This is a genomic window from Paenibacillus agaridevorans (assembly GCF_018604145.1).
GTDB lineage: Bacteria > Bacillota > Bacilli > Paenibacillales > Paenibacillaceae > Pristimantibacillus > Pristimantibacillus agaridevorans.
On the sequence record NZ_CP075889.1, the window covers coordinates 8,542,058 to 8,657,400 of the forward strand.

70 protein-coding genes (2 of these 70 running past the window's edge) are annotated in these 115,343 nt (G+C 49.1%); 58 read left to right on the forward strand and 12 right to left on the reverse strand.

Going from position 1 to position 115,343, the window contains the following annotated elements:
- The 4 genes from KJW29_RS34140 to KJW29_RS34155 all read left to right on the forward strand — a co-directional run.
- A protein-coding gene (locus KJW29_RS34140) for a polyprenyl synthetase family protein (RefSeq protein WP_214627969.1) crosses the window boundary here: on the forward strand, positions 1-959 show its 3' portion. Its footprint begins 22 nt before the window's first position; 959 of the gene's 981 nt are visible here — the last part of the coding sequence; its start codon lies beyond the left edge, outside the window; the stop codon is at positions 957-959.
- A gap of 138 nt (positions 960-1,097) precedes the next feature.
- Entirely contained in the window at positions 1,098-1,268 is a 171-nt protein-coding gene (locus KJW29_RS34145; protein WP_179215859.1) for a competence pheromone ComX, read from the forward strand.
- Positions 1,269-1,308: 40 nt separating this feature from the next.
- Positions 1,309-3,705, forward strand: coding sequence for an ATP-binding protein (locus KJW29_RS34150; protein ID WP_214627970.1), 2,397 nt, complete (start codon positions 1,309-1,311; stop codon positions 3,703-3,705).
- Positions 3,683-4,339 (forward strand): response regulator transcription factor, encoded by a 657-nt coding sequence (locus tag KJW29_RS34155; RefSeq protein WP_087571145.1) that lies wholly within the window; start codon positions 3,683-3,685, stop codon positions 4,337-4,339. The genes KJW29_RS34150 and KJW29_RS34155 overlap by 23 nt, the downstream gene beginning before the upstream one ends.
- 89 nt (positions 4,340-4,428) lie before the next feature.
- Here KJW29_RS34155 and KJW29_RS34160 read toward each other — a convergent pair whose 3' ends face one another.
- Positions 4,429-6,366 carry an ABC-F family ATP-binding cassette domain-containing protein gene (locus KJW29_RS34160; protein ID WP_214627971.1) on the reverse strand — a complete coding sequence of 646 codons (1,938 nt, stop codon included), beginning with the start codon at positions 6,364-6,366 and terminating at the stop codon, positions 4,429-4,431.
- 154 nt (positions 6,367-6,520) lie between these two features.
- Here KJW29_RS34160 and KJW29_RS34165 point away from each other — a divergent pair, with 154 nt between their 5' ends.
- From KJW29_RS34165 to tatC, 6 genes are all read left to right on the forward strand, one after another.
- Positions 6,521-7,147, forward strand: coding sequence for a 5-formyltetrahydrofolate cyclo-ligase (locus KJW29_RS34165; RefSeq protein ID WP_214627972.1), 627 nt, complete (start codon positions 6,521-6,523; stop codon positions 7,145-7,147).
- A gap of 18 nt (positions 7,148-7,165) precedes the next feature.
- A complete protein-coding gene (gene moaC / locus KJW29_RS34170) occupies positions 7,166-7,636 on the forward strand; it encodes a cyclic pyranopterin monophosphate synthase MoaC (RefSeq protein WP_214627973.1) in 471 nt (156 codons plus the stop codon).
- 70 nt (positions 7,637-7,706) lie between these two features.
- A complete protein-coding gene (locus tag KJW29_RS34175) occupies positions 7,707-8,201 on the forward strand; it encodes a MogA/MoaB family molybdenum cofactor biosynthesis protein (RefSeq protein WP_087571141.1) in 495 nt (164 codons plus the stop codon).
- A gap of 11 nt (positions 8,202-8,212) precedes the next feature.
- Complete coding sequence (locus KJW29_RS34180; RefSeq protein ID WP_246608937.1) at positions 8,213-9,262, forward strand: molybdopterin-binding protein; 1,050 nt, start codon at positions 8,213-8,215, stop codon at positions 9,260-9,262.
- A gap of 95 nt (positions 9,263-9,357) precedes the next feature.
- The gene (tatA, locus tag KJW29_RS34185; protein WP_108992821.1) at positions 9,358-9,585 is read left to right on the forward strand and encodes a twin-arginine translocase TatA/TatE family subunit; all 228 of its coding nucleotides are present in this window, start codon (positions 9,358-9,360) and stop codon (positions 9,583-9,585) included.
- A 72-nt stretch (positions 9,586-9,657) separates the two neighbouring features.
- Positions 9,658-10,473 (forward strand): twin-arginine translocase subunit TatC, encoded by an 816-nt coding sequence (gene tatC, locus KJW29_RS34190; RefSeq protein ID WP_214627975.1) that lies wholly within the window; start codon positions 9,658-9,660, stop codon positions 10,471-10,473.
- A 98-nt stretch (positions 10,474-10,571) separates the two neighbouring features.
- Here tatC and KJW29_RS34195 read toward each other — a convergent pair whose 3' ends face one another.
- Positions 10,572-10,838, reverse strand: coding sequence for a thioredoxin domain-containing protein (locus tag KJW29_RS34195; protein ID WP_214627976.1), 267 nt, complete (start codon positions 10,836-10,838; stop codon positions 10,572-10,574).
- 8 nt (positions 10,839-10,846) lie between these two features.
- Positions 10,847-11,257, reverse strand: a complete 411-nt coding sequence (locus KJW29_RS34200) for a MerR family transcriptional regulator (RefSeq protein WP_214627977.1) — start codon at positions 11,255-11,257, stop codon at positions 10,847-10,849.
- 205 nt (positions 11,258-11,462) lie between these two features.
- Between KJW29_RS34200 and KJW29_RS34205 the strand changes: the two genes are divergently transcribed.
- Together KJW29_RS34205 and KJW29_RS34210 are read left to right on the forward strand one after the other, a co-directional pair.
- Positions 11,463-12,629, forward strand: coding sequence for a YhgE/Pip domain-containing protein (locus tag KJW29_RS34205; RefSeq protein ID WP_214627978.1), 1,167 nt, complete (start codon positions 11,463-11,465; stop codon positions 12,627-12,629).
- 27 nt (positions 12,630-12,656) lie between these two features.
- Positions 12,657-13,250 (forward strand): TetR/AcrR family transcriptional regulator, encoded by a 594-nt coding sequence (locus KJW29_RS34210; RefSeq protein WP_214627979.1) that lies wholly within the window; start codon positions 12,657-12,659, stop codon positions 13,248-13,250.
- An 89-nt stretch (positions 13,251-13,339) separates the two neighbouring features.
- Here KJW29_RS34210 and KJW29_RS34215 read toward each other — a convergent pair whose 3' ends face one another.
- A complete protein-coding gene (locus KJW29_RS34215) occupies positions 13,340-14,092 on the reverse strand; it encodes an IclR family transcriptional regulator (RefSeq protein ID WP_108992732.1) in 753 nt (250 codons plus the stop codon).
- 241 nt (positions 14,093-14,333) lie between these two features.
- Here KJW29_RS34215 and KJW29_RS34220 point away from each other — a divergent pair, with 241 nt between their 5' ends.
- From KJW29_RS34220 to KJW29_RS34255, 8 genes are all read left to right on the forward strand, one after another.
- Positions 14,334-15,257, forward strand: coding sequence for a dihydrodipicolinate synthase family protein (locus KJW29_RS34220; RefSeq protein WP_214627980.1), 924 nt, complete (start codon positions 14,334-14,336; stop codon positions 15,255-15,257).
- Between the two features lie 29 nt (positions 15,258-15,286).
- Positions 15,287-16,954: a type 2 periplasmic-binding domain-containing protein gene (locus tag KJW29_RS34225; RefSeq protein WP_214627981.1), complete on the forward strand. Its 1,668-nt coding sequence runs from the start codon at positions 15,287-15,289 to the stop codon at positions 16,952-16,954.
- Positions 16,955-16,973: 19 nt separating this feature from the next.
- Positions 16,974-17,921: an ABC transporter permease gene (locus KJW29_RS34230; protein WP_214627982.1), complete on the forward strand. Its 948-nt coding sequence runs from the start codon at positions 16,974-16,976 to the stop codon at positions 17,919-17,921.
- A 15-nt stretch (positions 17,922-17,936) separates the two neighbouring features.
- Positions 17,937-18,839, forward strand: coding sequence for a carbohydrate ABC transporter permease (locus tag KJW29_RS34235; protein WP_108992728.1), 903 nt, complete (start codon positions 17,937-17,939; stop codon positions 18,837-18,839).
- Between the two features lie 47 nt (positions 18,840-18,886).
- A complete protein-coding gene (locus KJW29_RS34240) occupies positions 18,887-20,293 on the forward strand; it encodes a sialidase family protein (RefSeq protein WP_214627983.1) in 1,407 nt (468 codons plus the stop codon).
- 58 nt (positions 20,294-20,351) lie between these two features.
- On the forward strand, positions 20,352-24,581 hold the full coding sequence (locus KJW29_RS34245) for a LamG-like jellyroll fold domain-containing protein (protein WP_214627984.1): 4,230 nt from the start codon (positions 20,352-20,354) through the stop codon (positions 24,579-24,581).
- A 52-nt stretch (positions 24,582-24,633) separates the two neighbouring features.
- Positions 24,634-25,590 (forward strand): alpha/beta fold hydrolase, encoded by a 957-nt coding sequence (locus KJW29_RS34250; RefSeq protein WP_214627985.1) that lies wholly within the window; start codon positions 24,634-24,636, stop codon positions 25,588-25,590.
- Between the two features lie 505 nt (positions 25,591-26,095).
- Positions 26,096-31,765, forward strand: coding sequence for a cohesin domain-containing protein (locus KJW29_RS34255; protein WP_214627986.1), 5,670 nt, complete (start codon positions 26,096-26,098; stop codon positions 31,763-31,765).
- Between the two features lie 719 nt (positions 31,766-32,484).
- Here the strand turns inward: KJW29_RS34255 and KJW29_RS34260 are convergent.
- Together KJW29_RS34260 and KJW29_RS34265 are read right to left on the reverse strand one after the other, a co-directional pair.
- Positions 32,485-34,113, reverse strand: coding sequence for a response regulator transcription factor (locus tag KJW29_RS34260; RefSeq protein WP_214627987.1), 1,629 nt, complete (start codon positions 34,111-34,113; stop codon positions 32,485-32,487).
- Positions 34,114-34,141: 28 nt separating this feature from the next.
- Positions 34,142-35,920, reverse strand: coding sequence for a sensor histidine kinase (locus KJW29_RS34265; protein WP_246608498.1), 1,779 nt, complete (start codon positions 35,918-35,920; stop codon positions 34,142-34,144).
- 261 nt (positions 35,921-36,181) lie between these two features.
- Between KJW29_RS34265 and KJW29_RS34270 the strand changes: the two genes are divergently transcribed.
- The 18 genes from KJW29_RS34270 to KJW29_RS34355 all read left to right on the forward strand — a co-directional run bounded on the left by KJW29_RS34270 (position 36,182) and on the right by KJW29_RS34355 (position 61,255).
- Positions 36,182-37,525, forward strand: coding sequence for an ABC transporter substrate-binding protein (locus KJW29_RS34270; protein WP_214627989.1), 1,344 nt, complete (start codon positions 36,182-36,184; stop codon positions 37,523-37,525).
- Between the two features lie 99 nt (positions 37,526-37,624).
- Entirely contained in the window at positions 37,625-38,563 is a 939-nt protein-coding gene (locus tag KJW29_RS34275) for a carbohydrate ABC transporter permease (protein WP_087571127.1), read from the forward strand.
- Between the two features lie 15 nt (positions 38,564-38,578).
- Positions 38,579-39,418, forward strand: coding sequence for a carbohydrate ABC transporter permease (locus tag KJW29_RS34280; protein ID WP_087571126.1), 840 nt, complete (start codon positions 38,579-38,581; stop codon positions 39,416-39,418).
- A gap of 127 nt (positions 39,419-39,545) precedes the next feature.
- Entirely contained in the window at positions 39,546-43,667 is a 4,122-nt protein-coding gene (locus KJW29_RS34285; protein ID WP_214627990.1) for a 3-keto-alpha-glucoside-1,2-lyase-like domain-containing protein, read from the forward strand.
- A 24-nt stretch (positions 43,668-43,691) separates the two neighbouring features.
- Positions 43,692-45,413, forward strand: coding sequence for an S-layer homology domain-containing protein (locus KJW29_RS34290; protein ID WP_214627991.1), 1,722 nt, complete (start codon positions 43,692-43,694; stop codon positions 45,411-45,413).
- A gap of 42 nt (positions 45,414-45,455) precedes the next feature.
- A complete protein-coding gene (locus KJW29_RS34295) occupies positions 45,456-46,583 on the forward strand; it encodes a glycoside hydrolase family 88 protein (RefSeq protein ID WP_214627992.1) in 1,128 nt (375 codons plus the stop codon).
- 244 nt (positions 46,584-46,827) lie between these two features.
- Positions 46,828-48,015, forward strand: coding sequence for a DUF2264 domain-containing protein (locus KJW29_RS34300; RefSeq protein WP_246608499.1), 1,188 nt, complete (start codon positions 46,828-46,830; stop codon positions 48,013-48,015).
- Between the two features lie 435 nt (positions 48,016-48,450).
- Positions 48,451-48,732, forward strand: coding sequence for a co-chaperone GroES (gene groES, locus KJW29_RS34305; RefSeq protein ID WP_087571121.1), 282 nt, complete (start codon positions 48,451-48,453; stop codon positions 48,730-48,732).
- 75 nt (positions 48,733-48,807) lie between these two features.
- The gene (gene groL / locus KJW29_RS34310; protein ID WP_214627993.1) at positions 48,808-50,445 is read left to right on the forward strand and encodes a chaperonin GroEL; all 1,638 of its coding nucleotides are present in this window, start codon (positions 48,808-48,810) and stop codon (positions 50,443-50,445) included.
- A 428-nt stretch (positions 50,446-50,873) separates the two neighbouring features.
- Positions 50,874-52,424: a response regulator gene (locus KJW29_RS34315; protein ID WP_214627994.1), complete on the forward strand. Its 1,551-nt coding sequence runs from the start codon at positions 50,874-50,876 to the stop codon at positions 52,422-52,424.
- A gap of 53 nt (positions 52,425-52,477) precedes the next feature.
- Positions 52,478-54,100, forward strand: a complete 1,623-nt coding sequence (locus KJW29_RS34320; protein WP_214627995.1) for a cache domain-containing sensor histidine kinase — start codon at positions 52,478-52,480, stop codon at positions 54,098-54,100.
- A 139-nt stretch (positions 54,101-54,239) separates the two neighbouring features.
- Positions 54,240-55,067, forward strand: coding sequence for a sugar phosphate isomerase/epimerase family protein (locus KJW29_RS34325; RefSeq protein WP_214627996.1), 828 nt, complete (start codon positions 54,240-54,242; stop codon positions 55,065-55,067).
- 15 nt (positions 55,068-55,082) lie between these two features.
- Positions 55,083-56,120 (forward strand): zinc-dependent alcohol dehydrogenase family protein, encoded by a 1,038-nt coding sequence (locus KJW29_RS34330; protein ID WP_214627997.1) that lies wholly within the window; start codon positions 55,083-55,085, stop codon positions 56,118-56,120.
- Positions 56,121-56,144: 24 nt separating this feature from the next.
- Entirely contained in the window at positions 56,145-57,557 is a 1,413-nt protein-coding gene (locus KJW29_RS34335) for an ABC transporter substrate-binding protein (RefSeq protein WP_214627998.1), read from the forward strand.
- 66 nt (positions 57,558-57,623) lie between these two features.
- Positions 57,624-58,508, forward strand: a complete 885-nt coding sequence (locus tag KJW29_RS34340; RefSeq protein WP_214627999.1) for a carbohydrate ABC transporter permease — start codon at positions 57,624-57,626, stop codon at positions 58,506-58,508.
- The gene (locus tag KJW29_RS34345) at positions 58,505-59,335 is read left to right on the forward strand and encodes a carbohydrate ABC transporter permease (RefSeq protein WP_214628000.1); all 831 of its coding nucleotides are present in this window, start codon (positions 58,505-58,507) and stop codon (positions 59,333-59,335) included. The genes KJW29_RS34340 and KJW29_RS34345 overlap by 4 nt, the downstream gene beginning before the upstream one ends.
- A 15-nt stretch (positions 59,336-59,350) precedes the next feature.
- Entirely contained in the window at positions 59,351-60,187 is an 837-nt protein-coding gene (locus tag KJW29_RS34350; protein WP_214628001.1) for a sugar phosphate isomerase/epimerase family protein, read from the forward strand.
- Positions 60,188-60,217: 30 nt separating this feature from the next.
- Positions 60,218-61,255 carry a Gfo/Idh/MocA family protein gene (locus tag KJW29_RS34355; RefSeq protein WP_214628002.1) on the forward strand — a complete coding sequence of 346 codons (1,038 nt, stop codon included), beginning with the start codon at positions 60,218-60,220 and terminating at the stop codon, positions 61,253-61,255.
- A 294-nt stretch (positions 61,256-61,549) separates the two neighbouring features.
- Here the strand turns inward: KJW29_RS34355 and KJW29_RS34360 are convergent, their stop codons facing one another.
- From KJW29_RS34360 to KJW29_RS34370, 3 genes are all read right to left on the reverse strand, one after another.
- On the reverse strand, positions 61,550-61,954 hold the full coding sequence (locus tag KJW29_RS34360; RefSeq protein ID WP_214628003.1) for a type II toxin-antitoxin system VapC family toxin: 405 nt from the start codon (positions 61,952-61,954) through the stop codon (positions 61,550-61,552).
- Positions 61,951-62,184 (reverse strand): hypothetical protein, encoded by a 234-nt coding sequence (locus KJW29_RS34365; RefSeq protein WP_235886292.1) that lies wholly within the window; start codon positions 62,182-62,184, stop codon positions 61,951-61,953. Before KJW29_RS34365 ends, KJW29_RS34360 begins: the two co-directional genes overlap by 4 nt.
- Positions 62,185-62,466: 282 nt before the next feature.
- Complete coding sequence (locus KJW29_RS34370) at positions 62,467-62,970, reverse strand: hypothetical protein (RefSeq protein ID WP_214628004.1); 504 nt, start codon at positions 62,968-62,970, stop codon at positions 62,467-62,469.
- Positions 62,971-63,434: 464 nt separating this feature from the next.
- Between KJW29_RS34370 and KJW29_RS34375 the strand changes: the two genes are divergently transcribed.
- The 9 genes from KJW29_RS34375 to KJW29_RS34415 all read left to right on the forward strand — a co-directional run bounded on the left by KJW29_RS34375 (position 63,435) and on the right by KJW29_RS34415 (position 82,702).
- Positions 63,435-71,723 carry an InlB B-repeat-containing protein gene (locus tag KJW29_RS34375; RefSeq protein ID WP_214628005.1) on the forward strand — a complete coding sequence of 2,763 codons (8,289 nt, stop codon included), beginning with the start codon at positions 63,435-63,437 and terminating at the stop codon, positions 71,721-71,723.
- A gap of 332 nt (positions 71,724-72,055) precedes the next feature.
- Positions 72,056-74,488, forward strand: coding sequence for a hypothetical protein (locus KJW29_RS34380; protein ID WP_214628006.1), 2,433 nt, complete (start codon positions 72,056-72,058; stop codon positions 74,486-74,488).
- A 95-nt stretch (positions 74,489-74,583) separates the two neighbouring features.
- Positions 74,584-76,929 carry a helix-turn-helix domain-containing protein gene (locus KJW29_RS34385; RefSeq protein ID WP_214628007.1) on the forward strand — a complete coding sequence of 782 codons (2,346 nt, stop codon included), beginning with the start codon at positions 74,584-74,586 and terminating at the stop codon, positions 76,927-76,929.
- A complete protein-coding gene (locus KJW29_RS34390; RefSeq protein WP_214628008.1) occupies positions 76,930-77,841 on the forward strand; it encodes an ABC transporter permease in 912 nt (303 codons plus the stop codon).
- 15 nt (positions 77,842-77,856) lie between these two features.
- Positions 77,857-78,735, forward strand: a complete 879-nt coding sequence (locus KJW29_RS34395) for a carbohydrate ABC transporter permease (protein WP_214628009.1) — start codon at positions 77,857-77,859, stop codon at positions 78,733-78,735.
- Between the two features lie 80 nt (positions 78,736-78,815).
- Positions 78,816-80,408 carry an extracellular solute-binding protein gene (locus tag KJW29_RS34400; RefSeq protein WP_214628010.1) on the forward strand — a complete coding sequence of 531 codons (1,593 nt, stop codon included), beginning with the start codon at positions 78,816-78,818 and terminating at the stop codon, positions 80,406-80,408.
- 14 nt (positions 80,409-80,422) lie between these two features.
- Positions 80,423-80,875, forward strand: a complete 453-nt coding sequence (locus KJW29_RS34405; protein ID WP_214628011.1) for a NanQ anomerase/TabA/YiaL family protein — start codon at positions 80,423-80,425, stop codon at positions 80,873-80,875.
- A complete protein-coding gene (locus KJW29_RS34410) occupies positions 80,872-81,696 on the forward strand; it encodes an HpcH/HpaI aldolase family protein (protein WP_214628012.1) in 825 nt (274 codons plus the stop codon). Before KJW29_RS34405 ends, KJW29_RS34410 begins: the two co-directional genes overlap by 4 nt.
- Before the next feature lie 34 nt (positions 81,697-81,730).
- Positions 81,731-82,702 (forward strand): 2-hydroxyacid dehydrogenase, encoded by a 972-nt coding sequence (locus KJW29_RS34415; RefSeq protein WP_214628013.1) that lies wholly within the window; start codon positions 81,731-81,733, stop codon positions 82,700-82,702.
- A gap of 83 nt (positions 82,703-82,785) precedes the next feature.
- Here KJW29_RS34415 and KJW29_RS34420 read toward each other — a convergent pair whose 3' ends face one another.
- The gene (locus tag KJW29_RS34420; RefSeq protein WP_214628014.1) at positions 82,786-83,685 is read right to left on the reverse strand and encodes a nucleoside hydrolase; all 900 of its coding nucleotides are present in this window, start codon (positions 83,683-83,685) and stop codon (positions 82,786-82,788) included.
- 276 nt (positions 83,686-83,961) lie between these two features.
- On the opposite strand from KJW29_RS34420, the gene KJW29_RS34425 reads away from it, so the two are divergent.
- From KJW29_RS34425 to KJW29_RS34465, 9 genes are all read left to right on the forward strand, one after another.
- Positions 83,962-85,728, forward strand: coding sequence for a PrpR N-terminal domain-containing protein (locus KJW29_RS34425; protein WP_214628015.1), 1,767 nt, complete (start codon positions 83,962-83,964; stop codon positions 85,726-85,728).
- Between the two features lie 11 nt (positions 85,729-85,739).
- Positions 85,740-87,029 carry a four-carbon acid sugar kinase family protein gene (locus KJW29_RS34430; protein ID WP_214628016.1) on the forward strand — a complete coding sequence of 430 codons (1,290 nt, stop codon included), beginning with the start codon at positions 85,740-85,742 and terminating at the stop codon, positions 87,027-87,029.
- 2 nt (positions 87,030-87,031) lie between these two features.
- Positions 87,032-88,039, forward strand: coding sequence for a 4-hydroxythreonine-4-phosphate dehydrogenase PdxA (pdxA, locus tag KJW29_RS34435; protein WP_214628017.1), 1,008 nt, complete (start codon positions 87,032-87,034; stop codon positions 88,037-88,039).
- A gap of 12 nt (positions 88,040-88,051) precedes the next feature.
- Positions 88,052-89,122 carry a sialidase family protein gene (locus KJW29_RS34440; RefSeq protein ID WP_214628018.1) on the forward strand — a complete coding sequence of 357 codons (1,071 nt, stop codon included), beginning with the start codon at positions 88,052-88,054 and terminating at the stop codon, positions 89,120-89,122.
- A gap of 92 nt (positions 89,123-89,214) precedes the next feature.
- Entirely contained in the window at positions 89,215-91,455 is a 2,241-nt protein-coding gene (locus KJW29_RS34445; protein WP_214628019.1) for a helix-turn-helix domain-containing protein, read from the forward strand.
- A 149-nt stretch (positions 91,456-91,604) separates the two neighbouring features.
- Complete coding sequence (locus KJW29_RS34450) at positions 91,605-92,516, forward strand: ABC transporter permease (RefSeq protein WP_087571103.1); 912 nt, start codon at positions 91,605-91,607, stop codon at positions 92,514-92,516.
- A 12-nt stretch (positions 92,517-92,528) separates the two neighbouring features.
- On the forward strand, positions 92,529-93,419 hold the full coding sequence (locus KJW29_RS34455) for a carbohydrate ABC transporter permease (protein ID WP_214628020.1): 891 nt from the start codon (positions 92,529-92,531) through the stop codon (positions 93,417-93,419).
- A gap of 28 nt (positions 93,420-93,447) precedes the next feature.
- Positions 93,448-95,148 carry a type 2 periplasmic-binding domain-containing protein gene (locus KJW29_RS34460; protein WP_214628021.1) on the forward strand — a complete coding sequence of 567 codons (1,701 nt, stop codon included), beginning with the start codon at positions 93,448-93,450 and terminating at the stop codon, positions 95,146-95,148.
- A 422-nt stretch (positions 95,149-95,570) separates the two neighbouring features.
- Positions 95,571-109,826 carry an Ig-like domain-containing protein gene (locus KJW29_RS34465; protein WP_214628022.1) on the forward strand — a complete coding sequence of 4,752 codons (14,256 nt, stop codon included), beginning with the start codon at positions 95,571-95,573 and terminating at the stop codon, positions 109,824-109,826.
- A gap of 115 nt (positions 109,827-109,941) precedes the next feature.
- On the opposite strand, the gene KJW29_RS34470 is transcribed toward KJW29_RS34465, so the two are convergent.
- Positions 109,942-111,456, reverse strand: a complete 1,515-nt coding sequence (locus KJW29_RS34470; protein WP_214628023.1) for a response regulator transcription factor — start codon at positions 111,454-111,456, stop codon at positions 109,942-109,944.
- Positions 111,398-113,266, reverse strand: a complete 1,869-nt coding sequence (locus KJW29_RS34475) for a cache domain-containing sensor histidine kinase (RefSeq protein ID WP_214628024.1) — start codon at positions 113,264-113,266, stop codon at positions 111,398-111,400. The genes KJW29_RS34470 and KJW29_RS34475 overlap by 59 nt, the downstream gene beginning before the upstream one ends.
- Positions 113,267-113,498: 232 nt before the next feature.
- On the opposite strand from KJW29_RS34475, the gene KJW29_RS34480 reads away from it, so the two are divergent.
- Both KJW29_RS34480 and KJW29_RS34485 read left to right on the forward strand, forming a co-directional pair.
- Positions 113,499-114,809, forward strand: a complete 1,311-nt coding sequence (locus KJW29_RS34480; protein WP_214628025.1) for an ABC transporter substrate-binding protein — start codon at positions 113,499-113,501, stop codon at positions 114,807-114,809.
- Between the two features lie 82 nt (positions 114,810-114,891).
- Positions 114,892-115,343: the 5' portion of a carbohydrate ABC transporter permease gene (locus KJW29_RS34485; protein ID WP_214628026.1), read on the forward strand. 418 nt of this gene lie beyond the right edge of the window; only the first 452 of its 870 coding nucleotides appear in the window; the start codon lies at positions 114,892-114,894; its stop codon lies off the right edge, out of view.

Here is a 115,343-nt window from a genome sequence, read left to right on the forward strand (position 1 = left end):
GGAATAATCTAAACGTTAGAATCGGCGAGGCAATGAAGTCGCTCATTCGGGAAAGGTTCCAATCCCTGCGGCTTCAGAAGCACGCGCTTGATTTCGTGGAAGACAAGCTCGGCGAGGTCATGATCTTCGGATCTTTGACGTTCGTTCACTACCATATGTACGGCGGTATCGAGGGCGACCCTCTTATGACGGCGGCGGGCATGGAATTATTGATTCTGGCAACGGATATTCTCGACGATTTGGAGGATGGAGACGCGCCTGCCAAGCCATGGATGAACATTCCTATGCCGGAGTCGCTTCATGCCGCAACCTCCATCCTGACGCTGGCGCACCAGGCGATGCTGCAAGGGATAAAGGATATCAGACTTCGCGGCGAATTCGCAGAACGGCTCAACAATCAACTGCTGCTTTCCGCGAACGGACAGATGATGGATATTGCCAGTGAAGCGAAGGACGAGGATGGTTACGTGGAGATGATACGGTTGAAGTCCGCGTCTTTGTTCGTTCTGGCCTGCAATGCAGGCGCGATGTGCGCGGGACGCGAGTGGAGTCCGGACATAGAAGCGTATGCGGAAGCGCTAGGGCTGTCCGCCCAGATGAAGAACGACGTAAGGGATCTTGTGCGCTGGGACGACAAAAGCGATTTCCTGGGACGAAAGATCAGTTTGCCGCTGCTGTATTTGATGGAAAGCAGCACGGAGCAGGACTCCTGGATTATAGACTACTTCCAAGGGAGATCCGGCGCGGAAGCTGTTCGGGACAGGCAAGACCAGTTCCGCGAAGCGCTGGAACGGACAGGCGCCTTGCTGTATGGAACGGTGATGGGACGTATGCACTATAATCGTTTCCTCGATTTGCTGGACGCCATGCCTGCCGAAGATAGGTGGAAGGAAGGGCTTGTTCGCATGCTGGGCGATGATAGTCGGATCAATGACAAGGCCCTTCGATCTAACGCCTAGTCCATAGGGAGCGAAATCACGCAAAAGCTATTTCGGTAAATACCAATCAAGTTTGCGTTTGCCTGCTATCCTATGTCTGATATAGTAGAAATGTACTATATTCGATGTTCATTAATAGGAGAAGCGGAGGAATGTAAAATGTTGAAGGACATGATTCGTCAATTGGCAAGCAGCGCAGAAAGTATGAAGTTGGTTATGGGTGGACAAGTTCAATTGGCAGGAGTTTCAACGGAAGAACAGAGAGCTCTCCTAGGCGAATTGAAGGATAAGGACAACGGTGCCCGTTATTTCGGTTACGGCTGGAACTAGTTTCCAAGTCAGATGAAGAGATTGAAAGGAAGAGGTTTGCATGAAATCCACGGCAATGAAAAGGCTGAGCGCATTCCTCTTCTTGATTTTTTTTGTTACAATAACAATTTATTTGACTGCCGTCATTATTCGCGTACCTTCCATCGGAGCGTACGTCCTTCCTCAGGATAATGCCGGTTTTTTTGTTGTTTCACTGGCACCTGGGGGCCAGGCCAAGATGAACGGATTACAGATTGGTGACCGGGTGCTTGAGATCAATGGCAAGCAGGCGGACGAATTCCCCAATCTATTGAAATACGATTCGCTGGAGGACGCGGACAACGTCCTTATCGAACGTCGAGGCAGCTCCATAATCTCCATTACGTTCGCCAAAGCCTGGTCGGGCGAGCATACGACGCTCGAATTATTGCTGCAGCTATACATACCGGGAATATCGCTATTCGTGTTCTGCGCGTTCTCCGCATTCCTTTATGTAAAACGAAATCATGATCCGGCGGCTATTATGCTTATTCTGTTTTTCTCGTCGATCGGGATAAGCTACTACAGTTCCTCGGCGTCCATCTTGAGGGATCCCATCGGTTTATCGATTATTTATGTCGTATTGCCTACCATTCCGTTATTGTATATGAGCTTCATGAACATTTATCTGCGAAGATTCGACGCGAGTTTGATCGACAAGCGATGGCTTGTCGTACTCTTCGGAATCGTCGGCGCGGTCAGCGCGAGCAGCCTGATCTATATTTGGACGGATCTGCTTAGCAACGAGACGTTTAATTATATCAAGAATGCCTATAGCGCTATTGTGCTCATCGGCAATCTCGTTTGCGTCTACAAGCTTGTGCTCAAATATATGAAACACCGTTTTACGAAGCTTCATTCGCTGTTTACGATAACGTTGACTGCCCACCTCGTGGCTTTTACGCCATTCGCGGCTTTGAACTTGTTGCCGCAGCTGTTTGGCAACGATCAGGTTCTGCCTCCGGCATTCACGGCTTTGTTTTTGTTTGTGTTGCCGATCGTCTATTTCTATCTGTCGACTTCCAATCAGCTGTTCGACATAGATTTTATATTAACGCGATTCAAGTATTACACGGCGTTGTCACTCCTGCCGGCCTTACTGCTGGCGGCAGTGGTCACGCTCGCGGCCCAGGCGCCGGATGGCAGCGCCTGGTCGAAATTTAGCGGATCGTTTGTCATTGTATATGTAGGCATGACATTGTTCTTGTACGCTAAGGAACAGATCGATCAGCGATTCCGGCCTAGGCTGTTCAAGGCGATGTACAGCTATCAGGACAGTCTGGATCGCTTCTCCCGCAATGTGGCTAAGGTCATGAAGCAAGGCGATCTGGAGTCGGTTCTCAAGAACGAGATCAACCAGTTGCTGCCCGTAGGACGCATAACGTTCCTTATCGTCGATCAATCGGAGCATGCGGTGTTTCCTATGAGCGATGAACACGAAGAGATGGTAACCGCCGACTTCCTGCTGGGTACCGTCAACGCGTTCAAGCTTGGGGACTTGATTGATCTTCCGTTCGGTCTAGGTCTCGTCATCGGCAAGCAACGTTCCAGATACCATGTATTGTGGATTGGCATGAAGACGAATCATACGAAATTTAATTCCGACGAAATTCGCTGGCTTAAAACAATGGCCAACTATTCCAGCATTGTGTTCGAGAATCTGTATTTGATAGAAGGACTGATCGAGGATCTGCAGTCCGAGGTCCGCAAAGAACACGCGCCCTCCCCATGGGTGCTCAGGATGTTGTTCCTCCTGTCGGAGAACGAGCGGCGAAAGCTGGCAGCGGATCTTCATGATTCCGCGTTGCAGGACCAATTGCTCTGGTATCGCAGACTGGAGAGCATCATGATGGACCATCCCCTCTCGGAAAAGCTCGGCAATGAGCTGGAAGCGATTAAAGAAGGGCTTCTGGACGTCATCCATCAGATCAGGGAAACCTGCAATGAACTCAGACCGCCGTTGCTTAAGGAGATGGGGGTTGTCGAGGCGGTGGAGTCGATTATCGAGCATACGCAGATGAGGGTGAACTTCGAAGTGAAATTCCGTTCCAAGCCTATTCAGCACGAGCTGAATGAAGAGCAGATAACGGCGATCTACCGAATCGTTCAGGAACTGCTGCGCAATGCCGACAAACATGCAGACGCCAAGGTTATTACACTGGAGCTGGAATTGCGCAAGGATATGTTGTATTTCCGCTATCAGGATGACGGCATCGGTATGGATGTCGAAGGGATGGCGGAATCTTTCGAACATATGGGTTTATCGGGCATTAAGGAACGTGTCGCGAGTCTGGATGGCGAAATTTCGTTCGTATCGGAGCGCGGCCGGGGACTTGAGGTGACGATCCTGATGCCGGTTATGATAGAAGGGGCAAGAACCGAAAGGGGTATTACAGGTGATTCATATCTTATTAGTTGACGATCATCCCTCCGTGGGAGAAGGCACGAAGACGATGATTGAACAAGATGGCGAGATGAAGGTGACTGTTGCACATTCCGCTTTGGAAGCTTTAAACAAAGTGCAGACAGGCAAGGAACCGTTCGATCTGATTCTTTGCGATCTCAATATGCCAGGCATAAGCGGGCTGGAATTGACGAAGCGCTTGCTTCAGCTGGATCCGGATCGCAAGATCGTCATCTATTCCGGCTACGAGATTGGCTCGCACTTTAATCTGCTTATCGAATCTGGCGTTTCCGGCTTCATATCGAAGACGGCTTCGCGGGAGCAGCTGCACAACTCCATTCGCTGCGCGTTACGGGGAGAGGCGGTTATCCCCATTACGCTGTTAAAGCAGCTAAGACGAAACGAAGTATTGGTGGCCCGATCGGAGTTATCCATCGAAGACGTATCGATCAACGAGAAAGAGATGACTATTCTGTCTGAGGTTGCTGCGGGCGTGAGCAACAAGGAGCTTGCAGCCAGTTTGCATGTCAGCCAACGCAACGTGGAATATCAATTGACGCGTATTTTCGAGAAGTTAAATGTAAGATCACGATCGGAGGCTATTCGCGAAGCGAAACGTCTCGGACTTATTAGTATGGAAACCTATTAATGTCATAGAAGAGGGCTGCCGGCGCGATGAGAGTATCATCGTGCCGGCAGCCCTCCCTCTATAATTAAGTTTGATCCGCCAGAAGAGGTCTACATCAGTTCTTCCCATTGCTCATAGGCTGCGGATAACATTTGTTTGTGTTCTTCGATGGAGGCCTGAATCTCTTGAATGCGGATGTAATCATTAAAGATCGCGGGATCCGTCAATTGCTCCTCCAATTCGGAGACGGCGCCTTCCAGCTCGGCGATCTGGGCTTCGAGCTGCTCCAGCTTACGCTGCTTGTTGCGTTCGTCGCGTTTGGCCTGTTTCTCCGCTTCGTAGGAGCTGGCCGTCGGAGCTTCTGCAGCGGCGCCGGTCTTGCGCTGAGCGGAGGCTTGCATGGCAAGGGCTTCGCGCTTGGCGTCTTCCATCTCGCTTTTTTTCTCCAGCATATCATCGTAATTGCCCAGGAAATGTCGGATGCCGTCGGGATGAAGCTCGATGATTCGCTCCGCCATCTTATTTAAGAAGTAGCGGTCATGGGAGATAAACAACAGCGTGCCTTCATAATCGATGAGTGCGGCTTCCAGCACTTCCTTGCTGAACAGGTCCAGATGGTTCGTCGGTTCGTCGAGAATGAGAAGGTTGGCTTGCGCCAGCATCAGCTTGGCCAGCAAGACGCGAGCTTTCTCGCCTCCGCTTAAGGAGGAAATCCGCTTGAGCACGTCTTCGCCGCTGAAGAGGAAGTTGCCAAGGACGGTGCGAATTCGTGCTTCCTCCATATGGGAATATTCGCTCCAGACTTCCTCAAGCACCGTATTCTGTCCATTTAATCGGGTATGCTCCTGATCGTAGTACCCAATCTTTACGTGGGTGCCGAATCGTATGGTGCCGGAAGCGGGCTCAAGCTGCCCCATCAGCGCCTTCAACAGCGTGGATTTGCCGATACCGTTCGGTCCGATCAGCGCCACGGTTTCGCCGCGCGTCAGATCGAATCCGATATGGCGGAATAACGGCTGCTCTTTGCCGGGGAAGGTAATGGACAGATCGTCGACGCTGAGCACGTCCTTGCCCGACATGCGCTCGACCTCGAAGGTGAAATGCGCTTTCTTGAGATCGCCGAGCGGCTTGTCCAGTCGTTCCATCTTCTCCAGCGCCTTGCGTCGGCTCTGGGCTCGCTTTGTCGTCGAGGCGCGCACAATATTGCGCTGGATGAACTGTTCCATCTTCTCGATCTCGCCTTGCTGCTTCTCGTAATGTTTAAGATCCGTCTCGTATTCGGCAGCCTTGATCTCCAGATATCGGGAGTAGTTGCCTGTATAACGTGTGGCGACATGGCGTTCGATCTCGACAATCGTGTTCGCCATCGCGTCGAGGAAATACCTGTCATGGGATACGACGACAATAGCGCCTGCGTAACCGCGCAGGTAGGATTCCAGCCAGGTCAACGTCTCGATATCCAGATGGTTGGTAGGCTCGTCAAGCATGAGCAGATCGGGAGCCTGAAGCAGGATGCGAGCCAGCGCAAGACGCGTCTTCTGTCCGCCGCTTAAGGTGGAAATGACCGTCTCCATATCGAAGCTGCCAAAGCCCATGCCGTGCAGGACGCTGTTGATGCGCGTATTGATCTCGAAGCCGCCCTGCTCGCGGAACCAGTCGGACAGGAGAGCATATCGCTCCAGCGTCTCCTCATAGCGCTTGGGATTGTCGTGGAGTTCCGGATCCGCGATCCGCAGCTCCAACTCGCGGAGCTCTTCCTCCGCTTCAAGCAGATGGGAGAACACGGCGCGCATCTCCGCGATAATGGTGCGATCGGATTGAAGGCCGCTGTTCTGGGCGAGATAACCGAGCTTCGTTTCTTTGGCTTTATGTATATCGCCGGAGTCGGCGGACATTTCGCCGGCGATTATTTTGAGCAGGGTGGATTTGCCTGCGCCGTTAACCCCGACGAGGCCAATCCGGTCGCGTTCCTGAACCTGCATGGAAATATGGGATAATACGGCGGTGACGCCATAATGTTTGGACACATTGGACACTTGCAACAGCATGTCTGACCCTCCACTCCATAGTTGCAGCATAACGCTGCGTGCATCAATTTCTAGTTTACCACAAAGTGCTGCATCCATTGGCGAAAGTTGTATAACAATGGTACACTACATGGAAAGGCAAGTTCAGTCATGGGACGGGAAAGAGGATTGAACGATGGACGCGCCATACGTTGGACAGGAGAAAGCGAAGGCACGGGCTGTCTATGCATCGGACAGGAATGCGTTAGACCCCGAGGAGCGCCTGAGATGGTCAATTGCGGCATGCCGTCATATCGCGGATCTGGTGGAGCGCGAACGGCTTCGCGTTATTATGGCGTATGTGTCGTTCCGCAGCGAGCTCGACTTAAGTACGCTGATGCAATGGTGCTGGCAGAAGGATGTCCGGGTTATCGTGCCGAAATCCATCGTAGAAGGACGAAGCATGACCTTGCACAGACTGGACAGCTTAGCGCAGCTTCGTGCCGGGGCCTATGGCATTCTGGAGCCCGATCCAAACCTTGCCCCTCCGCTCGAAGACGATGTTGTGCCGGAGCTTGTGCTGGTGCCGGGGCTCGCCTTCGACCGGAACGGGGGAAGAATGGGATACGGCGGAGGTTATTACGATCGCTTCTGGCAAAGGATGTCTGACAGCAACGAACGGTTGGGGAAGCAAACGCTCTGGCTCGGAGCCTCATTCGAAGCGCAAATAAGGGATGAGGTCCCGGGTGAGGAGCATGATTTGCGCCTCGATGGCGTTGTCACAGAAGCGGCTATTTATTGGAGAGCGGGATCACATATGTAAAGAAAGGAGAGGCGCGGGATGGAGCTTACCCACTTTAACGAACAAGGAAGGGCAAGAATGGTCGATATCTCGGAGAAGGACGTCACAACCCGGGTCGCGACGGCGCGAACAGGCGTCAAGATGCATCGCGAAACGCTGGAACGGATCAAGGCTGGAACAATCGGCAAAGGAGACGTGCTGGCGGTCGCGCAGGTCGCGGGCATTATGGCGGCCAAGAAGACGTCGGACTGGATACCGATGTGTCATCCGCTGCCTCTTACCGGCATTAATATCGTGTTCGCCGACAACGGCGAGGACGAGTTATACATAGAAGGAACTGTGAAAACAACAGGCAAGACGGGCGTGGAGATGGAGGCGTTAACTGCCGTATCGGCTGCGGCGCTTACGGTCTACGACATGTGCAAGGCATTGCAAAAGGATATGATCATCGGGCCAACGCAGCTTGTGGCAAAGAGCGGCGGGAAGAGCGGAGATTACAGCATAAGTTAGAGTTCAACATCTATATAACGGAAGCGTAGAGAGAGCAGTCGCGGGACATTCGGGATGGGAGGAATGGGATATGCAGTGGAAGGTTGCGTTATTGACGGCTAGCGACAAGGGATCGCGCGGGGAGCGGGAGGATACGAGCGCTCAGGTTATTCGCGAGTTGGTGGAGGAGGAGCTTGGCGGCGTCATCGTCGATTATCGGATCGTACCGGACGAGCAGGATGAAATTATGGCGGCATTAATCGAGATGACGGAGTATTTCCAGGCGGATCTTGTTCTGACGACCGGAGGGACGGGCCTCGCTCCCCGTGATATTACGCCTGAGGCGACGCTTAAGGTGATCGATCGGGAGGTTCCGGGGCTCGCGGAAGCAATGCGAATAGGCGCGTTGCAGAAGACGAGAAGGGCGATGCTGTCCCGCGGCGTTTGCGGCATTCGCGGCAACTCCTTGATCATCAACTTGCCTGGAAGTCCCAAAGGCGTTCATGAGAGCTTGATGGCCGTTATGGACCAGCTGCCTCATGCGCTCGGCATTCTGTCGGGACAGCTTGGAGAGCATAGCGGATGACGGAACGAAGCATGGAGCAGACGGAGCTGGAGCAAAAAACGATTCGGCAAGGAACGTCGCTGCTGAGAGAAGTGTCCGTATATGATGCCGTGGGATTGCGATTGGCGCATGATCTGACGCAGATTATTCCCGGTCAATTCAAGGGAAGACTGTTCAAAAAAGGACATCTCATCTCCGAAGCCGACATTCCAAGTCTGCTCGATATCGGAAAAGAGCATATCTACATTCTCGAGCTTGGCGATGGCGAGCTGCACGAAGACGATGCCGCGCTAGCAATGGCTCTTGCGCTTGCCGACGAGCAGCTCGTGCTTACAGAACCCCACGAGGGCAAGGTAAGCTTGAAGTCTGAAATACTCGGACTGGCCGAGATAGACAAGGATATCGTGGACGCCGTAAACGCGCTGGGAGAGATCGCGCTTGCAACGGTCAAGCGGCATGCCGTGGTCCGTCCAGGCAATCCTGTCGCGGCTACTAGGGCGATTCCACTGGTCGTGCCCAAGGAGAAAGTGGCGGAAGTGGAGGAACTGGCCAGACAGTACCGCCTCAAGCATGACGGAGCGGCGCCGCTGCGCGTTAGGCCGCTCCGCAAGGCGAGAGCGGGGCTGCTGACGACGGGAAGCGAAGTGTACGAGGGACGAATAAAGGATAAATTCGGTCCCGCTGTTGCCGCCAAACTGGCGGAGTTAGGCTCCGAAGTGGCGGAGCAGCGTTTTGCCCCCGACAATAGTCAAGTAATTGTCAAGGAAATACACTTTATGCTGGCGCAAGGGTATGATATGATACTCGTGACAGGCGGCATGTCCGTTGATCCCGATGACCGGACGCCTGGCGCCATTCGTCAAGCGGGCGCAGATATCGTCAGCTACGGAACGCCTATGCTTCCGGGCTCTATGCTGCTCATGGGTTACATACAAGGAATTCCTATTCTCGGACTTCCAGGCTGCGTCATGCATGACCCTTACACCTCATTTGACGTGCTTCTCCCGCGAATTCTCGCAGGGGACACGATTACGAAGGCTGATATAGTGCCGCTGGGATATGGCGGCTTGCTGTCGCGTTAACATCGCAGGCCATTCTGCGGCAGAGGTTTGGCGGGCAGCTTAAGAAGCTGGTTTCTCGCACGGATGGGCAATACTCAAATGAAGGAGGTTTAATTATGAGCGGAATTGGTGCAGGAGGCATTATTTTATTGGTCCTGATCGCCTTGCTGTTATTCGGACCTAACAAGCTTCCCGAGCTCGGCCGCGCGTTCGGCAGGACGCTTCGCGAATTCAAGTCGGGAGCGCGCGAGATTATGGATGACAGCGATGCGAAGGACAAAAGCAGAGTGGAAGTAAGTACGGCACCCGATACGGAGAAAACGAACAAGCGGCTTCCGGAATAACCGGACCCGCTTTTTTCTTGAAATCGAAGAATGGTTTGCGGGAGCATGTCGAAAGGAGAGTCGAATTCACCGATGAAAGCCGGCGACAAGGTGAGGGAGAATAGCGACAAAGGTTTGCTTCGGGAAGATGGCCTGATGCCGTTGTTGGAGCATCTGGGCGAGTTCCGTAAACGCCTGATCTATATTTTAATCGTATTAACGCTGGGACTCGTGCTCGGTTTAGTTGCGGCACAGCCTTTGTATAATTATTTGATGAGTCTGGAACCGGCCAATACGATGACCTTACATACGTTTTCTCTATGGGATGGCATCGGCATGTACATGAAGATTGCTCTTGTCATAGCGTTAGTGATCACGCTTCCGTTTACCGCATATCAGCTATGGGCATTTGTAAAGCCGGCGCTGAGACCGATTGAGCAGAGATCCACGTTAAAATACGTGCCATTTGCGCTGATTATGTTTTTGGCTGGCCTCGCGTTCGCTTACTTTGTTGTGTTTCCGCTTGCGTTTAACTTCACGCGTACGGTTGCGGCACACTTGAATCTGGAGGAAACGTACGGGATCATTCAGTACTTTACGTTCATGTTCAGCATCCTGATCCCGATCTCGCTGCTGTTCGAGCTGCCGCTTGTCATTATGTTCCTGACGGCGATCAGGATCGTCAATCCTCTGCGATTGCGCAAGATGCGCAGACTTGCCTATTTTATTATGGCGATAATCGGCGTTACGATCACTCCGCCGGATTTCATATCCGACATCCTGGTCATTATTCCGCTCGTTCTGCTGTACGAGTTCAGCGTTTTTCTGTCAGGCATCGTGTTCCGCAAGCAGCGAGTGGCGGATGCCAAGTGGGAGGAAGAAGAGGATTCGGCTGCTGCTCAAACTTAATCGTACAAATAAGAAACCTGACGTGTGGATGCGTCAGGTTTTTGTTGCGCTTGGCGCAGTCAATTGAAACGAAGTATCTGGGTTCGACTCTGACGGGGCTATTTTTGAAAAATATGATGAACCATGTTTGCGAATTTCCCCCTTGCCAGTTTCTCAGGGGGGACTATTTTACCATCAAGAACAATGGCAGGCATCGATGTAATGCCGTATTCGCTAACCTTTGACTGCAAATCCACATCCGGATCCGTACAATTGGCGTCATATATGAGAATAGAACACTTCGGGCAAGCATATTCCTTCACAAGTTTGACGACATCGTCTCCAAACAAGTTGCTGTCTGTAAAAATTTCAATATTTTTACCCATGATCCGCTTCATCCCTTCATGATTTGTTTGAGAACGGGGCATTCCTGCTTTGGCAGCGGAATCAGATATGTCGGCAAGTCAGTGACTTGCTTTAATAACGATTTGAAATTTTCCAATTGAGCGATTTTTTCATCAATCTCTTTTAGCTTTGCAATGGCGAATTCGTACATATCCTCTGATGGATAGTAACTCTCTTGTTGGACAAAAGCTGATAGGTGTTTGATTTCGTTAAGGGTAAACCCCAAGTACTGCGCTTTCTTGATAAAATTCACTTCTTCAACAGCCGCTTCCGAAAATATTCGGTATCCCGCTTCATTTCTGGTGGGTTTCGATAGCAGTTCCCGTCTCTCGTAATATTTGATGGTCTCTACATTTACGTTAGAAGCTTTGGCCAACTGGCTTATGGTGAGACCATTCATAGCATCCACCTCCTCATAAATAATAATAAACCCGGTACTATGGTACCGGGTCAACAAAAAGTTTGAACAACTTGCCATTATAGACAGGACGTGAACTATACCGCAAATAACCATATTATCAGGCTTGACAAAACAATCGCTCCGGAGCATAATTTAAACAGTTGTTTTAAACGATTGTTTAAATCGAGATTGGAGTGGTAGAATAATGAAAACGGCGCTGCAAGCGTTCCTGAAGAGGCCGACGACCTGGGTCGGTATTATTACGGCATTTATGTTCCAGATTATATTCTCGGTCATATGGATGACGGGATACGACGGAGTAACGGATCGTGTCGACGGACTGACGATCGCGATTGTCAGCGAGGATGCCAGCGGGATGGGAGAGGCCATTGCGGGAAATCTGGCGGATCGATTGCCCTTCACTGTCGTGCGGCCTGAGTCGGTGGAAGCGGCGAAGAAGCAACTGCATGATCGCGAGCTGCAGATGGTCGTGCACATCCCTGCAGACTTCGCGGGACAGGCGGCTTCGCCTGACGGGCAAGCCAAGATCGGTTTCCTTATCAACGAATCCAATCCCGCGCTGATTAAGAGCATGATGAGCGGCGCCGCGGAGACGATTACCGCCGAGGTGAACCAACAAGCCGTCGCGATGGGCATCAAAGGTACGTTGACGGGCATGAACATGCCGGAGGAGCAAGCGGCAGCGGTATCCGGCGGATTGTCGGAGCGCGTCGTGTCGGATGTACAATCCGTCAATCCCGTACAAGGCATGAACAATCAAATGGTGCCGATGATGATGGTGCTTGCCTCGTACGTAGGCGCGATGATCATGGGGATGAATCTGGAGCAATCGTCGATGGCGATCGCATCGGCGACGGGCCGCTGGAGCCGATTCGGAGCGCGCAGCCTGATTAACGTGATTTCCGCTGCTGCCGTATCGTTGGTCGGAGCTTCGCTCCTCGCGGCGCTCGGAGGCCAGATCCAGGAAGGTTTCCTTCATCTGTGGGGCTTCCAGTTTATTTTCTTGCTCACGTTTATGTTCGTCTCCCAGATGTTTTTGTACGTGTTCGGCATGGCGGGCATGTTATTCAATATTATGCTGCTGTCGGTTCAGCTCGTATCCTCCGGAGCCATGGTGCCGCGAGAGCTGTTGTCCGACTTCTATACGGGACTTAGCAAGCTGTTGCCGGCAACGTACGCGGTGGACGGCAATATGAATATTTTGTTCGGCGGTCCGGGCGTAGGCGGCGACTTGGCTGCGCTGCTCGTGATTACGGCTTTTGCAATTGTGGGCAGCGCGGCAGCGGTGGTGTTCAAGACGAAGACAGCACGCCAGCCTCAGGCGGTTATCGCCGGTCGTCAGCAGTCATAACATTTAGGCAGGGAGCGATCGGGAGACATGTCAACGATAGACGAATTGGATGTGAAACGGCGAATTGTGACGGCAGCCAAAAGACTGTTCGCGAAGCATGGCTTCGAAGGCACGTCCATTCGACAAATCTGCGAAGAAGCGGGAGCTAACGTTGCTCTTGTCTCCTATCACTTCGGCGGCAAAGAAAGTTTGTTCGGCGCGTTGTTCGAGACGGAATTCCCGAATAACCGGGTCGCCTCGGTGAATCCGGATATGGATCCCGTGGCCGGCGTCAAGCTGGTGATCCGGGAGGTCACGGCCTTCAGGCAGTCGGATCCGCTCTTGATAACGATCATCCAGCAGGAAATAATAATGAACACGCCGCGTATCCAGAAGATCAGGGAGCACGTCATGCCGATGTGGGGACTGCTGCGCAAGTGGATCAAGGAAGGGCGCGAGCGCGGCCTGTTCGAATTCCACTCGGTGGATACGGTGTTTATGTCTGTTGTAGGTACGCTCCTCTTCCACCGCAATCAAGAGTATTGGTCGGTCATGCTGGAGGAAGGGCAGCCCGATCTGGAGACGATGACGCAGGAGTTGACCGAGTTTATTCTGCGGGGCCTGCATTACAAAGCTGAATAAGCAGTGAATTTGCCCGGGTGCTTATGCGACCCGGGTTTTGAATTTATAGCTGGAGAAAACTGTGAGAAGAAAGAGGATGCTTGCTTCACTCACGTACGCAAACTGATCTTCTGGCTGGCGGTGTGCAGCTTTTCTGCATATTCCTCTATGCGGTCTTCGACTCTGAGCGACGGACCTGATATGCTCATGGCGCCCAGCAAAGAACCGTCCCTCCTGAATACAGGAACCCCGACGCACTTAATGCCGAATTCATGCTCCATATTATCGATACTGTATCCTCTTTTGCGAGTATGCTCCAATTCGTTCAGCAAGGCATTGCGATCCGTTATTGTGTTAGGCGTATGGGCGCGCATGCTTTGCTCGCTTATCGCTTTTATTGCCTGATCGGGCGGTAAAAAAGCCAGAATTGCTTTGCCAAGGGAAGTGCAGTACATTTCGGCCGTCTCGCCTGCCATAGAACGCGCATTAAAGGATGTAGCCGGATATACGCCTTCCAAATACATAATGCGAGCTCCTTTGGGCACCGCAAAATAAATGACTTCATTGACCTCTACCGACAAGGCGCTCATAGGCGGTTGGATTGCGTTATGCAACCCCAGATTGGAGTTTATAATATACGACAGCTCCAAAATCTTGGTGCCGAGACGATATTTGCCGTTCTCCGTATTTCTTTCGATATAGCCAAACTGCTCATAAGTAGAAATAATGTTGTGCACATTGCTTTTGTACAAATCAAGCCGCTCGCTAATTTCTGAAATCCCCAATTCCGGTGTTGCAACTGAAAAGCAGGACAATATGTCCAATGCTTTTTTCAATGTTTTCACTTTTGCTTCCTCTGCCATCGCCAAACCCCTCTCTCCTGAATTCCTAATCTGCATTGTTGTTCCCTATTATAGAACAGTATACTATTTTTACGCAACATCATTCTACATAAATCTGGAATTCTGGATGATTTTCGCCTGGAAATATAATATATAAGTTGAATCCACTATTTACACAACAAAATTACTGTGCTAATATGACGTCATAAAGATAAATATAGAATAACGTTCTATATATTAGAACAAATGAGGAGTGGATAACATGCAGAGCATCAAGAGTGGCGTATGGCCAACCATGATTACTCCTTTTACGGCAAACAATACAATCGACTATACCGCCGTAGAAAAGATGATCGATTTCTATCAGAAACGAGGTGTTGCAGGCATATTTGCAGTGTGTCAATCCAGTGAGATGTTTCACTTGACTCTTGCGGAGAAAAAAAGCTTGGCAAAGTTTATTGTCGAGAATGCGCCGGACGGGATGCAGGTTATTGTATCCGGACATACGGCAGATAGTGTGGACGATCAGGTTCGTGAAGCGGAAGAAATCATGTGTACCGGTGCAGAAGCCTACGTCATTCTGCCAAACCGCTTTGCTGCGGAGGATGAAAGCGACGATATCTTAATCGAGAATATGACAGCGTTTACAGAAAGGTTGCCCAATGTCCCGCTAGGTATTTACGAATGCCCGTATCCTTACAAAAGATTGCTGTCCCCAAAAGTACTGCGTTCTTGTGTGCAACTCAATCGATTTTTGTTCATTAAAGACACTTGCTGCAGCATACAGCAAATTGCCGAGAAGTTGCAAATCATTAAGGACTCGGGCATTAAATTGTTTAACGCCAACAGCGCAACATTGCTGGAAAGCTTACAGCTTGGCGCAGACGGATACAGCGGGGTTATGGCTAACTTTCATCCGGAACTATACGCCTGGCTTTGCAATCATTTTCAATCCAGGCCGGAACAGGCTGAGCAGCTGCAGCAATTTCTCGGTACCAATTCGATGGCGGAGTACCAGTACTATCCGGTTAATGCCAAATACAGCTTGACACTGCAAGGTCTTCCGATGGAAATCGGCAGCCGGGTTCGGGACACCAATCTATTTACCGAATCGCAGCGCAAAGAAATCGCTCAGCTAACGGGACTTTCGTTAGTAGCCAGGGAAGCAATGGCGATAGAGGTTTAACACTATTCATTTTAAAGGGAGGCAAAAGTATGAAAAAAATACGTATTTATTCGATGTTCAAATTTGGCCTGATCACGATTTTGGTATTAAGCATGCTGGCAGCATGCAGCAAAGCAGAAACACCGGGCACTAACACTCCTGCTCAGAACCCGGGCACAAGCAGCACCGCGCCGGAACAAACGGATGGCACTGCCGATGGCGGCATGACCAATTTGGAAGGTTATCCGATTACGAAAGAACCGATTACCATGAAAGCCGTTGTCTCTTATAGCGCATTGCGCCCGGAAATGGACACAACGGAAGTTTGGAAGTATATTGCCGAGAAGACGAATATTAATGTTGAAGTTGAAGTATTAAAAGATTCTGAAAAAGTAGATTTAATGTTTGCCAGCAATGATTATCCCGATATTCTGTTCGCTGTCGGCATCAATGCAAATCAAATGACTTCCGCCGTTGAAGGCGATCAATTCGTTGAGATGAAACCGTTGATTGAACAATATGCTCCAACGTGGAACCGCTTTATGGAGGAGAACAAGCTTGTTTATAACGGTTCGTTGGCTTCCAATGGAAAGTTGTATGGCTTGCCTTTCATTGACTTCGCTCCATTTGTTCGCAACTTGCGCGACCAATGGATTATGATGGATTCCTGGTTAAACGAACTGCAAATACCAATACCTAAAACGACTGAAGAATTCAAAAACGCTCTAATTGCTATCAAAGAAAATGCCGGAAAAGGATCTATCCCAAGCGATGTTATTCCGTACTATTTCATGTTCGATCGCTATGTTGGCGGGCAATTCGATATTTATGGAAGCTTTGGCGTTTATATTACACACGGAGATTATCTGTATGTAGATAACGGTGTCGTTAAAGACCAGTCTACCAATCCGGCGATTAAAGAACCGCTCAAATATTTGCGCGAACTTTACAGTGCAGGGGTGATTCCGCCTGAAGTGTTTACAGACGATTTCAATACTTATGCAGCTAAAATCAGCTCCCTTCCGCCGGTTGTAGGCTCCTATCATTCTTACGAAAACAGACAGCCGGAGCTCGGAACGTCCATGGGCCCGCTCGACAGCGGGAACGGTCAGAAGCCGTTGATCAGAAGCCAAGCCTATGTAGCTGGACCGGCCAACGCCGCTATTATTACTAAAAACAATAAATACCCTGTTGCAACCGCTCGGTTGCTGGAAGCAATCGCTTCAGATATCGAACTGGGTATGACGATAAGCAGGGGCATTCAAGGAGTAACCTGGGATTTTGACAGTGAGGGAAAAGCCTATCAATTATTTTGGGAGGAATCCCCTGACAAAATGACGGAGCATAGCGGTCAGTTAGGTTTGCACAATTCCATTGTCGCCTTGAGAGACCAGGACTTCTACGAAAACAAATGGAAAGAGCTGACCTATGATGTGAAGAACAACAGAGCTTGGGCATACGAGAATGTCTATAAAGATGTAGTCATGCCCAATGACATGGTATTAGTAGAAGGTGCGCTTGATGCAGATGATGTCAGCATGATGAAGCAATACCAGGCTGATCTAACGAACTATCGTAAAGCGATGTTTGCCGATTTTATTACAGGCAAACAAGATATCGATGCACAATGGGATGCGTATGTGAAACAAATGAACAACTTAGGCTTGGAAAAGTTTGTGGGGTTAAAACAAAAAGGATACGATGTAATCGCGAAATAATGGAAGGGGCTATGAGCGGATGAAGTCATCGAGACTAAACAAAGGGAGTGGAAACCTTAAACCCTTAAGCTTTAGAATCTGGGAAAGCCGACAACTGTATATCTTTCTTCTTCCAGCCATTGTGCTAGTTATTATTTTTAACTATTTGCCAATGTATGGCGTCACGATTGCTTTCAAAGATTTTAAGCCGCATTTGGGCATTATAGACAGTCCATGGGTAGGTCTCAAATATTTCGACCGCTTCTTCTCAATGCCTATGTTTACCGTCATTCTGAAAAACACATTAATACTAAGCTTCTATATGCTGCTTGCCGGCTTCCCGCTGCCTATTCTGCTGGCGCTAATGCTTAATAGCGCAAGCAATCAGAAGCTGAAGAAGCTGGTTCAGACCATTACTTATGCACCCCATTTTATCTCTATCGTTGTTATTATCGGGATGGTCAATATTTTCTTTTCTCCTTCGATGGGAATCGTCAAAAACCTGTTGAATTCCATAGGCTTGCTGGAAGGAAATCTTGGCGTATTGATAGACGCTGCCGCTTTTCCGCATTTGTATGTGTGGAGCGGCGTCTGGCAAGGTCTTGGCTGGAGCAGCATCATTTACCTCAGCGCTTTGTCCGCGGTAGACCAGTCCATGCACGAAGCGGCCATTATAGACGGAGCCAGTAAATTTCAACGTGTTTTAAAAATCGATCTGCCGTCTATATTGCCCACAATTGTTATTTTGTTAATTTTAGAATCCGGATCAATCATGAATGTAGGTTTTGAGAAAGTATTCCTTATGCAGAACTCGTTCAATGTAAGTACAAGCGAAGTTATTAATACCTACGTGTACAAGATAGGGATCAGAGAAGGACAGTACAGTCTGTCTGCCGCTATAGGCTTGTTCAATTCCGGCATTAATTTCATTATGATTCTTTTGGTCAACCAGATCAGTAAACGCTTGGGCCAGGAATCGCTATGGTAGAGGAGGGAAAGCGCGATGTCAAAACCCATTTCACAAACCAGGCAGGACAAAATATACGATATTTTTAATTACACCATTTTAATTCTACTGCTTCTAATCGTAGCTTATCCACTCTACTTTGTGGTTATCGCTTCATTTAGCGATCCGAAGCTGGTTGCTACCGGGAAAGTGCTGTTTTGGCCGAAAAGCTTTGATTTCAAAGGTTATTTGGAAGTGTTAAACTACACTCCAATCTGGGTTGGGTACCGTAATACGTTGTTTTATACCCTCTTTTTTACGTTTCTCTCGGTTGCGACAAGTCTGCTTGCAGGATATTCATTGTCCCGCAAAGCTTTCCCGGGCAAAGTGATTATTACAGCGTTTTTGTTGTTTACCATGTTTTTTAATGGAGGACTTATTCCAACTTACTTGCTTGTAAAAGAAATCGGTCTATACGGCAATCCGCTCATTATCATTTTGCTGGGAGCAGTCAATATTACAAACATCATTATTAGCAGAACCTTTATGAGATCTACTCTACCTGATGAACTGTTTGAAGCGGCGAGTATCGATGGTTGCAGTCATTTCTCCTTTTTCTTTCGAATTGTTTTGCCCGTCTCCAAAGCTCTCATTGCCGTGCTTGTGCTCTTTGCAGCGGTAAGCCAGTGGAATTCATGGTTCAATGCCATGATCTACTTGCGAGATCCCGGCTATATGCCGTTGCAAATGGCCTTGCGCGATTTGATTGTCAATCAGTCAGCCATGAGTATGGCATCCGAGAACGCCGATATGGGCGGCGATGCAGTGGCGCAAATTTATTTAGTGGAAGCGATGCGGTATGCGGTCATTATCGTGTCCACCTTGCCGATTATGTGCGTCTACCCGTTTGTTCAGAAATACTTTGTGAAAGGCGTTATGATTGGATCGGTTAAAGGATAATGCAATCACGAGATCGTAAACACTATTACATTTCAGGAGTGAGCAACATGTTAGGATACGCCGGTTGGAGTTATAGGCCATACAGCCCTTACGATCAATATCACAAACGCAGCTTGCCTTATATATGCCGTTTGGCACCGGACGTTGCTTCGATCGAGTTTGAGTGGATGGATGCGGGAGACAATGGCGCGCATCTGCTCTATTACCGCAAATACCGGACCAATGATCCGTATGCGGTCATTGCGCTGGATTCATCGGTTGGCATGATTACGGGCCTGGAACCGGAATGCGACTATGAGATGTACGTAGTGCGGGCAAGCGGGACGGGCTTGAGCGATATCCGTCTGGCGCGGACGGGTCCGCCGGTCGGCACGGTCGTCAACTATCTGCATCCCGAGGACGAAACCTACGCCTTCTCCGGCAGGAGCTTGTGCAGCCCTTCGATTGTTAAGCTGCCATCGGGCGCCCTGCTGGCATCGATGGATGTTTATTCGAGCAAAGCGCCGCAAAACCTGACGCTGCTCTTTCGCTCGGATGATGACGGCGCGCATTGGCGTTATGTGTGCGAACTGCTTCCCTGCTTCTGGGGCAAGCTGTTCTGCCATCGCGGCGTCCTGTATATGCTGGCCAACTCCACGGAATACGGCGATTTGCTGATTGGCCGTTCCACGGACGAGGGGCAGACTTGGGGGGCGCCGGTTACGATTATGAAAGGCGCGGGAAGCTGGAGCGGCCGCGGGCCGCATAAGGCGCCAATGCCGGTTATCGAATATGAGAATAGACTGTATACCGCTGTCGATTATGGTTCCTGGTCGACTGGCGGACATAGCAGCGGGCTGATCTCCATTGATGCCGACGCTGATCTGCTTGTTGCCGAGAACTGGTCCTGTACAGGCTTTTTGCCTTATGACCATTCTTGGCCCGGAGCGATGCCGGAAGGACAATCCAAAGGAGCTTTGGAAGGGAACGCAGTCGTCGGTCCGGATGGGGAAATTTACAACGTGCTGCGTTATCAAATGGACGGATACGGAAAAGCGCTTGTTTTAAAAGGAAATAAAAATCAACCCGAAGAGCCGTTGCAATTCCATAGCTTTGCCAACTTTAACGGCGGCAGCAATTCGAAATTCGACCTTCTTTATGACGAAGGTTCTCAGGCCTATTGGGCAATTGTCAGCGAAATTGTCAATGCTGAGACGCCGCGACAGCGTAATGTGTTATCGCTTGCCTTATCGCATGATATGCAAAATTTCCAAATCGTAAAAAGACTACATGATTTCCGTCATGAAGATCCGGCAGATGTCGGTTTGCAGTATGTCAGCTTCTTGATCGATGGCGACGATATTATCTTTTTGTGCCGCACCGCCATCAATCAAGCAAAAAACATGCATGACTCCAACTATACCACTTTCCACCGCATCAAGCAGTTCAGACAATACCTGGAATGTAAAGTTTGAGACGAAGCGGCAGTATGACTTGCATTCGATAAAACGTTGTTGGAGGGATGTGAAGCATATGTATAAATCCACCTATTTTTTAACCGGATTTATTGTCATGGCGCTGATGATCATCAGTCAACCCGTGTCGGCCGAAACGGATTTGAGATACGCCAATCCGTCTATCGCGGACAATCTCGAAGATATGTATGGCAATATGTTCGTCGATTGGGATGATGATGGAGAGCTCGATATGATATCTATGCATTTCTATCATAATACGTACTCTTTATACAAAAATACCGGCACGGATCCCAATGGCTACCCTTATTATGAAATACAAAACGACGATCTGACATTTCTGAAAAATCTGGTCGATATTGATGCTGTGACCAGACCGGACGGCCTGTTTGACATTATCGCCAGAATGAACGACGAGCTTCGCATTTACCGCAATTCGGGAACGGCGGGAAATCCGGTCTTTGCAAATTATGATGTGATAGGTACGTTAAGCGTACCGATAGGAGAAGCTCTCAGTTATTTCACATACAGCGATCTGGATGGGGACGGCACGAAGGATGCTGTTGCGGTGGCTGTCTTCGGCAGCAGTCCGCTACCTGGAGAAGGGGAGCTTCTGATTCCCCCTTATCATGAAAATATGGGACTTGGCCTGGGCTATGACAATCAGGGAAATTGGCTTGGCAAGGAGTTGTCCACGCATCTGTATGTATTCTTGAATAGCGGAACGGATACGAATCCTGTTTTTGATAGCGGAAATATCCTTTTGCTAACCGACAATTCGGAAATTACGCATCGTACGACTACGGCTATCGCTGTCAGCGACGTGGACGGCGATGGCAAACCGGACCTGGTTGTTGCGCATGACAATGATCGTTTGCACTTCTATCAACAGGCTGGTCTGTCATCCGGCATCCCTTATTTTCAAGCCGGAACCAACTTGATAGAGGCTAACCATTATAATGGCCATATTGAACATGCGCATCGCGCCATTCATCTTCGTTGGACTGATATCGATAACGATGGCAAGCTTGAATTGTTGCTATCTTCCACGGGAAGCGGCAGATTAGTCATATGCGAGTTGAACGGCGGCAATAAAATCGAAAGCGAATATTCCGTGTTAACCCGGAATGCCAGGCTGTCTACGGACTCGCTGCCTGTCCCTGATTTCGGCGATTTGAACGGGGATGGCAAGCTGGATTTGATAAGCGGGGATTCAAGCGGATACATCAATTATTTCGAAAACATTGGCACGGCGGAGAATCCGGGTTTTGCGGCCAAGGTTTTGCTGGAAGCGGGCGGGCAGAGGATACAGCATATCGCTGGACCCAGCGGATCGGTACAAGGTTATAAGGAGTGGCGTTGGGGCTATACACAGCCGATGCTGTTCGACTGGGACCTGGATGGCGATCTGGATATCGTCACCTCGGACATAAGCGGCTATCATACGCTCTATCTCAATATTGGCACGCCAACGAACTATTCATTCGCTGCAGGCGTGCGACTGTTATACAATGGCAGCGAGTTGCGAACGCATACCCGTTCTAAGCCAGCAGCCATTCAAGTTGATGGAGTCAATTATTATTTTGCGCTGGATGAGTATGGATACCTGGCAAGATACGAACAGGACTCCGCTTCAGGCACGAATAGGCTCAAAAATAAAACGTGGTTGCGTTACGACGACAGTCCTCATATGCCGATTCGTATGGATGGCGATGCAGGCAATGAGGGGAGGGTCAAACTGGAACCCGTCGACTGGAATCAGGATGGAGTTTTCGATCTGTTGGCAACCGGAACGGGCAAGTTTCCTTTAAGCTGGTACCAGGATGGCTATAACAAAAATGCGCATATCACACTTTTCGTCAATACCGGCACCAATGCGAATCCCCAGTTTTCCAGCACGTTGTATGTTGTCACGCATGATGATGAGCTGGTTCATCCTACCGGCAATCATACCGCCGCATCCACAATGGGGGACATAAACAACGATGGCGTGCTGGACCTGCTAATGGCCGAAGAGACCGGTTCTTTTGTGTTATATGCGCAAAGCGAGCTTGACGTGAGGCCGTTATTTCCCGGAATGGAACAAATTTTGTTTGATAATGAGCTTACCTTGCGTTGGGAGCTGATTCGGGGAAATAACCCTTCGCTTTTTGACCAAATTTCGGGCGGAATCCATCCGTCGATGTATGAGGTTACGTCAAATCTGCAATTACCGACAAGTGGCGTTCGGGGCGCAGCCATAAGCTGGGGTTCCTCCGATCAAACGTTGATTACTTCCGGCGGCGTGGTTAGTGCATCGCGAAGCGGATTTGTAATCTTGACTGCCACAATCAGTTATGGCGGCGGCACGGTTCAAGTCAAATTTCCGTGTTATGTTAATAATAGAGGCGACAAATGGAGATCGGTATGGAAAATGGATGACAGCGGAAATACGGTAGCCGATATAAGCGGGTTCGCGCATGGAATCAATTACGGAGCCGAAAGCGGTTTAGTCGGTGCTGTCAATACTGCATATGAATTTAAAGAAAGCGAACATGATTATATTGATTTAGGTTCGACCATTCAGCCCGGACTTACAAATGATCTGACTATCGCTGCCTGGATCAATCCGGAAACGTTTCGCGGCAGCTTTGAGGCGATGAGTCGGAATGGCATTATGGGCGACTCGGACGGCATTCTCACGTTTGCTTTACAGAATGAAGGCAGACTTGCTTTTTCGTGGGAGTACGCCAGACAACACGCCGGAAAAACGCCTCTTGCCTACTGGCCGCTGGATGAGACGACCGGTACCACGGCCGGCGACATGATTGGGAATAATCATTGCGCTAATCATGGTGCAACGATTGATCAAGATGGATGGAGCAATCGTGCTTATGACTTCGAGGAAAGTGCGAAAAATTATTTGAATTGCGGCTCAGGCCTATCGATAAACGGCAGCACCGCAACGATCGCCGCCTGGATTAAACCGGAATCTTTTCGAACAGGCACGGGCGCAAACAGCCGGAATGTTATTTTTACGGATAGCAACAATAGTATCATATTCACGCTTCAAGATTCGGGCAAGCTTACATTGTTGCTCTACAACGGAATCAACTATAAGACGTTTCAAAGCACGTTAGCCGTGCCGCTTAATGAATGGTCGCATGTAGCGGCCTCCATGGACGGTACCCGGGCAACTCTCTATGTAAATGGCGTGTCGGTTGCAAGCGCAGCTTGGGCGCGGGATTTTGCCGGGCTTGGCGATATCAGCATTGGCGGTGCCAAGGCGAACCGTAATTTCGATGGTTTAATCGATGATATACGTTTGTACGGTCGCGGAATAAACGGCGTAGAAGTCAATAATCTTGTTTTGTATGGAATTGAAGGCGACAGTATATCGAGTATTGAGGTTGATGCGGCAGATGCCGTGTCTTTAGGAGAATGGACGCATGTGGCGGTTACCAAACAGGACGGCACGACAAAACTGTTTATCAATGGTGTGGTCAAAAAAGTCAGGACGGATGATTTCGAGTCTGCCTTCCGCCGATTGGGCAACTTGAATATTGGCAGGGTGAATGGCAACAAGGCACGCGGTTTTGACGGTCTTATCGATGAGACGGCCATATACAACTATGCGTTAAGCGACAATGAGATTGCTTTGATGGCCAATAAAGGGCTTATGGCGCATTGGACTTTGGATGAAGCATCCGGTTCGATCGTTGCCGATGCCATGCAGAGCTACCCGGGGACCAACAACGGAGCCGCCCTTCAAGTCCCGGGCAAGGTAGGGACGGCCTATGACTTTGAGGAAAGTGAAGGCGATTACGTCAACTTCGGAGACGGTCTGCAATTGTCAGCCGGCAATACGGCGACTGTTGCTGCATGGATCAAGCCGGAATCCTTCCGTTCCGGTTCGGGGTCATCCAGCCGCAACGGCATATTAGGCGATTCAACTGCAGATTTCAGCTTTATGCTGCAGGATCAAGGACGTCTGGTGTTTCAATGGGACAGTGGCTCGGCTGCCTATCAGACATTGCAAGCGGATGCCGGGCACTCTCTGTCGACAGGGGAGTGGGCGCATGTAGCGGTTACCCGTGACGGAGCCAGCATGCGGCTGTATATCAATGGGGAATTGGTCAAGCAAACCAGTAACGGCTGGGCGGCGAATTTCGTCGCCTTTGGCGACATGATCCTTGGAAGACAGCTCAATTTGGCCGCACGGGGTTTTGACGGTCTAATCGATGATGTCAGGGTGTACAATCGTCCGCTAAGCGACAATGAGATTGCCTTATTGGCTGCAGGAACCTAATAAGATTTGCGGATTTTGATTTGGGCTGATAGGCAGAAGGGAATGTTGATACATGCCGCTTGTGGACATGCCGCTTGAGAAGTTGAAGGAGTACCAGGGGAAAAACCCGCGCCCTGAAGATTTTGACGAGTATTGGGAGCGAGCCCTCGCAGAGATGAAAGCGGTTGATGCGCAAATGGAGTTGGTGCCGAGTTCGTTCCAGACGCCGCAGGCCGACTGCTTTGATCTTTATTTTACAGGAGTGCGCGGGGCCAGAATACATGCCAAATACATTCGTCCGAAAAAGGTGCAAGAGCCTCATCCGGCGATTGTGCAGTTCCACGGTTATTCGAGTCATGCGGGTGATTGGCTCGGCAAGCTTGCGTACGCTTCGCTCGGCTTTTCCGTCTTATCGATGGATTGCCGCGGGCAAGGCGGCTCCTCCGAGGATACGGGCGGCGTAAAGGGAACTACGCATCGCGGACATATCGTTCGCGGTCTCGACGACGAGCCGGACAATTTGTTGTTCCGCCATATCTTCCTCGATGCGGCGCAATTGGCGGGCATTGCCATGGAACTGCCCGAGGTTGATCCGGAGCAGGTATACGCAATCGGCGGTTCGCAAGGAGGCGCGCTTACGATTGCATGCGCGGCGCTGGAGCCGCGCGTGAAAAAACTTGCGCCGGTGTACCCGTTCCTCTGCGATTACAAGCGGGTATGGGAGATGGATTTGGCGCAGGGCTCCTACGAGGAACTGCGAACCTTCTTCCGGCATTTCGACCCGCTGCACGAGCGCGAAGATGAAATTTTCGAGAAGCTGGGTTACATTGATCTGCAACATCTGGCGAACCGGATACGCGGCGAGGTGTTGATGTTTGTCGGGCTTATGGACAGGACCTGCCCGCCGTCTACCCAGTTCGCGGCCTACAACAAGATAACGACGCCGAAGCAGGTGGTCGTCTATCCCGATTTCGGCCATGAGAACTTGCCGGGCGCGTCAGATCGCACGATTCAATTTTTGCTGCAATAGGCTTGGCAGCGTACTGACGATGCGCGGGAATTGACCGAGTTCATTTTGCGGGGCCTGCATTATCAAGCTGAATAAGCAGTGAATTTGCCCGGGCGCGTATGCGACCCGGGTTTTGAATTTATGGTGGTAATTTATTACGAATTAGATGTATTTGTTTATTGTTTTCATGAAAATAGTGGGCGGCGTCGCGGACACACCCTATAAAATCTTGCAGTTTATACTTTGAAAAGTACATGTCCCCCGGGCAGTTTAGTGTGATAAATTAGGTTGCGATAAGGAACCTTAGGTCACCGGGCCGATTAATCACGGTATTGGCGGGGAGAGAGAGGGGATGTCGAAACAATCGGCGGAGTCAGGCAATTCTATCTTTTGATAGCGATTTCAAAGAATTGTAACCGTTTCCGCTGCGAGTTCGCTTTAGGGGATGGGGTGCTTCTGTCGACCTGTCCATTCAAGCAAGTGCTTCATTCAAGCAATAACTTCATTCAATGAGGAGGTTTCAGGAGTGAGAAAAAGGTATTCTATGGGGATCAAAGTATGCTCGATTGTCATGTCGGTCATGCTGATCATGGGATTGTTGCCGGCTATCGCGTTGCCGCGGGCTTCCGCCGCTACGGCGGAGGCCGTGTATGCGGCGGCCTACATGGGGGCTACGACGACCGCGGGCACGACTTTGCCCGGCAGCGTGGATATCGATGGGCAAGACGTGGACGTGGTGTGGCAGATCGGCGATGACACATTTGCCGTGCCTTACGAAACCGTGACGGTAACCGGAACGGCGGATGGCGGCGTATCCGTCGCGGCGCAAGTCGAGGTCGTTCCGCCGGCAACCCATCCATTGGTTTATTTCGTGGACAGCGGCAGAGCCGGCGATTCCAATAACAACGATCCGTCTCCTTCGCCGCTGCATGCAGCGGTTCAGCAGTTGACGGGCAGCGATCTGATCAATCAAGCGCCGGATCAGAAATATGCGAGCGGGTCAACAGAATGGGGCTTCGATGATTCCGCGCATAAGGTCAAATATTCCAAAGACGGAGGCCATACGAATCCGGCTACCGATCCTTCCAAGTGGATGGTCGGATTGCGGGCCGCCAATGATCATATCATTTACAAATTGAAAGCCCTTTCTCCAGGGACGTATACGCTCAGCAGCGGCTTCCACGACTGGTACGGCAACCGCTCCCGCGACATGAGACCGCGAATCGAATATACGGATACTGGCGGCGCGGTAAAAACGATTCAGCTGGATTCGCTTAACACCAATGCATCCAAGCTTCATTCCAGCGAATTCACGATTGAAGGCGACATCGACGTCATGGTTCCGATGACGCTGACTTATGCTTACGTAGCGAACGAAAAGCCGATTCTTAGCTGGTTCGCCATTGCCAAAGGCGAGGTCAAATCCATAATCGAGGATGCCAGACAGACTGCGGCGTCCATGGTGAAGGTTCTGCTGGACGGCAACGACATCCCCGCGAACAACGTCAACGGTCTTACGTTTAAGGGCTTCGGCGTACTCAGCGCCAACAGCACAAGCGCACTGCTGATGGACTATAAATCGGAGCAGCCCGAAGCTTACGCGGAAATGCTTCGCATTCTGTTCGGCGGCGACAACCCCATTATGACGCACGTCAAAATCGAAATGGGCAACGATCGCAACAACTCGACGGGTCCCGATCCGGCAACGATGCGTACGGCCGATGAGGAAGCCAACGTCACCAGACATCCCGGCTTCCAGCTTGCCGCGGACGCCAAGATCATCAATCCCGATCTTAAAGTGAGCATCCTGCGCTGGAGCGCGCCCGCATGGGCGAACAACAGCAATGACAATATCTATACCTGGTACAAAAAAACGATCCTTGCAGCCTATCGTGAATACGGTTACATGGTCGATTATGTCAATCCCCATATTAACGAGCATGCGGCGGACCTGGCATGGAGCAAACAATACGCTGCACGTGTCAAGGCGGACAACACGGGCTTCGAAAGTCCCGAAGAGCAAGCGCTGTACAACCGGATTCAAGCGGTTATTTCCGACGAAGTCGGAACCGGTACTTTCGGCGGCAGCATGGTAAGCGATGTTTCTTTGCGGGAAGCGGTGCCGATCGCGGCGTTCCACTACAACACCGACGACGACAGCGGCGGCAATTTCAAGCGGCTTGCGGACGAGCTTGATATTGAAGTGTGGAACAGCGAAGCGCAAGCCACTTTCAGCAACACGTCCTTCCGTCCCAACAACAACACGAAGGATCCATCGACGGCAGGCACCGGAATTGGCGGCACCGGCAGCGCGCTGGAAATGGGCAATACCATTATCAAAGGGTTTGTGAACTCCCGCAGAACACACTTTATTTATCAGCCGGCTATCGGCTCTTTCTACGAAGGAGGCCAATATTCCTTCAAGGAATTGCTGAGCGCCCGCGACCCTTGGTCCGGCTGGGTGCACTACGATGCAGGGCTGGACGTTCTTCGCCATTTCAGCTCGTTCGCGAAGATCGGTTGGGAGAACGAAGACAATACCGCAGGCATCTGGAGAACGGTTCCCAAAGCCAGCTCCGCCGGAGCGACAGGCACCAACCCCGTCAGCGGAAGGAATGGCTTGCCGAATTACATGACGCTCGCCGCTCCGGATAAAACCGACTTCTCGACCGTCATCGTGAATGATAGCGAATATACAAGAACCTACAAGCTTCAGACAGTTAATATGAGTTATGCAGGATCGCCTTCGCTTGGCGTATGGGAGACTCGCGAGGCGGATGAAGGCCTAGCCTTCAACAGCAATTATTTGAAATATCTCGGTCAGGCAGCAGCTGACGGCGGCGGCGTGTATACGGTGCAGGTCAAGCCGTTCTCGATCGTTACCGTGACGACGCTGGCTGCGGCCGACATCGAAGCCGATCCGCTTCCCGTAGAGGGCGAGCGTACCGTGTTGGATACCGACGCTACCGGAGCTGTCCGGAATACGACGGACAACGTCCTTTATGCGGATGATTTCGACTATAGCGGCCAAACCGTGCCGGTCATCGGAGCAGACGGGGAAATTGCGGGTTCGCAGGATTATATCGAATCCCGCGGAGGCTCCAAAAGCGTCATCCCGCGTTACACGCATGATCGCAACGGGGCGTTCGAAGCTTATCTGGACGAACAAACCCAAAACTATGTGCTGAGACAACAGCTGGACAGAGAAATCATGGGACTTGGCGGCACATGGAACGGCGGCGATCCCGTGACGGCCATCGGCGATTACCGGTGGACCAACTATAGAGCCAGCGTGGACGTATCATTCGAAACGAACAATACCTTCGGCGGTAACAACTATGCCGCGATCGGCGCTCGTTATCAGGGCGGAGGCAGTTCCCACAATATCGGCGGCACGCCTTACGTACTGAAGTTCTGGTTAGACGGAGGTTGGCAGCTGCTGGTGAACAACAGCGGCGTAGCGAACGGCAACGTGGCCAGCGGAGCCGGCGGCATAAAGATCGACGGATTCGATACCGCTCATGACGCTTGGCATAATATTGCCATCCAGGTGGCGGGCGACAAGATTACCGCCTATGTGGACGATGTATTGCTTGCCAGCTATACGGACCCGAATCCCAAGCTGTCCGGCCGGGTAGATCTCGCGAGCGGGTATTATCATGTCCGCTTCGACAATTTGCTGGTGGAGAAGGTAGACGGTTACGTCCCTTATTACACCGAGGCGCTCGACGACTTCGAGATGCACGACCTATCCGCGCCCCAGGCTGCCAAGCTGGTGTACAACGACCAGTGGGCTCACCGCAACGGACAGGGCATGTTCCATTATCAGCGTACGTTGACAACTAACGAGAGCGCGGGCGCGACGCTTGCATATACCTTCGTCGGCACGGGGCTTGATCTTCTCGGTCCCAACAACGGCACAGCCGTGCTGGAGGTAACGGTAGACGGTCGGGTGACTGTAATGTCGGGCAATACGATCGCATCCAAGGAGCTGTATCAAACCTATGCGCTGCGTGGACTTGAACATGGCGAGCATACGGTTCAAATAAAAGTGTTGAGCGGTACTTTGGTTGTGGATGCCGTCGCGGTCGTATCCGGCAATGCAGCGGGAACGCCGGATATGAGCAAGCTTCAGGCGGCGGTAACCGCAGCGCAGGGCATTACGCTGCAAGACGAATATTTGGTCAGCAACTGGCAGTTCTTCGAAGCTGCAAGAGACGCAGCCCGGGATGCCGCGCAGAACCCTGTCGCTTACAGACTGGATCAAGAGGGCAGCGATCAGTTGACGGCTCGTCTGATCTTTGCGCAGAATCAGCTGGTTACGGGCGACATACGCTCGCTCGCAACTCCTCACTATTCGGCGTCTTATGTCGGAGGTGTGCCGGATCTCCCGGCGCAGGTGGAAGCGATGCATGAAGACGGATCCAAATCGATGGTCAATGTGGACTGGCAGCTGGACGGCATCAGCTTCAATACGGACTATCAAACGGTAATGGTCACCGGTACGTACGGAAGTCTGCAAACGACGGCCTATGTAGAAGTTGTGCCGGAGGACATTCTGTATTTCGTAGATGCGAACGCAACGGCAACCGGCTTGACAAGCGGGCATAATGCCAGCACGACGCTTGGTTACGATTCGCCGGCTTACAGTTCGGTAGCGGCTCTGGCCAGCGCATCCGGCAAGCCGTTGCTCAACAATGCGCCGGACCGGGTCTACGACGCAGCCCAAGGCTGGGGTCACCGCGCCTTGAATGCGACTGGAGGTTCGCAAGCCGTCTCCTACAAGGGTATTGTAGCGGGAACGTACAGTAAGCAAACGACGACCGGCATCTATACCGGCAATTCGAACGGTTCGGCCGTTGTGTATACCTTCGGCAATTTGCCGGCCGGCGAATATACGCTCACATTAGGCGCTTACAGCTGGTGGGCCAGCTCCGCGCGCACGGAGCAAGTTTACCTGGAGTATGACAACAAATCCGAGCTTATGGACACTATCACGCTTAACACCGCTTCGTTCGATGCAGTTAAAAGCTATACCTTCACGCTGGAGGAGGAGGGCGCTGTAAATCTGAAGATGGTGGCTGCCGTCAACAATCAGTCCCCGTTGCTGTCCTTCGCCGCCGTGGCGCCGGTCAAGAGCGCCGAGCCGGAAGCAAATAAAGAAGCGCTGCAGACGTTGTACGAGGAGCTTAAAGACAAAACGAACGACAACTATACGGCGGCAAGCTGGAGCGTCTTCCTGGATGCGCTGGCGGAAGCGAGCGGCGTGCTTCAAGACGAAGAAGCAACGCAACAGCAGGTTGATGATGCTCTGGAATCGCTTCAAGATGCGGTAGCAGGCCTGGAGCAGGAGCCGGTCGGTACGCATCCGTTGTACCTGTCGGGGGCGGCAAGCGTCGTATCCAATCAGTCGTTTGATGTAACGCTTGGCCTGAATACGGTAGCCGAAAGCGTGTACGGACTTGATTTCACAATCCAGTACGATCCGACGCAAGTTGAATATGCAGGCGCAGAATCGGTCAAGGCCGGCTTTACGCTGCTGGATCAGTCGTCCGAACCCGGACAGCTGCGGTTCCTGACCGTCGATCTTCAGCCGGGAGCGGCCAACGCGGATCCGGTTGCGCTGCTGAAGCTGCAATTTAAAGCAATAGCTCTCGCCGAGTCTGTTACCAGCAGCATTACGATAACGGATATCATATTGGCAAATGCTGCGGGTACGGAATCGGAAGTGGAGGGGTCGCTGTCGTACAGCATCGAGATCGAGGCAGTTTCCAAAGCTGCGTTGGATGCGGCCATTTCGAACGCGAAGGCGCTGCATGGCTCCGCAGTGGAAGGGAGTTTGGCAGGTCAATATCCGATAGGCTCGAAGGCGGCATTATGGCTGGCTATTCTGGCTGCGGAAACGACGCAGGCTAATGAAACGGCTACTCAAGCCCAGGTGGATGGGGCACTGCTAACGTTGAACTCTGCTGTTCGGACCTTCGAATCGCTTGTGATATCTCATGCACCTGGCGATTTGAACGGTGACGGCAAGATCGGCATCGGCGATCTGGCTCTGATGGCGTCCGCCTTCTATGGCAGGAACGATGAAGACGCCAATTGGGCTGCTTATAAGAAAGCGGATTTGACCGATGATGGAAAGATCGATATCGAGGATCTGCGCAAGCTGGCGCAATTGATTTTGGGCAACATTTAAACACGAGGGCGTCCCAAAAGTAAATTTGGAAAACCCTCAAAACCAATATAAGATGACTTTCGTAAAAAACCAAGGAGCTATGCGGTTTGAATTCGCTTAGTTCCTTGGTTTTTAGCGTCCACTGCTGATTTCTTCAGCAAATTGTTTGGCAAGGGAATGGGGAAAGCCACCCAACCTCCAGACTTACTTTGGGTAAGCCTCGAAGCAGGAACGCATTTGGAAAAAAAGGCATCCACTTTATGCGCCATAGACGTTAAGAACGCCTATGGCAAGAAAAAGCAGCAGCATTGTGCGCCATAGACGTTAAGAACGCCTATGGCAAGAAAAAGCAGCAGCATTGTGCGCCATAGACGTTAAGAACGCCTATGGCAAGAAAAAGCAGCAGCATTGTGCGCCATAGGCGTTAAGAACGCCTATGGCAAGAAAAAGCAGTAGTATTGTGTGCCATAGACGTTAAGAACGCCTATGGCAAGAAAAAGCAGCCACTTTGTGCGCCATAGGCGTTAAGAACGTCTATGGCAAGAAAAAGCAGCAGCTGCGAGTGGGGGATGTTCAAAAAGACATATTGCGATTTTTGGGACCCCTAATTGGGACGTCCCCGTGTCATGCGAACACTTCTGGGACAGCTCCTCTTGATTAATGAAGGGAATGGAAAGAAGCATGGAAAATAGTACGGGGTATCCATTATAGCGGGAAGGATCGGAATGTCCGATGCCAGGTCAAGACCTTCCATTGGACATCTCCGATTCGATACGCTGCAGGAATTCCCTCGGAGAAATACCCTCTACCTTTTTGAATACCTTGCTAAAATAAAAAGCGCTGTCATAACCGAGCTTTTGCGAAATTTCGTAAATGCGACCTTCCCCGCGCTGCATCATTTCTTTGGCAGCTGTAATCTTTGTTTCTGTAATATATTCTACAAAATTAATTTTGGCGACCTTGGAAAACAGATGGCTTAAATAGTTGGGACTGAAGTTGAATACATCCGCGACGTGATTTAACGTCAATTTGACATCCAGATTTCGTTTGATATAGTCCTGTACATTGCTCACCACCTGAGCTTTGTAGCTTTGTTTTCTGGAAGACAAATTTTCGCAGCAGCCGTCCCGGAATCGGATCAGCCAAGTGATAATATCTTCCATAGCATGCATTTGATAAATACCCCGATATCCCTCGGGTTCGTTCTCGAAAATTTGCTCTATCATTTCCTCGCCGTCCGCCAGCATGGAAGTAGCCATAAACAGTACGCTGCATGCGGCATCAATGGCAGGCACGAGAGCGTCGGGCCTTCCTTCGAACGTTTCGATCATTTTCGTAATAATGTCATGCAACGCACGGATGTCGATCTCCTCAAACGCGCGGCGCATCTCCGACCGCATGGCGGAAAAATCGAATAGGGCTGTTTCTTGTCCCGCTGTGTCATTGCGCGTAAAAAATACAAATTCGTTTTGCTGTGCTGCGTGAGGCAACATCTGGCGTGCTGCCAGGTAGCTGTCCCGTATCAGATAAGGGTCCTCCACGGCATAGCCGACAGAGCCCATAATGGTGACATTAAAGTAGTTGCGCAAGATAAGCGCCATATGGTTTAGAAGCCTGGCGATATCGGGAACCCATACATTTGCATCCGTAGCAGGTACGGGAATCGTAATGGCAAAGTTGCGCAGATCCAGACCGGTTACAAAGCATGGTCTGTCGGTCAGCAGCGTGCTTTTGGCCATTTGCAGCGTGCTGGAGCAAAAGGCGACCAACTTGTCCCCGCTAGGGGGTACGCTATCGGGCTCCGTGATGCGGCAAATACATACGGTATAAGCGGGCTCCGATAAGTCAATCGACAGATCCTCTTTATGCAGCGTAAACTGGTTCCGGTTCTCAAACAAATTGTTGAACAGACGGATAAAAAACTTATCCCGCTGAGCATGCAAGTTGCTTCTATATTCCAGGCTGGGATGAGTCTCCATCGAGCGGTAATCCTCCAGGATGGCGATGACTTTGACAATGGAGTCCGAGAGAGATTGCGGCGTCAGCTCCAGCTTGACCAAATAATCGGCAGCTTGAACCTCGACGGCAGCACGCGCGTATTCGAATTCCTCGTAGCTCGTCAATATAATAAAAAGCGGAATCCGACCGTATTTTTTGCGAACGCTGTCGGCGACCTCCAATCCGCTTTTGACCGGCATTTTAATATCCGTAATGACGATATCAGGCCGCAGCGTATCGATCATATCCTCCGCTTGGCCGCCGTTATGAGCGGTGCCGACAATTTCGATATTGTACTGCTCCCATTTGAGCATGGATTGCAGGCCGACACACACCAACGTTTCGTCATCCGCAATTAATAATTTAATCATGCTTCTTTCCCCCTGTCATTGCAGTCCGTTATGCCGATGTCTGCGTAGGCAATAAAATGAACATTTTCGTATATTTTGACGGTTCACTCTCGATAGACAAACCGTATTTGTCGCCAAAAGCGAGTCGAAGACGTTCGTTGACGCTGCTTAAACCCATATGAGTGATCATCCCGGCGGAGTCGGTGTCATGCTTTTTAAGAATGGCATCTATTTTTTCCTGTTCCATGCCTATACCGTTATCCTCGATCGTAATTAGCAGATCCGCAGAGTCGCTTCGTTCGACGGTAATGACGATATGACCGCCAGTTCCTTTGGGTTCTATGCCGTGGAAGATGGCGTTTTCAACGATCGGCTGCAAGGAGAAGCGCGGGATCGGACAGTTCAATAATTGTTCGGAGCCGATATGTTGTTCCAGCGTAATCGTACTTCCGTAGCGGTATTTTTGAATCAGAAAATAATCGTCCAGCAAGGCGAGCTCCTCTCCGAGCGGTACCAGCTTGCGGATGTCCTTGGCAATGTTGCGAAGCAGTCTGGATAGGGAGGTTGTCATTTCCGCGATGCCGGAAGCATTCTGAATCGTCGCCATCCATTTGATCGAATTAAGCGTATTGTACAGAAAATGAGGATTGATCTGGCTCTGCAGCATCCGGTATTCGAGCTCCTGCTTCTGCTTCTCGTCGGCCAGCCGAGTCTCCATAAGCGCGACTATATCTTGCGATAACCGGTTGATGCCACGGCCCACATCCCCCAATTCGTTATCCCATTCGATCATTCTATCGACAAAAAAGTGACCCTGCGCGATCTTGTCCATTCTTTTTTTGAGCTTCTCGACAGGGTTGCTGATCGTTCGGGTCAAATAAACCGTTATAATGCCGCTCAAAGCGATGAGCAGGCAAGACACGCCGAGCATCAGCAAAATCCATACATTGGACAAGGTAGTCAGTTGATTCGTTGCGAGCGTCTGCGTCAGTACAACGCCGTCAATGACGGGATAGGAAACGGTAATTCGGCTCGATCCGTCCTTCGACTCGATATGGGATACCACAGTTTGCGACCCGGTGGAATAATCATTGATGAAAGCGGTGTCAACATAATCAGAAACGACGGGCTCTATTTCGGCGCCGTCAATTTCATAATGCGTTTCTCCTAGCGTCACCAGCAGTTGAGAACCGGATGGCAACGCGTAGCCGTGCAACTTGTCTGTAATGACCGAAGTACCGGCTAGCAAATAGACAGTGCCAACGGTTGAACCTTTGTCGTATATGGGAAAGATCACGGGGATGACCTTGGAATTAGAATAAGGATCCTTGATGATCCGCCCCCATTGCTCGGCGGCATCGGAATCAGTGCCGGGAAGCAGGTGAATATTGTGAATGCTTAGGGGCAACGACGTACTGCTGGCCAAGTTGTCCACCTGCAAAAATTTGTTTTTGTTATCCGTCACGACCAGCCGTCGTACATAGCCGTTGGACAGGTTGGAGCGAAAGTCTTCCTGCATGGAAGCGTAGAGGTTAATGGCATCCATCGCACTTGCCTGCTCGGAGGAGAAATAGTCGACCAACAGCGTATTGGTAGTGGAATTTGCGCTATTCTTCATAACATGAGCGGAAAGATTGATTAAATCCTTTTCAATAATATGGGCGACGAGCTGCAAGTTGAATTCCGCTGCCTGAACCGCCGTTTTGCGTTGGAAATACGAGATCATCTCGTAGCTGAATATCGACATAAGGGCGGCGGTCAGTAGTGCAAATACGGTCATAATTAAAATAATGCGGCTTTTGATGGTTGTATGTCTATGCTTTCTCAAGCGCAAGCACCCCTTTGTATACGATAACAATACCATAGATGGCACAAACGTAAGAGGTAGGCGATAAAAAACAACCGATTTTACATGTTTTCGATATAATTTTGCAGGAATCCAATTGAAAACGCTTTAAAAGGTTGAAAAAGTGAAGGATAAGCCGTTAAAATTGTATCCTCTTTGGGCAAGTTATGTTCTAATATTTGAAATAGATTCGGCAATGTCGAGTGGGCTTTACCAATAACGCCAGGAAAAGGGGAGTTTTACATGAGATTCAAAAAAACATTGGGAATCGGATTAACGGCTATGCTTGCGGCTGGTATGGTGGCGGGTTGCTCTGGCAATAACGGAAACTCAGGGGCTACTGCAGCGCCGACAGCAGCACCGACGAATTCCTCAAGCGCTCCAGCGGACAAGGGCAACGAACCCGTTACATTGAAATGGGCATTGTGGGATTGGGAAGCAACCGCTTACTATGAGCCTCTTATTAAAGCGTATACAGAAGCTAACCCTCACGTAACGATTGAGTACGTGGATCTTGGATCCACCGACTACATGACCATGCTCAGCACTCAACTGTCCGGCGGAGCAGATCTGGACGTTCTGACGATCAAAGATATTCCGGGCTACTCCAACCTGGTCAAGCAAAATCACCTGGAGCCGCTGAACGGCTTTATTGGCGAAAGCGGCATTGACACAGCGGCATATGGCGGCACGGTAGAGCAAATTCAAGTGAAAGACGAAGTATATGCGCTTCCTTTCCGCAGCGATTTCTGGCTGATCTACTACAACAAAGATCTCTTTGACAAAGCGGGCGTGCCTTATCCGACCAACGATATGACGTTCGATCAATATGAAGAGATTGCCAGAAAAGTGACTTCGGGCTCCGGCGCAGATAAGGTGTACGGCGCGCATCACCACACTTGGCGCAGTGCTGTTCAATTGTTCGGCATTTTGGATGGCCAAAACACAGTAGTTGACGGCAAATACGATTTCCTGAAGCCGACTTACGAGCGCATTCTGAAGCTGCAGGATGACGGCATTATTATGGATTACGCAACATTGAAAACGTCCAGCACGCATTACTCCGGCGTGTTCTACAACAACTCCGTTGCAACGCTGAACATGGGCAGTTGGTTTATCGCAACGCAAATCGACAAAGTGAAAAGCGGCGAATCCGCCGCCGCCAACTGGGGTATCGTGAAATATCCGCATCCGGAAGGCGTGGAGCCGGGCACGACGCTGGGCACCATCACATCGCTGGCCGTTAACAAAAAGTCCGCCAAAAAAGATGCGGCTCTTGATTTCCTGAAGTTCGTGACAGGCGAAGAAGGCGCAACGGTTATCGCGTCCACCGGCACGATTCCTGCGATCAAAAACGACGAGGTTATCAGCTCGATCGCAAGCATCGATGGTTTCCCGACTGATGAAAACAGTAAAGAAGCTCTGAACACGTTCAAAACATACCTGGAAATGCCGATGCACGAAAAAAGCGCGGATATCGAAGTTATTTTGAACGAAAATCACGACAACATCATGACGAAAAACACAAGCATTGATAAAGGTTTGGAAGACATGAATAAACGCGTGGAGCTTGTATTGAGCAATTAGTACCACGGAAACAGTGTTTTGTGAGGCGGGCGTTTGCCCGCCTCTTTCAAAATAAAGCAGCAGGCGGCTTGGCGTACGAGAAGGTTTGGAGGGAAAATCATGCAGAAAGAAACGACGCTGGCAACGGGAAAAAGCAACAAGCCGTTTATCACAAGAGGGATGAAAGATCATCTGGTGGCGTACAGCTTTATTGCGCCCAATTTTATCGGATTTGCCTTGTTTACGCTAGTGCCTATGATATTTGCGATTATATTGGCCTTTGTGAAATGGGACGGCTCCAATCCTATGAATTATGTCGGGATTGATAATTTTATAAGACTTATAAAGGACACTACCTTTCATAAAGCGCTTTGGAATACGGTTGTCTATACGATAGGCGTAGTGCCTTTGACGATGGCATGCGCGCTTGCGCTTGCTATCTTGCTTAATCAGAAGATTGTTGGACGTAATTTTATGAGAACGGCGTTTTTCTTCCCGTATGTGGCTTCTCTTGTAGCGGTTGCGGCGGTATGGAACTTTATCTTTAGTCCCACGATGGGACCGATCAACAATCTGTTGCATACCATCACCGGCATTCCTATTGAGGATCTCCCTCGTTGGGCGGCGGATAAAGACTGGGCCATGTTTACGGTTATCCTGTTTACTGTGTGGAAAAACATGGGATATTATATGGTCATTTACTTGGCAGGGCTGCAGGGCGTTAATCCCGAGCTATACGAGGCTGCCGAGCTGGATGGCGCAAATGGCTGGAAGCGGTTCACTAATGTTACGATCCCGCAGTTGGCGCCGACAACCTTCTTTGTACTTATGATCCTGGTCATCAATTCGTTTAAAGTGTACGACATCTTCATCAACCTGTTTGCCGGAGCAGATAACCAGTTAAATGATTCCACAAGGGTACTGGTTTATCAAATCTATAATACCGCCTTCCGTTCGCTGGATTACGGCTACGCCAATGCCATGGCACTCGTGTTGTTCTTGATTGTTATGGGCGTAACCATCGTTCAGTTCCGCGGCGAAAAAAGATACGGTCAATAGGAGGAGACAGAAGAGATGGTTGGATCAAAAAAGAAGTTCCACGCAGGCTGGATGACGCTCGCCTATATCGCGTTAATTGCCGTTGCCATATGCATGATTATTCCATATATCTGGATGCTGTCATCCTCGTTCAAGCTTAATAAGGATGTATTCTCCTTTCCGATGGTGTGGATACCGGACAACATCCGTTGGCAGAACTATGTGGACATTTGGACCCGCATACCGCTTGGCACGTTTATTATGAATACGGTCAAATTATCCGTCATCGTGACCTTGCTGCAATTGCTGACGTCCAGCTTCGCGGCTTACGCCTTTGCGAAGCTTCGCTTTAGAGGGAGAAACCTGCTTTTCCTCTCCTATATCGCAACAATTGCTATTCCTTGGCAAGCCTACATGGTGCCGCAATTCATCATGATGCGCGAGCTCGGCCTAAACAATACGCATCTTGCCATTATTTTCTTGCAAGCTTTCTCGGCATTCGGGGTATTCTTAATGCGGCAATTTTATCAAGGCATTCCGGATGAGCTTTGCGAAGCGGCAAGGATCGATGGTTTGAGCGAGTACGGCATTTGGGCCCGCCTGATGCTTCCGCTCTCCAAGCCGGCATTGTCTACACTGACGATCTTTACTTTCGTTACGACATGGAACGATTTCCTCGGACCGATGATTTATTTGACCAAAACCGAGCTTAAGACGATTCAGATCGGTCTGCGGATGTTCATCTCGCAATATTCGGCCGAATACGGGCTCATTATGGCAGCCAGCGTCGTATCGATCATACCGGTATTGATTATATTCCTGGCTCTGCAAAAAAACTTTGTGCAGGGCGTTGCTTCTTCGGGGATCAAAGGCTAAGACTAGCGCATAAGATTGGATCGGCTGCAGGCATGCGGCCCGTCCAATCGTACGCGCATTTAAAAATTGCAGGTTGATGTATGCGCTTTCGTGATTGGAAAATACATAGCGAGGAAGTGGATTTCCTTTGACATCCATCAAAAAGTATACAGCCATATGGACGACAATTTGCATGATCGTCGTGCTGTTCGCTTCGATTGGTCCAACCAATGTTTCTCATGCGAATAGTAATGGCACAATTTTGTTTCAGGACGATTTTTCCGGCGCGTCCCTTTCTTCCGATTGGAGCATTCTCGCAGGTGCTTACAGCGTACAAAGCGGCATATTGAACGCAACCAATACCAATTCGACGATCGTTACGGGAGATGCGGCCTGGAAGGACTACACGGTAGAGAGCCAAGTCCGGATCAACGCCAATGGCGGATACGCCGGCATCGTGTTCCGGGCGCAGGACAACAGCAACAATTATTGGCTCCGGCTGTACAGGCCGGCATCGGGATCGACCCAGGTGCAGCTCATCAAGCGGGTGGGCGGCTCTGCCTCCGTCCTGGCATCCTCCAATCAAGCCTTGTCGATTAACCAATGGTACAACCTCAAGGTTGTCGCGATCGGCAGCCTGATCCAGGGGTACCTGAACAATAGCAAGGTCGTTGAGTTTACGGACACTCAATTTGCGGCGGGCAAAATCGGCTTGCAAAACCTGAGTGGAGCGATGTCGGCCGATCATGTGGTCGTGACCGAAATCAAAGCGACGTTGGAGGACGGCACGAAGCTGCCGGCATCCTACAATCCGGTCGTTGTCGCCACCCTGACGGGACAGCAACCGGCAATGCCGAATACGATTAGCGGCAAGGCGTTCGACAATTCCGTTGTGGAGCCCATATACGTTGACTGGAGTTTGCCGGCCAATGTCGACTATACGCAAGCCTTCGCCCCAGCGATCGAAGTAACGGGAACCGCTTATTTGAAGGTGGGAGCCGACGGGACGAGACACGATCTGGCGGAGCCCGTGAAGGCATACGTGGAGGTTGTGCCTCCCAATCTGAAATATTTTATCGATGCAGGCGCGGGAGTGCCTAGTATTTATAATGCCGTAAAGGCATTGACAGGGAACGACCTGCTGAACGAGTCTGGCAATGCGGTTTACAATTCGACATCCGGATGGGGGTATGTCGCCCTTACCAGCTCCGGAGCAAACAGCACAATCATTAACAAATCGGAGCAACCCGATCTGGACAAAAACGCTACGGGCATCATGATCGACGGCGGCGATCCGCTGTCTACCTTGTCGTACAAGCTAGACGGTCTGGAAGGCGGCAAAAGCTATCGCTTTACCTCCTATCATCGTCTGTGGTGGAGCAACGAAATGCCAATCAAAATATCGATCAGCTACAATCTGGACGGGAAAAAGGTATCCAAAATCGTCAATCGTCTACATCTGGATCACACGGGTCATTCCAAGCTAATAACCTATGACATCGAGCTGCCGGATGGCGCCGCAGACGTGACTTACGTGCTGACGAACGCAGGCTCCTATACGGCAGGGCCGGGAGCGGGAAAAACAAATAAAAATGCGGCGATCAGTTGGCTTGCCGTGGAGGAGTTAACCGGCCCCGTTCAGCCCGTCACGTATTCATCGATAGGCGGTATGGCTGGAGAGAACACCGACGTCTGGTTTGATACGAACGGTGTTCCGATTCAGGCTCACGGAGGCCAAGTCATTTGGGTGGACCATGTATCGTGGAACGGCAATGAACCGACATATACGGACAATCCGGTCGACGGTGACGGTGCCTGGCTGTGGGTCGGCGAAGATAAAACCTACGGCGGCCGGCCGATTGGCGGCATTCATACGTATGTATCCAAGGATCTGTACAACTGGGTAGACATGGGCATTGCCCTTTATCCACATCGCGTATTCCCGATGGAAAAAACGGCGAATGGCCAAGGCGTTCAGTTCAGCGACAGCCAGCTTGAGGCGTTGAAAGCCCGCGCGATGGGAATGGCAGGCATTGGCACCAATGAACTGGGCGATCCTTTGTCCCAATTCGACATCGACTACGCCCGCGACTTCCTGCAGGCGTACGTCGACAAAAATGCGCATCCTGGCTATAGCCGGAGCAATGACGGCGATTTCGACTATGCGGCTGCAACCTACGACGAAGCAAGCTTGAGATTGGCGTTTGACCGTACGTATGCTTATTACACCATTATGGAACGTCCGAAAATGCTGTACAACGACAAAACGAACCAATATGTCATTGTGTACCACGTCGACGGGCCAAGCGACGCGCGCATATTGGAGTTTTACGATACGCTCAGGAACGACCCGGCCTATGTTACCGCCGCCAGCCGGTACAGTCGCGCGCAGATGGGCTTTGCGGTATCGGACTCTCCGTTTGGTCCGTTTAAGCTGGTCAACGCGCAGAAAATGAACTACATCGAGGGTTATTACGACAGCAACAAAGGTATGGCCCGCGATATGACCGTATTCAAGGATGACGACGGCAAAGCGTATGCTATATATTCCAGTGAAGAAAACAAATATACGTATATTTCATTATTGAACGACGAATTTACGGCGCCGATCAAGGACGGAACGGAAGGACTGGGCGGAACCTTTACGGCCCGTGTATTTACAGATACGAGCCGGGAGGCGCCTGCGGTATTTAAATATAACGGTTATTATTATTTCATTACGTCCGGCACAACGGGATGGGATCCCAATCCTTCCATCGCCTATCGCGCCAATCATATTTTCGGCAATACGACGGACGGAGGCAGGACGTTTACGCCTTATACGAATCTGGGCAATCCGTTCCCGTACGACACGTCGAATACGTCGTATCGTACACAGTCGACGGCGGTCATTCCGTATGATCCCGAGAACGGCCTGTTCATCTATATGGGCGACCGCTGGATCCAACGTGCGTTGGAAACGTCCGGTTACGTATGGATTCCGCTTCAGATTACGGCGAACGGAACCAAGATCGAAGGTCAGACGGTAAGCGACTGGAAGCTGGAATCGTTGGATGCGCTGGCGCCGTTGCAGGTGCTGCGAGACGGGGAACATACCGTCAAGCTGGGCGAAGCTCTGGAATTGCCCGCGACGCTTAATTTGAAGCAAGGCTCGACGACTTACGACAACGTGCCCGTAAGCTGGGATTCCGCAAGTCTGGCGTCGGCAAGCACGAAGCTGGGAACGGCTACGGTACAAGGCACGCTTGGAGGAAGCACTTCTCTGGCGGGCAATACGGTTAATTACGAGGTGTCGGTGACGCTGCCGGACCATATGCTTTATTTTGTCAGTCCGTCATCTGGAGAAGTGCCGCAATATACGCAGTTGGTCGGCGACTATACGGCCAGCACGGGCAAGCAGCTCCAGCATGCCGTGGCAGAGCAAAGCTACGATCCACAGAATGGAAGAACATGGGGATACACCGGCACTAACAGCATACTCCGGACAAACAACACGGATATTTTCCAAAGCTTGCGCTATGTGAACACGACAAGCAGCCGGGATCTGACCTACAAATTTGATCTCGATGGGGGCGAATACAACGTTTACATCGGCTTCTACGATCCGTGGTTCTCGTCTTCCCAGTCGAATCGCGTTGCGAATACCGCCATCAACGGTACGACGGTGGAAACGGGAAGGATCATTACCGGCTCCTACGAGGCGGCGGCACACAAGGATATCGCGATGGATGAGGCCGGCACGATGGAAATCGTCGTTTCGCCAGCTAAGACCGGCAGCAATACCGACGTACAGCTCAGCTGGATCATCATCGCCAAGACGCAAGCGGATGCCGAGCCGGAAACGGACAAAACCGCGCTGGATGAGGCGATATTGAACGCGGAGGCGCTGCATGGCTCCGCAGTTGAAGGAACTCTGGCGGGACAATACCCGACAGGCTCTAAGGCGGTATTGTGGCAGGCCATTCTGGCCGCGAAAACGACGCGGAATAGTGAAACGGCGACTCAAGCCGAGGTGGATCAGGCGCTTCTGACATTAAACGCCGCCGTTGGGACGTTTCAATTGCTTGTGATCGCGCATGTGCCTGGCGATTTAAACGGTGACGGCAGGCTGGGCGTCGGCGATCTGGCCTTAATGACGTCACTCTACTACGGCAAGAATCAGGAAGGCGCCGATTGGGACACTTACAAAAAAGCGGATCTGATCGATGACGGCGAGATCGATATCAAGGATCTGCGCAAGCTGGCGCAATGGATTCTGGGCAAGATTTAAGCACTTTAGAAAGGGATGGTATCTATGAAAAGAAGAATATGGACGATCGGGCTGGCGCTCCTGCTGCTATGCTCCGTATGGCCTTCTGCGCTGTTCGCGGCGCCGTATGAGCCGGATTTCTACTTGAACGTATCCAAGGCCGAAGTCAGGGTCGGGGAGACGATCGAGGTGGAGATCGGCCTTCGCAATGCGCAGGAACTGGTGGCGTTTGAGTTAAATGTCAAGTTCGATCCATCCCTGTGGACGGCCGGCAGCGGCGCATTTACGACGAGTTTGACCGGCTTCAGCTCACTGGTAAATACGGAACTGCTCCCCGGAGGCCAAGTGCGAGCAGTCTACTCAAAGCTCGGGGATGCGGCGGGAGAGAGCGGCAGCATTGTGCTGGGGACCGTCAAACTGACCGCCAAAGCGGTCGGCGAAGGAAACTTCACGCTGGACGCCATCAAGGTAGGTCTATCCAATGATCAATGGACGACCTATAAGCCGGCAACGGGAGCGAACGCGGTAATTGTCGGTAACGGAACGGGTGGAGGCTCCGGAGACGGGACTGGCGGCGGCAGTGGCAGTGGCAGTGGTACAACCCCTGATAACGAACCGATCATTACGGAAACATCCGTTATGGTGGGGGCGCCTTCGATCGTGGGCGGGACAGCGCAGTTCAAGCTAAATGCCAACCATATGCAGCGAGCGGTCGACCTGCTCAGCGGCCAAACACTGCGCATCGAGGTGCAGCCGGGAGTCGCGGCGAGCAAGGTGGAGGTGGAGTTCCCGCTGGCGCAAGTTCGCGGCGAAGCGGGACAAAAAGCCAAGAACATCGTCATCGACAGCGGCCTTGCGATTGTCACCCTTGACCGGGGGCTGATCGACGACGAATCCGCGTCCAATCTGCAGTTTTCAGTCCGCCGACTGGATGTATCGAGTTTGCCATCGAATATCGGCGAGCAGGTAAATCCGGGAGACGCGGTGTACGATTTTGAGCTGCTGCTGGACGGACGTCCAATAAGCGTTTTTGGTAGGGGCGAAGTGACGTTAGAAGTACCTTATACGCTGCGGCCGGGCGAAACGGCGGACAAAATCGTCATCTACTACGTAACGGATAGCGGCGAGCTGGAACTGGTCAAAAACGCGAGGTACAACCCGGCAACGGGAAAGGTAAAGTTTAGCCCGAAACACTTCAGCAAATATTTCCCTGCCTATGTGCACAAGACATTCGGAGATTTGGCCCAAGCGGCATGGGCTCGGTCGTACATTGAAGCGCTGGCTGCAAGGGACGCTGTAAACGGAGTCGGCAACGATGCCTACCGGCCGAACGGTCAACTGACGCGGGCGCAATTTATTACGATGCTGGTGCAACTGTTCGATCTGGAGGATGCGTCCGCTACGGCTACGTTTAGCGACGTGCAAAAAGGCTCTTGGCATGATAAGGCCGTGGCGTCCGCGCAGAAGCTGGGCATCGCGCAAGGAAAACCGGACGGCAGCTTCGGGATAAACGACGCCATCAGCCGGCAAGACATGGCGGTCATGCTGTACCGAGCGTCCAAGGCGATGGGACTGGCATGGAGCCCAAGCGCGGAAGCGCCGGCGTTTGCGGATGCGGCCAGCATCGCCCCGTATGCCGTCGAAGCGGTAGCCGTTATGCAGGAGCAAGGCATTATAAACGGCATGGGCGAAAACAGCTTTGCCCCGCGGGGACTGTCGACCCGAGCGCAAGCTGCGGCCGTACTGTACAGGATGTTTGGACTGTAGAAGGATAAAACGATAGATCAGACAAAGAATGGGAGCAGAGAGATGACCATACAGAAGCAATGGGCACAAGAAGCATGGGAGCAGATTGTCGCCAAAGTATCCAGGACGAGCAAACGAATTGGAGATCGTTTCCCGCATGCGAGCGTAAACGGACAATATGTACTGGAGCCGGCCTATTGGTGGACGGCGGGTTTCTGGCCTGGTTTGCTATGGCTGGTTTACCGGGAAACCGGAGACGAAGCATTACGTGCGCTGGCTGAGAGCTGCGAGGCTCAGTTGGACGGGGTGATATCCGACTACTATCGACTGGATCACGATATGGGATTTATGTGGCAGCTCACTAGCGTTGCCCGCTACAAGCTGCTCGGCGAAGAGGAGTCGAAACGTCGGGCGTTGCTGGCGGCAAATCTGCTGAGCGCTCGGTTTAATATGAAGGGCCGCTACATTCGCGCCTGGAATCCTTGGAGACCGGGCGAGGACAATTCCGGCTGGGCAATCATTGACTGCGCGATGAACTTGCCGCTGCTGCACTGGGCAGCCGACATATCCGGCGATCCTCGCTACAAGCACGTGGCGATTGCGCATGCGGATACGGTGCTGGACCATTTTATTCGGGCGGACGGCTCGGTCAATCATATTGTCATCTTCGACGCCGCAAGCGGCGAAAAGCTTGGCGTAAACGGCGGACAAGGTTATGCGGAAAATTCCGCCTGGTCGCGCGGCGCCGCATGGGCTATTTACGGCATGGCACTGAGCTACAAGCATACGGGGGACGAGCGATACCTTCGGGCGGCTCAGCGCGTGGCGCATTTCTTTATCGCCAATCTGCCGGAGGATCATGTCCCCGTATGGGATTTCCGCATTCCCGACGACGTTACGCGCTATCGCGACAGCTCGGCTGGCGCCTGTGCGGCCTGCGGCTTGCTGTTGCTGGCTGAGCAGGTAGGTTCGGCGGAATCCGCGTTGTACCGCGAAGCTGGCGAGCGTATGCTGCGCAGCTTGTACACTCTTTACGGGGCTTGGGACAACGAAGGCGAAGAAGGCTTAATTTTGCATGGCACCAGCCATTATCCAGAGAACAAAAATATTGACGTGCCGCTTATCTACGGAGATTACTACTTCGCGGAGGGCATCTCGCGTCTGCTGAAGCACGGCGAGTTGTTTTGGTAGCAGGCCCCAGGGCCGCCCATTCGCCTGCCGCTTGCCCGCCAGCTCCATCTTGCTCCTCCTGCTTTTCTTTCATTTTTGGCAAGGAACGTCACTGGTATACGCTGGACTTCCACAGGTTGGATGGAGCCGCAGATAAACGGGTCGACGAAGAGGCAACCGGAAAGTATATAATAGAAGCGGAGTTTTATTTTCATTTTGTATAACGCTCGCAAGACAATGCAAGGCCATGGGAGAGAGGATGAGGATGATGACAGAAGCAAACTTGGGCGCTGTCCATGCGGCGGAACGGGCTTATTGGCTGGAGAAGCTGGGGCAGGTAGCCGGTCCTGTCTTGAACGCGCTGGCAGAGCGGAGGCTAAAGGATGCCATGCCGGTCGAATGCAAGCCCGGAACGGAGAAGGATCGCGCCCAATTTACGCATCTGGAGGCTCTGGGCAGGCTGCTTGCCGGCATGGCGCCGTGGCTGGAGCAGCCTGGCGGAGCGGAGGAAGAAGCGGAAGAAAAGCTGCGTCTTCGTTATGCGGAACTGGCAAGAGCGGCCATTGATGCCGGCACGAATCCGGAATCGCCGGATTTCATGAACTTTTCGGACGGCGGGCAGCCTATCGTTGACGCAGCGTTTCTGTCGCAGGCGCTGCTGCGCGCGCCGGAAGAGCTGTGGAGGAAGCTGGATCCGGGCGTGCAGCGCAACGTGATCGCCGCATTGAAGGCGACGCGGACGCGCAAGCCCGGCTACAACAACTGGCTGCTGTTCTCCGCGCTTATCGAAGCGGCCCTGTTTGCGGCGGGCGAGTCCGACTGGGACCCCATGCGAATCGATTACGCGATCCGGCAGCATGAGCAATGGTACATGGGGGACGGCGCCTATGGCGACGGGCCGGATTTTCATTGGGACTATTACAACAGCTTTGTCATTCAACCCATGCTGATCGATCTGCTAGAGACGATGCGAGGACAGGATGGGACATGGGATGACCTCCGCCTTGCAGCGCAGCGTCGTGCCCTCCGCTACGCTGCCGTACAAGAGCGGTTTATCGGACCGGACGGCTCGTTCCCGCCAATCGGGCGCTCGCTCCCGTATCGCTGCGGAGCGTTTCATAGTCTCGCCCAGAGCGCGCTGCGCGGCGAGCTGCCTGAGGAGCTCTCTCCCGAGAGCGTGCGATGCGCGCTGACGGCCGTCATAAGGCGTACGCTCGACGCGCCGGGAACCTTTACGCCGGAAGGCTGGCTCAAGATCGGCTTGGCGGGACATCAGCGGGAGATTGGCGAAAGTTACATTTCGACGGGCAGCTTGTATCTATGCGCGGTGGCGTTCCTTCCGCTCGGCCTGCCCGCTTCGCATCCTTTCTGGAGCGGCCCGGACGCGCCATGGACTTCGAAGAAGGTATGGAGCGGCGGCGAAATTCCGATCGACACTGCCTTGAAGTCATAAGAGGGGCCTAAAAAAGCCAACAACGTTTGCTAGCCTGCATCCGTCGATCCGTCGTCGGCATGCAGGCTTGTTTGTTCAAAAACACCCGCTTTAATGAGCCGAGCGGTGAGGGATTCGCGCTAACACTCCAACTATCTGCGGGAAGTGGCGGGATTGATGGTTGTAGCACGGAAAGGACAATCAGGATGTTCTACCTGGCGGTTTTTCTTAGTGGGGCTGAAGCTTGAACAAATACGATGCACAGCCATCGGTGCGGCCTTGTCGCAGTTGACAACGGGTTCTGCAGGCTCGCTTGTAATTTTACCGGAAATTTGTCCTTAGGCACTTGAAATCGGATGGGAAGTTGAGTATGATAAAAATGGTTGTTAGCACTAGAGGCTCACGAGTGCTAACGAATTAAAATCATGCGACAAATTTAGAAGGAGGCTATTTTCAATGATTAAACCTTTGGGTGAACGCGTATTGATCGAACCAATCGCGAAGGAAGAAACGACTGCAAGCGGCATCGTATTGCCGGATACGGCGAAGGAAAAGCCGCAAGAAGGCAAAGTCATCGCGGTAGGCAGCGGATCGCTGAAAGACGGCGTACGCGTTGCATTGGAAGTAAAAGAAGGCGACCGCGTTCTGTTCTCCAAATATGCGGGAACTGAAATCAAATACGAAGGCAAAGAGTATTTGATCATGAAGGAAAGCGACATCCATGCGATTTTCGGCTAAGAGAGCCGGGTTCCAATAAGATTTAGATTCCAGATTCCGTATACTTTATTCTAACCAATCGGGAGGTTAACGATTATGGCTAAAGAAATTAAATTCAGCGAAGACGCTCGCCGTTCCATGCTGCGCGGCGTTGACGCTCTTGCTAATGCAGTAAAAGTAACGCTTGGTCCTAAAGGCCGCAACGTGGTGCTCGAGAAGAAATTCGGCAGCCCGCTTATTACGAACGACGGCGTGTCCATCGCGAAGGAAATCGAGCTGGAAGATGCATTCGAAAACATGGGTGCACAACTGGTTAAAGAAGTAGCTACAAAAACAAACGACGTTGCCGGCGACGGCACGACGACTGCAACCGTTCTGGCTCAAGCGATGATTCGCGAAGGTCTTAAAAACGTAACAGCCGGCGCCAACCCTATGGTTATCCGCAAAGGCATCGAGAAAGCCGTTAAAGCGGCCGTAACGGAGCTCAAAGCGATCTCCAAGCCAATCGAAGGCAAACAATCCATTGCGCAAGTTGCTTCCATCTCCTCCGCTGACGAAGAAGTGGGCCAACTGATCGCAGAAGCAATGGAGAAAGTCGGCAACGACGGCGTTATCACTGTAGAAGAGTCCAAAGGCTTTAACACGGAGCTGGAAGTGGTTGAAGGCATGCAATTCGACCGCGGCTACATCTCCCCATACATGATCACGGACACGGACAAGATGGAAGCGGTGCTCGACAACCCTTACATCCTGATCACGGACAAAAAAATCACGAACATTCAAGAAATCCTGCCTGTCCTGGAGAAGGTTGTACAATCCGGCAAGCAGCTTCTGATCATCGCGGAAGACGTGGAAGGCGAAGCGCAAGCGACGCTGGTTCTGAACAAACTTCGCGGTACATTTACTTGCGTAGCGGTTAAGGCTCCTGGCTTCGGCGACCGCCGCAAAGCGATGCTGCAAGATATTGCTGCCCTCACTGGCGGCCAAGTGATTACGGAAGAGCTCGGCCTTGAGCTCAAAGGCACTACAGTAGATCAACTGGGCTCTGCTCGCCAAGTTCGTATCACGAAAGAAAACACGATCATCGTGGAAGGCGCCGGCGACTCAGCCGACATCCTTGCCCGCGTAAACCAAATTCGCGTTCAATTGGAAGAAACAACTTCCGACTTCGACAAAGAGAAGCTGCAAGAGCGTCTGGCCAAGCTGGCTGGCGGCGTAGCGGTAATCAAAGTCGGCGCGGCTACTGAAACCGAATTGAAAGAGCGCAAGCTTCGCATCGAAGACGCCCTGAACTCCACTCGCGCAGCGGTGGAAGAAGGTATCGTATCCGGCGGCGGCACGGCTCTGGTTAACGTATACAAAGCGGTTGCAGCTGTTGAGGCTAATGGCGACGAGGCGACTGGCGTTAACATCGTCCTGCGCGCTCTGGAAGAGCCAATCCGTACAATCGCGGCAAACGCAGGCCAAGAAGGCTCCGTCATCGTTGAGCGTCTGAAAAACGAGCCAGTAGGCATCGGCTACAACGCTGCAACTGGCGAGTGGGTCAACATGTTCGACGCCGGTATCGTCGACCCTGCGAAAGTAACGCGTTCCGCACTTCAAAACGCTGCTTCCGTAGCGGCTATGTTCCTGACAACTGAGGCTGTAGTAGCCGACAAGCCTGAGCCGAAGGGCGCTGGCGGCGCAGGCATGCCTGACATGGGCGGCATGGGCGGTATGGGCGGCATGATGTAATAAATCATTATCGAAGTAATTCGATGATGAGCGGCCGCGCATTAGCGGTAGATTTCATCCGCCGATGGAGCAGAGTACGCTCCATGCGGTAATCAAGCTTAAACATAGCTCCCCGTTGTCACATTTTGGTCACAGGAGTGCAAAAATTAGAGGTTTCGCATGAGTTCACCAAACTTTTGCGAAGCCTCTTTTTTGCGTGGTCACATGAAGATAACCTGCTCATAATACACGATCCACGTATCGCAAAATGCCTCAAACGAAATGGTCGTCACCTCAATATAAGTCCCCTGTGCCAGTTCGTGATATAGCGCATTAGCCGCCGCCTGAGCCTCATTCTTGTTCTTGAAGCCCCTACGGCATCCTTGTAATAAAAACGGTTTCATGGTACTTTGTTGCTGTACGGACTGCGTGCTGGAGGAGGACTTGCGTTGAAGCTGATTCTGATTGAAGATGAACCGGATTCGTTGAACGGTATGAAAAATGCGGTTGAGTCTATAGCTATGGACATTACAATATATATTTCCAATACGGCAGAGAGGGCTTTGGAAATTATTGAGGAGCAGCGGCCTGATCTGATCGTCACCGATATTATGCTGCCTGGCATGACGGGACTTGATTTAGTAGAGCAATGCAAGAAAGAATATTATTCGCCGAAGGTTATTGTTGTAAGTGGATACAACGACTTTGATTATGCGAGAAGAAGTCTGCAGATCGGAGCGATGGATTATTTGCTGAAGCCGTACAGTACGGCCGATTTCATTGAAAAAATTCAAAAAACGATTATTCTGATCGGCCAGCAGAAAGCGATGATCGAGCAGATGAAGCAGCAGCAGACCTATGCGGAAATCGGCAATCGGCTGATGCGCGACAATTATCTGGTCGATTTTTGTTTAAAGCCGACGCCGCTTGAGGAGCATGTGTATCAACGGCTGCAACTGTGGGAGCTGGAATGGCTGGCCAACCAATCGTATTCCTTGTTTGTAATGGATACGAAGGGATACCCGGACGGGAAGCCGAATGGAAGCGGATTTGCGCTCCAAACCTTTGCGATCGGGAATATTGTTCAGGAGCTTATCAAGGAGCAAACGCCGTCTATCCTGTTCAAGGACCCGAAAAACCGCTGGATTCTGTTAACGGGAATTGAGATGGTCGGAGAGCTTACGACAAGCATTATTAACAAAGTGAAGCAGTTCCACAAAGCAGCGATTTCCCTGGGAGCCAGCTCCAGAATGCATAAGTTCGAAAACATCCACGCCGCCTATGAAGAAGCGCTGACGGCATTTCGAATCCACTCTCTGTCCGCGGAGTCCAACGTCTTCTATGAATCAAGAATGGATGATACGGGAGATCCTTCTTCTCCGGCGGAAATGGCCTCGATCATCATCGAGAAGGAGGAGGAATTAATTAAGCTTAGAGTTCACCGGTTTGTCCGGCAAACGATCTCTTCGGAGACGAGTGCCAACCGGCAGAATATTGTAAGGGAAATACTCAACTATTTGACGGACATTATCATCTGTATACGCGAAGCTGTAAACAAGGACTTTGAAGAGATTCCGATGAGCGTATGGGAAAGCCTGGATGAATGCCGGACGCTTGAAGAATACGAGAAAATAATAAACGGATACTTGATGAAGCTAAGCGCGGAAATTTCATCATCTAACGTGAACGCCGTTATTGAACGCGCCATTCAAATTATTTCCAAGCAATATATGGAGGATTTATCCCTGCAAATTATTGCGGACGAATTGAATCTGCATCCGGTCTGGTTAAGTCAATTGTTCAAAAAAGAAACGGGACAAACGTACTTGGACTTTTTGACCGGCAAGCGAATGGAACAGGCGAAGAAGCTGCTGAGAGAAACGAGCCTGAAAATTTATGAAATCGCCGAATCCGTCGGTTATCACGATCTGCAGCATTTCGGCAGCGTCTTCAAAAAACGGGTCGGACAAACGCCTAAAGAATTCAGGTACGGAAAATGAGACAACGATTATTTTCAAACTCAAATACGCTGTTTAAAAAAATGTTCGTGTTAATGTCCCTATCGGTTTTCATTCCCGTTGCGCTGCTTGGATTTCTGTCCTACAACAGGTCCAAGGAACAGCTTGAATCGGTTTCCTCACAGTTTCTCGAGGATAATTTGCAGTTGAACGCCAAGCAAATCAATAATTTCTTTCTAAATGTGGAAAGAGAGTCTGAGAAAATGATCTCTTCGCTGGAATTGCAAAAGCTGCTCAGAAAAGAGCCTCCTGCCTCCTATAAGGATGAGGTGGATTTTATTAAACGTCTCACGGGCGTCGTCACGCAGCTAAAGGGTACTTATGAAACGTATGTGCTGCCGATGGATATTACCTCCTATCCCAATTATGCGAAGCTGATTAATTTCAACAAGCTGGAGTTCCGCCACTTCGAGCGTGCCGCTGAGCAGCAGGGCAAGGGCGTTTGGTTTCATGATTGGGACGATACCGCGAATAAATCGAATTTTCTTTATGTAAGGGCCATTCGCTCCTCCTACTATTACGAAGCGCTGGGCGTCATTGTGATTCAGATTCCTGACAGCTTGCTGCGCGAAGAATTGGCTTTTCCCTCTTCCTTTCGAAATTATACGCTTACGATGGTTGATGACATGAATTTAATTATCTCGCATCCTTCGTCAAAGCAATACGGGAAAGCCTTTACGCCAGACAAAGGCTGGGCAAGCGCAGGGACGGTTTTGCAGGAGGAGGGCTGGACATTATTCGCAACGATTCCGCAGCGGGAGCTGACAGGTCATCTGGATCAAATTAAAAATTTTACGTCTTGGATTGTACTGGGCAGCTTATTCGCGATTACCCTGTTACTCGTATTAATCGTCCGCAAATTTACGGTGCCGATTAAGCAACTGGTCTCGCATATGGTCAAATTAAGGAGTGGCATACTGACTCATTTTGCCTATAATCCGGCCCAAAAGGATGAGATCGGACAGCTTGTCAGAGGCTACAATCAAATGATTACCGGAATGTCGGATCTGCTCGAGACGACCAAGGGGATGGAAGCGGAAAAACGCCAGCTTGAGCTTCAAACGTTAAATCACCAAATAAACCCGCATTTTTTCTATAATACGCTGGATTCGATTAAGTGGAAAGCAGAGTCCGCAGGCGAGCAGCACATCGCGGCGATGGTGACGAAGCTTGCCAATTTGCTCCGATTCAGTTTGAACAGCGGAGAAGAATGGACCATTGCAGAGCGCGAGATCGACCATGCAAGGACGTATTTGGATATCGAGCTCCTGCGGGGCAACCGGTCCTTTCAGGTCTTTTTCCAAATCGACCCTACCATTACGAAACTGAAAATGATCAAGCTTATTTTGCAGCCGATTATGGAGAACGCCGTCAAGCATGGAATCAACCGGCTGCCGGAAGGCACAGGCAAAATTCGAATGACCGCGAAGCAGCAGGACGGGGATTTGGTGTTTGTTATTGAGGATAATGGTCCGGGGCTGCCGGAATCGTACACCTTAAACCTGAACGAACGACAGCCTAGCAGCTCGGAGGGCGGAATCGGATTACGAAATGTCCATAAGCGGCTGCAGCTTCATTTCGGCCAGGAGTATGGCATTCAGATCGATGCCAGCCGGAGTGCGGGCTTTCGCCTCATTATCCGTCATCCGATCAAATAGGCGGCGCTTCACCCCCGAATAGGGGGTTTTTTTATTGCAACACTAAAAAAACAGGGGGAAACACTAAATTCGCCATGTTCAATCCATGCAGCAGTCCCGGTATCATGAAAGCAGTACAAAAAGAAGGAGGAGGATCGCAGTGACAAACATAAAATTTGCATACAACACGTTGGTTTATGTCGATGAAGATATTGAACAGGGCATTAAAAGAATTGCAGGCTTTGGCTATGATGCCGCGGAGTTCGTAGGCGAGCCGGAAATGATGGATGCGAATCATATCCGCCGGTTACTGGACAAATACAAGCTGGAAGCATCGTCGATTTGCGCGATCTACACGCCGGAGAGAGATCTGGTATCCAGCAATCCGGACATTCGGAAAAATGCGGTAAGCTATTTGAAGAAGTGCGTCGATTTTGCAGTTACTTTAGGGGCTAGGGGCATTTCCGTAACGCCTACCGCAAATATGAAAATTCACGCTGAGACTGATAGAGAGACAGAGCTGGGCTGGGCTGAGGAAGGGATTAGAGAAGCTGGATTGTATGCCGGAGAGCATGGCATCCGTCTATGCGTCGAGGCATGGAACCGTTATGAAACCTATCTGATCAACCGGCTGGAGCAATCGATCGCACTTGTAAAGGCCGTCAATCTGCAAAATGTAGGCTGTATGGGCGATACGTATCACATGAATATCGAAGAGACCGATATCGCCGAGGCCTTCCGCTCGGCAGGAGATAAATTGTATTACGTTCACTTTGCCGACAGCAACCGCGCAGCGCCGGGAAGAGGTCATATCAACTTCGAACCGATTGCGAAAGCGTTAAAGGAAATGAACTATGCAGGCTACGTATCGCTGGAAATTCTTCCGCCGCTCGCCGATCCGTTCAGCGGAGCGAGATTCGAGGAATTTTACGACTTGTACACGAAGGAATCAATCACATTTTTGAAAAAATTATTTAACCAGTCATAAGGAGGCTCCCGGGCTATGGATAAGATGCTTGCCGCCATCACGTACGGAGCGGAGGATACAAGGATTGAAGAGGTAGACGTTCCGGTTATTGCAGACGATGAAATACTCGTTGCCGTGAAGCGCTGCGGGATTTGCGGCACGGACCCGCATATTTACAGAGGACATTTTCCCGTTCCGCTGCCGCTTATTCAAGGGCATGAGTTTTCAGGAGAGGTCGTGCGGACAGGCGCAGCCGTCAGAACGGTAAGCGTAGGCGACCGGGTAACGGCCGACATTAACATCAGCTGCGGCAAATGTTTCTTCTGCCGGATGGGACAGAAGCTGTTCTGCAAGGAAATCGAGCAAATCGGCGTTCATATTGACGGCGCCTTCGCGGAATATATCAAGGTTCCCGAAGCAAACGTATACAAGCTTCCGAGCGATATGTCATGGGAGGAAGCGGCTTACATCGAGCCTTTGGCTTGCGTCATACGTGGTCAGGACCGAGCGAATATTACGATTGGCAGCACGGTAGCAATCATCGGCGCCGGTCCGATGGGATTAGTTCACGCACAGCTGGCCAAAATGAACGGCGCCAGCAAGGTCATCATTAGCGAAATGAATCAGGCCCGGATCGGCAAAGCGCGTGAGCTGGGCATCGATCATGTTGTTGACGCTTCAGAGACCGATCCCGTGCAAGCGGTTTACGATTTAACCGAGCAGCGGGGCGCGGACTTTGTCATTGAAGCAGTGGGCGCGGTTCCGACCTATCAGCAGGCGTTCCAAATGGTTCGCCGGGGCGGCACGCTCGTCACTTACGGCGCGGCGCCGGCGCATGCGGTGATGGAGATCAAGCCGTTTGAAATCTACAGCAAGGAACTTACGATCGTCGGCTCTTACGCAGGCACGTATGACACTTGGGTAAAGGCGATTAACTTAATTTCGAGCAAGCGCCTTCAACCGAATGCGATTATTTCGAAGACGATTCCGCTCAGCCAGGTCGTAGACGGGATCAAAGAAGCAATGAACAATAAAGATACGATCAAGATTATGGTGGATACAACTACGCGATAAACAACAAATAGGGGGAATATCTCAATGAACAAAAAACTGACAAAAGCATCATTATTGCTCTTGCTCTGTCTCGTATTTCTAATTAGCGCCTGCAGCTCCAATTCAAGTAGCAATGGCAATGGAGGAAATACGGGCGAGAGCAATACGCCAGCCTCAAGCAAGAAGCCAGCCGGCGAACAGGTTACCTTGAATGGCGTATTCCTTGGCGCAACCTGGGGGCAGGCCACACAAGAATTAGCGAAAGAGTATGAGAAGGAAACCGGCGTGAAGGTGAATATCGAGCTCGTCGGCCGCGATGTCATTTATCAGAAGCTGGCTTTATCGATCGCAGGCCAAGCGAACTATGATTTGTTTAACGTCGATTACAACTGGATTCCTGAATTTGCGTCCTCGAACAGCCTTGTTCCGCTGGATGATCTCGTAAAAAAATATAACGTAGATACTTCTGCTTATTTGCCAAGAGCGCTCGCATTAACGCAGTGGAATGGTCAGAATGGCTCCTTCGGCGAAGGCGGCACGCTTTATGGCTTGCCGCAAACGATTCACCCGCATCTGCTATGGTACCGTGCTGATTTGTTCAACGATGAGCAAATCAAAGCGGAATTTAAAGCAGCCTATGGCTATGATCTGATTCCGCCGCAAACGATGGCGCAATTCAACGATGCTGCCGAGTTTTTCCATGGCAAGGAGTATGACGGCCAGACTCTCTCCGGTTGGGCAGCGCAAGGCTCCAAGGGCTTTGGCAATGTGCATACTTGGCTAACGTTCCTTTACTCCAACGGCGCGGATGTTATCGACTGGGACAACATGACTTCATCGCTGTCGACGCCTGAAGCTATTGAAGCAACGCAAACCTGGATCGATTTGATGAAATTCTCTCCTGCTGGCATCCATGACTACACCTTTGCGGAGGTGGCATCCGATGCAGCACAAGGAAAGCTTGCGATGGCGCTTCACTGGTCCTGGTCCGCATTCGAGGTGGATCAGCCTGAGACTTCGCAAACGGTAGGCGAGTGGGACTTTGTGCAGACGCCGGTTATGAAGGAGTCCATCCCTCACTTGGCTGGCTGGTCCATTGTCATTCCGAAGTCGTCGAAGCAACAGGATGAAGCCTTTAAATTTATGGCATGGCTGGAAAGCAAAGAAAACGATGTCCGTCAGGCTGAATTAGGCGGGGGCGACCCGGTTCGCACGGATTCCTATTTGAACCCTGCATTGTCGGAGCTGAAGATCGTAGGCACGGATATCAATAAATTCCGCCGTTATGAAGCGCTTCAGAAAGCGATGAAAACGACAAAAGCACGTCCGTTCTTCCCGCAGGAAGAGAAGTGGGAAAGCACGGTATCCGAATATTTGAGCGCAGCTCAGCTAGGCCGCTATACGGTTGAAGAAGCTCTGAAGATGGCGGATACTGCTGTCAATGAAATGCTGAAATAAGATCGTTTAGAGATAGAAAGGGGGGAGCTTCTTCCCCCCCTTCATTTTTCTTAGGGAGAGTGGGACATGAGAAACCTGAAACTACAGCGAAGAGGCCCTTATCTTGTCATGGCGCCCGGCATGCTCCTTTTACTGCTGTTTGCGATTTATCCTTTTATTTTCTTGCTCACGATCAGCTTTCAGGAATATAGTCCAATTCAAGCGGTTAAGCCTTTTGTTGGCCTGGATAATTATGCGCAGCTTGCTAAGGATCATAATTTTTGGAATGCAATCAAGGTTACGGCGATATTCGTTATTAGCACGGTGGGCCTGGAATTTGTGATCGGTCTCGCTCTGGCCGTAATTCTGAATCAGTTAAAATGGGGCCAGCGCATTTTTCAATCGATTATTTTGATTCCGATCGCAATGGCGCCAACGGTTGTTGGATTGATGTTCCGTTTTATGATGAACGAACAGTATGGCGTCTTCAATTACTTCGTGGAATTGCTGGGCTTCTCGAGAACCGCCTGGCTGTCGGATCCGCAGCTGGCACTGCCGGCGCTTATTTTAACCGACGTGTGGCAATGGACGCCGTTCATGATGATTATTTTATTGGCGGGCTTGAAGGGAATACCGGATGAGCCGTATGAAGCGGCGAGCATTGACGGGGCTTCGGCATGGCAATCCTTCCGATACGTTACGATACCGCAGCTTTCCAAAATCATCATTATCGCCTTGCTGCTTCGGACGATCGACGCTTTTCGGATTTACGATACGATCTACATGATGACGAAGGGCGGACCGATCAATGTGACGTCCACACTGAGCTGGATCGTGTACGATAAAGGCTTTAAATTTTTGGAATTCGGCTATGGCGCTGCGATTAGCGTCGTCATGCTCATTCTTGTCGTAAGTATTCTTATGTTCGTGCTCAGAAAGATAGATTTATTCGATATGGGGGGAAGATCATGAGCGGCTCCAAAAGGAAGTCTTCGCTGACCTGGCAATATATTGTCGTAATTATCGCGATGCTCCTGTTTCTTTTCCCGATTTTGTGGATGTTCCTCACTTCGCTGAAAAATCAGACGGATGCCTTTACGACGATTCCGAAATGGACGTTTCCGGCAACTGTAGACAACTATAAAGCGGTCTTGCTGGAACGGGATTTCCTGCTATATCTATGGAACAGTTTAATCGTTGCAGGGATTTCTACCGTATTTGCGGTTATTTTGGGAAGCGGCATCGCGTATCCGTTTGCAAGATATAAGCTCAAGGGAGCAAAGGATGTGCTCACCTGGATTTTAACGCTGCGGATCATACCGCCTATTGTTACGATCCTGCCGATTTATCTTTTGTTTTCGAAAATCGGTCTGCTGGATTCGTATACAGGATTGATTTTGATGTATACGTTTATGAATATACCGCTTGCGACCTGGCTGCTGTACGGATTTTTTAAAGACGTGCCGGGAGAAATCGAGGAGTCTGCGTTAGTGGACGGCTGTAACAGGTTCACAGCATTTTTCAGAGTCATTTTCCCGATCATCGGGCCGGGTTTGATTTCAGCGGGCTTGTTATCTTTTATTTTTGCATGGAATGAGTTTTTGTTCGCCAATATTTTATCGGGTCCAAGCGTACGGACAGCCCCGGTAGGCTTAAATGAATATGCGACTCCGGTAAGCGTGCTCTGGGGGCAAATAGCTGCGGCCGGCACCTTAATTATCGTACCGATCGCGATTATCACGTTAATTCTGCAGCGTAAAATGGTCAGCGGTCTGACGATGGGCGCTGTTAAAGGCTAGGAGAGGAGGATGAGGATGTTTAAATACAGCGCGACGCAATGGATTTTTGGTAATGAACCGATGGAAGTAAGCCTGCAACGATTGAAGAAATACGGATACGACGGCGTTGAGCTGGCAGGCGAGCCGAAGCAAATCGACGCGGAATCTGTCAACCGGCTGCTTGAGCAATATGAGCTGGAATGCACGTCAATATGCGGCATTTATACGCCGGAACGTGACCTTTCCAGCTCGGATGAAGCAATCAGGCAAAATGCGGTGCAATATGTCAAGGACTGCGTCGATTTAGCGGTGAAAGTAGGGGCCGCTACGCTGATCGTTGTACCTTCTCCGGTCGGTAAGAGCAAGCCGGATACGACGATTGAGCAGGAATGGAGCAATGTGGTTCAGAGCTTGAGGGAAGCGGGAGCGTATGCGCAAAGCCATCATATTAATTTGGCAATCGAGGCTTTAAACCGGTTCGAGACCTATCTGGTCAATAAGCTGAACGATGCCAAAAAACTCGCGGACCAAGTCGATTTGCCAAGCGTGAAAATTATGGCCGACCTGTTCCATATGAATATCGAGGAAAGGGATCACAGCGCCGCAATCCGCCATATCGCCCCATACCTTGCGCATGTCCATATTGCGGACAATACGAGGGAGGCTGCCGGCTTCGGGTTGACCGATTTCGAGAAGGTTGTCCGCACGTTGATTGAATTGGACTACAAGGGTCCGCTCACGATGGAATTTTTGCCTCCGGTCGCTAATCCTTATTTGGTGGCAAGGAGCGAACGCAGCGAGGCTGGCTCCGTATATGATGAATACACGAGACAATCCATCGAGCACATGAAAAAAATTGTGAGCTCGATATAAACCGGATCGGGCAGGAAAGGTGAATGCAGGATGACAACTAATAAGCTTAGAGTGGGAGTAATCGGTTGCGGCGCGATCGCGCAGCGCCGGCATCTCCCTGAATATTTGGCCAGACATGACGTGGAGATCGTCGCCGTATGCGACTTTAGCGAGGAGCGCGCCAATCAAGTGAAGGAGCAGTTCGGTGCCAAATACGCGATAACGAGCACGGAGCAGCTGCTGGCTCTCGATGAGATTGACGCGGTATCGGTCTGTACGCCCAATCAATATCACGCTGCCGTATCCATTCAAGCGATGAAAGCGGGAAAGCATGTCCTATGCGAGAAGCCAATGGCGACAACGATTGAGGAAGCAAGGGAAATGGTGAAGGCAGCCGAAGAAAACGGCGTTTATCTCATGGTTGGCCATAACCAGAGGCTGATGCCGGTCCATCAGAAGGCCAAGGAAATGCTGAAGCTTGGCAAATTAGGCAAAGTGCTGACCTTCGCGACGACATTCGGCCATAGCGGACCTGAGAATTGGAGCGTAGACGGCGCGAAAAGCTGGTTTTTTAATAAGGATCAAGCATTCGTAGGAGCGATGGGCGATTTGGGCGTGCACAAAGCGGACTTAATCGCTTGGCTGATCGACGATCCGATCGCTGAGGTATCCGCGTTGGTGGGAACGCTGCATAAGGAAATTCCAATCGACGATAACGCGATTTTCCTATTGAAGACGAGCGGCGGCTCAATCGGCACATTAACGGCCAGCTGGAGCTATTATCCGAATGAAGTGAACAGTACGATCCTTTATTGCGAGAGAGGCACGATGAAGATTGGAGCAGACCCGGTATACGGCATCGTCGTTGAATTTGCAGACGGGGTGAAGGAACATATTGAAATCGGTAAAATGCAAACAAATAGCGGGGGCGGTCAAACCAATTCTGGCGTCATCGATCATTTTGTAGAAGGCATTCTCTCGGGCGAAGGGCATGAAATTAATGGACTGGAAGGTCTTCGCGCGCTTGAAGTGATCCTGGCAGGCGTAGAAGCGGCTAAGTCCGGTCAAATTCGCAAGGTCAGCTATTAACCGTTTCAGCATATGGAAATCATAACGTTTTTGCGGAGGCATTAACGAGCTGGCTATAAAGCCGAGTTGGAATCAGGCGTTCATGCCGAATTCCGCCCGGCTTTTTTGCTATTTAAGAAATGATGATTTTTGCCGAATGCGGATAACGCGTGTTCCTTTAGACACTTTTACCAATTCTACAAATTGATTTATAATTCGACAATGCCGTCTATTACATTATTCCGCAATGACTACTTCGGAAAACGCATTGCCGGTATAATCAGTGGTTTTTTTTTGAATTTCATCACAGTAACCCTATATTTTCAACAAAGTCATCCCATACTCATTCGTAACAAAGTTCATGTCTGAATCCCGGGAAACCAGTACCAAATTAGCCGTATAGGCAGTTGCAATAATGAGCGCATCAGGAGTTTTTATTTTCCGACCCTTGCTTCTCTGTTCACTTTGCATGGAAGCTGCTTTTCTTGAGACAGCGGAATCGACGTGTATCATATGCCTAGGGGAGAATAGCCTTTCTGCGATTAAGAACTGATTGTGTTTGACACCGCTCAGCACTTCACATTCCGTAATCGTTGAAAAGAATATCCGTCGTTGTTCTTCTTGGGCTTGTCGTACTAATTTAACAGCGGCATGATCGTTGTCCAGAATGGCGATGACGATGTTGGAATCGAATAAATATCCGGAGTGGTTGTGGGTCACTTTCCCCAGCCCTCCCGTGACTCCTGAATGTGGTCTAATAATTCTTGCGCTTCCCCGGGCTTCAGAATTCCAGCCACACTTAAAATATCATCTACTGAGTAATCATCAAAGTCCTCGATGGTTTCTGCTTCAAGATCTATGACGAGCTTCTTGGTGGAAATATTGTTTTCAGATAAAAACTCCCTTAAGTCTTTTGCTATATGAGGATGGAGTTTGCGTACCATTGACATGGAGAACCACTCCTTTATCAAAATATGGTGTTAAATCGGGTTTCCCGCGAGATTCTTCGATCTTTACTTATAAACAATTATACCCGATCATGTAATGAATGGATACGGCCGCGGCACACAGAACGAGCTATTATCGTATGCCTTTCATGTACGTTTGGGATCAATGTTAGTGCCCACAACATGCCCACATTTTGCCCACGAACTCAACTCACACATCAAACTTTTGCGAAGCCTCTTTTTTGCGTGGTCACATGAAGGTAAAGATTAAAGTGATGCAGCTCCTCAGAGATGCACTGTATGCTCTACAGGGTTCAGCATCATATATTGAGCCTCAGCTCGCATCTTCTGCAACTCTTCAATGTATTTATCCCCAACGCTCGTATTGACTTCTTCCAGCACTAATATGTACGCGTCGATTTTTATTATGGCTTCTTCAGGGCTCTCGATCTTGGTATAGGTGAGTCGTACTTTATTTTCTTCAAAACGTATGTCCGGTTCATTGAAGAGGCCTCGATGACCGTCTACGATGTTGTAGTACATGCTCTGTTTGATTCGTTTCAAGACACTATCTTGTATGGGTAGAGGAGAGGAATCATAGCTCTCTGCAGGAATCGCGCAGGCAATTGCAAGCATCAGCATGAAGAAAATAGCTATTCCAAGTGTTGCCCAAAGTTCCGCTACAAGTGAGAATTCACTGACATTGAAGTAGAGTATACAGACTTTACCTACCAGATATATGACAAGCATCTTAAGAAGGAAGAACCGGGGCTCACGTAAAAACTTCATACTATTCGCTCCTTTTGGTTAGGCAGAAAAAGAGGCATAACCAGTTGGCTATACCTAATAACTAATCTCGAAAGACGGTTTTGTTGCAAGAGTAATGAATTCGCTTGTTTGTCCCATATTTGCTTCCATAGGATTCGTAAGCGTTGAATACCAGCTCTGTATTCCTCCTCGATTGTCCCCTCGAAGAATGATAGATGATATCGATTTTCTCCAATTGTATCATAGTAGATTTGTCTATCTATGATACTTAAAGTTTTCTTTATAATTCGACAGTGTTTCTATCGACGATGATAACATAGTAGGAAAATAGTAACTAAATTTACGTAATTACTGTCGTAATTTGGTTGTCACGAAGGGAAGGTTAACGTAACTGGCAGGGACTATAGGTCTTTGGCATTGGGAATGAGATGGTCAATATGGCAATTAAAGAGATTCATAACAGCTACTAGAAGGGATGAAAGAGTTTGAAGCAGGCAATAAATCGTGGATGGAAGTTAAAATCACGGATTCTGGCGTTGATGCTCGTTATCAGCATGGTGGTGGGCTTGCTGCCAGTGAACTTACTGCCGGTGCAGCAGGCGACAGCGGCCGAATCAAGCGGATTCCAAGATGTTAGTCCTACGGACTGGTTCTACGATGCGGTTCTCTATGTCCAGAAGAATGGCATATTCAACGGAACGGGTGTTGACAGCTTCTCGCCCCAGGGTACGATGACCCGTGCCATGTATGTGACGGCGCTTGGACGAATGGCAGGCGTGGATGTAAGTAAGTATCCAATCTCGAACTTTGCCGACGTGCAGACGGGGATTTGGTATGCGCCATATGTAGAGTGGGCGGCAAAGAAAGGGATTACCGACGGCACGGGCAACGGGAACTTTTCTCCAGATGCAACCGTATCCCGGGAGCAGATGGTGACGATGACTTTGCGGTATTTCGAAAGCCATCAGATTCCCTATCAAACGAGTAATCTCGTAACCACGAAGCCTGCCGATCTCGCGAAGGTTTCCCCTTGGGCAGTTGACGCGGTCATCAAGCTGTGGCAAGCAGGCTTGTTCGTTGGAGATGCCAATGGCAATTTCAACCCGCATGACCAAGCAACCCGTGCGCAAGCTGCCGTTACCTTCATGCGCAGCAATGCGGTTGTGGAGGCGTGGCAAGGGCAGAATCAAGCGACGGCGACGCCTAAGCCAACATCAGCACCAACTCCAACGCCTGAACCCAGCAGCAACACCGGCGGCAACAATGGCGGTGGCGGAGGCATTAGCATTACTGAGTATGCGATTACGTTCGAGAGCAACGGAGGTACAGCGGTAACTGGCCAGACGGTGAGACAGGGCTCCAAGGCAGCGGTACCTGAAGTGCCGACAAAGGAAGGTTACACATTCGGCGGCTGGTATAGCGACAGCAGCTTGGCAATTCCCTACGACTTCACGGCAGCGGTGATGGGCAAAATTACGTTGTACGCGAAGTGGACGATTAAAAGCTTTACGGTGAGCTTTGACAATAACGGCGGACCATTGGTTAATAGTCAGCCAGTGAATTATGGCGGTACGGTTACGGAACCTGACGCACCGACGCGGGAAGGTTATACGTTCGGCGGTTGGTTCAGCGACAGCAGCTTGACAGTCGGCTACAGTTTCGCGACGCCGGTAACGGATGACATGACGTTGTACGCCAAATGGACGGCTAGATACACAGTGAGCTTCAACAGTAACGGCGGATCGACGGTGATTGAGCAGACGGTGAACGAAGGCGCTAAAGCTGCGGCACCTGGCGCGCCGACGAAGATGGATCATGTGTTCGGCGGCTGGTACAGCGATAGCAACTTGACGACCGCATACGACTTCACAACAGCTGTGGTGACGGGCAATATCACGCTGTATGCGAAGTGGACGATGGTTCAAAAAAACCAATACACGGTAAGTTTCATCAGCAACGGCGGTTCGGCAGTGGCTGACCTGACGGTGGAAGAAGGCGCCGTGGCTGCGGCACCTGGCCCCCCAACTCGGGCAGGTTATACGTTCGGCGGCTGGTACAGCGATAGCGGCTTGACGAGCCATTACGGCTTCACGGCAGCGGTGACTGGCCCTATCACGTTGTATGCGAAATGGACGATTAATAGCTACACGGTGATCTTTGACAGCAACGGCGGATCGGCGGTGAATAACCAGTCCGTGAATTATAACGGCATGGCTGCGGAACCTGGAGCTCCAACTCGGACAGGTTATACGTTCGGCGGCTGGTACAGCGACGGCAATTTGACGAACGCCTACAGCTTTACGGCAAAGGTGACTGGCAATCTGACGTTGTATGCGGAGTGGACGATCAATAGCTATACCGTGAGCTTTGACAGCAATGACGGTACGGCGGTGAATAGTCAGTCTGTAAATTATGGCGAATCCGCGACGAAACCTGCCGCCCCGACACGGGCAGGCTATACGTTCGACGCCTGGTACAGCGATAGCGACTTGCGGAGCCCGTACGGCTTTACGGCAGCTGTGACGCAAGACATCACATTGTATGCGAAGTGGACGGCTAATGCCTACACGTTAAGTTTTGATAGCGACGGCGGAACGGCGCTAGCTTCTCGGACGGTACAAGCAGGAGAAGCGCTGAGCAAACTGCCAGCCCCGGCTAAGGAAGGGTATATTTTCCAGGGATGGTTTAGGGACAGCGATCATTTGCTAATTTTCGCAGAGGGCAGTTCCATTATCGAGGATACGACCTTGTATGCGAAGTATATGGATAGCGTGGATAATGCCGTACAGACTACGCCTAGCCACTCGATGCTGGATGTTTCGCCGAACTTCACGATAGCGGTTATAGATGCATCGGGCAATCTGACGGCATCCCAGGTTAAAGCGGGCATGACGTTCAAGGATATAGCGAATCCCGACTTCGCGGGGATTACTGTCACCGAAGGGAACGATCTCTTCACGGTAGCTTCGGCAGCCGAAGGCGGCGAGTTCGTCGAGGGCAACACTTATCAACTTACGTTGACGGACGACAACCTGCGTTTCCAAGGACAAGATGCGACGACGCGCATCTATGTGTTTAGCGTTGCCAAGCAAGAAGTCATGAATGTTCCTCTCAATCCGAACATGATTTATCTGGCCTTTACCGAGGTCTCGGATATGATGCTGGATGGCGCGAATGTGGATTCGCCAGCCATACCTGTCGTCACGACGACGGTGGGCGGCAGCGGAAATACGCTGGCTGAGGCGAATGCAAGCAGTGGAACGTTCGTTTATGGCGGAAGCGCCTCGATTAAAGTTGGCGATACCGTCGCCATCTATCAAGGGGTTCGCCCTGATCTTCGCACGATAGAGACAACCGCTGAAGACGCTGGTGATGTCGCGTATGTCCAGATCACAGCGGTTAACGGTACAACCTACACCTATGGTCGGGCAGACGCGAAGCAAGTGTTGTTCAAACCTGACGTGCTGCCGCTGAGCGTAGAGGCTGACAAGGATGGAAATCCCGATAACAACTCCGTCACGGTCGAGCACACCTTGATGAACTACAGCGATAGTATGTATAAGCCGCTTGGCTTGGATGAGCTGACGACGGTGGATGTGGGCGATTTTATCGGGTTTTATGAAGGCGAGTTCGCCGTTAATGGTGAATTCGCTGATGAAGATTTGAGGATCGTCGGCTACGGGCGCATCACCTCTATTACGTCTGCGGCAGAGATGGACATCATTACGTATACCGATGCTACGGTAGAGGACGTTACAAATTCGTTCAACCTCTATCAGGAGCAAGCGATTAACGGAGACGTGCTATTGTCGGATGAGCAGATCGCGAGGCTCGAAGCGCAAATCGAGCAGCAAGCGATCGACAGCGGATTCGTCGATCAAGCCGCGAACTATCTGAGCGCCATTGCTTTGGAGACGAATGACTTCAAGGCACAGTCGAAGGTAGGTATACTATCGGCAGACACGGTAACGGTGGAGAATTTGACCGTCGTTGCTTCGCTCGGCACGAAGCTGAAGCACATTAACGGCCGAACCTCCGGCGTGAGCGCTACCTTGCAAGTAGGAGCCGATATAGTCGTCAATGGCGAAGAGGGCGCCCTTGTCATCCATATGACGGGTACCTTCATTCAGGAGATGAGTCTGGATCTCGGCGTTAATTCGGAGACGAAATGGCACTGGTATACCGTAAATACTTTTTTTGGTAGAATTCCTCTATTCCCGGTCATTGATGATTATGTGATTACGGCGAATCTGGATGCCTATAGCTATACGGGGCTCAACATCAAAGCGGAGATGGCTCTTGTCGAACACGACAAGCTGGGAGCTGCACTGGATGACTGGCTGGATGCGAAGACCTCGGGACTCTTTAGTCAAGTGCGGGACATCGCGACAGAGATCGAAGCGATCATGGCGGGCGTGCAAGATACCGACGTGGATGTAGAGACTTTGAAGGAACAGTATAAAGAGATGTTGGAGCAAGACACGGAATGGGTTCCGTTAATCGAGAAGGAAATTTTCGAGGCGAGCATGCGCGTAGCTTTAGGGATTGTAGAAATCAAATTCGAGGCCAAGTTTGTGGTCAGTGCTCAGGTTAACTTGACGATCGGGGCGGATTTCTACTATAAAATGGCAAAGCGTTACTCGGTGACTTTGCGCGTACTGAGCTTTAGCGGCACGAGCAATACAGTCAGCTTGCCGGGAGACGGCGATTATCAGTTTACCTTCTATGTGATGGGGACGCTCGGATTACGAGCCGGCATTAATCTGGAGGTAAAAGCGGGGATTGGAAGCGTCGAATTAAATAGCATTGGGATTTCTGCAGAACCCGGTGTGTATATGAATCTGTGGGGTTACTTCTATTATCAGTTAAAAAATGTGAGCGGGGTAAAAAGCACGAAGTCTTTGGGCGCCCTGTATGTTGAGGTAGGCATCTATTTGGAGGTTGAGCTCGGCGCCCAATTGGGCGATGGCTTGATTTCGACCAGCGTGGAGCTGGTCGATGAAGAGTGGCCGCTGTATACAATCGGGGAGTCCAATAATGTCTACAATTTTGACTATTCGCAGGATGAGGCGCCTCAATTGAAAATGGCAGCCCGGGTGACCTCCGCCGCTGTTCCGGAGATGCTGTTCACCATGCGTATGTTTGATTTGAAGTCAGGCGAAACGGATACCGGGAAGTATGACCTCTCGAGGTTCGATATCCAAGTGGACAATCCGAATTTCAAGTATGACCCGAAAACCCAAAAGATCGAAGTGGTGGACAAAAAGATTCCGGTGAGCGAGGGCAATCTGGTCATCACCTGGAAAGGGGCGCCGCTGTCGTTCACGTCGGAACCGCTGAGGCGCAAGATTCCGTTAAATTGGATGGCTCGAACTGGCGACTATATTCTAGAGCTGTACCCGCGGAATGGCGGAGCAACTCAGGTGATTGCCGCCCCTTATAACGCGGCGATCAGCGTAACCGATCCGGTATATTCGGGATACACCTTTGACGGCTGGTATACGGCTCCTACCGGCGGAACGAAGATCACGATTCCGAGCCAAATGCCTGCCGAGGATATGATTCTGTTCGCGCGCTGGATCGCGAACACGAATACGCCGTATACGGTTAAGCATTACTTGATAGACCCGAACACCGGGACATCGACTTCGCCTGTGATTACGGAAAACTTGACCGGAACAACGGACACGAGAATTGTGATCAACTCCGAGAGGTTCAAGGATCAAGGGTATACGAATGGCACGGTAAGCGGCGCACTGCTCAAAGGCGACGGCACGACGGCTATCAGGGTTGAATATTATCCGACGAACCGAAAGATGACCTTCTCTTTGGGCTATGAAGGTGCACAGGCAAGCAGTTCGATAACGGAACCGTTCGGTAAGAACATCGCCGGTCGGATACCGGTGCCGACGAGACCGGGTTATACGTTTGCCGGTTGGTCGCCGGAGGTTCCAAGCGTAATGCCGACTACGGACACGACTTATACGGCAAGGTGGACAGCCAAAACGGACACGCCTTACCAAGTCGTACATTTGCAGCAAGATATAAATATTCATAGCGGCACTTATACCGTTGTGGATAAAGAATCGTATCGCGGCACGACCGATGCCACGGTAAATTCGGCGGATGTAACGCCAAAGGCCTATGAGGGTTTTACCGTTGATCCGACTGCTGCGCAGACAGCTAGTATAGCGGGCGACGGCTCAACGGTGCTGAAGCTGTATTACAAGCGCAATAGCTACGCCATGACGATAAATTACAATGGTTCTGGCGAAGCGAGCAAGATCGTTAACGTGCCGTTCGGGGCAACGACAGGGATTTACCTTGGCACTCCGGTTTGGCAGGGGCGTACATTCGCAGGGTGGATCTCGGACCCTCCGATAGCTGAGTCTTCGACAACGATGCCTGCCCATAATGTCGACTTTAAAGCACAGTGGACGCGGAACGGCTACACGGTAAGCTTCAACAGCAACGGTGGGTCGCCGGTGAGCAACCAGACGGTAGAATATGGCTCCCAAGCAAGCGAACCGGATCAACCGACGAAGGAGGACTTGGTGTTCGGCGGCTGGTATCGTGACAGCAACCTGCAGACTGTCTATGTCTTTAGCGCACTGATCACAGATCATCTCACGCTATATGCGAAGTGGCTGCGCGGCTACACGGTGAGCTTCGACAGCAACGGCGGGTCGGCGGTGGCTGACCAGAAGGTGAACGAGGGAGACAAGGCGGCGGCGCCTGCCGCACCGACGAAGGAAGACTTTGTGTTCAGCGGCTGGTACAGCGACAGCGATTTGACGAGCGCCTATGACTTCGAGACCAATGTTGTGACGGGCAACTTCACGCTGTATGCAAAGTGGACGAGTGTTCCAAAAGTCAGCTACACGGTGAGCTTCAACAGCAGGGGAGGGTCGCAGGTGGCTGCCCAAACGGTGTACGAAGGCGCCGTTGCTGATCAACCTGTCGCACCAACGCAAGAAGGTTCTACGTTCGAAGGCTGGTACGATAGCAGCTTGACGAACCGCTTCAGCTTCTCGACACCGATCACGACTAACCTCACGCTGTATGCGAAGTGGACGGATAACATCTACACGGTGACCTTCAACAGCAACGGCGGGTCGGCGGTGGACAGTAAAACGGTGATTCATAGAAATACGGTAGCGCAACCTGCCGCGCCAACTCGGGAAGATCATAGGTTCGAAGGCTGGTTCAGCGATTTCGAACTGAACAATAGGTACATCTTCTCGACATCGGTGATGGCTGACCTCACCTTGTACGCGAAGTGGACGCCTTATTACACGGTGAGCTTCAACAACAACGGCGGTCCGGCTGTGGCTGATGTGAAGGTGCTAAGGGACAGCATGGTTTACCCGCCTGATCCAACGACGCGAGCTGGTTATACGTTCGGCGGCTGGCACAGCGATAGCGAGTTGACGAACCGCTACAGATTCGATACACCGGTGACGGGCAATCTGACCTTGTATGCCTTGTGGACATTAAACGTCCACACGGTGACCTTTGTCAGCAACGGCGGGCCAGCTGTGGAGAGCCAGGCGGTGGTTCCAGGAAGCAGCGCCGTGGCGCCTGCCGTACCGAATCGGGTCGGCTACAAGTTCGAGGGTTGGTACAGCAACAGCAATTTGACGACGGTCTATAACTTCTCGGCAAAGGTGAACGCTAACCTTACCTTGTACGCGAAATGGACGCAAACATCGTGGCTGCAAGTCGGCGACGAGATGAATGCGGGAGCGGGGGATCAGTCCAAAGTCGTAATCGACAGCCATGGCATTCCTTATGTGGCTTATGTGACTTGGAATTCCGAAGTATTCGTGATGAAATACGTGGATAACGAGTGGCGGTCCGTCGAAAGCTCAACCGCTCTCGAGAAATCGGGTTCGGGTACTGTATCGCTTGCCATAGACAGCTTGGACACGCTTTACGTTGCATATTCCAATCTATCCCAAAAAGCGGTCGTAAAGAAATATAATGAGGGCGCTTGGCAATCCGTAGGCAGCATAGAAGGAAGGGGGAACCATCCTTACATCGCCATAGACAAGGATAACACTCCTTATATAGCTTACATCGATGACTCCCAGAGCACCTATAATTCCATATATGTGGCGAAGTACACAGGCAGCAATTGGGAGAGAATAGACGATGGTACAATAGGGTCGAGTACAACACGTAATCTAATTATGGCGTTTGACCCAAGCAAGACCCCTTATCTATTCTATACGTATAGATCCGGGGGAGTCGGGACAAAAACAAATGTGGTTAAATTCAACAGCACTGGTGCGGGCTATGCTCAGGAGGAGATCAGTGACTCCCAGTTCCAGACAATTGGCATGTTTGATGCGTCATTCGCGCTTGATCCAAGCGGCGTACCTTATGTGGCCTATATGAGCAGTTCTACCAAAGTGACCGTGATGAAATATATGGGATCCACTTGGGAATCTGTAGGCACTTCCGGATTCACGATAACATCGGATGATTCGAAGGACTTATCCACCGTTATCGCATTTGACAGATCCGGTACTCCTTATGTTGCTTATCGAGATGCTGCAAGCGGCGGCAAAGTGACTGTGATGAAATACGGGGGTGGCAGTTGGAGTCTCGTAGAGAGGGCCGGCATCTCCGCCGATAACGTACATGGGATACGTCTTGCCTCGGACAGCAGCGACAACATCTATGTGAATTATATCGTAGTCTCAACAGGCCCAATAACTGAAGGTAAAGTGTCCGTGATGAAGTATGATCCGGACTTCCATCAACCTTGACAGATCAGACTGGCAGAACAGCCTGCTCCCTTCGGAGTAGGCTGTTTTGCTGTGAGCCCGACCGAGATTTTGCGGTGGATTTCATCAAATTAAAATGAGGCTTCTTACGAGTTCAGATCGAACTTTGCAAGAAGCCTATTTTAGCTTCGATCAGGGTCGTTCTGTCATGCAAAGCCCACAGAATAAGAAAAAATGAAGCAATTAAAAGAAATGCATCATGCATAATGAGGAAATGTGAATCCTCGAAAGGAAGGATGAATATTTCAATTCAGGTCGATTTGCAGTAGCTTTAGGCTATGCGAGATACCCAAATATCAGGAGGCGTTTGAGAAATGACCAATCGATTGAGGAATAACCTGAAGCTATGCGAAGTCTCCGATGCGAGTATGATTCTGTCGGGCCCGGTGTCTGCTCGAGGCCAAAATGCGGTTCATATATTAATGGAAGAAATTGAACGAAGAACGGGCATCCGCTTACCTGTTATGGATTCTCTTTCTAATGATCAACGGCCGCTCATCTCTATTAAAATGGTCAATTCCTCATCATCCCCAGCCTATGGTCGGGAAGGCTACCAGATTCGGATAAGCCAGTCGAACGGAAGACGGTTAATCGAAATTGAAGCGGCAGATGACAGAGGGATTTTGTATGGTGTTGGAAAGCTGCTAAGAATCATGGTTCTGACAAAAAACAAAATCGAAGTTCCAACTGATGTGGACCTGACGGAAACACCGCATTTTTCCCTGAGAGGACATCAATTGGGCTACAGACCCAAAACCAATGCTTATGACGCCTGGACGCCTGAAATATATTCGCAGTATATTCGAGAGCTTGCACTGTTCGGGGCAAATAGTATCGAACTTGTACCGCCGATCACCGATGACGAAAGAACAGGACCGTTAATGAAGTATGACCCGTTGTTTATGATGCGTCATGTTTCGGAGGTATGCGATGCGATGGATTTGGATGTGTGGATCTGGTACCCGAATATGGGCAGTCCGGACAACTGGTATCCCGCAACCGGAAATGATGAAGAGTTTATGAAACCGGAATACTTGAAGCGGCAATTGGAAGAACGAGAAGAGATTTTCAGTTCCATGAAGCGAATTGATCATATTTTGGTTCCCGGCGGGGATCCCGGAGCGTTAAACGCTCAGGATTTATTTGATTTTATGGCGATGGAAGCGGAATTGCTAAATAAGTATCATCCCAATGCGAAGCTGTGGGTATCCCCTCAAGCATTCAATCCAACGGATGAATGGCTGGATACGTTCTATACGAATGTGAGGAAAGAGCCCGCTTGGCTCGCTGGAGTCGCATTCGCGCCATGGGAGAAACATTCGTTGCCGGAATTGCGAAGATTGATACCTGAAGGGATGAAGATTCGCAATTATCCGGATATTACGCATACGATCAACTCGCAGTACCCCGTGCACAACTGGGACACGGCATTTGCGATGACTCATTCCAGAGAATGCATCAATCCTCGGCCAATGGCTATGAAACATATTCATAATCTCCTAAAGGACGAAGGAATAGTCGGGTCGCTTACTTATTCGGAGGGCATTAATGACGATGTAAATAAATTTGTCTGGAGCGGGCAGGATTGGAATCCCGACACGCCTGTTCTGGAGACGCTGAGGGAATATGCACGTTTCCTCATTCATCCGGATGTGGAATACGGTGTCGCTAATGGACTTCTTGCGCTGGAACATAACTTTGAAGGACCGATGATTACGAATCGTCAAATCTCGCACACGTTGAATCATTGGCGGAAGATGGAATCCAGAGCGGACGAACAAGTTTTACAAAACTATCGATTCGAAATGGGGCTGCTCAGGGCCTATTATGACGCGTATGTCCAAAGAAGGCTTATCCATGAGCAGGAGCTGGAGCAGCGTGCAATGGATGTTCTGTATCGAGCGAATGAGACAGGGATTATGCCGGCAATGGAACGGGCCGAAGAAATTTTGAATCGGAAATATTCGCAACCGGTTTGTACCGATTACAGAGAAAAGTGTTTGGAGCTAGCAGACCGTTTGTTTGTGCATATTGGCGCGCAGCTAACGGTGTCAAAACATCAGGGAGTCAGTATTACCCGCGGAGCTTTCGTAGAGGCGATTGACACCCCGCTAAACGATATGGCTTATCTTTTGTCAGCCTTTCAAGTGATCAGGTCCATGGAGGAAGAGTTTGCAAGGAAAGAGGCCTTGGATGCCATCATTTATAGAACCGATCCTGGAGAAGGCGGGTTTTATACCAATTTTGCGGCAGACCAGTCGTTATCGCGGGTTGAAATTGCCCATGAGTGGAAAGAGGATCCGGGTTATCTCCATACAACGCTGATCAGACATAATCCGGGTTTGCTGGAAACGGCTTATTCCATACTGAACGGCAGCAATTCGCATACGTTGCTTAGCCGGGAAACGTGTAATCGCATTCTTCCTGGTTTAACAAGTCCGCCGCTTGCCTGGATCTCCAATCTGTCTTCTTACTACTCGGCTCCAATCAAAGTAACCTATTCGAATTTGGACAGTCGCAGTTCCTACACCCTGCAAGTCATGGGACTCTGGGGAGGGGGCGTTGATATGCTTCTTAATGGCAAGAGCACGGCGGACAACAGGGTCGCGCACAGAGGACTGATGGAAACCTTTGAAGTCACTCCGGATATGATCCCGGGCGGGAAACTAGAGATTGTTTGGGTTAACGAAGAATCGGGAATCGGCCCCTACATCAACGAATTGTGGTTGAAAAAAGATAACGGTTAAGGACAATCCTTAGTCTAAACTAGATTACATTAAAGGGATTGTGCTTTACTTGTGATAGATCAAACTAGTGATTTATCAAAGTTGAGGGGTATCCTATGAAAGCCAATCGATTGTTTTACCGCATCCTGCTTTATTTTCTCACATTGCTCGTTCCGTTGTTAATTGTGTCTTTTATCTTCTATGGATATCAAGCCATGCTGGCCAAGCAAGAAGACTCAAAAAAATTAATGTACTACTTGCAGTCATCGGCAAAAACCGTTGATTTGTATTTACGATCCGTGCATGAAGTCAGTCTCGGTTTGCTTAGCAACAAGGCGATTGCAACTGTTCTGAGACCAAACGATATGTTGACACTGGAACACAGAGTGCAAATGTCGGACATATCGGAAATGATTGCGAAATCCAAAAATATTATTGCCGAGTTTACGGAAAATATCTTTTTATACGTGGACCACGAACGGATTTATACGGTAGGCGGAGTTGACGACTTTTCGCTTTTTTTCGAAAAGTTCTATGTGCATCAGGAGTATCCTGTCGATTTTTGGAAAGGCTTGCTTGATCGGCGGGAGTCTTTTGAGATTCTTCCCCCGACCCCGGTCTCCATTAATGGCCAGGGGAAGGGGAGGGTCATTCCCTTTATAACGAAATCGTACGTAAATAGTCACGATGCTGTAGTGGCGACCAATCTGTCCGAAAGCAATCTATTGAAACTATTTACGGAAAATACAATTTTTAGAGAAAGCGATTTTTTTGTTATCGATGAAAATCGGCAATTGATGCTTAGCAGCAACTCGGAATTGATTGGCGAAAATACCTTCCGCCAGTTGGATTTGGCATTTGACAATCATGAGGAAAGTTATCGGGAAATTCGCCTTAGCGACAAAAAGTATTTGCTCGCCTATGTAAACTCAGAAAGATACGGATGGAAGTATTATTCGTTGACTCCGCTCAGCGCGCTGAATCAGGAATCACGGAGCACATTTCAATTCATTGTGGCCATTAGCGTAACCTTCTTAATTCTTGGCGTGGTGTTTTCGTTTATTTTCAGTATAAAAATTTATAATCCTATACGGAAAATTAGCGAGATCGTAAACGGATTCGAAGAATTGGACGAAAGCGTGCCTTACAAAAATGATTTTGAATATATCGGCAAGAACATCAAACAGATGCATGATAAAAGTACTCAAATCAAAAAACACAGTATGCAAATCTCCCGGGAGTTTCTTGACTACACCTTTTACGATGTGTTTATGGGAAGGCCGGTCGAGCCTGATACGTTGAAAATTTTGAACAATATTCTTAAAAATGAATGGCTATTTTCCGGGAATCGCTATGTTTGCCTAAACGTCTGGTTTCAATTTTCGGAGGCGTTTTATGAGGAAGTTCAGGATACGGATCGACTTATTATATTAAGCAAGCTTAAAAATGTCGTCAGTGCCTTGAGTCGTGAAGATACTCGCGCATATGTGCAGGAATACAACGATCTTCTTTTTGTTTGTGTGGTCAATATGGACGAAGACAATGAGCAAGCGGCGCTGGACAACATTATTCAAAATATTTATGCCACTTTTTCGTTCGATTTCAAGTATTGCCGGATTACCATTGGAAGCGGCCGAACTTGCACCGAACTGTCCGATTTAAGTCATTCTTTCAACGAAGCGATGACCGCGCTGCAACGTCGCAATGCGCAAGAGAAGTTTCAAGTTATTCATGCCGACGAGAGCAAGGTCGAGAATTCATTTCTGTATTCGTCTCTGGAGGAGAATCAACTGATCCATGCCATCAACTCCGGGGACTTGAATGCGGTAACTGACAATGTCCGACTCATTATGGAGAAAAACCAAAAAAATAACGCATCCTATCATGCAATGAACGGCTTGTATAACGAAATGATACGAACGGGATATAAGCTGATGACGGTAAAAGGCATGCATTACGAGCATATTTCGATGGAGGCAAAAACATTTCATACTAGTCCGGACAAACTGGTTATTCGGAATGAAGAGCAATATGAAAGGCTTATCGCTTTTTATGCGCAGATAATGGAGGCGGAGAAGGACCGGAGTCAAAATTTGAGCTCCATTGTGATCACGACAATGGACTATATCCAGACTCATCTGGAACATGACTTGTATTTGGAGAAGATATCGGAGCAAATGGGGATTTCTACGAAGTATTTGTCGAAAATCTTCAAGGAGCAGACCGGCAACAATTTGACGGATTATATCAGTTTATTGCGAATATCCAAAGCAAAACAATTGTTGATCGAATCTGGTTTCAGCGTTAATGAGGTAGCCGAGAAAGTGGGAATATTCAATAGAACGACCTTTTTGCGGACATTTAAAAAATATGAGGGAGTATCTCCTTTGGAATTCAAGAAGCTCCATGAACAAAAAAAAGACAAAACGTCTCCTCGAACAGAAAAGGGAAGTGATGGATGAATGAAGACAGAAGCTTTGGCCTGGAAACAAATAAAGAGCAGCGGCTATTTATATTTGATTTTTCTAGTGCCTCTTGTGTACTTTCTTATTTTCAAGTACGGACCGATGTTCGGAATTCTGATCGCCTTTAAGGATTATAACGTGTTTCAAGGTGTATTAAACAGCGAGTGGGCAGGCTGGAAACATTTCGAGAGTTTTATTTTCGATCCGTATTTTTGGAAGCTGGTTCGCAATACCTTGCTTTTAAACATTTATATGATCATCTTTTATTTTCCGGCACCGATTATACTTGCTTTGCTTCTGAATGAAATTCGCTTTACGGCTTTTAAACGAGTGGTACAAAGCATCAGCTATTTGCCTCATTTTTTATCTACGGTCGTTGTAGCCGGCATGCTCGTCAATTTCCTGGCTACGGATGGCTTGATTAATCAGATCATCGCATCTCTGGGCTTTAATAAAATCCAGTTTCTAATGTTGCCGGAATGGTTCCGGACGATTTATATCTCGTCCGATATTTGGCAGAAGATCGGCTGGGGATCGATCATCTATTTGGCTGCGTTAAGCGGCGTCGACCCTCACTTGTACGAAGCGGCAAGAATGGACGGCGCGAACCGGTTCAAGCAAGCCATACATGTTACTCTCCCTGGTATTTCTTCTGTTATCATGATTCTTTTTTTGCTAACGCTGGGCGACTTAATGTCGATAGGGTTTGAGAAAATATTGCTGTTATATACCGGTCCGACCTATGAAACAGCGGATGTGATCTCCACTTTCGTGTATAGGCGCGGCTTGCTTGGCGCTGATTTCAGCTATGGCGCAGCCGTTGGACTTTTTCAATCCGTCATTTCGTTTTTGTTGATCGTAGGCGCAAACTATGCAGCCAGAAAGCTGAATGCGACCAGTTTATGGTAGGAGAGGAGGATGGAAATGAACCTAAAGGGTATAAAAGCAGGGAAGATATTTGATGCTGCGAATATGTTATTCCTGATTGCATTGTGTATAACCATATTGTATCCGATTTACCACATGTTCATCGTATCGGTCAGCGATGGTCATGCCGTGCTCAGAGGCGATATCAAGTTGTGGCCGGTGTCTCCGTCATGGGATACGTATAAGGCCGTTTTAAAGGATCCGGATATCCTCAATTCGTATAAAAATACCTTTCTGTATACGACTACAGGTACTTTGATCAATGTGACCCTGACTGCTTTTTGCGCATATCCGCTTGCCCGCAAAAAGTTCTATGGTCGATCTTTTTTCGCCATACTGATCATATTTACGATGTTCTTCGAAGGCGGAATCATTCCTGATTATATTGTGATTGACGCTTTGGGTCTCATCAATACGATGTGGGCGATCGTATTGCCTCCCGCGATTCATGTGTTTTATATGATAATCATGCGTACTTTCTTTCAGCAGATTCCAGAGGAAATTTACGAATCCGCTTACATCGACGGCGCAAATGATTTACGAATCTTTTTTCGTATCATCTTGCCTTTATCCGTACCGGTCATTGCGACGATTACCTTGTTTTATCTAGTCTGGCATTGGAATAGCTTCTTCCCTGCGCTGATGTATCTGAATGAGAAGAGCCAATATCCGATGCAGCTTATCATGCGAAACATTGTAATTGCCGGCAATGTAGCCGCGCAAGAATCGGCTGCTGCTTCCATGAATGCCATGATTACCGGACAAAACATCAAATATGCCGTTATTATTGTGACCATTGCACCGATATTGGTCGTGTACCCGTTCATTCAAAAGTATTTTGTCAAGGGTATGATGGTTGGATCATTGAAAGGTTGATGCTATTGCATTTTTGAAAGGGGGGATGCGGGGCGTCTTTGCAAAAAAGGGAAGTCATCATTCCATTGGGAGGGTTTTGTATGTTGAAAACGAAAAAATTGGCGTCAGGACTCATGTGTACGCTGCTTGCATGTATGCTCTTGATCGGGGCCTGCAGTAATGGGAGCAATTCGTCGCCCACAGAGAAAAAAGACGCTGAAGGCGGGAAACAATCGTCGCAGCCATTGAAGTTAAGCTGGATGTTGGAGGACAATCCCAATCAACCCATTCTCTCGGACACTCCGGTAGTCCGGGAAATACTTGGCCAGACAAACGTGCAATTACAGCTGGAGGCGGTGCCAACAAGCAGCTATGAAGAGCGCAAGAGCGCGTTGATCGCTACGAATAATATTCCCGACCTGCTCACGGTTGACTTGAATGACATTCAGATGTTTGCCAGAACCGGGATTTTCCTGAACATATCTGATTACCTGGATCAGGCCCCCAATTTCAAAAAAGCGATTGAAGGCAGAGACGATTTTAAGAAGATGTTGGTGGATGGCCATTTATACGCTTTCCCGACATTGGAATATTATCGTGTGGCTGTAGCTCCCCAACCGCTTATGCGCGTGGATTTGCTGGAGGAGTTGAATCTCGAGGAGCCTCGCACGTTTGATGAGCTTTTTGATGTCCTGCTGGCTTTTAAGGAAGCGTATCCGGAGAGTATCCCCTTTGTCGGCAGTCGCAGAGGGACGACGTACATGCTTGGTCAACTGGCCTACCCTATGGGAGCCGGCGGCTTTGAAGGTTTTTCGGAAACCGGCATGTATTTCGAACCGAGGGAAGACAAGTACGTCTATGGACCGACAAGCGAAAACTATAAAGACGTTGTTGCTTACTTGAACAAATTGTACAGTCACGGGCTGCTCGATCCCGATTATGCAGTCAATACGCAGGAAATGGCTGTGGAGAAATTGTCTTCTGGACGATCCTTATTTACTTATGACAACAACACGCATGCGGTAAGATTATTTAATCCGGCGATTGCCGAAATCAATCCGAAAGCCAAATTTGATACTATTGGTCCCCTGCAGAATCAGTATGGGGAAACGAGAAGCTTGCGATATGAACAAGATTGGCTTGGTACAAGCACCGCCATTAGCTCCCAGGTAAAAGATCCCGAAGCAGTCATTCGATTTATGGACTGGTTGTATTCGGAAGAGGGCATGCTGGTCACTAATTTCGGAATCGAAGGCGAGACTTATGAAATGAAAGACGGGAAGCCGAACATTTTGCAGAAAATTCTGGATGATCATAAGGATCAACAAGATGTATTCTCGGCTACGCAAAGCACATTGGGCGTGGGCTATCTAACATTTGCGAAATATGTTCACGAAGGCACGCTGGCAGACATTTCCGAGGATCTGCTTATTGAAATGTCGGAATATATTGATCGACTTACCGAAGAAGGTACTATTCGATTTATGGGCATCGATCCTCCATTTACCGAGGAGGAATCCGAAACATTGAGGAAAGTGGAAGTTCAAGTTACGACTATTTTCGAGCAAAATGTAGACCGATTTATTATGGGCACTCGGCCGATGAGCGAATGGGACGCGTTCCGCCAGCAGATGATGGATGCAGGAGTCGACAAGATTGAGAAAATATATAATGATGCGTTGTCGCGTCTATAGGAGACACAAAGAAAATGATTATCGACCAACTCGAAAATGCTGCTATCTATGCAGGACTTCAGGACAAGCTTAAGGCTGCGCTGAACTATTTGCAAAGCAATCCCTTGATCGATTGGGAGCCCGGCAGATATGAAATCGATGGCAGCGACATGTTCTTGCTGCTGCAACAGTACGAGACACGCGAAGCGGAAGACAGCTTTTGGGAGGCCCATCAAAATTATATTGACGTGCAGTACATGCTGCAGGGAAACGAAAACATGGGATTTGCCCATGTGAACCGATTAAAAGTGAAGAAAGCATACGATCCAACTAAAGATTTTGTCGTCCTGGAGGGCGAAGGGGATACCTTGACCGTACATGAAGGAAGCTTCGCCATATTCTACCCCCAGGACGCGCACATGCCCTGTCTGTCTTGCGGAAAACCGGAGATGGTCAAAAAAGCCGTAATAAAAGTGAGGTATGTATGAACAGTAAACAGTTGATGAATGAACTGAAAAACGGAGGTCGCGCGTACGGGACATTAATCGTATCGACTTCCCCCAGATGGCCTCAAGAAGTAAGCAAACTTGATATTGATTTTGTATTTCTCGATGCCGAACATATGGCGTTGGATCGCGGTTTGTTGTCCTGGATGTGTCAAACCTACAAGGCGATGAATTTGGCGCCGATCGTGCGCATCCCTTCGCCGGATCCCTATCAGGCGAGCATGGCGCTTGACGGCGGCGCATCCGGGATTATTGCGCCTTATATCGAAACGGCCGAGCAGGTTAAGGCGCTCAGGGCAGCCGTTAAACTCCGGCCGCTAAAAGGTCAGCTCGCAAGACGGCGCGCCGAATTGCAAGGCCAACCGTCCGATTCCGCGGAAGCGGAGTTAAATGAATATATCCAGGAATATAATGAATCCAATCTGCTCATTGTGAATATCGAAAGCGTTCCCGCGCTAGAAGCGCTGGACGACATTCTTGCCGTGGATCAACTGGATGCGGTTCTTATCGGACCGCATGATTTGTCCTGCAGTCTGGGAGTGCCGGAACAATATCGCCATCCCCTCTTCGTGGAAGCCGTCGAAACGATTATTAGCAAGGCGAGGGCGGCAGGGGTTGCCGCGGGGATCCATTATTTCTTTGGAATCGACCAGGAAATTCAGTGGGCGAAGGCCGGTTTGAATTTACTTGTTCACGCTTCGGATATGACGGCTTTTATGGCGCGCATGTCAGACGAAATTACGGAGATTAAACAGGCGTTGGGCGATCCGATTCGTGAAATGCATAACCGTATAAATATATAACCGATTCAAAAGCAATATGGAAGGTATGGTAAATATGAAACCAAAAGTGTACGTGACAAGACAAATTCCGGATGAAGTCTTGGGAATGATTCGGCAGGCCTGCGAGGTGCGTGTTTGGTCGGAGAGCGATATACCGGTGCCGCGGGATGTTTTGGAACGAGAGATCGCCGATGTCGAAGGCTTGTATTGTTTGCTGACCGATCAGGTCGACGAGGCTCTTCTGGAACGGGCTCCCCGATTAAAGATAGTCAGCAATATGGCAGTAGGATACAACAACATTGATGTGGAAGCGGCGACACGGCGCGGTATCATGGTGACCAATACACCCGATGTACTGACAGAAACAACGGCGGATCTTACTTTCGCGCTATTGATGGCCACTGCACGACGGCTGCTGGAGGCTTCGGAATACTTGCGTAGAGGAGACTGGCAGACTTGGTCGCCTATGTTGCTGACGGGACAAGACGTGTTTGGCTCTACCCTCGGAATTATCGGCATGGGGCGCATCGGCGAAGCGCTGGTTAGGCGTGCCAAAGGCTTTAACATGAATGTGCTGTATTACAACCGCACACGGAAGGAAGAGACAGAAGAAGCTTACGGCATTCGATACACCGATATGAACGAGTTGCTTCGTATGTCAGACTTCGTTTGTGTGCTGACACCTTATACTCCACAGACGCATGATTTGATTGGCGCGGCAGAGCTGCGTCGGATGAAGCCGACAGCTGTACTTATCAATACCTCCCGCGGCGGCATTGTCAATGAGGAGGCCTTGTACGAGGCGCTGCGAGACGGCACGATCTGGGCCGCCGGCCTGGACGTATTCGAGCGCGAGCCGGTAGTCCCTGATCATCCGTTGTTGACTTTGCCAAACCTGGTCAGTTTGCCTCACATCGGCAGCGCCAGTGTTGCAACGCGCATCCAAATGGCGCGCTTGGCCGCTAATCAATTGATCGATGCGATCAGCGGTCATCGTCCGGCGCATCTGGTGAATCCGATCGTGTAGGAGCCGTGAAGACAATAGCCCCTTCCCATCCTGTAAATGCGGGATGGGAGAGGGGCTATGGCTCATTGCTATTCGTCCTAAAATCAGACGCTAACGGTTTCCATAAACAAATGATGAAGCGCTTCCGATTTCATCCCGGTAGTCACCTCTGCATTCGGCGTCTGTTCGGATACTATTGTCATTCCACGGGTCAATTTACCTGAAGTTTCTACACGAAGATGCATCGGACGGGTCTCGAAGTAAGAGCGATCAAAGCACCACACAAGCGGAGCAAGATCATACATCACAGGTCCTGGCTTGCTTCCTTTGCTCGGCCACCACCGCTTTATGCAATCTCCGAGAAAAGCGCCAAGCTCGGCGCTGCTGTTCTCGATGATACGGCAGTCCTCCGGGCTTAGGATCAACTGGCGGGTTACGCTCCAGGTACCGAAGAACAGCGGGATACCGGATGTCAGCACCACCTCAGCGGCTTCCGGATCCCAAGTGATATTGTGCTCCTGCCGGTGAACTTGCACCTCGCCGCCCATCAGCGCAATGCTGCGGATTTTGGATGCAATGGACGGGCGGAGACGCAAGGCCAAAGCAATATTGCTTAACGGTCCGATTGCCGCAATTGAGATATCCTGGGGGTAACGCTCAACCATTTGGATAATCAGCTCCGCCGCGTTTACCCTCTCTTCTTCCCGTTCACGCGCTTCGAGAGGAATCGCCGCGTATTGATTTAACCTTTTTTCGGTTGTCATCTTAGCAAGCTCTTCATCGGACAATCCTCGCATCGGCAATTCAATGCCGGAACCGACCGGAATGTCTGTTTTCCCGATCAGCTTCAACAAATGATTGACTATTTTTGAACGTTTGTCGGCCCAGGGCGTTACGGTCGTGATGGCTTTAATGTCCAGGTGCGGACAACGCAAGGCAAACGTCAGCGCAAGCACATCATCCACATCGTCTCCGATATCGGTATCTACGATTATTCGGCTCATTGAGATTCTCCTTAGGTTATTAAAATGATATGAACATCACTGGAATATTAAGGTTCTGCCCCATTATTGAACACGCAAACTTCGTTTGTCAATAAGTATTCCCTGCTCCGGCATAGTTTTTCTGAGAATAGGCTTCTTCTCGAATAAAGTGTTGCAAAATGATACAGTAAAACCGATAAAACAGACTATTCATTTAAAAATTTATAAGATATACTAATTACAATATCAATAGCATCTTTTATAGTTGCATAATTAAACAATACAAGGAGCAATCCTATGAGCATCAAAGCTTTAGTCGTGGCGCCTTATGCTGGACTGGCAGAGCTGACAAACAGCTTGAAAGCCGAGCTGGAGGAGTTCGATATTACAGTCATACAAGGAGATCTCTCGGAGGTTCTCCCCCAAATCGATAGCTTTCATTTACAGGGATACGACTTGATCATTAGCCGGGGGGGAACGGCGACTCTGCTTGGTAAGCATTCCTACCTCCCTGTCATCGATATTCAGGTATCCGGCTTTGATATATTGCGGATGCTGACATTGGTTAAGGGATTTCAGGCGCCTGTGGAGATGATTGGTTTTCGGAATGTCATTGAAGGGATTATCTCGGGTTCGAATTTGATGGATATGGATATATCCTACACGATGATCCATCATCAGGACGAAGTGGATCAGGCTCTGCAAGCGGCAAAATCAAAGGGAGTCAAAATAATAGTTGGAGACAATATTACCGTAAAGAAGGCAACCGGGTACGGCATGCAGGGGGTATTAATTACTTCCGGTCGAGAATCCGTTAAAGCGGCATTTACCCAAGCCAAGCAAATCTATAAGATATCCCAAACCTATAAGGTTAAGAACCAAGCATTCGAAACCCTTCTGAGTACGATGGAGACGGGATATGCGATTGTAGACCAAGAGGGGACAGTCAAATATGCAAACCAAGCATTTAGGGATTTATTGAGAATGAAAGAGTCGCAATCCAATCTATTTCGATCCTACCCCTATTTGCAAAAACTGCTAATCAATCTAGGCCAGGGAATTACACTGGATCATCAAATGATGATGGTTGACCAGGAAGGACAATTCGCTCTTACCGGAGATGAAATCCCAATGGAAAGCGATTTGCGAATGTATTACTTAAAGGCCAGACCTGCTGCGCAGGCTGCTGATGCCGACATACATTTCGGCTATTCCGCCGGATTCAATCATACATTCCCGCCATTAATAATGACACAATCCGTTTATTCGAAAGAAAAGGCAAGCTATACACTTCCGATGGCCGTTTATGGCGAAGAGGGAGCGGGCAGACGGCTGTTTGTTCTTGGCAGCTTGATGGATCATTCGAAGACTATGGTTGAGATCAAAATATTCAACTCGGCCGAGACATCGTTCAGAGCATTATTAGCCCTGATTTCGATATGCAATGAAGATCAAATTTTATATATTAGCGGCGCCGAGAACCTGACGCTTACAGCGCAAGAGGAGTTCGCAATTGCGTTAGAAAAGGTCGCGGCCAAGACGGTTTTCTCCTTTCTCGAAGATCCCGTCTTTATGCTGGAGCAAACACAAATCGATAAGAAGCTTTACAACTTCTTCAAAAAACAGATTGTTTACATGGCTCCTTTACATGAAAGAAGGGCGGATTTAGAGGAATATATACGCGCTTTTTTAATCTCATTCAACGAAAAATACGGAAAACAAATAGTGGGTGTTCGACCAGAAGTGATAGAAGCGTTACATGATCACTCATGGGCAAACAATTTATTTGAGCTCAAAGAGGTTATGGAGCAGTTTGTCCAACATACTTCCGGCGAGTACATTGATGCAGATGTTTTGCCCATCCTTCACGGCTTGCAGCAAAATCAAAAAAACAAGGGTTCTTTAGATCCAGAGCTTACAGGACTGAATTTAAATCAAACTCTTGATCACATAGAAAAAGATATTATTCGCATCGTATTGGAGCAGGAAGGCATGAATCAATCGCACGCTGCCAATCGATTGGGTATTAATCGTTCGACCTTATGGAGAAAGCTGAAGGGATAGGGTGTGTGTTGGTGAAGGTTGCCATAATCGCGGATGATCTTACAGGAGCAAATGACACAGGCGTGCAGTTTTCTCGGAAAGGGCTGTCGACCACGGTTTTATTGGACCTAAAGATTCGCATTTCCAGTGAACAGGATGTTGTTGTATTCGATACGGACAGCCGTTCTTTATCCAAGCAGGAAGCCGCCGAACGGGTCGGCAGAGTGTGCGAATACATGAAACAACAAGAAGTGAAGCCCGAAATCATCTATAAGAAGATTGATTCCACGCTTAGAGGGAATATAGGCGGGGAATGGGATGCCATTTATCGCGCGTTTCAACCGGACTTCATTGTGATTGCACCCTCTTATCCCAAGATGGGAAGAGTCATGAAAAACGGAAGCATGTTTGTTAACGGATTATTGCTTCATGAGACAGCTACATCGAAGGACCCCAAAAATCCATCAACGAACTCCTCTCTTCCGGAGTTGTTAAGGGGGCAATCGGAAAGACCGTTCGCTCTCCTGACAACCGAGCTGCTAAGAGGCGATCGAGCACGGCTGACCGAGAGAATGAAACAATTATATGAGACGAACATTCCTTATCTGCTTTTCGATGCCGAAACGGACGAGGATCTGGCGCTCATTGCAGGATTATTCCGAGGGGGGGATTACCATGTGATTTGGTCGGGATCAGCAGGATTGGCCAACGCTTTAACGACCCAAGTCTCGGCAATGGAATCCAATAAAGCACATCCTTCCACTGATTCTGATTTGGTTATGGTCGTAGTAGGCAGTGTGAACGCGGCATCCAGGCGGCAGTTGGACTACTTATTGCAGCAAAAAAATGTTGTAGGGCTCGAGTTGGATTCGTTAGTGGCATTGACGGAGGAAGGAAGAAAGACAGAGTATGAACGAGTTTCCTATTTGGCTCTTCAAGCTCTACATGAAAAACAAAATGTCGTTCTTTATTCGTCAGCCAATACCGCAACGATAAAGAGCGCTCGAAGGCAAGGAAAAGAGCATGGAATGGACGCCAATCAAGTGAGCAACACGATAAGCGACGCGCTAGGAAATGCAGCGGCACGCATCATTAAGCAATGCGGAATATCCAACCTGGTGCTGACAGGCGGAGATACGGCCAAGCAGGTTTGCCTGCATTTGGGGGCAGGAGAAATCGAGTTGATTAGAGAGATTGAAGCAGGTGTGCCTCTTGGCAGATTATCTGTTCACAAGGGAATTCATGTGATTACGAAAGCGGGCGGCTTCGGCGGAGATGAAGTATTGCAGCGAGCCTTGGAAACGTTTACAAGGGGTGAATAACAATGAAACCGATAATAGGAATAACGATGGGGGATGCAGCAGGCGTCGGACCGGAAATCATTGTTAAGGCGCTTCGGCATCAATCGATTTATGAAAAATGTCGCCCCGTAGTCATCGGCGATGCCCGGATTCTGCAGAGAGCGATAGAGGTTGTTCATGCGTCGGACATGCGTCTCCATAACATGAATGAACTGAAGGATGCGCGATTCGCTTATGGCAGTATGGATTGTCTGGATCTCGCTCTGTTGGAGAAAAATATTCCGTTTGGAAAGCTCTCTGCTGCAGCCGGCAACGCTGCCTTTCATTATGTAGCAAAAGCAGTCGAATTGGCCGAGGGGGGATTCATAGATGCCATTTGTACGGCGCCTCTAAATAAGGAAGCGCTGCAACTGGGAGGACATCCATATCCGGGACATACCGAAATATTAGCAGACTTAACCGGCACGAAGGAATATTCGATGATGCTCTCGACGGATAAGCTGAAAGTCATCCACCTGACTACTCATGTTGGATTGCTGAAAGCCATCGAAATGATTACGCCGGATAGAACCTTTAATGTCATTCGACTTGCTTATGATACGTTGAAGAGAGCGGGAAATGAAAATCCCAAAATTGCTGTATGCGGAATTAACCCGCATGCAGGAGAAAATGGCTTATTCGGAAATGGAGAGGAAGAAGAGAAGCTTGTACCTGCTATTGATCGCGCAGTCGCGCTAGGGATGGATGTTACGGGTCCCTATCCGGCAGATACTTTGTTCTTCAGGGCTATGCGCGGCGACTTTGATATTGTTGTCGCTTGTTATCATGATCAAGGTCATGCACCCGTAAAAGTACTGGGCATTGAATCGGGAGTGAACATCACGGTCGGATTAAACGGCGGCATTATAAGAACCTCCGTTGATCATGGCACGGCTTTTGATATTGCAGGTCAAAATCTGGCTGATGAAAGCAGCTTGATTGCAGCGATTCATTCGGCTATAGAATTGTCGCCTTTTACCTTACACGACTAGGAGTGACTACTAATGGAATACAACAAACCAGTAAGACCAGAGAATATGGAGCATGTTACGATTTATAGGAATGATGGGGAATTCAGCTCATGGCCTTTCAACGCGGGAATGTGGAAGATTAATGAAAATAATATTCTAGTAGGGTTTATGAATATTCCATGCGATTATTCCAATCCCGCCAATCGCAAGCATGGACGGGTCGAAGTATATAGCAAAATAAAGTCTGTACGAACAAGGGATGGCGGACACACATGGAGCGAGGCGTCGGAAATAGCCGATAATGTGAAGACAACCCACGATTTGCTGTTTGAAAGGCCATTTGCATATACCGAAGGTTTCGACTTTAATGATCCAAATGTTTTATTGGAATGCTGGTGTTCGCCTAATTCCGGAGAGCCGAATTCGACTGCATGGGTAAAGATGTCTAGAGATGGCGGAGAAACTTGGGGAAAGCCGGCTGCTCTTCCTAAATGCGATATTCCAAGATACCAGGGAAGACCTTCCTATATCGTTCGTCCGGATGGCGTGGTGCTCCTGTTTTTAACCGCGCAACCGAAAAATAATCCGCATGACCGTCCCGTTGTGTTCGCCTCTTTTGACAATGGAGTAAGCTGGTCGCTTATTTCATTAATGCCTAACAGCAATGAATACCGCATGATCTGTCCTTCTCCGGTATTAATGAAGGACGGTACGATATTGGTAGCCGTAAGATGCAAACCAGACATGATTGCAGCATGGGATGAATTATATGCGTCGGACGATGGCGGGTTGACCTGGCGTTTTGTCTCGCGAATCAATGATCACGGGGATACCGTTCATCTGACTCTAATGGAAGACGGACGATTGTTTGCGGTATATGGCTATCGACGTCCTGGTTATGGCGTACGCGCTCGAATTAGCGAGGATAACGGCGCAACGTGGGGACCCGAGCTGATTTTGCGCGATGATGGCGGGAGTCTTGACTTAGGTTATCCTCGGGCTGTAGAGGTGCGGCCGGGAGAACTATTGATCTCCTATTATTTTAATGACAAAAGCGATCCGATTGGCGTACGCTATATTGGCGGAACGATTTTAAGAGTATAATTGTAGTGTTGCAATCAAATGAATAACATAATGCCAATTACGCCCTCAAACGATGAGTTGAGGGCGTAAAATCATTATTAATGGAGGCCAATATGAAATATCAACTTAAATTCGGCGTTCTAAAGCAGTATTTTGTTTGGAATGTGCTTATGATTGTTGTGATCATAGGCTTGATTGGATTAATACTGATGGGCATGATCACGAATATGGTAGAAAAGGAAATGTCGGATATCAACGTGCAGCGGTTGACTTATGTGAATTCGATTGTCGAGTTAGGCGTGTTGGAGCCGGCAGAGAAGATTGTGCTGGAGCAATTGCTTGCTCCGCAAAATTTGGATTTTTCCGGGGGTTATAGTCATGTTGAAGCGCACAGACAGCTTAAGAAGCTGATTGCCGTGCTGCCGTTCGTTGAATCTCTCAATATTTATTATCCAGAGGAGCGGATGCTGATATCCAGCAGAGGCATTAAATATGATTATCAGTCTACGGATACAAACAAATTCGTCGATCATTTCATGACGGATCGGGATGGCCATAAAAAATGGTTTCCATTTAACGAAAAAGCTGATCTTACCTTCGAAAGAACGGGAGAGGTTACTAGCTACGCGAGAGCTTCGGCATTAAAGCAGGACGGGGAGCCTGTATTTATTTTGTATATTAATATTTACAGCAAATATATTTCCAATATCCTGCGCAGCCAATTGATTAATCCGAACGAGGCCATACTCGTTCTCAATCATGACAATGAAATTATTGTTCAGTCGGATCCTTCTGCTCGCTATGCTATGACTCAGGCAAATGATCTGATCGAAGCAAGTCAGAAAGAAGATAAGCAGCTGAATATTCGTGAGATTAATGGACAAAGCGTTATGCTGCTTAACCATACATCGAGCTATAATGATTGGACCTATACATTAATCATGCCGCTTAGCGATTTTTTTCGCGTATCCAGTTATATTCAGAACATAATCATCTATGTATCGTTAGGCACTTTGATTGTAGGTCTCTTAGTAGCCTTATTTGTCGCGATCAATCAATATAGACCCATTAAACAAATTATTGCCCACTTATTGCATACGAGCGGCACCCATGAGTTGAATGGCAATGCCTACACTTTTATTAACGATACGATTAAAAATATGCATGTATCCGTAAATGCTCTTAGGATGCAGGTAAACAAGAGCAGGCTTAATCAATTGCTGCGAGGCATTATCGATGACGAAAGCAATGCAGAGATAAGCCATATCCTGCATGAAGAGCAAAGTGTCGTTGCAGCTTTTCAAATAAATGAGTTGAACATGAATGAAAGCGTATTCGAGCAACTGGAATATGCTGTTGTTCAATCGGGATTAATGACGGATTATAATGTGCTGATCACTTCTTATTCCAAAGATATGATTGTTGTGGTTATTAATTTTAAAACCGACGAAAATGTTGTGTTCGAACGAATTGAATTGGCGACTTCCCTATTAGCAGGCACATTCGCATTCCCGATCCGTGTAGGCGCCGGATCGATTGTCAGAGGACTAGGCCAGTTGCACTCCTCCTGCGAGCAGGCGCTCAGAGCGCTCAAGCATCACTTCTTAACAAAGGAAAAATCCGTGGTGTTGTATAGCAGTGCTGTCGAGAGCATGGGAGAGTTTCGTATACCCGAGCTTTATCGGCAGCTTGTCCAGGCTTTCGAAGCTCATAATGTTCAAGAGATACATCGTTTGCTTGATTGTATCGCTGTTAAGCTATCCAAGCAAAGCTGCCGCATAGAGAGCGTGGAGCTCATCATCCATCAAATCATGCAGCTCGTGACCCAAAAGATGATGGAGGCCGAACCAAAGAGCGGGGAAAGTATGCTCGTTTATAAAAACGTTCCTGAGGAGTTCTATGGCAAGGGAGATATATTCGAGGCTTTAGAATGGCTGAAGACGTTTATTGCCGACATTTTTTCCTTGCATGTAGAGGAGAATACGAACCATATCCTTATGCAGAGTGTTAAGAGCTATATCGATATACACTATCATGAGGAGATTTCATTAGAGCTGCTTTCTCAAAAGACGTTTATAAGTGCCACCTACATTTCGGCTTTGTTTAAAAAAACCTTCCATATCGGGGTATCCGAATATGTATCCGAGTTGAGAATGATGAAAGCCAAAGAGCTGCTTGAGAGCAGCAATTTAAAGGTAGAGGAGATCGCCGGCAAGGTCGGGATGACCAATAGCACCTACTTTATTACACGGTTCAAACGCAGATTCGGGATGACGCCGAATCAATATAAATTACATGTTCGGAGCAGTGAAATCAAGGAATTAAGGGAATTGAAGGAAGTGAAGGAATCATAAAAAAGTGAAGTTTTCCCCGAATCCCCCGCGTTTTCGAGCAAATGATAAGAAAACGAAGGTATCCCAAATTGTTGAGATTGTTTCGTAAACCGCTTTCGTTTAAATTGACTTCGAAGACATGAAAGCGGTTGCGAAAAGGGGGTGTTTATATGGGCTCAGTAACCTGGAAGTCATACGTGAAGTATAAATTTTTATTCCTATTGCTCCTTCCGGCTTTAGCGTACATGATTATTTTTAATTATGCGCCAATGTATGGAGTATTGATTGCTTTCAAGGATTATTCGTTTACAAAAGGCGTTTGGGCAAGCCCTTGGGTCGGATTCGAGCATTTCCACCAGCTGTTTAATGCAAGTACAAACTTCACTCGCATCTTGCGCAACACCGTCGTGATCAGCGGCTTGAAGATGATATTCACTTTTGGCGGCGCAATCGTGCTCGCGCTGTTCATCAACGAGATTCGCAGTACGGCATTCAAGCGTATTACGCAGAACATCAGCTACCTGCCGCACTTCTTATCTTGGGTGATCATTGGAAGCATCATGATGGAGATGTTATCTCCGTCCAACGGCGTCGTCAATAAAATCATCGAACTCTTCGGGGGTCAAACGATCTATTTTTTGGCGGACAAATATTGGTTTTTGTCCATCATTGTTGCATCGGATATATGGCAAAGCATTGGCTGGGGCTCCATCATTTACCTGGCCGCCATTAGCGGCATCGATCCGCAGCTCTATGACTCGGCGAAGATTGACGGTGCAGGCAGAGCTCGCCAGATGTTCAGCATTACCCTCCCTTCCATTGCCAATGTCATCGCGATTATGTTGATTCTGCAGGTGGGCAGTATTCTGAACGCGGGCTTCGATCAGATCTTTAATCTTTATAATTTCAAGGTGTTCGAGGTCGCCGATATACTGGATACCTATGCTTATCGAGCCGGTCTGGAGCAAGGGAATTATAGTTTATCCACTGCAGTGAGCTTATTTAAAAATGGCGTTGGATTAGTACTGGTTCTGATAGCGAATAAAATTGTCAATCGAATGGGCCATACAGGATTATGGTAGAGGAGGCAAGCTGTGGGGAAACAACGTCTTTCTTTGTTCGACATTTTTAACTATGCCGCGCTTACTATTTTCTGCTTGTCCATCCTGTACCCGTTCGTGTATTTGATCAATATGTCATTAAGCACGTCAGCAGGGTTGTACAGCAGAGATTTTACCTTATTTTTGTGGCCGGAAGGCTTTACGTTAGAAGCGTATCGCAAGTTCTTGTCCATGAATTATGTGTATTCGGGTTATGGAAGCACGATATTCCGGACCGTCGCAGGCACGGTTTTATCGCTAATTGTCATGTCTGGCGCCGCGTATGCGTTATCCAAAAAATATTTGCCGCATTTGAAGATTTACACCACGATATTCGTTATTACCATGTTTTTTGGCGGCGGTCTCATCCCATCTTATTTGTTAATGCGCAATCTAGGATTGCTGGACAATGTTTGGATTCTCGTACTGGGACCTATGGTCAATGCTTTTTATCTGTTGATTATACGCAATTTCTTTATGAGTATTCCAGAGGAGCTTGAAGAATCTGCCCGTCTTGACGGGGCGGGCGATATTAAAATATTTACGCATGTTATCATCCCGCTTTCGCTGCCTGTCATCGCTACGATCGGCTTATGGCAAGCCGTAAACCATTGGAATGCTTGGTTCGATTCATTGATTTATATCAATTCTATGGACAAACATGTCATCAGCGTTCATATTCGTCGACTGGTGATCGAACAGAATGCAGCAATGAACGATCAGCTCATTAACAGCTTGGGTTCCGTCCAGAAAAAAGATATGCCTGCGCCGGAATCCATTCGCGCTGCAGCGATTATGGTAACCATTCTTCCTATTTTATGTGTGTATCCGTTTATTCAGAGGTTTTTTGTACGAGGCGTTATGGTTGGTGCGGTTAAGGGATAAATGAATCTAAAATTGGGGGGAAGTATCAATGAAGAGGAAATCCAGTATAGTACTTACGATGATTTTAGTTTTCGCCTTGTTAGTTTCAGCTTGCGGGAAAAACGAGCCATCAAACACATCAGGTTCAAATGCAAGCCCGATCTCGAGCCCGGATTCAAAAAACAATCAAGGTTCCAATAACGATGCTGAAGCAAAAGAAGCGACTGTCGCCTTGAAGTGGCAAGGTCCGAACTATCCATTTGAAGATGGCACCTACGCGCAGAAATTAATGGAGGAAACGTTTAATGTCTCGATTACGCCGGTGCGTATAGATGATAGTCAGCAGCTGAATCTTCTGCTTGCCAGTGGCGATATTCCGGATATTATGTATATTAGTACAAGCGAATTGGTTGGTTACGTAAAAAACGATGTCCTTGCGGGGATTCCGCTCGATATGGTTAAGAAGTTCGCGCCAGACTATTATGACATCGTCGTCAAACAAGATCCGAATGTGTTCACATATGGCAGCTTGGATGGTACTCTTTATGGTCTGCCTCGTCTAGATGCCGCTACTGCGCCATATGCCCTTTCAATTCGTGGTGACTGGCTGAAGAATGTCGGCAGCGAAGTTCCAAAAACGCTTGAACAATTAGAAGAAGTTTTCGTGAAATTCCGCAATAATGACCCGGATCAGGATGGCAAAAAAAATACCTATGCCATGTCAATGGGAAGCGACAACCTTCATTCCTGGTTTAACTCGATCTTCGGCGCTTACAACACCAATCCCTTCCTCTGGCTTGAGCGCGATGGCAAGCTCCAGTACGGATTTACTTTAAATGAAACCAAAGAAGCCTTGAAGCTTCTAGCGAAATGGAAGAGCATGGACTTAATCGATCCGGAATTCATTACCGATAAGTCAAGAACGAGCGGGCAAGACGATATTTCTTATAAGTTTTCGGCAGGCCGCATTGGTTATGCGGACAATATCTCGTATGATGACCAACAGTGGGACAACGATGGACATCTCAATGCGAAGTGGGTAGCGCAGCATCCGGAATGGCAAGAGTTTTTCGGCGATCCTGCGAATACGTATGTGACGGAACCCTTCTATTCCGTTCCTGAATCGGGACCGCAGCCCGTATATGTGAATATGGCGCCGCCAACCGGACCCGATGGTCAATCAGGCACATTAGTCGGTAATCTTCTATCGCGTTTCATCGTTTTCGGCAAGCAAGTGGGCGATGATGAGGAGAAAATGGAAAGGTTGCTGACCATACTCAATACGCTTGTGTCTAATGAGGAAGTATACGTTTCGATCGAGTTTGGTGCGGAAGGCAAGGTTTGGGAATATAACGATGCCGGACAGAGAGTGATGAAGGAAGGCTGGACGGAGTCGGCCGAATATCATCCGCAAGGTAAAAACCTGGGCACGGGACTATTCTTCGATCTATTGTTCGCGACCAATCCGGATTTCTTGTCGGCATTCGGCGGTCCGCGCGCGGTACAACGTTATGAGAAGACCAAGCCGATAACCAACCATACAGGTATTGGCAATGCCGTGAAGGCGCCTCTTGCTTCCGAGTCGAAATATCCGGATCTTAGCGCAATGCTGCAAGAGTATATTATGAAAGCCATTTTGGGTGAAGTTGATATCGACGCGACTTACGATGCGACCGTTGCCAAGTGGCTTAGCGCCGGCGGAGAGGTATTGACTCAAGAGGCGAATGATTGGTTTGCAAGCACGAAGTAATGATTTAATCCTGCTGCAACGGTATCTTATAGCAGAGGTATACAATGAATGCGATGTCAGAAGGCTTGAGCAATTTTTGACGGAACAAGATGATAACCCTTTGTTTGTTCGTATAGTCAATGCGTTAAATAAGTCGGGGGTAGTCACATTAGTGCGTCTAAATTGAAAGAACGCTATTTGAGAAGAACAATGTATATAAAAGACATTCATGATTGAAGTAAAAATAATGAAAGCCCGCTATCCATTAGGACGGCGGGCTTGTTTGCCGTTTCAGATTAAGTTCGCTAGTAATTCAAGTTAATGGAAGTTCTTAACGTGTCGATTTTCAAAAATGTAATTGGGATTACAGAACGCCGCGGGGCTTGGTGTTACAGTAAAACTAGAAAAAAGTAAGATAGAAATTTAAAGGAGTGTACAAAGCTTTGAAAATACGGACGTGGAAGCCAATAATTGCGTGTGTACTTGCTGTAATGATGGTGCTGTCCCTGGTGACACCAACAATTACCGCAGCAGGAGTCTCTACTACATCTACTACATCTGCTAGTTCGGAGGCATTACAGCAATCTGAATTGTATGCTGCTTTAGTAGAAGAGTATGGAGAAGATGAAGCGTTAACGATGCTCCGTTTGATGCAGCAACTGGGTACTGTAAATGATCAGGGGGAAGTGAAGAACTTTCCGATTGTGTTAAACGGCCAATCGTACTCCTTAGATCAAGCAGTTAAGCTGATTCAAGATCCAAACACGGATCTATCGCAGATTGCAGCAGTCGATGGTGATGAAATCACGCTTGAGCAGCTCAAAAAGCTGATTGAGATTGAACAGTCGCTTGGTCAATTGTTGGATAAGCTGGAGCAGGGTGAGGTTGATATTACCGAGCAGCATCTCAACAATATTGAAGATATATATTCCCAAGCCTTTAAGAATGGAATTCAAACCCTGGACGCGAATGGCAACCCGATTGTATATGATGCAGAAGGAAATATGATCGCTTTAGACAATCAGGATTCTCGTATGCTGAACTCCTCACAAGCAGGAACAACGCCTGCATACATTGGAAAAAATGAAGACTACAAAGACCTTGTGCAGATATCGGTACATTTGTTAGATGCTTTTTACCAAGGTGATAATATCGAATTTCGTCTGAACACGGCGCAGTCAGTTCCTGTCTCATTTAAGTATGAGTGGATTAACGTTTCGCAAAAGTTTGGACGTGCTGATGGCGCAAGTAATGGAACAATAACGTTCAAGCCTGGAGAAACAAGCGTTAGGCTCAAATACAATATTACTAGACGTGGACAAGCTAGTGTGAAAACAAAAGACTGGAATCTTTTTCAAAACGACGTGTTCGACGGCTATTCACAAGCGGATTTATTGCATTTCTATGATTTTAAAAACTTTGACCGTTTTAGTTATAAGACGTCACTTAGTCATTCAGACCTAGGCACTTATTATTCTTATAATGGCGGTGCTTATGTACCGCTAGCTTTGAGATACGGTGATGCAGGTCGCCTTGAAATCGGTGGCGTAAGAGGAGTGGATGAATTTAATATCTACGCTCAAACTAACTTCTCTGGAAAGTATCTTGGGAATTATCTTGATAGATTCGAAGGGAACTCGGCTACTTATAAAACAGGCCAATTGCTTCCTATTAATGTATATTTTAATCATCCACAAGAACCTAGACCACCTCGGGATGTTTTTAATTATAAAAATGCTAAGGATGGAAACTTGGATTTAAAAAATGGACAAATTGCTTATTTACTCTCTAAATCAAGAGAACCCGATGAGTATGATTATGTAACTGCTGGGTTGTTACACAGTTTCGCAAGTCCTATAAGCAAGCAAGCAACGATAGATTATCTTGCTGATCCGAAGCTGTATGATGGATTTAATGTAAAGAAAGTTAATAATATGAACCGAATATTTAACTGGAAATATTGGCGAGATGTCGATTTCTATGGAAATAATTATCCAAATCCAAATATCCAGCATAGTTATCCCGAAGAATATGCCGGCGGCAGCTATGCTAATAACCCGGAAATTACTATCGTACCTAACAGAGCAGATATATTTAACGGATTATCTATTGATAAAAATCTGTATTATGTTGGCGACAACATTAAAGTCGAGGTTCAATTAGAGGCCACAGAGGGCTTCTATGAATGGTTAGTTAATGGTGCGATTACGCCTGAAGATATTAAAAAGCGTGTCTACGTTTCGGTTGGTGATCGCGATAATGGGATTATTGAGCTGGATTGGAAGCGCGATGCTGGCGGTGAGCCTACGACACCATTAACATTAACAGGTGAACTAGAGGTTAACGATAAAACGTTTGACCTGCTTTCTGATGCTCACGCTGAATCTGGATATTTACGCGCCAAAATTTTCTATAACAATGGCAGTGATTTGAATTCAGCTACATTAGGCTTGCGTGAAGATATGGCAATGCTTAATGATACGTTCCAATATTTTAAAATTGAAAGACCTCTTTATATTACGGCAGATAATGCAAGCATTGTATATCCTGACGTTTGGCCATCAGGTACGAATAATGAAGTTAATCTGATTAGCGGTAATGCCACAAAACTATCGTATCAAGTGCCTGCAGAAGCTACCTTCCAAACGCCTGATCAATTGGAATGGAGAAGCAGCGATGAGTCGATTGCTTCCATATTGGCAGATGGAACGATTATCCCTAAGACGACAGGCTTTGTCACGTTTAGTTTAATCGCCAAAAATGATGGGCGTGTTAATCCGCCAACTGAAATTGTTTCTGATTCGATTGAAATCATCGATGATGGTTCAGCAATGATTGTGATTCCAAGCTTTGCCAATCAAATTATCGCTTATCAAGAGCAGGATGCGGTGATGTATTGGTCTACCAATGTCATGTCGCGTTACAAAAAGCTTGCACAAGGTGGAACACCGAATAAAGCAAACTTCAAGGTAGAGCTATATGAAGGAAATTATAGCGAAGCAGACTTGGCTGCACAGACACCAATCCAAACGTGGAGTGGCCCGGCAACGACAGCGTTAGTGGACGCATCGAGCTTTGTCATTCCTGGACAATACTTAACGGCGCTTTCGATAGGCGGAGCACCCACATATACGCTGCGCGTGTCAACGAAAAATCCAGAGAATGAGCTAAATACATTGGCAGCGACCTCACATATTGTCGTTCGCTCCCCAGCAGTGAAGATTGAAATTGATCGCTCGGCAGGTCAGGCCTTTACAGACAGCGTGGGATCTATTCCTATCTCCTGGAATATGAGTAACTTCGACGGGTTTGAGGGCAGTGAATTTGAATTCGAAGTGACGCGTAATGGCGAGCGTGTGCTTGGCAGTCAGATTACGTATGACGCAGAGACAGAACAATTTACAAGCGGTTCTGTTAACAAATCGTCAGGCGACTTCGTGCTTAAGATAGACGCAGTAGATGGAAGCTCTCAGCGTCTGAAGGATAATTATGTCGTTACCATTAAAGCGAAGAACAGCTCAGGATCAACTTGGTCTTATGATTCTTATTATTTGTACGTATACGATGCAGATTCGCTTGAAATATGGGTGGACGGTCAGCAGGAAAATGCGGTAAAGCTAAGCAATATTGACCGAATTTCTACTATGACGAGTGAGCAGATTCTCGCTTTGAAGCGTGATATTACCCTTGTGAAGGGGACGAACATCAATTATTCGCAGTTCAAGGATCTGAATCTGATTACGGATCAAGTGGCTTGGGATGTTGCTGATTACGGCATCGCAACGCTGAATTATGGCACGTACAATAATGTTGCCTCTATTGAGGAGTATGAGTATAACTCCTATACCCCGACTTCGAAATTTCACTTAACTGGACTAGAAACGGGGCAAACGAAGGTTAACGCTACTCATGCGCGAACAGGAATTGCTATGGAGCTTGATGTAACGGTTGAAACGTTGCGAGATAAGCTTTATCTGTTCCAGCTCTATCCGAAGGTGGAGAGCACTCTAAGCTACAAGACGATAGAAAATGGTGTAGAGGTAGAACGTGAAGTAAAGACAAATGCTACTGGCGAGCTGGCGTTGTATGAGGAAAATGGCATTGTAAGCGATGTTTATATTACATCGTTCCATGACCATTCGACGTATACAGGTGTCATCGATGGGATGGTGCTAAAGTCGAAGGAGCAGGATCCAGCGACAAGACAGCTATATCCCGTTAATATTTTACAACTTAGAAGATTAGCAGAAGTAGATGTGTATTTGAAAAAGCCTGACGGTAAACCATATGTTGGCGAAATTACGTACCGTGGCGGAGTTTATCGTAATGGTCGCTATGCGTCACCTGCTGAAATTGGTGTCGATACTCCTGTAACGATCGGTAATGATGGAAGATTACACGTTATTTTCGATACGACAGATTTCTACGATCCTTCGCATGAAAATAATGCGTATTCCATCTCGGCTAAGGATGAAATTGAAATTATTCTAGAAGTTCAATTCGGTAATGATGCTTATTATCCATTATTGGTTTACAGCTCTGGTAATGCCACGCCTGTTGACATGATAGAGTTTGGAGATAAAAACCAAGGTCTTCGTGCCAATCCAAGCGGACAAAGAGAAACCTTTATTTATTCTCAGTTTGTGAATACGAGTAGTCAGTCTACACGCATTAATCTGTTGAATTATAGAGGGAAATTTGGTCCAAACAATCAGTTTTCATCGATCAATTTGACGACGGAGTTTATGTGGTGGGGTGAAACCAACGTTAATGATACGGTGAAGGTTGAGCTTCTTAATGAGCTTGGTGTTATGCCTGATGGCCAAAGCTATGAGACGATGAAGTATCCATTCTCGGATTACTATACGACGAAGCATGTTCAGCTGTTTAATTCCAAAACGATTTGGCTGGAAAAAGCGAAATCAGGATCGTATAGTCATCGATTGTACGATGATCAGGGAGAGTTTTTGAAGAGCTTCAATGGAGAAGCAACAGTAGTGAACATGATTGGTGTGCCTGGTGTTGACATTATGGGAGTAAGCTCAGAAATAAATAGAATCCGTAATGATATGAAGAATGCCCCAATGACTTCGGTTGCTCCAAGCAATAATGACAAAATAATGCTAGAAACATTAAAGTTGCTCGGTAAGTATGGCCTGAAGGTAGGGCCGGCGTCGATGAACATCTATCCAACAGATGATCCGATGGTATATAAGACAATCATGAAGGTACACAAGTCTACGATTCCATCAACAACGGGCGGTTCAGGTGCCGATGTGAAGTTTTTCAAAAATAATGAACAAAGCTTTGCACCTGGTGCTGGAGATATGTTGAGTATGGCAAAAGGCTCCTATGCTCAAGAACAAAGGGATTCTTATAATCAAGCAGAACGGATGCAAGGACAAACGGACAAGGGACCAATGTTTACGGTTGGCGGTTATTATATGGGAACGATTCGATATAATACGCAAACCGGACAATGGGATAATATCGTAGAAGCAGGGGGCTTTACAGCAGGGGGCGGCTTCCAATACAAGCAGTCATGGAATATGATGGCTGGCTTTGTTCCTGTTACCTTTTCTATAGAGGTTGGAGCTGCTATTGAGATCGGCTTTAATACAAGCGTGCTATACGATGAGATTCCTGGTTATCCATGGTCTGATCCAAGTAAAACAAGCGAAAATGATTACTTAGCATCATTAAGAGTCGTTGCGTATGCTGAAGTATTTGGCGGTGTTGGATTTGACCTATCTATCATTGCGATGAAGATCGGAGTGTTCGGTAGATTAACTTTTGACAACACGACACATTATCTGTCCAGGAATTATGCTCCTCAATTTGATGATAAAAGCAGGATAGGGAATAAGTTGACGTTAGAGGGGATCGTCGGCGTTCGTGTTATGTTCAAATTTCTATTCATTTCGGTTACGCATGATTTAGCGTCGCTGAAATATAGCAAAACATGGCTGTTTGCGAATTGGAATGAAATTGAGGAGTATTGGAAGAAACACTCGAAACAGGGACAATTAACCTCAGCGAATGCGCCAAAAGCAATTAGTATGTACCTTGAATCCATTGGACAGCCAGAGATGGAGGTGCTAGAGGGAATCAAGGTAGAAAATCGTGATTACTTAACGGAGTATGAGCGCGCATGGAAGAGTTCAGGTACTAGCAATGCACGTCTAAGGGGTGCGCTCTCCACGAGCGCAACATCTTCCATTACAACGCTTCAGACGAATGCATATCCGTTTTCTAATCCGATCGTGGCTAATGATGGTTCATTATTCGCCTATCTATCAGATGCAGGAAGTACGGATGTAAAAGATACCGTAGCCTCATGGGCTAAGCTGAATACGGCTTCCGGTCAATATGAGGATCAAGGCTCGATCGTTACGGATTCCTCGCTTCGCGGCTTTGGCGATAGCGGTCTTCAGGTAGATGGCGAGGATGATTTCGTAGCTGCTGTCTGGGTAACGCAGGATCAGCCTATCGCAAAAGAAGCAGGCGAAGAAATTACGAATGAAGAAATTATGTTGATGAATAACAGCACGGAGGTTGTTGCTGCCATATATGACGGACAATCATGGGTGACCTATCCGTTAACAGACAACGCGACGCCTGATTTAGCGCCAGTTGTTGCTGTAAGTGATGATAAAGTCATGGTTGCATACCGTAATGCGTATTCTCATAACGTAGATAATCCATTTGACTTCTCTTCCTTTGATTCGATTATGTATCGTGTGTATGATCGTACAACGGGCGAGTGGAGTGATCCGGAAGTATTGTACAACGGTACAAATGGTACGATTATGGGCATTAATGCGGCGGCATTGTCTGATGGTACGAGCGCGATTGCCTTTGCGGTTAATCATGGCGGTCAGCAAGACGCGAAGGACAATGAGATCGTATATATGGTTGTCGATACGAATAAGGACCCATCTGCAACGGCTGCAACTTGGAAGACGAAGGGTATCGTTAAACATGTTCAATTGACAAGTGATCAGTGGGCAGATGAAAATCCACAGCTGACAAGTGTACGTTGGAGTGATAATAGTGAGCGATTTGTTCTTGCTTGGTACAAAACAAGTGAAACGGCTTTTGGCTCAAAGGTAAATGATATTCCACTTGCAGCGATTGATAAGAGCGGGGAGCTTGATCCAACATTCGTAGATAGCCTATCGGATATTCAAGTATCGATGGATGAGGTTATTGATCCTAGATTCGTTTTTGCGAAGATGTCCGACACTGTTAATACAGTAGATAACCTATCTATAGTTTGGAAAAATGCTAAAGTGGAAACGGATGAGACAACGGGAGAGTCAATTCAACGAGATTCCTTGCGAGCAGTCAAATTCGGTGTGAATGGGTCGCAGTTCTATCTCAGTTCCGTTCAGGATATTGGTACCGCTGAAGACTTCACCCAGCTTGATAGCTTGTCCGTTTATGTGAGTGCGGCAGACGGTCGTCAAGTGAAGGGAGTACTATTAGGAACGACCTATACAACGGATGCGTTAGAAGCAGGGAATATATCGACAGAAGATGGCGAGGATATTCCGGTTTATGTCTCAAAAACGATTAGTAATCTGTATACATCAACGGGCTATTATAAAAATGCGTTTAATGGCGGTCAAATCTACCTCAATCCGGAAGAAATTGTGCGAAACTTTGATCTTCCTATTGAATTTACGATTGTAAATGAAGGGATTGATACGATTGATGAGGTTACGATCGAGATCAATGGAAGATCTCAAACGTATCCTGTACAGATCGCACCGAACCGTACAGAACATCTCGTATTTACGTACAGTGTTCCAGATTCGATTGGGAACATTGATTTTACGGTAACGGCAAGATTTGCCAATGGAGAACATTTAACTGAAGATGGACGCATTAAGCTGGATATTGCTGACATCGGGATGTCTGATGCCAGCATGACAGCAGCGGATGGCATTCGTGAGCTGACGATTCCGTTGTATAACAAAAATGATGCGACGCTTGCAGGCAATAAAGGCAGAGTGGTGAAGGTTGGTTTATATGAAAATACGAACTTCATCGATGAGTTTGCGATAGGTACGCCGCTAACGATAGCGGATGAGTTGTCGCTCGATATGATGGATAACGGTGGTTACACCGCGGTTCTGGATTTTGATGTGAAGTCGTATCTAGCGAAGCAAGGTAAGACAGAAATTCCAGACGAAGGCTTGTATGTGTATGTGCGCACATGGTTAGAGGATGAGAACGGTGCTGTGCTTACAGAATTTGATGATACGAATAACTTTCAATCCGTATTCGTAGAGCGACTATCTATCAAATACAACAAGCCATTGGTTCGTATGGAAACAGAGCAGAATAATACTGGTTCAGGATCAGTGGTTTCCTTCTCGATTCAAAATATGAATATGGCTCCAATAGCTGATGGTAATGTGGTCATGTTCCTATTAGATGAAAACGGTGAGGTGCTAGAAAAGCAGTATTTAACACATGCAAGCCAATTGCTGCAACTGGGCTCTGAGCAAATCGTAGAGCATATCTTCAGCTTTACACAGAAGGGCCATGATGTTCGTGCCGAATTCTATCAGGAATCTACGAACAACTACACTAGCGATCTAAGTCTGATCTCGATGACTGGTATACCGCTTAATTTCGAGGCGAATAGTGGAACGCGCGAATATCGTGCAGCTGTTGAAGGATTAGATGCCACGCAGCTCATCGCAGCAGCTAAAAATCCAGGTGCAACAGTTACGGTATTGGGACCAGATGGTCAAGTTATTAATAATCAACTTGGCGGGTTGACGGGAAGCTTCGCTCTAAATTCTTCAGCTAACGGTACAGATAATGAATTTACAATCACCGTAACGCCGAAGGAAAAAGGAACAGGCTATCCGAGTTCTACAACCTATAAGGTCATTGTGAACAACACGTCGTCAGATGCGGAGAAGCTTACAGCTACAGTAACTAGTACGAATCCGATTGAAGCAAATGTGTTCTGGGATGATGCAACAATACATGTGAGCAAATATGATGTTCCGGGATTCAAAATTACAAAGGTACAATACAACATAAACAGCCAAGGCTGGATTGATTCAGCGAATGCATATGATGGAACTCAGACATCAGAGGTCGTGCAGCTAACGACCCCAGATCAATATGATGTTCGTGTACGTGTTGTGCTTGATAACGGTAAAACGCTGGATGCGGGCCGATTTAAATTCTCAATCGAGGATCCTGCGATGGACCCTGTGAAATCTACGATTGAAGCGAATGCATTTGAATCGCTAGCGGACGGCACGACTCCAGTTAAGCTGAATATCATTCTGCGTAATGCGAATGGCTATCTGCTAGAAGGAAGAACAGTAGAGCTGACGAATATTGCTGGAGTTGCAACAACGAATACAGCTGTACAGTCTGTAACGGATGCCCAAGGAACAGCCCTATTTGATGTAACATCAGCAGTCAGTGGCACGGCTACGATTGAAGCGAAGGAAGCGGGAGGCAATGCGCTAGCCGTAACGAAAGACGTAAGCTTCAAAATCGGCGGGCCTAGCGCAAGTCGTACGACGATTGAGGTAGAGTCGGGGGCTTATGCCGATGGTGTAGATGAAGCTGAGCTTGTTATCACCGTACGAGACGCAGGTGGTCATGAACTTGAAAATGTTCCTTACCAACTATGGATGGAATCAGGTACGGGTTCGATCAGTCCTGGTTATCTTACTGGAAATACGGACGCAAGCGGGAAGATTACGGCTAAATTTACAAGTAAGCAAGCAGGGACTCCGTTTAGATTCGTAGCTCGCATAGGAAATAGCACGTATTTTGACCAGCGATTTAATGTCACGTTTATCGCCGGTCCGGTTGATGGAAGCAAAATGAATATCGAGCTTGCCGGGTTTAATGCGAATACGGATGTTATAGCTAATGGAACAGATAGCAGAACGGTTCGTGTTACACTAATTGATGCTGCTAGTCGACCTATAGCTAATAAAGAAATTTCATTAACTACGGATAAGACGGGTGTTACGATCTCGCCTGAAACGAGAACGACCAATAGTAATGGCGAAGCCTACTTTACGGTTACAGGTACAGAGATCGGCGAAGCGGTAGTAACGGCAACGGAAGTAGAGCAAGGCTTTAGCAAGACGCTGACGCTAAATTTCGTAGCAGGCAGTATGGACGGCAATCAGACAGAGGCAACGATTAGCAAAACGACACTCGTTGCTGGAAGTACAGAAACAGCTACGATTACGGCCTATGTTCGTGATGCAAAAGGTTATCCGATCACCAATAAAACGGTTAATTTACAGACGCGCAATGGATTAAATAATGGACTGATAGGCACTGAAGCTCAAACGACGGACAGTGACGGGAAGGTTGAGTTTATCGTTCCGGCACGAGCCTATGGTTCAGTAACGCTGCAGCTGTATATGGAAAATGTTCCATATCCGTTTAAGACGTTTATGCTCATGAATGACTATGGTCCGGCGGATGAAAGCAATACGACCGTTACGCTTGATAAAACGGAAATTAAAAATGATGGATCGGATGCAGCGATACTTACGGTCAGGCTGGCAGATGAATTAAATCAAGCTATTGCTAATAAATCCGTAAAAATTTCAACAGAAAGCGGTCATATTCGCTTCTCTCTAACGAGCAGCTATACGAATTCTTTTGGAAGTGTAAATTTCGGAGTATACGGTGTGTCGCTTGGTACAGCTGATATTAAAATTACCGTTGATGGTTCGGACGCTGAGTTCACTGCAACAGTAAACGTTGTCCCTGTTGATTTTACGTATACTAATATACGGGCAACAGCGACGTTGGACAAAACAACCGTATTAGGCAATGGCGTAGATCAAGCCGTTCTTACAATTGAAGCTAAGGATCGCTACGGCAATCCATATGTCTCGGCAGATATCGATGCTTCGATGGTTGGCCCAGCAACGGTCATTCCGATCACAGGAAAAACAGATGCTGATGGAAAGCTCGTTATACCGATTGCGTATCAGGGTGCTTCGGAGTTCACGACCAGCGGTAATATTCGCTACAACGGAGCTTGGACATCTCTGCCGAGCATACCTAAGCTAACCTTCGTGCAGGGTGAAGTTGATGGGATCAATTCCGAAATATCGGTAGAAAAGGTTAACTTCAAAATCGGTGAAACGCCGAAGCTTACGATGGTGATAAAGGCTGAAAATGGCGAGCCATATCAGCAAAAGCCAAATGAAAGGTATGTATTTGAAGTAACTGGAACGTTAGGTGATGGCAAGGAATCATTCACGAAACAGTTCGACGTAAAGCCAATATGGGGTAATCCTTATGAGCCGTACTTATTAGATATTAGGACACTAGGCAAAGCAGAGCTATCCGTTAACCTTGTTGAGACGAATTCAGGAACACGCACGAAGCTAATGGTTCTTCCAACTTTAACCTTTACGAGAGGTGACTTCATTGGCAACGGTTATCTAACAAGTCCGGTTAATGATTCTGCAGTTAGCTTAGAAAAAGAGTATTGGGTGAACTTAACTGCAACAACGACAGATAGTGGAGGAAATCCAATCGCTGGACGTGATATTTCGTTAATTGCAAGTGTATGGGATCCAGATAGCGGCAGCTATATTCCGGATACGAAAACGGTATTTGAACGGACTGGCGACGCCCTAACTAATGCTGCTGGCATCACGACCTTCCGTATGAAGCGTACGGAACCAGGGAGTGTACGAATTGAGATGTATGATGAAGGCTTAAAGCGTGTTGTAGGCTATGGACATTATCATACCTTTACGAGTCAAGTGTTCGATCCGGAGCAATCACGCATTGAAGTGGATCATGTTGAGCGCATAGCGGACGGCAGTGAAGCTTCATTGATCACCGTTCATATGGTAGGTACAGACGGTAAGCCGATGGTCGGCGCATATCTTGATCACTACGGATTTGGTATTCATGATGTGCAGGTTGATAAACTGGATGCACAAGATGGATCAGATGCAAATGGCGTGTATCGCTTTAGAGTGACAAGTCAGCAACCTGCGAACGTCGTTATGTATTTTGCGGATTCGTATCGTCAAATTGTAACGATGGATTCGGTTGTACTGCGCTTTATAAACCCGGATCAGAAGCTGGATGTAGAGCAATCCAGAGTCGAAGCCATTAAGGCGGCGGTTGCCGCTAATGGTCAAGAATATGGCGTGATTGAGGTCGAGGTTGTGGATCATAACGGGACACCAATCCCATATCGTGAAGTTAAGCTCGAACCATTGAGCGGAAGCTCGCATATCGATGTCGAGGTTATTGAAACCGATGGCAACGGCAAGGCAATGTTTATGGTATCGAACCAAGATATTGACGAGATTACTTATAAGGTAATCGATATGATTAGTGGTCAAGAGTTTACACAGCAAGCAACCTTAATGTTTGTGGCAGGCAATTTGGATGTAAGTGCATCGTCAGTAACAAGCTCGCATTCAGAGCTTTTGGCTAATGGCACCGATAAAGCAGTTATTGAAGCAACGCTGCTTGATTCGAGTCGTCATCCGCTTGCTTCTCGTCAAGTACGATTAGAAGCGGCAGGCGGTCAATCTGCAATTGCTCCGCAGCTAGCCGTAACGGATGAAAATGGTGTGGCAAGCTTTGAAGTTGCTCATGATGCCGTCGAGTCCATCACTTACGCTGTCATCGATGTAGCGACTGAAATGAAATTGCATGACCAAATTGTTATTAATTATGTGACAGGCGCTCCGGATGCACAGCAATCTGTTGTTAGCGCGCACCGTGATGTGGTCGTCGCAGATGGAACAAGCGCAACAACGATTACAGTAACGGTAAAGGATCTGTACGGTCATGCGATTAATGGTGCAGAGGTTAGACTTGCTGCAAGTGGAGGCAGCTCTACGATTACGAACCTTAATCCGGTTACTGGTACGGATGGTAAAGCAACGTTTGAAGTGACAAGCGGCGGATTAGGCGAAATCACTTATACAGCTTACGCGAAGCCGGCTGGCGGTACAGAGGTGGAGATCGTGCAGAAGGCTTCGGTAACATTTGTAAACAGTGATATGGATGTCCTTCTATCCTCAGTAGCTGCTGCTCCGACTAGTGTAGTGGCAGATGGGGTATCCACTGTCGTGGTAACCGCTACGATCGTCGATAAGAATGGGCTGCCGGTGACTAATCGCGAATTGTCCTTGCATGTCGATGATTCGACAGATACCAGAACGTGGCAGGCAACGACGAACGAGGACGGCATAGCAACATTCGAGCTGCGAAGCTCCGAGGTTGAGAGCCTGGACGTTTATGTAAAAGATGTACCAACAGGTCTAACGTTAAATCAGCAAGCGCAGATCTCGTTCGTAGCAGGGCCTGTAGATACAGGATCTTCAACGATCGCAGTAGCACCAGCTTCTGTTCACGCAAATGGTCAATCACCAGCCGTCATTACAGTAACGATTAAGGATGCCTATCAGCATGTATTAGCCGGTGAAACAGTATCCTTATGGCTGAATGGAGCGGAAGCAGAACAAAGCATGACCGACGCGCAAGGCCATGCAAGCTTTACAGTGACGGGGCATGTCGTCGAGCAAAGAGGCTACGAGGTTTATGTCGCCGTTAACGGCGAAGACGAATCGCTAGGCGAAGCAATTGTAAGCTTTGTTAATGGCAGCATGGATGTAATCGCTTCGTCGATTACAACGGATGCGCAGTCTCCGGTTAAAGCAGACGGCACATCGACTGCAACAATTACGGTAAAAGCTATCGATGAGTACGGTCATGTGATGGCAAATCGCGAGATCGAATTAATTGAGCAGATTACGAATCGCACATGGCGCGTTGTTACGGATGGAAACGGTGAAGCGGCGTTTGCCGTGAGTGCTACCGATCTTGGACAACGTACGTATCGCGCGTATGATGTCGTTGGCAGTGCAGAAATTCAAGGCAGCGTAAGCATCACTTACATTGCAGGTGCGACACCGCCAGTCGATCCGTCGCCAGTTGAGCCAACAACGCCAACACCTGAGCCGAGCGAACCAAACGAAAATGACGAAGGTCTGTTTAATTCCGATATCCTTGATCTGGAGAAAATGATAGCCAGATTCCGTGAACAATTAGAAGCTACAAAGGGACAGACAGGAACAGAAGGATACGGCGATATTGCTGGTCACTGGGCGATGAAGCCGATTGGATTGTTCTCGAGGCTGGAAGGGATTCGCGGCTATCAGGATGGAACGGTACGCGGCAATGCAACGATGACGCGTGCGGAATTTTCCTCCATGTTAGTACAGTTGCTAGAGATAGAAAAGACAGGCAAGAAAAAATGGTCATTAAGCGATATCCAATCGCACTGGGCCGCCGGCGCGATCGCAACCTTGGCAGGTCATGGCGTGATCAATGGTTATGCCGATGGAACATTCCGTCCTGACCAAACGATCAGCAGACAAGAAATGGTAACGATGCTGCTGAAGCTGGTAAATGAAGAGGCATTGCCGAACAAGCATGTGCGAGCCTTTGCAGATGTCGGCAATGTAAGTCCATTTGCGGTTAACTCCGTACAAGCTGCGGGAAAGGCAGGTATCATTCAAGGTTATGAGGACGGAACATTCCGCCCGCAAAATCATATGCGTCGTGCAGAAGCCGTCGTTATGCTGCTGAACCTGCTAATGGTAGAGGAACGACTGCACGAACTGTTTGATCCCGAGCTGAAGAAGTAATCTTTAGATGAAGCAATTATGAATTATAGTAACACAAAAGGGTCTGTCAGAAAGTCGGTGAAAACGGACGATCTGACAGACCCTTTTTCTTTATTTGCAACGCTAACGAGCGATTCTACCGCTTCTCCAGCCGCTTGCGGTATTCCGATGGGCTACAGCCTTCGAACTTCTTGAACAGACGGCTGAAGTAGAAAGGATCGGTGAATCTGAGCATTTCGCCGATTTCCTTCGCCAGCAGCTCCGGGTCGGAGCGGATCAACTGCTTGGCCTTCTCGATCTTGAGATAAGCGAGATATTCGATCAGCGGCATTCCTCTGTATTGCTTGAAGAGCTTGCTCAAATAGGGGGCGGTGAGGCCGATGCCGGAAGCGAGCTCTTTTGGATCGAAATTGCGATGGGAATTTGCCTTCAGATAGTCGTCGAGTTTGCTGACGACGCCTTCCGGAGAGTCGCGCGAGATGCTGTTCTCCACGAACAAAGCAACTTCTAGCCGCTCGATTAGAGAGTCGCTCCATATTTCGTTAGGAGTAACGCTTTCCATACTTTCGTCGACGACGGAATCGATATCGACGTCCCTCCTCCAATACCCTTTGCCGACAGCGTGGAGGGTCCGTTTCACAAGGGCCGTGAAGTCCGGGACGGGAAGCTGGGCCGAGAGCCATTCTCCGATCAACGAGGACAACTCGGCCTTGAACAAGCTTTTCTGATGCAGATGAACCATTGATCGTAAGGAGATTAATCTTTCGTTTGTCAGAATGGTAACAGGAGAACCGGCTTCCGACGCATCTGGCGTTTCGTTCTCTAGGATCAGCTTGGATACGCCGTGTTCGGCCCTTCGCCGCAGCAAATCCCGGAGAGAACCAAGCGATCCTGCGATGTCGCCCAACCGGGCAACCGGTGCTCCGATTGCGACGTTTACTGTTGTTCCCGATCTTGCCTCCAGCAAACGCTGCAACGATTTCGCCAATTGCTCTCTTTCCGCTATCTCCCCGTCGCCGTCCCGATCCTCATCGACAATCACGATTTTCTCCGAAGACGTTTTCCCGCTCCATACTCGGAGCGTAGTGCCAGGAGTCGTTAGCGTGGCAAGCTCCGACTCCAAGTCGGCAGGGCTTGCTTCCGCCCCGGACGCTGCTCCGCACAGCGCCAGAAGCAGCCCCAACGAGCGGTCGGCGAACAGCCCATCGGATTCGTCGCGGAGCTGCTCCCCGTGCAGCGCGGAGAGCAGCAGCGCCCGCTTTCTTTGCTCTTTTCGTCCCTCTAGCATCGCTCCGAGCTTGGCCAACACCTTCCGCACATCGTCTGGCGACACCGGCTTCAGCAAATAGTCGTAGGCCTGATATTTTAGCGCTTCCTTCGCATAGTCGAAATCCCGGTAGCCGCTCAGAATGACGAACGGGAGCTCAGGGTCTTTTTGCCGGATCGCCTTGATTAATTCCAGGCCGTCCATGACCGGCATGCGAATGTCGGTAAACAGGACGTCCGGGGTTTCCTCTTCCAGCTTTCGCAGAGCGTCGGCGCCGTTGATCGCGGTAGCCGTCACCCGGAAAAGCGAGGAGTTTCGTTCGATCTCATAACGAATGTCCCGAATCAAAGGAGGCTCGTCTTCGACTACCATTACCCTGTACATGTCCGTCCTCCGTTCCCGTTTTGATTTTTCCGCCAAAGCTTACCTTCAGTCCCCGTTCCGGAGCGTTCTCGATTTTCATCGTCGCGCTTTCCCCGTGCAGGAGCATCAGCCTCGCATACGTGTTGACGATGCCTAGGCTGTACGATCCCGTACGGACCTCGTCTCCCGATCGCCTCTCGTTCGAGAACAAAGCCTCGATCTTCGACCTCAGCTCCTCTAATGTCGGCTCTTCAGCCCCAGCCCCGTCGTCGAGGACAGCAATTTTCCAATGTCCGCCCGCTACCCGTCCCTCGATCCGGATATGCCAAGGCGGAGGAACGGAGGCGAATGCATGCTTCATCGCGTTTTCCACGAAAGGCTGGATGGTGATTCGCGGAAGCTCAATGTCCCTCAGCTCAGGATCGACGTCAATCTCAAAATCGAAATGCTCCTCGTAGCGGTATTTCAACAAATTCAAATAATTCCGCGTATATTCGATTTCATCCTCGACCCGGACGAAGTCGGAGGAGGTCGTATAGCGAAGCTGCGAAGAGAGCTGCCTGCACATTTCCGCAACCTTTTCGGGCTGCTCGCCGTGTTTGGCCGCGGCTCCGATCGTCGCTAACGTGTTATGGATAAAATGCGGATTGATCTGGGATTGGAGAGCCAGCAACTGCGCCTTGGCCTCCCGTTCGCCCGCCTCGGTCAACTGCTCGATCGACAGCTGCAAGCGCGAAAACATTTTTCGGAACAGCCGATCGAGCTGCTGCAGCTCGTTGTTTTTGTCCGTATAGTCGATGTTCAGCGCCAAATTGCTTAAGGTCACCTGCTTAAGCGAGTTGCCCAGCGTCCGGAGAGGGAGGGTGAGCCGCTTCGAGCTGTGATGAAGGACGATCAGCGTCGCCAGCAGGACCAGTAAGCCTGCGCCGACGATCAGCGCGTTCAGCCTGCCGACGGAAGCTAGCGCCTGTTCTCGAGATTGGGCGATGGTCAGCACGTGGCCGGTCAGCGGAGATTGGCGGTAGGTAAGCAGCATCGGCTCGCCCCCGCTGTTGCGGACCGAAGCCGAGCCGCTGGATCCTGCAAAAACGTAAGGCTTGTACAGCTCTGCATCTTCGGCAGAGGCCGAGGCATCGATGGACGGTCGGGGATAGAACAGGTCGCCTGTCGGATCGAAAATATAGAACTCCGAATCGATCGCCGGGTCGGGTTCATATAGGCGAGCTAGATCGCTATACCTTTGCTGCACTTCGATATAACCGTACTCTCTACCCGCCGCATCCTTGATTTTGCGGCTGAGAGAAAATACAGGAACCTGAAGCTGCGACCAGTTGTCGAGATGCGGGGGAAGCAGCGTGAAGCTGCCGTCTCCGTCCGCAAGCGGTGCGAAGATCGGAATGCCTTCCAGGCCGGCTTGGAAGAGCGCTTCCGCGTTGTCTAACGACTGCGGCGAGAGGGCATACTCGTGCTCAAAATTAAAGGCGACGATTTTAAAGGCGGAGCTGAAAGGACCGTTGATCGAGGAAATCGTGTTGGTCAGCTTCCTTGTGTCTTGAACCCCAAGGCCCGGGATGCTGGCCGGGGTATAGAGATGCTTAGCCAGGTTTTCATCCAGAAGCAGGCTGACGTTGATCCGTTCCATATCCTTTACGCGCCCGTCGAATTGCTCCGTAATTTTCTGAAGCAGGCGTTCGGTGCCGGTATAGACCCCTTTTTGGACCATTTTCGACGAGTACACGGCCAAGGCGGCGACAATGCAGGCAATGATTAATAGAATGAGGATCGAATAGGTGACGAAAATTTTCGTCTGGAGGCTCCCGTTTTTCAGCATTCGCCAGCCCTCTCTTTCGCAATGATCCGACTCTTCTGCCTAATGTAACAGACGACTTGACAATTCGTCAAACCCCTGGGAAACGCGTTATTTTTGTGCCGAATCGTACATGCGGTTTTCCTAACGAGTCCATTCTTCTCCGAGCTGAATGCGTTTACAATAGAGATCGGGACATGTCCGACGCTCGACAAAAAAGATCATAATTTCATTAAATGAACGGGGGAATCAGCAAGTGAATTTTCGTCTACAGAAATCTGCGTTAGCCCTTCTAACATGCTTTGTTTTACTTTTGCTCGCGGCTTGCTCGTCCGGGAACAAGGCCGAGCCGTCTGCCAGCGGTTCGCAGCCCGCATCCGAAACGCCGTCTGCCAGCAAAGAGACGGCTCCGGAGAAAGTGACGCTTTCGATCATGGTCGGAGGCAACAACAAATTTTACGAAACGATTACGAAGGAATACACGAATCGCAATCCGCACGTAACCTTCGATCTGCAGACCGTGGACGGAAGCCAGTACGACACTTTGCTCAGAACGCGCATCGCAACGAAGAATTTGCCGGATATCGTCGGACATAACGTCTCCGACATGGCGAGAAGATACAACCCGACCGACAATTTTGTCGACCTATCCGGCGAACCATGGGTCGGCCGACTCGTCAATCCGGATATCCTCAAAATCGACGACAAGATTTACAACCTGCCTTTCGCGGCCTCTGGCTCCGCGCTGGGCATCGTCTACAACAAAAAAATATTCGCCGATCTAAACCTGAGCGTACCGAGAACGTTCGAGGAGCTTTTGCAAGTATGCGAGACGCTGAAGACGAATGGCATTACGCCGTTCTATCTGGGGAACAAAGACGGATGGGTCGCGCAAATCTGGGGACTGACCACGTTTTCGGAGGTCGTCAAGAACACCGATATCATGGATAAGATTAACGCCAATCAGCTCAAGCACGTAGACGTCCCGGGCTTCGAGGAAGCTTTGGGGCAGATCATGCAGTTGTTCGAGAAAGGTTATGTGAACGAAGACCATCTTTCCGTAGGTTTCGACGGTCTTGGGGGAGCGATGAATTCGGGGAAAGCGGCTATGACCGTGCTCGGAGATTTTATCGATGCGGGAGAGCAAGTGGGCGACTACGGTATTTTCGCGACGCCGGGCGTGGACAACCCCGATCTGACCGTCGGTACCGTAACGGGCTGGTTCATCTCCAAAAACTCCAAAAACATCGAAGAAGCGAAAAAGTTTCTGGACTTTTGGAGCCAACCGGACATTATCGGCATTCAGTACGCGGAAGATCCGAGATTCTCGGCGTTCAAGGACGTCCAGGTCAGCTTTAACCCGCTGATGCAAGCGGAATACGACGAGTACATCTCCCAAGGTAAGGTCGTGCGTCAATACAACGATCTGATCGCCGTGGATACGTCCGAGCTGTTCCGGCTCTATCAGGACATGTTCGGCAAAGGCAAGACGCCGAAGCAGGTGCTGGAGGCTTGGGACGAGAAAGTCGCCGAGCTGGCCAAAGCCGCCGAGCTGCCGGGATGGTAAGCGAAACGGGTTAGCCGCCGAAGAAGAGGCCGACGACAAGGAAGCCTCTTCTTCCCTAATTACAGACTCGGAGGAAGACGCCATGAATGTTAGACGGCTTTACCCGCATTTTTTTCTGTACCCAGCTCTGCTCATCTACTTGGCTCTGTTCATTGTTCCGACCTTGTTCAGCTTCATTTATTCGTTTACGGATTGGAACGCTTATCGCGATACGATTCGGTTTACCGGGCTCGACAACTTCGTCAAAATTGCGGAAAATGCCGACCTTATGCTGTCTATAGGCAATACGGTGTTGTTCGCGGTCGTGACCAGTATTGGGAAAAACGTGCTCGGCATGCTGCTCGCAGTCGCTTTATGCAGCCGGATCGGATTCAAGAGACTGTTTCGCACCGTCTTTTTTCTGCCGACCGTGCTCAGTTTTATCGTCGTCGGCGTGCTGTTTACAGCGCTGCTGCATCCCGATGGTTTCCTTAACCAGTTTCTCGGTTTTATCGGGCTGGAAGGGCTGCGGCAGGAGTGGCTGGTGGACCGGAG

Coding starts and splice junctions, on each gene's coding strand:
- KJW29_RS34145 (WP_179215859.1), top strand. CDS start 1,098: ATGTTGAAGGACATGATTCGTCAATTGGCAAGCAGCGCAGAAAGTATG.
- KJW29_RS34150 (WP_214627970.1), top strand. CDS start 1,309: ATGAAATCCACGGCAATGAAAAGGCTGAGCGCATTCCTCTTCTTGATT.
- KJW29_RS34160 (WP_214627971.1), bottom strand. CDS start 6,366: ATGCTGTTGCAAGTGTCCAATGTGTCCAAACATTATGGCGTCACCGCC.
- KJW29_RS34165 (WP_214627972.1), top strand. CDS start 6,521: ATGGACGCGCCATACGTTGGACAGGAGAAAGCGAAGGCACGGGCTGTC.
- moaC (WP_214627973.1), top strand. CDS start 7,166: ATGGAGCTTACCCACTTTAACGAACAAGGAAGGGCAAGAATGGTCGAT.
- KJW29_RS34175 (WP_087571141.1), top strand. CDS start 7,707: ATGCAGTGGAAGGTTGCGTTATTGACGGCTAGCGACAAGGGATCGCGC.
- KJW29_RS34180 (WP_246608937.1), top strand. CDS start 8,213: ATGGAGCAGACGGAGCTGGAGCAAAAAACGATTCGGCAAGGAACGTCG.
- tatA (WP_108992821.1), top strand. CDS start 9,358: ATGAGCGGAATTGGTGCAGGAGGCATTATTTTATTGGTCCTGATCGCC.
- tatC (WP_214627975.1), top strand. CDS start 9,658: ATGAAAGCCGGCGACAAGGTGAGGGAGAATAGCGACAAAGGTTTGCTT.
- KJW29_RS34195 (WP_214627976.1), bottom strand. CDS start 10,838: ATGGGTAAAAATATTGAAATTTTTACAGACAGCAACTTGTTTGGAGAC.
- KJW29_RS34200 (WP_214627977.1), bottom strand. CDS start 11,257: ATGAATGGTCTCACCATAAGCCAGTTGGCCAAAGCTTCTAACGTAAAT.
- KJW29_RS34205 (WP_214627978.1), top strand. CDS start 11,463: ATGAAAACGGCGCTGCAAGCGTTCCTGAAGAGGCCGACGACCTGGGTC.
- KJW29_RS34210 (WP_214627979.1), top strand. CDS start 12,657: ATGTCAACGATAGACGAATTGGATGTGAAACGGCGAATTGTGACGGCA.
- KJW29_RS34215 (WP_108992732.1), bottom strand. CDS start 14,092: ATGGCAGAGGAAGCAAAAGTGAAAACATTGAAAAAAGCATTGGACATA.
- KJW29_RS34220 (WP_214627980.1), top strand. CDS start 14,334: ATGCAGAGCATCAAGAGTGGCGTATGGCCAACCATGATTACTCCTTTT.
- KJW29_RS34225 (WP_214627981.1), top strand. CDS start 15,287: ATGAAAAAAATACGTATTTATTCGATGTTCAAATTTGGCCTGATCACG.
- KJW29_RS34230 (WP_214627982.1), top strand. CDS start 16,974: ATGAAGTCATCGAGACTAAACAAAGGGAGTGGAAACCTTAAACCCTTA.
- KJW29_RS34235 (WP_108992728.1), top strand. CDS start 17,937: ATGTCAAAACCCATTTCACAAACCAGGCAGGACAAAATATACGATATT.
- KJW29_RS34240 (WP_214627983.1), top strand. CDS start 18,887: ATGTTAGGATACGCCGGTTGGAGTTATAGGCCATACAGCCCTTACGAT.
- KJW29_RS34245 (WP_214627984.1), top strand. CDS start 20,352: ATGTATAAATCCACCTATTTTTTAACCGGATTTATTGTCATGGCGCTG.
- KJW29_RS34250 (WP_214627985.1), top strand. CDS start 24,634: ATGCCGCTTGTGGACATGCCGCTTGAGAAGTTGAAGGAGTACCAGGGG.
- KJW29_RS34260 (WP_214627987.1), bottom strand. CDS start 34,113: ATGATTAAATTATTAATTGCGGATGACGAAACGTTGGTGTGTGTCGGC.
- KJW29_RS34270 (WP_214627989.1), top strand. CDS start 36,182: ATGAGATTCAAAAAAACATTGGGAATCGGATTAACGGCTATGCTTGCG.
- KJW29_RS34275 (WP_087571127.1), top strand. CDS start 37,625: ATGCAGAAAGAAACGACGCTGGCAACGGGAAAAAGCAACAAGCCGTTT.
- KJW29_RS34280 (WP_087571126.1), top strand. CDS start 38,579: ATGGTTGGATCAAAAAAGAAGTTCCACGCAGGCTGGATGACGCTCGCC.
- KJW29_RS34290 (WP_214627991.1), top strand. CDS start 43,692: ATGAAAAGAAGAATATGGACGATCGGGCTGGCGCTCCTGCTGCTATGC.
- KJW29_RS34295 (WP_214627992.1), top strand. CDS start 45,456: ATGACCATACAGAAGCAATGGGCACAAGAAGCATGGGAGCAGATTGTC.
- KJW29_RS34300 (WP_246608499.1), top strand. CDS start 46,828: ATGATGACAGAAGCAAACTTGGGCGCTGTCCATGCGGCGGAACGGGCT.
- groES (WP_087571121.1), top strand. CDS start 48,451: ATGATTAAACCTTTGGGTGAACGCGTATTGATCGAACCAATCGCGAAG.
- groL (WP_214627993.1), top strand. CDS start 48,808: ATGGCTAAAGAAATTAAATTCAGCGAAGACGCTCGCCGTTCCATGCTG.
- KJW29_RS34320 (WP_214627995.1), top strand. CDS start 52,478: ATGTCCCTATCGGTTTTCATTCCCGTTGCGCTGCTTGGATTTCTGTCC.
- KJW29_RS34330 (WP_214627997.1), top strand. CDS start 55,083: ATGGATAAGATGCTTGCCGCCATCACGTACGGAGCGGAGGATACAAGG.
- KJW29_RS34335 (WP_214627998.1), top strand. CDS start 56,145: ATGAACAAAAAACTGACAAAAGCATCATTATTGCTCTTGCTCTGTCTC.
- KJW29_RS34340 (WP_214627999.1), top strand. CDS start 57,624: ATGAGAAACCTGAAACTACAGCGAAGAGGCCCTTATCTTGTCATGGCG.
- KJW29_RS34345 (WP_214628000.1), top strand. CDS start 58,505: ATGAGCGGCTCCAAAAGGAAGTCTTCGCTGACCTGGCAATATATTGTC.
- KJW29_RS34350 (WP_214628001.1), top strand. CDS start 59,351: ATGTTTAAATACAGCGCGACGCAATGGATTTTTGGTAATGAACCGATG.
- KJW29_RS34355 (WP_214628002.1), top strand. CDS start 60,218: ATGACAACTAATAAGCTTAGAGTGGGAGTAATCGGTTGCGGCGCGATC.
- KJW29_RS34365 (WP_235886292.1), bottom strand. CDS start 62,184: ATGTCAATGGTACGCAAACTCCATCCTCATATAGCAAAAGACTTAAGG.
- KJW29_RS34370 (WP_214628004.1), bottom strand. CDS start 62,970: ATGAAGTTTTTACGTGAGCCCCGGTTCTTCCTTCTTAAGATGCTTGTC.
- KJW29_RS34380 (WP_214628006.1), top strand. CDS start 72,056: ATGACCAATCGATTGAGGAATAACCTGAAGCTATGCGAAGTCTCCGAT.
- KJW29_RS34385 (WP_214628007.1), top strand. CDS start 74,584: ATGAAAGCCAATCGATTGTTTTACCGCATCCTGCTTTATTTTCTCACA.
- KJW29_RS34390 (WP_214628008.1), top strand. CDS start 76,930: ATGAAGACAGAAGCTTTGGCCTGGAAACAAATAAAGAGCAGCGGCTAT.
- KJW29_RS34395 (WP_214628009.1), top strand. CDS start 77,857: ATGAACCTAAAGGGTATAAAAGCAGGGAAGATATTTGATGCTGCGAAT.
- KJW29_RS34400 (WP_214628010.1), top strand. CDS start 78,816: ATGTTGAAAACGAAAAAATTGGCGTCAGGACTCATGTGTACGCTGCTT.
- KJW29_RS34405 (WP_214628011.1), top strand. CDS start 80,423: ATGATTATCGACCAACTCGAAAATGCTGCTATCTATGCAGGACTTCAG.
- KJW29_RS34410 (WP_214628012.1), top strand. CDS start 80,872: ATGAACAGTAAACAGTTGATGAATGAACTGAAAAACGGAGGTCGCGCG.
- KJW29_RS34415 (WP_214628013.1), top strand. CDS start 81,731: ATGAAACCAAAAGTGTACGTGACAAGACAAATTCCGGATGAAGTCTTG.
- KJW29_RS34420 (WP_214628014.1), bottom strand. CDS start 83,685: ATGAGCCGAATAATCGTAGATACCGATATCGGAGACGATGTGGATGAT.
- KJW29_RS34425 (WP_214628015.1), top strand. CDS start 83,962: ATGAGCATCAAAGCTTTAGTCGTGGCGCCTTATGCTGGACTGGCAGAG.
- pdxA (WP_214628017.1), top strand. CDS start 87,032: ATGAAACCGATAATAGGAATAACGATGGGGGATGCAGCAGGCGTCGGA.
- KJW29_RS34440 (WP_214628018.1), top strand. CDS start 88,052: ATGGAATACAACAAACCAGTAAGACCAGAGAATATGGAGCATGTTACG.
- KJW29_RS34445 (WP_214628019.1), top strand. CDS start 89,215: ATGAAATATCAACTTAAATTCGGCGTTCTAAAGCAGTATTTTGTTTGG.
- KJW29_RS34450 (WP_087571103.1), top strand. CDS start 91,605: ATGGGCTCAGTAACCTGGAAGTCATACGTGAAGTATAAATTTTTATTC.
- KJW29_RS34460 (WP_214628021.1), top strand. CDS start 93,448: ATGAAGAGGAAATCCAGTATAGTACTTACGATGATTTTAGTTTTCGCC.
- KJW29_RS34470 (WP_214628023.1), bottom strand. CDS start 111,456: ATGTACAGGGTAATGGTAGTCGAAGACGAGCCTCCTTTGATTCGGGAC.
- KJW29_RS34475 (WP_214628024.1), bottom strand. CDS start 113,266: ATGCTGAAAAACGGGAGCCTCCAGACGAAAATTTTCGTCACCTATTCG.